Genomic DNA, 115,343 nt, shown 5'->3' on the forward strand with positions numbered 1-115,343 from the left:
AACCCGGCCAACGGCGTTAGAAGGAACGGCATCCATGCCAACAGTAACCACACGACGGCCATCTCTTCGGTTGATGCTCGTAAATGCCTCACCCTGTTCAATTTTCACCACATCAAGAAGCGGCACTTCGGTTCCATCATCGGTTTGAATAACAAAATCTTCCAGGTTGTAAATATCTCTGCGTTCTTCCAGCGGAAGCTTTACCCGAACTTCTACTTCATTGGTTCCCCGAAGCTGACGTGTAGCCAGAGCCCCATAAAAAGCATTACGAACCTGCTCGCCCACTTCCGAGGAAGTTAACCCAAGCTTTCTGCCTTCCGGAAGCAGCTTAAAATCAAACTGGGTTTTTCCCCGGTTATAGTTATCGTTTACGTCTCTGGTAGCATCAAAAGATTCTACTCTTTCCAAAAAAGCCTGGCTGGCCTCTTCCAAGACTTCAATATCAGAATGACTGAGGTCTACACTAATATCCTGCTGATATCCGCCCGGACCTGCTTCCGCTTCAAAAGTAATTTGATCCACACCCGGGATGTCACCAATATTATCCCGCCAAAGCTCTATGACTTCCTGAGTACTCATGGTGCGTTCAGCCGGAGGCTTCATCACGATTTCGACATCGATAAAGCTTTGTCCGCGAACATTCGTTTTGATTCCTTCTGCCTGTTCAAATAAATTATACTCCTGGAACATAGCGTAAGTGGCATTAGTCACATCCTCAGCAACAAGGGCCGCTTGCGCATTTGTAGTTCCAACCGGCAGGCTGATTCCTCCCTCGATTTCATCTGCAGGCTGCTCCGGCATAAGTACCATACCCATATGGTCGCTGTACCCATATCCGCCTACAATCACCAATAATGCGATGGCTGTACTTAAGGTTACATATCGGTTACGGAGACACAGCTCCAAAAAACGACGATAATATGTGTCAATAAAATGGTTGAATTTTGCAGCGAAAGCCTGTTGCCAGCCTTCGATTTTCTCTCCAATTCTAAAAGGGTTTTTCTTTGCACTATGGCCAAGATGAGCCGGAAGTATGAATAATGCCTCAAACAACGAAACGGCCAGAACCACAATTACCACAGCGGGAAGAGGCCACCAGTACTTACCGGTCACGCCTGGGATAAACAGAAGAGGAACAAAGGCGATTATATTGGTCAGTATACTGAAAGTCACCGGCTTGCTGATATCTTTTGCTCCGGCTATAGCCGCCTCAATGTTGCTCATACCTTGTTGGCGATATTCATAGACGTTTTCTCCTACTACAATGGCATCATCCACAACAATTCCCAACACAACCAGAAACCCAAACATGGAGATCATGTTGATGCTCAAACCAATGAGTGGAAGAAAGAGAATTGCCCCAACAAATGAGATAGTCATCCCCATCATCACCCAAAAGGCGAGGCGGTATTCCAGAAATAACGCCAGGATCACCAATACAATTATGATAGCGAGTAAACCATTTTCTGTAAGCAGGGCGAGTCTTTCCCTGTAATCCTGAGCTGTGTTACCATCAATACGGTACTGAACGCCCGGAGGAAAGCCGGCTTTAGCTTCTTCAAAAACCCGGAGAACTTTTTCCTCAATTTCCAGTGGTGATTGGTTTCCGATTCGGTAAACCTGTACTTCTACCGATGTCTGCCTGTTGAACTGAGAGGGCAGCCCAACCTCCTCAAAACCATCTCTTATTTCTGCAATATCTCCAAGAAGGACTGTTCCGCCATTTTGGGATGAGATTATTTCAATTTGGCTGAATTCATCCGCCCACTGCTTGCGCTCCTGCATGCGGAGTAATATTTCACCACCGGTTGTTTCAATGGCTCCGGCTGGAACATCCCGGCTTGATTGGGCTACAATATCCGCAACCTGAACAAGCGTGAGATCATACTCAAGCAGTTTTTGCCGGGGAATTTCAATGTGAGTTACGTAATCAGGCACTCCCCCGATTTCAACTTGTGTAATTCCTTCGGTACTCAACAATTGGTCGCGCAACTGTTCTGCGAGCTTTCTCAGCACCCAGATATCCGTTTCCCCGAATAAACCTATTTCAATTACTTCCCGCTGATTTGACTGAAGTCGCACCTCGGGTTCCTCGATATCATCCGGGAATGTATTGATCCGGTTCACTGCCTGATCAATATCCTGAAAAACCTGCATCCGGTCAGCCCCGCTAACTAACTCAATTGAGACGCTTCCGGAGCCTTCTTCAGCTGTTGAAGTAATTTCTTTAATTCCCTGTACTCCACGGATTGCCTCTTCTACAGGCCGCAATATTCCCTGCTCAACTTCAGCAGGTGCAGCTCCGGGATAAACCACACTTACATCAACAAAGTCGAGCGCATATTGTGGGAAAACCTCTTTCTGGATGTTGAACATCGTCCAGATTCCACCGCCCAGCAAAATGATCATCAATAAGTTTGCTGCAATAGGTTTCCTCGCCATATAGGCTATGATACCTGAAAATAAACCTTCTTTATTTGACTCTGAGCGGCTCATTTATTCGGGATTACGAGTTGATGAATCCTCAAGCCGCAGCAGAGCCCCGGCTGTTACGCTGGCCAGATTTGTAGTAACAACTTGCTCTCCGCCCGCTAACCCTTCCGTGATATAAGCATAGTTTGCATCCTGAAGAAGAATGCTCACATTCCTGATGCTTAATGAATCTCCTTCTTTTACCCATACCGTCTCATTCGCCCTCAAATAATCCCGGTTTAATCGAACGACATCTTCTAGAGGTTTTGCTTTTATCCGTGTTTCGACAAATGAGCCTATAATCAATCCGGGCTTCCCATCATTTTCTCTCTCAAGAGCCATCGGGTCGGGAACTTCGACGAGTATCCGGGCCAAACGTGTTTGATTTTCCAGCGATCCCAGCATTCTAAACAGATAGCCTGTACGTGTTTCTCCTTCATCCCATGCTGTCCGGTTTCTTATTACCACCTCTGAACCCGGAGAATTCTCTTCTCCAGAAAAATCCAGCCATCTCAGTTTCGACAGGGGAATGGTTGTCTCTACCCAATAATAATCAACTCCAACAAGCCGCCCCAAATCCTGTCCGGGAGCAACCAGCGATCCTAAGTTCGCATTCCTGTTCAGGATATATGCATCAAAAGGTGCTTTAATTGTCGTTCTTTGGAGATTCAGCTTTGCCTGCTCTACAGAAGCCTCAGCTGAAGCCACCTGAGATTTAGCTGACTCGAGTTGAGGTTCTCTCAGTACCAATGCCTTATTGGTTGGAGCCAGAGAGTCTTCCAGCAGTTTATATTCTTTCTTTGCTGCCTCTTGAAGTCCCATTTCCAATTGAAGCTCAGACTTCGCCTGCCTCAATTCACTTTCGGCCTGACGGACGGCATTCCTATAATCTGAGGGGTCTATCTGCAACAAGACCTCTCCCTTTTTTACATAACTTCCCGGAGTGAATTTGTCAGAACGGTTTACTACTTCGCCGCTTACTCTGGAACTCAGTACTATATCTTGTGAGGGTTGAACCGTTCCTGTTGCTTGTATGATTGGGGTGAAATTTCCTTGTTCAGCTTTATTGACCTCCACCAGCATCGCGGTTTCTTTAGTTGCCCCGGAACGGGATGCCTCAGGTTCGGTTGAAAAAATAAGCACAATAATGGCCGCAGCACCAACCAAAATTGATAGTGAAATAATAAGTGTCTTTTTCCATCCCATAAAGAAACTGCTTAAATGTAATTGTGAAGTTAACTTTCGGTTACCTGATAACTTCAACTTGTATGGGATGGCCAGCGTTCAAAAGTGGCTATAAAAGCTCTGCTGATTCGTTTTTCCAGAAAATAAAAAAGCCCCGGAAACCCGGGGCCTATACCCTAACTCTATGTGGCTTAGCAACTAATCAACGTCCAAAGCGCTGTGGTCTCCAATATCCACCTTTCCCTTTACATTCTTGAGAGAAGTATACGCGCCAATGGTTGAGCCTTTTGTCTCCACACCTTCCAGCGTGGCGTGGTCCCTGATTATGGTGTTTTCAACTTTTGAGTTTTTAATAACCGTATTCGCTTCCACGCTTACTTTAGGCCCAATCGTACTGTTTTCTATTTTCACTCCTTCACCCAGAAATACGGGAGGAATAATTTTGGAACCCGGATATTTACTTTCATCAACCCCATTAAATTCTTTTTCAGTGATGATGCCTGTGGTTTCCAGCCAGGCGGGCAGCGTTCCGCAATCCAGCCATTCATCAACCGTGGCTGTTTTGAATACTTTGCCTTCCTTAATCATCATGTCCAGGGCAGCTGTGAGGAAATATTCTCCACCCGGGCCGCGCATGTCATCGCCGATTACTTTATCGATTTTCTCTTTCAGTGCTTTTCCGCTCTTGAAATAATACACTCCAATAATGGCGAGGTCTGAGATAAACTCTTTGGGCTTCTCCACGAAACCAGTAATGGTATCCCCTTCATAAACGGCCACCCCAAAACGGGAAGGATCTTCTACTTTTTTTAGCCAGATCACACTATCTGCATCGCCCAGTTCAAAAGGTTCTTCACTGTCAAAAATAGTATCTGCAAAAGCAATGATAACCTCGCCATCCAAATGGTCGCTGGCGCAAGAAACGGCATGGGCAGTCCCAAGCGCTTCAGCCTGAACTTCAAATATCGGCTTTGCCTTATGGCGGGCACTCATTTCGCGCAGCGGCTGTTTGATGTCTTCCCCAAAATCCGGACCCAGGATGTACACAATCTCCGTAATATCACGATCCAATGTTCGGTTAAAGGTCTCGACAATGCGTTCTATGATCATCGTTCCTGCTACAGGAAGAAGCGGCTTTGGAACGGTGTGAGAATGAGGGCGAACACGGGTCCCGCGACCGGCCATTGGGATAATTAATTTCATATATTTGGCTGCGTTACTTGAAACAATTTAATTTAGTGGCGGTGAATATAGGGGGGTTATCAACCAATTTCGACTTTCTGTTACGTTGTTAACCTCTTATTAACTTCTGAATATCTTATCATCTGCACAATTAACTAAAATCAAACATATTGAACTGGTACTATACACTTCTTGATGCCGGCGCCATTCTGTTCTGCCTCATTTTCCTGCGATATACCTGGTATCGCATGCGCTTTTTCTTACATACTTATCAGCAGATGGGATATAAAAACAATGAGTATTGGCAGTGGCTGAAAGGTCACTGGGATGAGAAAGTAATTCCTGTCAACATCGCTCTGCTGAACGTCTTCATCTTCATTTTTATCTGGTTTGACGGATGGTTGTTAGACACCTTTACCTATTCTTCGCTCTCTGTATTCTTTTTTGTGATAAGCTATTTTTGGTTTGGCACTGTTTCAAAATACAAGCCAGAGAAAGTTAAAAAGCCGTTAGTATTTACACCCCGTGTAATCCGGCTGATGATTCCTTATACCCTTTTCTGTAGTTTTTTTCCTGTTCTCTTTACCTGGCTGGGATTTACCGGAATGATTCCTTTTCTGGAAGCTCAGCTTCCTAATTACTTTTCGGGGCTCCAGCGGTTTGATTTGACTATCCTTGTTTTCGGCTGGGCTTTTGGTGCCATGATAGTTCCATTTTTCATTTTTATTGCCGGGTTAATTACAAGGCCTGTAGAGTTATACATCCAACACGGGTTTAAGAAACAAGCACGCCGGAAGCTGGCTTCCATGCCAGACCTTAAAGTAATTGCCATCACTGGAAGCTATGGTAAAACCAGCACCAAGTTCATGATCCGGGATTTGCTGAAAGAACGATTCAATGTGTGCTCCACTCCCGGGAGTTATAATACCCCAATGGGTATCTGTAAGGTCATCAACAACGATCTTCAGTCTCATCACCAAATATTAATTCTTGAAATGGGTGCCCGTTATGAAGGCAACATTCAGGAGCTGTGCAATATAGCCAAACCCGATATATCCGTAGTTACCAATGTTGGGGTTGCTCACCTTGAAACTTTTGGATCTCAGGAGGTAATTGCCCGGGAAAAAGCAAGATTGGTCGATAACCTTGTGGCCGGTGATGTTGCCATTCTAAATGCGGACGATCCCCGCGTTTCCCAAATGGGGGCTGACCGCACCGAAATAAACCGGATATTGACTGGGCTGGATAATGGCGCAATTCGAGGCTCCAATATTTCTTATGACACTTCTGGAATGGAGTTCGATGTTAAAATAGATAGTGAATACGAACGCTTTCAAACCCAACTGCTTGGGGCTCACAATGTCCAGAACCTATTGCTGGCAGTAGGAGTGGGGCATCACTTCGGGTTGCGCTTAAAAACAATGGCTTTGGCTGCTGCCAAGATCGAACCTGTTGAACACCGCCTTGAGCTTAAGAAACAAGGAGAGCTTTTTGTAATTGATGACGCTTTTAACTCAAACCCGGTTGGTGCCAAAAATGCCGTGGAGATTTTGAGCCAGTTTAATTCAGGACAACGAATTATCATAACTCCGGGAATGGTAGAACTGGGTGAAATTGAACGAGACGAAAACAAAAAGTTCGGCGAATCCATCGGCAAAGCAAATCTTGACCTGGTTGTTTTGGTGGGAGAAGAAAGAGCTAAGCCAATTTTGGAGGGAATAAAAAAACATGACAGTGCCGCCATAAATGTTCGGGTTGTTAGTAGCTTATTCGACGCTAATGAACTCGTTCAAAAGCATGCCCGGGCCGGCGATATCATCCTCTACGAAAATGACCTGCCGGATGTGTATAATGAGGGGTGATCAGTGATTAAGTGATGGGTGACCTTTTTACCGTTTTTCAGCAACTTTTACCTATACATACTTTTATTTAAGAGAAAACATAGCCTTCTCCAGCCTGATAATTTAAACACCCAATCACTCATACCGAACCGCATCAGCGGGCTGAACCTGAGACGCCCGGTGCGCCGGATACCAACTTGCCAGCACACAAAGCAATAAGCTCGCCGCAAGAATTATAACCACATCAAAAGGACTAATCTGTACCGGGTAAGCATCAATGATAAAAGCCGAAGACAGCTTTACCAATCCAAATTTCATTTGAAGCCAGCTTAGTAATAATCCCAGCGAGCCGCCTATTCCACAACCAATCAACCCAATATATAATCCCTGCTTTCTGAATATCGATTTAATACCGGCCTTGCTGTAACCCATCGACATTAGGATACCTATGTCTCGCTGCTTCTGAATCACAATCATAGTAAGTGAGCCGATGATATTGAGCACGGCTACAATCACAATAAGAATCAAAATCACAAAAGAGCCCCATTTTTCAAGATACATTACATCGTACAGCGGCTTCTGGAGGTCATACCAGGTAGAAATCTCGAAGTCAGTGCCCAGCATAGCCTGAAGCTCCTTTTTAACTTTTTCAGCATCTTCATTTTTTTGAAGCTTAATATCCATTCCGGATATTTCATTTCGTGCCCTGAAAAGTCTTTTCGCTGCTTCAATGTCCACAAACACCTTTGGCCCGCCCGCTACTTGTTGCAAAAAATAGGCTCCGCGAAGATCAAACCGGTATGTTTGTGGCACGGTTATTTGGGTTAGGGCATTCTTCATTCCAGCCGCACTTAACAGAGCAATATCATCTCCATTATTTAGCCTCAGCCTGTTCTTCAGCTCTTCGTGAACTATAATTCCCGGGGTACGGTCCCGCACTGAAATATCAAAAACACCCGTTGTAATACTTTCTTCAATATCTACCAGCTGAAAAAAAAGATCCCGCTCTACACCTTTTACATCCACCACTTCATTTTGAACTCCTTCAAGAGCCAGAAGCGCCTTACCCTCAACATAGGGGGAAATCACTCTCACCTCGGGCAGGCTCCTGATTTGCTCCATCATTTCTTCGTTTTGTGCGAAGGTAGCCGCCCCCGATGCCTCAATTCTCACATCCGGATCGTAGGAGAGCAGGAAGTTTTTTATTACATCAAAAAAACCATTGAAAACAGACAAAACCACAATTAACAGAGCTGTACCAATGGTTATGCCGGTAATGCTTATAAAGGTAAGTGTGGAAATCAGCGAGATGTGTTTTCGGGAAAACAGGTACCGCCGAGCAATAAAACCAGAGTTCTTCATACACACAAAATATAGAATCAAGCAATTGAAAGCACTTTAAATGAAGACAGACATTTGTTAAAGTTTTAGTATCTTTAGCGCCCTTTTCGAATTCAAATACAGCAATGAGTTCAACGCTTTCAAAAGAAATTATTGGATCAATATCTGATGGATCTCATGGCGATCCTTTCTCGGTTCTTGGACTTCATGATGCTGAAGTTGATGGAAAGACTAAGTTAGTACTCCGCGCCTTTCGCCCGGAAGCAAAATCTGTAATCATCCTTATTGGCAAAAAGAAATATGAAATGGATCGTATTTCTGATAAAGGATTATTCGAGCGTATCTTTGCCCGCAGAAAAAACAGGTTTAGCTACGAGTTAGAAATCACTCCTCATAAAGGCAATTCATTCACTATAACAGATGCCTATCAGTTTAATTCTCTAATCAGTGATTTTGACCTGCAGCTCTGGGGTGAAGGAAACCACCATCAGGCATATGAATTTATGGGCGCCCATCAGCGAACAATTGATGGTATTGATGGAACTCATTTTGTGGTTACAGCTCCAAGCGCCTCGCGTGTAAGCGTAATCGGTGAATTTAACAACTGGGATGGGCGGGTTCACCGGATGAGGAAGTTTCATGACCAGGGAATCTGGGAACTTTTTATCCCACACGTCAAAGAAGGTGATTATTACAAATACGAAATTAAATCGCCCGTTCAAGACCCGCCTCTTAAAAAATCGGACCCTTTTGCTTTCTATTCTGAGCTGCGGCCCGGCACTGCCTCCATTGTTGCGGATATTGAGAACTATAGCTGGGGAGACCAAAAATGGTTAAAAAACCGTCAGCAAAAACAAGCGCAAGATCAACCTATTTCCATTTATGAGATGCATCTTGGGTCATGGCGCCGAAAGGTAGGCGAAGACCCTGGATTCTTGAATTACCGGGAAACGGCCGATCAGCTTGTCCCTTATCTGAAAGACTTAGGATACACTCATGTTGAGTTGCTTCCCGTTGCTGAACACCCTTACGATCCCTCCTGGGGCTATCAGATTACGGGTTATTACGCTCCAACCAGTCGCTTCGGCACCCCCGAAGATTTTATGTACTTCGTGGATCAATGTCACCAGAATGATATTGGTGTACTTGTTGATTGGGTTCCAGCCCACTTTGCTAAAGATGATCATGGCCTTCGCCGCTTTGACGGCACCGGGCTATTCGAGCATGACGATCCCCGAAAAGGCGAACATAAAGACTGGGGTACCTGCATCTTTAATTACGGCCGCACAGAGGTTCAGAATTTCCTCATCTCTAATGCCATTTATTGGTGCGACAAATTTCACATTGATGGCTTAAGGGTTGATGCCGTTGCTTCAATGCTGTATCTGGATTATTCGCGGGATGAAGGGGAGTGGGTACCCAATCAATATGGCGGAAGAGAAAACATTGAAGCCATCGATTTTTTGAGAAAGTTTAATGATTCCGTTCACCACCATTTCCCCGGAGTGATTACTTTTGCCGAGGAATCTACTTCCTGGGGTGGCGTATCGCGCCCAACCGAAACCGGCGGTCTGGGCTTCGACTTTAAGTGGAATATGGGATGGATGAACGACACCCTCGCCTATATTGAGAAGGATCCTATTTTCCGAAAATACCATCAGGACCAACTTACTTTTTCTTTGATTTATGCTTTTTCAGAGCATTTTACGCTTCCTTTTTCTCACGATGAAGTAGTGCACATGAAACAGGCAATGCTGTCAAAAATGCCCGGTGACGACTGGCAGAAGTTTGCAAATCTCCGACTCATTTATTTGTATATGTATACCCACCCTGGAAAAAACCTGCTATTTATGGGGTGTGAATTTGGACAATGGTCGGAATGGAGTGAGTCGAGATCCCTTGACTGGCATTTGCTGGAATGGGAAAAACACCAGGGCGTACAGCTTCTGATTAAAGATTTAAATGGTATCAACAAAAAAGAAAAAGCACTGCACGAAGTCGATTCTGACTGGCGGGGTTTTGAGTGGATCGATATCAGTGATGCCGATAACAGTATTATTTCTTTTGTACGCAGGGCAAAAGATCCTGAAGATTTTGTCATTGTGATCCTTAACTTTACCCCTACCGTTCATTATGGTTATAAGGTGGGAGTTCCACACGCGGGAGAATATGAAGTGTTAATCAATAGTGACTCAGAATTTTATGGTGGCAGTAATGCCGGAGATAACAAGATACACGCCGAATGGGGAGACTGGCATAACCAAAAAGCAAACATTTCAATCACAATACCACCTTTGGCTGGTGTAATTTTAAAACCTAAGAGTTAGCATATAGATGAGGTTTCCACGCTCTTGCGGTTGTTTAGTTCATCCAACATCCTTTCCTGGTAAATATGGGATGGGAGATTTTGGTTTTGAAGCCCGCACATTCATTGATTTTTTAGAACGCACACATCAGACCATCTGGCAGGTACTACCGCTCACTCCTACGGGGTACGGAAACTCGCCTTATGCAAGCTATTCTGCTTTTGCCGGAAATGTATATCTGATTAGTCCTGATATTCTGCACAAAAAAGGGTTATTAACTCAAAAAGAGATTGAAGATATTCAGTTGCCCTCCGGCTTAAGTGCAGATTATGAAGCTTCCTTTGAGAATAAAGATAAGGTATACAAACTCGCTTCCGATCGATTTTATAAAAACCTGAAGAAAGAAGAAGAACAGGCCTTCAATGCTTTTAAAAAGCAAAATAAACATTGGCTTGATGACTATGTTCTGTTTATGGCTTGTTCGCTTCATTATGATAAACAGCCCTGGAATACCTGGGATAAAGATATTGCTCAGCGTAAACCAAAAGCACTAAAAGCATACCGGGAGAAATTTTCCGAAGAAATAAAGCTCCAGTATTGGTTGCAGTTTGAATTCAATAATCAGTGGAACGATCTAAAGAAATATGCCAACGATCGCAGAATCCGGGTAGTTGGTGATATTCCTATTTTTGTAGATCACAATAGTGCTGATGTTTGGGCTAACCCGAAATATTTTGAAGTTGATAAACAAGGAAACCGACAACTTGTTGCAGGGGTGCCCCCTGACTATTTCAGCAAAACCGGGCAACTCTGGGGAAATCCCCTATATAAATGGGATGAGCTTGAAAAAGACGGGTTTTCCTGGTGGGTAGATCGCTTTAAGCACATGTTTAATGCCTGTGATGCCATTCGGGTTGATCACTTCCGTGGCTTTGACGCATATTGGGAAGTAGAAGCTTCGGCAAAAACAGCTGAAAAAGGAAAGTGGGTTCCCGGTCCCGGAGAAAAACTGTTTGATACTATTTTAGAAAAATGTGGCGAGCTACCCATTATCGCTGAAGACCTTGGCTTTGTGACCGAGGGGGTCGAAAAGCTTCGCGACAAGTATAACTTCCCGGGGATGAAAATTATTCAATTCGCCTTCGATTCAGACTCAACAAACAGCTTCTTGCCTCACAATTATTCTCAAAACAGCGTAGCTTATTCAGGAACTCACGATAATGACACTGCTCTGGGCTGGTACAATACAACCAACCAGGAAGAGCAGCACCGGGCCCGGACATACACACGCTCGTCAGGAGAAAACATGCATTGGGAATTTATCCGTTTAGGAATGCTTTCGGTTTCAGATCAGGCTATATTCCCGCTGCAAGATTATATGGGATTAGATAGTACTCACCGAATGAATATACCGGGAACTTCTTCTGGCAATTGGCTATGGAGATATACTCAAGAGATGTTAGATAAAGTTGATGAAGGACAGATACAACATCTCACAGAGTTAAGTAACAGACGAATTAACAGCAATACTTAATCTAAAATGCTTGATTTCATATACAGAAGGTGTTTTTGTATATTTCAGGCTTAGATATTTTAAAATACATATATGGCGTTTTCACTAAATCACTTACCCAAGCGAACTGAAAAACCACGAACCAAAGGCCTTACTATGGGGCTGGATAAAGGATACAGTGTTCGTCAGGCCGAAGACTTTGTAGAAGCTTGCTCCAACTATATTGATGTTGTAAAGCTCGGGTGGGGTACTTCGTATGTCACCCAAAACCTGGAAGAAAAAATCGCTGTTTACCATAATGCCGGTATTCCTGTTTATTTTGGAGGAACACTTTTTGAGGCTTATGTGCTTCGCGACCAGCTGGATGGATATGTAGAGCTAATGAAGAACTATGGCATAAAGTATGTAGAGGTCTCTAATGGTACGATCTGGCTTTCTGATGAAAGAAAACAAGCCATCATTAAAGAACTAAGTAAAGAGTTTACCGTTTATTCTGAGGTAGGCAGTAAAAACCCAAACGACATAATTCCTCCATACAAATGGGTTCGCATTATTGAAAAAGAGTTAAGTGCCGGCGCCGAAAAAGTTATTTGTGAAGCCCGTGAAAGCGGAACCGTTGGTGTGTTTCGCCCCAATGGCGAAGTCCGCTCTGGCTTAATAGAAGAAATTACCGATCAAATACCGGAAGAAAAATTGATTTTCGAAGCCCCGCAAAAAGAACAGCAGGTTTGGTTCATTCGAAAGTTTGGAAGTAATGTAAACTTAGGAAATATCCAGCCCTCCGACGTCATCTCTGTGGAAACACTGAGACTTGGCCTGCGGGGCGATACCCTATTAGACTTTTACTCATTAGATGATGATGAGGATCTCAATAAAGTCATGAAAGACAATAACGCAATCTCTAACGAAGAGTAATCACTGAGAGCATATATTTATGAAAATTCTTTACGTTGCAGCAGAAATCTCCCCATTTGCACGCATGACTTATACCGCCGATTTACTTCGGTTCTTGCCTGCATCACTTCAAGACAAAGGATTCGAAATTCGAATTCTGCTACCTAAATACGGGTCTATCAATGACCGCCGCAACAGGCTCCATGAGGTTATTCGCCTTTCTGGTATTGAAGTAGAAGTGGGTGAAAACACTGAAAGCATGAAAATAAAAGTGGCCAGCATTCCCAATGCTAAGCTGCAGGTTTATTTCTTAGATAACGACACTTATTTCAAGAGAAAAGGCCTCTTCAAAAAGCCCGATACTGATGAGTTTTATGAAGATAATGATGAGCGCCTGGCCTTCTACAATAAAGGTGTACTGGAAACAGTTATTAAGCTCGGCTGGGAACCGGACATCATTCACTGCCACGACTGGCCTGCTGGTCTGATTCCGCTTTTAGTGCGAACTAAATATAAGGACGAGAAAATCTTTAAAAACACTCAAATTGTATACAATCTGCATCATCCTATAAATGAAGGTGACTCAGATTCTGCAAGAGTGCTAGAGCTTCTTGGGCTTCCAGCCGACACCGATATTGACAATCTGACTGAAGAAGGCAGAGTTGATCTTCTTAAACTCGGGCTAAAATACAGCGACCATGTTGTTACGGGTAATTACCTGAAAGATGAGTTTGATGACATGTTCAAGGAGCTGGGAATTAAACCCACAAAAATTCAGGGTTCCCCGGAAGATGTGTCTGACAAGTTTGCCGAATACTATCGGTCTATTTCTGATGCCGAATAATAGATAGAGAACAATTTAAATACTTATTTAATGAGCAGAACAAATAAGGGCTTTTTTTCCTTATGTATTTCACTGTTAACCCTAGCTATAATTTTTAATGGATGTGAGGATCCCGGAAGCGTTGGTGGCGAATTTGTAGAACGGCCTACCCTAACTTTCGATACTCTCACAGTATCAAATACAGAGGCGCTTAGCTATAACGGATATTCCGGGAGACCTGATCAAATCCCATTTGGCAGCTATTCGGATCCTGTTTTTGGTGACGTTAATGTTTTAACACTTTTACAGCCCGCCAGAAGCCATAACCTTCCCGACTCCATTAGTATTGGCGAGGACTTCCTACTTAAACTACAGCTGCAGCTCGACAGCCTCGAAACATATGGTGATACCCTTTCACAATCCGACTTCACTATGTATGAAATCAACACACAGTGGAGGGGGCGTTCTTTACGGGTTGACGATGAAATCCAATACGGAACCCAGGTTGGATCTTTCACCGTAGATCAGGAAAAAAATATTATTGTTGACTTAAGTCAGCAGTGGGTTGATAAATATAAAAGCTATTACTTCAACGATAATGCCAATGCTGATTCGCTTTATGTTTCTGAGTTAAAGGGTATAGCTTTGGTTTCTAATCAAAACAACGCTAAAATTTCTTTTACACGGCCAGGCAGTGCCCGGTTTATGTTAATAAATGGCGTGAGTTCTGATACTACTGATACCGTTGGGATTCCATTGCGCGACTTTGGTTTTACGGTAGAACGATCCGGAGCCATTAACTCTCCAAATACTTTTCCTTTACATTCTACCCTCGAAAGCCTGATGAAAATCAGCATGCCAGACTCTTTGCTTAAAGCAGAAAGTAACACAAAGAACATAATTCGTGCAGACCTTATTCTTTATGAAGCCGAACAGCTGTTAGATGAAAGTCTGCCGGCAAATCATCACAGACCATCCATAAGCCGACTAAATCTGTTCTACGAACGACCTGTTGAACCTGTGTATGAGTATCAGTTTGGTTCAGCCAATTTTTCCGGAACACCCTCTGAGGAAGACCGCGCAGTCAAAGTCAATGTGACCAATTACGTAAATAATGTGCTTTTTGGGAATGAAAGCCGAAATGAATTAATCCTTGGAATAGGCTCTCCCGCCGGGCACCTGCGCTCTACATTATTCTACGACCACACTGCCTCCGATGACCTGAAACCTAAACTAATTATCACCTCATTATCAGATCAACAGTAATGATGAAGATGAATCGACTTATAATATTAGTCCTGTTATTGCTTCCTGCAAAAGAATTATTGGCTCAAATTGAAGGGGCCAGCCAAAGCAGAAGTGGTTCCTTTTATTCCCTTTTTGGAGTGGGTTTCCCAACGGATAACAATAACACCAGAGAACTGGGGCTGGGGATTTTAGGAGTCTCTCTGGATAATATGGATTCCAATTCTCTACAGAACCCTGCTTTATGGGGTAAGAATTTTTTAACGACGGCCTCAACTGGTTTTAACTTGTCACAATTTCGTGCAACCGGAAGTTCATCCAAAAGTGTAAATCAATTGCTGGAAGCCGGTTATCTTCAGGTTACATTTCCTGTAATTAGGGAAAAGCTGGGTATTTCCGGATCGGTGTACTCCGTAACCCGCTCAAATTATCGTTTTGTAAATATAGATTCTACCGTCTCCTCTCCCGACAATGTAATTAATTATGCTTCAGATGTACGAGGAGCCGGGGGAATCAATAAGATTGAAGCCGGCATTGGCTGGACTATAAATAAGAATATTTCTGTGGGGTATGCGCCTTCACTAACTTTTATTTCACAAAATAATTCAGAGGATGTGTTTTTTAGTCAATCAGGCTATACAACCAGCAACTCTGACAGTAAAGTAACAGGCACAACCATAGGACATCGCTTTGGCGCGCTGTTCTCTTTCAATAATTTATTTCGTTCTAATGATCGCATAAGCCTTGGGGCTTCTGCTACTCTGCCAATTACTATTGATGCCCAGGAAAAGACTACTGTTACAAAATTTGTGAATGGGCAGGAGCAAGAAGTTCCTTTAAGAGGGGCTCAGGAAGGAGAAATCACATTGCCTCTAGAAATAAATGCCGGATTGACTTATTATCCAACCAGCTTAGTTAATTTTTCACTTGAAGGTCTTTATGAACAGTGGAGTGATTATGAATCCGCCTTTGACCCAAATAGTGAATTATCATACATGAGCGACAGGATTAAAGCTGGTTTAGGAGCTGAATATCACCCTTACAGAACGAATTCATCCAGTTTTTGGTCAAACTTTAGGTACGGCGGTGGGATTTCTTATGACTCAGGCCACCTTAATATTGAGGGGCAAGACATAAGCACTCTTTGGTTTTCTGCTGGTTTAGGAATAATTTCTCCTGATCCAAGGTCACGCTCTTCTGTGGATATAAGTATCCGCTACGGGTTGAGAGGAACCACTAATAATAACTTAATAAGAGAAAAAATTTGGGCGCTGAACTTGTCCATTAATTTATCAGAGCTTATGTTTTTCCGACAAAAACTTAATTAAGCTGAAACTCACTTATATAATAATTAAACTATCTGATTAGTTTATTAGTTAAAATGGTATAAACAACACAAGATCGATGAAGCAATTAATAACACTTATAGGGATTCTTTTTGTTAGCTCTTCCCTCACACATGCGCAAGCAAATTGTAAACAAACCCCTCCTGATGGGCTTTCTCCATTAGCAGCTTATTCTCTTTTTTACTCTAATTATAAGAATGGAGATTATGAGTTTGCCCTCAAATATGGAAAATGGATGGCATGTGCACAGCCAGAAAAACTCGAAGGCAACCCTCAGTTTAAACTGGAGACACAGTATAACCGTCTGGTTACTATTTATGAAGAAATTGCAAGAGGCAAACAAGACCCGGGCGCAAGATCCGCACACCTTGACACTGCTTTAACACTGTTAAATGAAAGCCTCGAACTTTTTGGCAATAATCAGGAAAGCCGTTTTGATATTATCTTTAAACGTGGCCGTTTCTACCAGCAGAACTATGATTATATCGATAATGGCCTTCAAAAAGCTTATGCTGATTACGCCCAGCTGTTCGATATTAATGCCCAGAGAGCTATTGAAATGGGTGATGGGTATTACCTGCGACAGGCCCTCGGCAACCTCGTAGATAAAGGCAACAAGGAAAAAGCACAGGCTTTAATAGATACTGTAAAACCTCTTGTAGAGGGAGAGAAGCTTGAGTATATAGAGGAGCAGCAGCAGAAACTTCTTGGTTCTCCGGAAGAGCAGGTTGCTTATTTTACACCAATAGTAAAAGAAAATCCTAAAGACCTGGCTGCATGGAAAGCCTTAGAAAGTGCTTATGAAGAGCTGGAAAATCGTCAAAAGCGTAAAGAAGCGCTTATAAAGATCAATGAGCTTGAACCTACGTATGATTCAGCACTACAGCTTGCCGAGCTTGCAAAAGGTAATGCAAACTATGCTGAAGCCGCAAAGTACTTTAAAGAAGCCTTAGATCGCGCTTCTGCAGAAAAAGACAAAGTTCAGCTTTATCTTGACCTGGCAGATGTTAATATTAGTCTTGAAAAACTTAGCGCTGCTAAAAGCAATGTACAAAGTGCCTTAAAAATTGAGCCAAAAAATGGTAATGCATACATCAAGATGGCAACCATTTACGGGGCTGCTGTTACTCAATGTACCAGCGACCGTAAGCTTGAAGCACAAGATCGTGTTGTTTATTGGTTAGTTGTTGATTACCTCAACCGGGCTAAAAAAGAAGACCCTTCAGTGGCAAGTACGGTTAACAGGCAACTTCCAAACTTTGAAGCTGTTACACCTTCAACAGAGGATAAGTTCTTCACTCTTAATCTTGAGAATGGACAACAAATTAAAGTAGATGGTTCTCTGATGCCTTGCTACAGCTGGATAAATGAATCCACTACCGTTAGGTAATTGGATTGGGTATCAACAAAAACATTTGTATCTTTTTCTTATCTACTTAAACAAATGGTGCGGATTTATAAACTCCGCACCTCTTTTTTCCCTTCCCTCCTTTTCAATTCATAAACATATTTGAATCTCACTTTTCGATTTCGGGAGAAGGATTAATAACATACAGAAGCTAATGGCACGTAGAAAAAATCGTAATAAGAACAAACGAAACCGCAATAACAATAATAGTAAGGGCGGTAACGTATTCATCCCTAAATTTTACTGGAAAAACAACCAGGGGATTGCAGGCAGATATGCTGGCGTTCTGGAAATCAACTCCAAGGGTTGGGGCTTTATCAGAAAACTGGATTACGAATTTTCATATCAACCACAAGACCCATTTTTAAAACCTGATGAAGTAAAAGAGCTTGATTTGCGTCCAGGGCTGGTTTTAGAGGGAGAGTTTGAAGAAGACAATAAAGGCCATAAACATGTAGCCTCAGTTGAAATAGTGAATGGCCGCCCTGTTGAGGCCTGGACTAAGTCGAGCCGGTTTGAGCGACAGACACCTATTATGCCTGTTGACTGGATTAAAATGGGTCATAACGCCGATGATGTTGAAATGCGGGTATTAGACTTGGTAGCCCCCATAGGAAAGGGCCAGCGCTCTTTGATTGTAGCTCCTCCACGTACCGGTAAAACCGTTCTTCTTAAAAAAATTGCCAAATCTCTTAACGATAACTATCCCGATGATCTTCATGTAAGTGTACTCTTGGTTGATGAACGCCCCGAGGAGGTCACCGACTTCATCCGCTCTACCCAGGCCGAGGTATTCGCTTCATCCAATGATAAAAACACTCAAAGCCATATCCGTATTACCGAAATGGCTCTCGGATATGCAAAACGAAAGGCAGAGATGGGAGAAGACTCCGTTCTTTTGATTGATTCATTGACCCGTCTTGGACGAGCTTATAATGCTGTTCAATCAAACAGCGGAAGAACACTCTCTGGCGGTTTAGACATTCGCGCTCTGGAAATTCCCAAGAAGATTTTTGGGTCGGCCCGTAAAATTGAAGGGGGCGGCTCGCTTACTATTATCGCGACCTGCCTGATTGAAACCAACTCGCGAATGGATGACCTTATTTTTGAGGAATTCAAAGGAACCGGCAATATGGAGTTAGTTCTGGATCGTGAGCTAGCCAACGACCGTATTTACCCCGCTATCAACATTGCGGCTTCCGGTACAAGAAATGAGCACAAGTTCATCACCGATTCTCTGGAAGAGCGCAATATGGTGAGAAGATACCTGCTCAAGAAATCCCCAAAAGAATCAATGTTAGGCCTTCTGAAAGTGCTTAAAAACACCGACAGCAATCAAGAGTTGCTCAACCAGATTGCCGCTTTAGCTTAAGATTCCTGCTTTCCAAGGAATAACTTCTAACTCGTTCCTGACGCTCTGCGCCGGAACAATGAATCACGCTACGGGCACAGATGGGTCTATTTCTGAAGCCCAGGCTTTCATTCCGCCCTTGAGGTTAGCCACATTTTCGAAACCCTGACTTTCAAGATATGAAGCTGCCCTTGAACTCCGGTTTCCACTGCGGCACATCACGATCACTTCTGCATCTTTTTTATCTTCGAGTTCTTTCTTCCTGTTTTCGAGCTGACCCAATGGTATATGCTCACCATCAAGGTTTGAAACAAGGTATTCAACATCTTCACGGACATCCAGCAGGAAGAAATCTTTGTCCGCTTCTCTTTTCTCTTTAAGCTCTTGTACTGTTACTTCTTTCATGTTTTTATTCTGATTCTGAGGTGTAACGGTCTAGTTTAAATTGTTTTCCAAGATACAGCTGTTTTGCTTTCTCATCTTCTGCCAACTTATCTGCTGACCCCTCCATTAAGATCTTTCCTTCAAACATCAGGTAGGCTCTGTCAGTTATAGCAAGGGTCTCGTGTACATTATGATCGGTAATCAAAATCCCGATATTCTGATGGCGCAACCCTGACACAATTTGCTGAATATCTTCTACAGCAATTGGGTCTACCCCGGCAAACGGTTCATCCAATAAAATAAACTTAGGATCGGTTACAAGTGCCCGGGCTATTTCCGTTCGCCTTCTCTCACCACCAGATAAGCTGTATCCTTTACTGTTTACTACTTTATGAAGGCCAAACTCTTCAATGAGTTTGTCTACCTTAATATCAATTTCCTTTTTGGGTATGGAAAGAAACTGAAGAACCGACTCAAGATTTTCACGAACGGTCAGGTTTCGAAAAACACTGGCTTCCTGAGCTAAATACCCAATTCCCATGCGAGCTCTTTTATACATCGGCTCACCGGTCAAATTCTTTTCATTCAGAAATATTTTTCCTGCATTTGGACGAACCAACCCGACCATCATATAAAAAGTAGTGGTTTTACCCGCACCATTAGGGCCTAGAAGCCCTACAACTTCCCCTTGTTTCACATTAATCGACACATTATCCACAACCGTGCGTTTGCGATAGCGTTTGACAAGGCCTTCGCTGTGAAGCGTCAATTCCGGTTGTGTTTCTGTGCTCATATCAGTGTGATTAAGCTACCGAAAGGGAGTTTAGAATAGACTCAAAAATGGGTTTCCCGTCTTCGGATCCCAGGATTTTTTCCATCGCCCTTTCGGGGTGGGGCATCATCCCAAGAACGTTTCTTCCTTTGTTGCAGATACCTGCAATATGGTCAATAGAGCCGTTGAAGTTAGCCTCTTCTGTCAGGTCACCATTGACATCACAGTATCTAAATAAAACCTGATCATTATCCTGAAGAGATTTCAACCCCGCCTGATCGATAAAGTAATTTCCCTCACCATGTGAAACCGGAATATCAAATACGCTTCCTTCTTCGAGTGAGTTTGTGAAAAGAGAATCTGTGCTTTCGCAGCGGATGAACACATTCTTACAAACGAATTTAAGTTTATGGTTGTGCATCATTGCGCCGGGGATAAGTCCTGCTTCCAGTAAAATCTGAAATCCATTGCAAATACCCATTACTGGTCCGCCTTTATCTGCAAATTTAACTACTTCCTGCATAATGGGAGAGAAGCGGGCAATTGCTCCGGACCGAAGATAATCTCCATATGAGAATCCTCCCGGAATAATCAAAAAGTCGATACCTGAAAGGTCGGTGTCTTTGTGCCAGAGGAACTTAACATCGCAATTCATTACATGCTTCATGGCATGATATGCGTCATGATCGCAATTAGAGCCGGGAAATACTACTACGCCAAATGTGGCCATTTTCTTTATCCTTTTATTTCGGTAACAAGTTGAATTTCTTTTAAAACACCATCGATACGAAGGCACTCTTCAAACTCGCCTTCATGCACCAGGGCTTTTCCTTCGTTGTGAACTTTCCAGGTTTTTTCTTCGGCTTCAGATAAACTGCAACCAGTGGCTTTCATCAGCTGGGAAATCACCTCTTCAAAGGTATGAATGTCATCATCATAAAGAATCAGTCGCCATGGTGTATTAACCGCATCTTTGACCTCTTCTTTCTCTTTGGTTTCTGTGGTTTCTTCTACTTCCGTCCCAGACAACACGAGTTCATCGATATGTTGAGCAACCGGAAACATGAATCAGGATTCGATGGTAATTTCGAAATCTTCCATCACTTCATTGGCCAGCAATTGTGCACAGGCTGACTCTACAATTTCTTTTGCTGCTGCTTCATCTTTTGCATCTACATCCAGTTCAATGAATTTACCAATTCGAACCTGCTGAACTTCATTTAAACCAAGATTCTGAAGAGCATGATGAGCAGCTTTACCTTTGGGGTCCAAAATAGATGGACGGAGCGTTACATTTACTTTCGCTTTGTACATAGTCGGGCTTCGTTTAAGTGAGTGCCAAAGTTAACCTTTCTGCAACTTAGCTGCTAACTTGGATTAAGGATTGACTCCCATTTGTTCACAGCCATGGATGGCTTGCTTGTGTACTTGAAGAGATGCCTTGCCTTGGTTGAATATCTTTCAGTTTACAAGCATGGGCTTTAGCCTTGTGCAACCTTCAACACAATTCTTTCTTTCATCTCTTTGACAGACAGCTCTTCCGCTTCCAGCCAGTGAATAAACTCCCATCGTCTGAACCAGGTAATTTGTCGTTTCGCATATCGCCGGGTACTTGTTTTGATTTTTTCGATGGCTTTTTCCAGCGACCAATCTCCGTCCAGGTATTTGATAATCTCTTTATACCCCACGGTGTTTAGCGATTGTAGTTCTTTGGAATGACCCGCCTCCAGTATGGACTTAACCTCCTCTGCCAAACCTTGCTCCATCATATTATCCACCCGTCGGTTGATGCGGCTGTAAAGCTTTTCCCGTGGCCACCTCAACCCAAATACGATGGTATTTTCATCGGGCTGAATTTTATCATTACTGTGAAAACTGCTGAAAGGCTTTCCGGTTTGCATCCACACATCCAGTGCCCGGATAATCCGCTGACGATTCATTCCGTCCATTTTGTCTGCGTATTCAGGATCCACTTCTTTTAGCATGCCAAAAATTGATTTAAGTCCTTCGCTTTCGATTCGACTTTCCAGCTTTTCGATGTTTTCCTCATCCGATTCCGGCATCTCGTTAAAGGGTTGAATCAGGCTTTGGAGATGAAGAGTACTTCCCCCTACAAAAAACACATGCTCTGAGCTCTCTAGAATTTCTTTTTCCCATTGCTCAGCTCGCTTTTGAAAATCCATAGCTGAGTCATCTTCATCCAGCTCGAGCAGGGAAATATTATAATGTTGAACCCGATCTAATTCTTCAGATGAAGGTTTAGCAGTTCCAATATCAATATGCTTATAGCATTGCCGGGAATCAGCTGAAATGATCGATGTACCTAGTTCCTCTGCAAGCTGAAGGGAAAGCTCGGTTTTGCCAGCTGCGGTAGGACCTAAAAGTATAATTCGCAAAATGTGAAGTTTTGGAATGATCGGATTTCTAAAAGATAAACAATATGAAGCTGATCACCGATTTAAATCAAACCTAAGTGAGATTCGGTGGGTAAAACCTAAATCGCTGGAAGCGCCGGCAAAGCTGGTAAATCCATAATCCAGCACAAATGAAGAAAGCTTGAGACCAAGTCCAAGGGTAGGTGAAACCGAAAAACCAGACACCGGGTCGGTGATGAAATTGGTGACTCCGGCCCTAAATGCTATAATATCCTTATAAGAAATTTCACTCCCCACATGAGGCTCAATGCTCATGCTTCCCACATTGAGGTAATAAGCTTGTCGGTTTTCAAAAAGCAGATCAACATCTGCTGCGGCTGAAACCAGAAAGTCCGTTCCGATTGGGAATAACTTAGCCGCTCCCAATTTTACAGACGGGAGCACGAACTCATTTTGCCCTGTTGGGAGAGTGGCGCCAAGGCTATCAAACTGTGCTTCATAATCACCAAAGGCTCCTTCATTTACATCCCACATTTTTTGCATTGTGGTGATGTCGTGAACGGTAATTCCAAAAATGGCAAAATCGGTCTTATACTTCGCTCCGATATCCAGGCTGTACCCCCAGGCTTCTGCAAAAGGACCTAATTTTTGACGGATGATTTTTGCCGAAGCCCCATAAGACAACTGCTCTGTTTTTTGAAGAGCATAGGAAAAGAAAAGCGCCATGTCGGCCGCACTGAATCGGGTAATGTAATCTTCCACATTACCTTTGGGTTGATCCCGTTCACGATCCCAGGCATTCAGTGTGTTCGCAATATTATCCACTCCCTGACGGAAGAAACTGATGGAAACCACTCCCTTGCTTGACTTCAGAGGAAGGGCCGCCGCACCATAATCATACCCAACTATCCCACTGAATCGTTCGGAGTGCATGTACATGATTTGCGGGGTTTCTACCTCTGCCAAACCCGCCACATTCCAATAAGCCGATGTAACATCGCTGGTTAGCGCGGTATGAGCACTCCCCATTCCAAGGGCACGTGCACCGCTCCCCGTAGTCAGAAAGTCATTTCCATACTTTGCCTGTGTAGTTTGGGCGATTGTGAGAATAGGTATCATCACAAAAAATAAAAGCGCGGGCAAGAATCGGTTCATCAAAAAACAGCGATAAAAATTAAAAGTTACTGTAGCGCTTTAAACGATATATTCTGTGACTTATTTGAGATGAAAATTGCACTTTCTACGGTTGCAGAGAGAGCCAGTATTTCTTAGTATAAGCACACTCCACTGAAAGGGCAACTGTTGGTTGAAAATTGCCTTTTAACCCATTTAAATAATGCATTTATGAAATTTTCTGTATCGAGCAACGAACTCAATAAAGGGCTTTCGGCCGTGATTGGAGCCGTGCCCTCAAAAGCCACGCTTCCTATTTTGGAAACTATCCTTTTTGAAAGCGAAGATGGAAAACTGAAACTCACGGCTACCGACCTTGAGATTTCGATCATAGAGTATATTGATGCAGATATTGAAGAAGATGGCGCTGTTGCCATTCCTGCACGTCGGTTATTGGAGACCTTGCGTCAGCTCCCGAATATCCCTGTTTTCTTTGATGTTGATGATCGTAAAAACATCAACTTTCGTACCGATAAAGGTACTTATAAGCTGGTTGGTGACGATGCCGATGAGTTTCCGGAAGTTCCTAATCTGGATGATGGAACCAGCATCAACACAACTACTGAATTGATGAACAATGCCATCCATAAAACATTGTTTGCTGTTTCGAGTGATGACCTGCGTCCGGCTATGATGGGGGTGTATTTCCAGATTGGAACCGATGAGAGTAAATTTGTGGCAACCGACGGTCACCGCCTGGTGAAATATACCAACAAAGAAATTACGGCTGATAACGACGTAAATTTCATTGTTCCTGATAAAGCCTTGAACCTCATACAGAAAACTATTGATGGAGAAGAGTGTGAGCTGACGGTAACAGAAGATCATGCCCGCTTCAAGAGTGGGGGCACCATTGTTATTACGCGCCTAATCAACGAGCAATATCCAAATTACGACTCCGTAATTCCCCGCGATAATGACAAGTTCCTGACCATCAGCAAGGAGCAGATGCTTTCTACGGTAAAGCGTGTGGCTATTTTCTCGAGTACAACCACCCGCCAAATCAGATTACAACTGGGCTCTGACAAGCTTACCATTCGGGCTGAGGATCTCGACATGAGCAGTGAAGCTAAAGAAACCATCAGTTGTGAGTATTCCGACGAAGAAATGGAAATTGGCTTTAATGCTAAATATCTGGGTGACGTACTCAGCAATATCGATGACGAAGAAGTCACTTTTGAGTTTTCATCTCCAAATCGCGCTGGTATTGTGAAACCATCTGAAGAGAACGAAAACGAAGATATTTTAATGCTGGTAATGCCAGTGATGCTCAACAGCTATGCCTGATGAGTCAAATAATAACCCTCACATCTGATTTTGGTCTGCAAGACCATTATGTGAGCGCTATGAAGGCGGTCATCCTTGGAATTGCTCCCGATGCCCGCCTCATCGATATCTCTCATGATATACCTCCGCAGGACATTATGGCCGGAGCATGGGTGGTTCGTAATGCTGCTTTTCTCTTTCCTCCCGGAACCGTACATCTTGTAGTTGTGGATCCTGGTGTGGGAACGCCTCGTCATCCTATCGCCCTGAAAATCAAAGACCAGTATTTTGTTGGCCCTGATAATGGCATTTTCTCCCTTTTCTTTGATGAGTTTGAACACGAGGCCATTAAGCTCAACAATAAAGATTTCTGGAGACAAGAAGGGTTGTCCAAGACGTTCCACGGTCGCGATATTTTTGCTCCCGTTACAGCCCATCTAAGCAATGGTGTTTCTTTTGAAGAAATAGGTGAGCCGATTGAAGAGTTGATTACTTATCACTGGGCGGTTCCCATCGCTGATAAAGACGGTCTCCAGGGCTGGGTAGTTCATATTGACCGGTTTGGCAACCTGATTACCAATATCTCTCAGCAGCTAATAGAGGAACACATCAAAAAGAAGGATGTGAAAATTTATGTGGGCAATACGATGCTTAAAAAAATTGTCTCCACGTTTGGAGATGTGGAGGAGGGCGAGCCCGCCGCTTTTATAGGAAGTTCAGGTATGTTGGAAATCGGCATCAACAAAGGAAATGCAGGCCGGATGTTAAGTGTTGATAAAGGTGCCCAAATCTCGATCGTGCTGCAAAAATAGCTGTAACACCTCGGGCTATTTGGCGTATTCATCACAAAACAAAATGATTAGTTTTTATGACTCTTGAATTACGCTCCCCCATAGATGAACGAGCCGGAATTTCCATTCCTGATGAAGTTGCCAAACTTTCCACCCCATTCAACGGAACCGTGGGCTCTAAAGAAGGGGACGAGTACCAGGTAAAAAACAACATCATTGATCTTTTGGGGAAAGAGCCGGAATTCACGTCTATTGCCCAAAGCACCAATCACTGGAAAATCACGGCTGCTATTTACGAAGACATCTGGCGAAAACGGTCGCTCTCCTTGCTTTCCGGAGAGGAATTTCCGATCGAAAAAGAACATGAACTGCTTATTGACTGGACTGCTCCTGAAGAAGGTGGATTATATCTGGATTTAGGATGCTCTACAGCTCTGTATGGGCGGGCACTAAAAGCCGCACAGAAAAAAGCCAACATTGTTGCCCTCGATTTTTCGTATCAGATGCTGGAAGAAGCACGCCTCAAAGCCGAAGCGGACGAAACCGATATGTATTTCCTGAGGGCGGACGGGCGCGAACTGCCTTTCTTCTCTAAAACATTTGACGGCATCGTGATGGGTGGAACACTTAATGAACTTACCGAAGTGCTGAAAGTTCTTTACGAAGCCAAGCGCGTTATTAAAGATGATGGGGTTTTCTTTATGATGCACCTTATTAAATCTGATGCCTGGTATGGTCGTCTTTTGCAGGAATCTGCTGCAATTGGGGGGATTCATTTCTGGACAGTGGAGGAGAGCAACAAGCTTTTCAGTCAAGCTGGATTTAATGTGGAAGAGCAGTTGGTGAAGGGGATTGTTTGTTTTACAAAGCTAACCCCAGCCTAATTCTCTAATCTAAAGTTGATAGATAGCTGATACTGAACACAAACCGGCTTGCCGTTTTGTTTGCCCGGTTCAAACTTTGCCTGCTTAACTACCCGAACAGCTTCTTGATCTGCTCCGCCTCCAATTCCTCTTACCATTTGTACTTCGGTGGGGTCTCCTAATTTATTCACTATAAACTGAACCGTGACCCGTCCTTCTATACCCCGTTCTCTGGCAAGCTCAGGGTACACTACTTTTTGTTGCAGCTCGGCCATGCCTCCAATTAGTACAGGCATTTCTTCTACTACTACATAAAAGTCATCGCAGAACCGAAGATCTGGTGAGAAATCGAAATAGGAGCAGCTTGGTAATATGATGACTAGCAGAGCTAAAATCCCAATATGCTGTTTAGTCATTTTTCTCATACGCTTACATTTGGTCTGGTGCAGAAATTCCTAGTATACCCAATCCATTCCTGAGCACTTGTGCTACAGCTTTGGCCAACTCCATTCTTGCCTGTGCAAGCTCTTCATCTTCTCCCAAAATCCGGCAATCATGATAGAAACTGGTGAAGTCGGAAGCCAGTTCATTCAGAAAGGTAATTACATGATGGGGTTCTCGAAGTCGCGCTGCATTGGCAATCGTTTCAGGAAATTTCAACATGGTCTTTATCAGCGTGATTTCAGTAGGGTGATTTAACAAACTTAAATCAACCTCTTCTGAAAAATCGTACTCATCTTCTACTTTGCGAAGAATACTCGCGATTCGGGCGTGTGCATATTGCAGGTAGAATACCGGGTTTTTCTCGCCGGCCTCTTTTGCCTGGGCAATATCAAACTCGAGGTGCGTATTGGGAGAGCGCATCAGGAAGAAGAAGCGGGTTACATCAGCTCCCACTTCATCCATGAGTTCGTCAAGTGTCACAAAGTTTGCCTTTCGGGTACTCATTTTGAATGGTTTGCCATCTTTCACAATCGTCACAAACTGGTAAACCACCACGTCCACTTTTTCAGGATCATAACCCAGAGATTTAATTCCTGAAAGCACATCCGGATAGGTCGCAATATGATCGGCTCCAAACACATCCACACACAAATCAAAGCCTCGATCCAATTTGTTAGCGTGATAAGCGATATCGGGCAAACGATAGGTGGGCTCGCCGGTACTTTTCACTAACACAGTATCTTTGTCTTTGCCGAACTCGGTGGTTTTAAACCAAACGGCCCCGTCTTTATCATATGCTAAATTCAGGTCTCGCAACTTTTCTATGGTTTCTTCAATCTTACCGTCCTCATAAAGACTGTGCTCATTGAAATAGGAATCCATCTTTATTCCCATCCGGTCCAGCGTTCTGCTGATATCCGCAAATATTTCCTCTTCGGCTTTTTCTTTGAACGGCTTCTCGTCTTTGGCTTCAACCAGGTCTTCTCCCTTTTCATCTACCAATGCCTGCGCAATATCCCGAATATATTCTCCTTCATACCCTCCTTCTGGAAACTCATCGCTCTTGCCTAGCAACTCTAAATAGCGCGCCTGAACACTTTCACCCAAAACACGCATTTGCCGGCCGGCATCATTAAAGTAGTACTCACGCTCTACCTCAGCGCCGGTCCATTCCAGTAGGCGGGAAACGGTGTCACCTAAGACTGCATTTCTGCCGTGACCAACCGTAAGCGGACCAGTTGGATTAGCACTCACAAACTCAACCAAAACTCGTTTGCCTGCATAAGCATCGGTCTTTCCATAGTCGGCACCTGAATTAAGAATTTCGCCCAGCTCATCAAATAAAAAATCCTGTGCAAACCGAAAGTTTATAAACCCCGGCCCAGCTATTTCTACAGCTGATATCTTCTTTTCGTCGTACTCCAGTCCACCTACTATTTGCTGGGCAATGGCGCGTGGATTGTTCTTTAAAGGCTTTGCCAGCATCATCGCTACATTAGTAGCGGCATCACCATGTTCAGGCTGATTAGGCTCCTCTATACGGATTTCTGGTTGTTCTTCCAGCTCAAACTGATCCAGCGATTTGCTGATGATCTCAACTAAATATTCTTTCATGAAAAAATGGGTTTCAAAATTCACTTCAAAGATAAGGGAAATGCGCCTTAGGATACATCTCTTTTAGTCTGCAATTGTAACGGCGAATATGAGAAGTGCAATTATCAGAATAAGAACATAACCGAACAACATCAGTATCACTTTTGCTATTACCCTGATAGTGCTTTGGCCAAAAAACTCCTTCAGGTAACTGTACATGTAATAGAATAAAAGGATGGATGCCAGACCACCTATACCAATGTTCAGGATTCTTGGAAACCCCATCTCGGTGTATACTTTCAAATAATGATCCGTTATGGCCCGAACGATAAACAGAAAGAACAATACGGAATGAAGATGCAATGCAAGTACTAATGACTCAAGATAGTATTTGGCTTGTTTTTGATGAATAAGGTGAATAACACCCGCAAAGGCCGGCGCAAATAAAATGATAAATGATTTCATGAAGTTGGTGAACTGATCTTCATTACCATCCAGATCAAAAGAGTTCATGAAAAGAATACTATTTACATCCGTGATGGAAAGCACAAAAAAGTAGAGCGCACTAAACGTGAAGTAGATCCTGAAAGGAGAAATAAAGCGTTGCCTTTTTCCGGATAAATATTCTTTTGTGATATGCCCCGGTTTTAGGAAAAGTTCCTTTAGCGTTTTCAAAACCCGGTTATCAATATTGAACATCGTATCGATGGAATCCTGGGTAACAACCGAAAGCGAAAGATTTCCTTCATAAAACTTTTGCCCGCAGTTGGCGCAAAAGTTTCCGGTTCTTTTGGTTCCGCAATTCAGGCAATGTGTTTTTGATGGTTCTTTCCGGGCTTCCATTTCCGAAAATAGCAAAGATTTGATCTTTTTCACCTACAAATAAAAAAAGGAGCCCTTGCAAGGCTCCTTTAATGAAACTGATTCAGCGTGACATTCTATCTATTTAGTCATTGCTTCAATAAGCTGTTTGAACTGCTCAAACGTCCGTGGATTGTTCTCCACTTTGGTTCCGTTAATGAAAAAGGTAGGGGTTGAATTTACATTCAGATTCAGGCCTTCTCGTTTATCGGCCATCACTTTTCGTTGCATATCGGCCGAATTCATATCATTTCTGAACTGCTCCATATCCAGACTCAGGCTTTTTGCATATCCTATAAAAATGGCTTCTGCATTACCTCGGGCCCACTGCTCTTGCCCTGTAAAAATCATGTCATGCATTTCCTGATATTTGCCCTGCTCCCTGGCCGCCTCAGCAACTCTTGATGCCAATTGAGCATGCTCGTGCATATTGAGCGGAAAATGCTTGGTGGTAATAGAAATCTCATCTCCATACTCCTGCTTCAACTGCTCTTCGATGGATACAAAATACTTACAGGCCGGACACTGGTAGTCGCTGAATTTCACGATATTTATTTGTGCATCTGATTCTCCCGAATCCTGAGCAAGTGCCGTGCCGCTGAATAAAATCGCAAACAGAGTGAGTAAAAATAATCCTCTTTTCATGTCGTCATCCCTTCTTTATTCTTTTGATGATTTACTTTGTCAAAATGTCGTTTTAAGATACCACTCATTTTTTCAATTATCTGTGGAATCTGTTCGGTTTGATTCTCTTTTCCGAATGATAAACGCACAAACTCCCGTGCTTCTTGTTCATCTTTTCCAATGGCTGTCATTGTTTTGTTGGGCTTCTCAGAACCAACCTGACATGCACTTCCTGTAGAGATCGCTAAGCCAGACTGACTGCATTCCAGCATAAAAAACTGTCCTTCCATTCCCGGAAATCTCAACCCTAAAATATTTGGAACTTTTTGCGATGGATGTTCTTCCACAACAACCTCAAACTCAAGTTTTTTTAATTCTGAAAGTATTTCTTCCCTAAACTGCTGAATGCGCTGCTGCTCTTTATCCATCTGCTGGGTGATCAGTTTTGCTGCTGTAGCAAACGATGCAATAGCAGGCACATCACTGGTTCCGGGCTTAAATTTCTTTTGATTATCGGAATCGGGAAAGACCGGTTTCCAGTCCACTTTGGGATTCATCCAAACCGCTCCACACCCTTTGGGCCCATATATTTTATGGCTTGAAAGGGAAATCGCATCCACATTCAATTTTTGTATATCGATAGGTATGCGGCCATAGCTTTGAACGCAATCGCTATGAAGCATTATACTTTTTTTGTGAAGAAAAGCACCGATTTTTTCCAGGTTCTGAATAGTTCCTATTTCTGAATTCACGTGCTGAATAGAAGCAAGAACGGTACCTTCACGGACCAGGTCCTTCAATTCCTCAAAATCCACTTCACCAAATGTATTTACCGGAACTTCCGATACCTCATAGCCTTCTTCTTTCAGTTTTATAAAGAGGTTTCTTATCGAAGAATGCTCAATAGGGGTGGTAATGATATGTCCTGACCTATCCCCTAAAGAATTTAATAGCGAATAAATGGCTAAAAAACTTGCTTCGGTAGCTCCGGAAGTAAAAAACACGTCTTTTGGGCGGGCATTAATGGTGCTTGCCAGCGTTTTGGCGGAGGCCTCCAAAATCTGCTTTGCCGAGGAGCCCCCATCATGCATGCTGCTGGCATTCCCAAAATAATGCTTAGAGACATTCACATACACTTCCAGTGCTTTGTCACTAATGGGAGTTGTAGCGGCATGGTCCAGGTAAATCATCGATGATCGCTCTTATGATTAAAAAAAGGTATCTTTGTTGCCCTTGAAAATAGACAAATAAAACGGCTGATTCACTTTTATGAACCAACTTGAGCTAAAAGAAATTCTTGAGAACGCTTTTCGTGAAGACATTGGAATGGGAGACCTCACTTCAGATTCCATTTTCCCTCACAACCAGTTTGGCAAAGGCGTCTACACCGCCAAGGCTGATGGCGTATTGGCCGGACTGCAAATCATTGAAACAGGTTATCAACTCCTCAACGAATCGGCCAAGGTTTCTCTTCATAAGAATGACGGTATGCCCATAAGAAAAGGAGAAGTAATCGCCGAAGTTGAAGCGCCGGTGCAGGCTTTACTTAGTGGAGAGCGTGTGATTCTAAACCTTATTCAGCACCTGAGCGGAATTGCGTCATCTACACGGCAGGTTATTGAATTGCTCGGCGACCCAAATATCACCATTAGCGATACACGAAAAACGTTACCGGGACTCCGTTCCCTTCAAAAATATGCGGTTCGTTGTGGCGGCGGCAAAAACCATCGTTTCAGATTGGATGATGGGGTGATGATTAAAGACAATCACATTAAAGCAGCGGGTAACATTAAAAGCGCGGTAGAGCTTATTCGCGCGCGCGTTGGTCATATGGTCAAAATTGAAGTAGAAACGGAAAACAAAAAGCAGGTGTTGGAAGCTGTCAGGGCTAAGGCAGATGTCATTATGCTCGACAATCGCTCTCCGGAAGAGGTGAAAGAACTGGTGCAATTAATCCCTGATGAAGTTGTTGTTGAAGTATCTGGGGGCATCACTCCGGATAACATTTCTGGTTACAAAAATTGTGGGGCTGACGTGATTTCGCTGGGATGGCTTACCCATTCGGTTAAGGCATTAGACATTAGTTTTAATCTGGAATAAGGTGTTTCGAAAACACACGAATTCATTGATTTTTTTCTTAACTTTATTGTTGCCCGATAACTTGAATTAATCAGCTTCGAAATGAGCAAGCCTGCGGGCTTTGTGAAATCGCAGCTAATGTGAGTTTTATGGAAGTTTTAGACGTTTTAGAGATTGAATCTGAAGTATCCCTTCCCAAGCGATACAGCGAGCTTTCTGCAGAAGAGATGGAAGCCCGCATTCAGGAAATTAAAGCCAAATTCGGCGACCGGCTTTTCATTCCGGGGCACCATTATCAAAAAGATGAAGTAATCAAGTTTGCTGACGCCCGTGGAGATTCTCTCAAGCTCGCTCAGATTTGCTCTGAGATGCCAAATGCTGAGTTCATCGCTTTTTGCGGTGTTCATTTTATGGCCGAAACGGCTGATATGCTTACCGGGCCTAACCAAAAAGTCATTCTTCCCGACATGCGTGCTGGCTGCTCGATGGCAGACATGGCCGATATTGACCAAACTGAATTGGGCTGGCAAAAAATGCAGGAAATCTGGGGTGATACTATCCTGCCGCTTACCTATGTGAATTCCACTGCAGCTATTAAAGGATTTGTAGGAAAGCACGGTGGAGCTACAGTAACTTCTTCCAACGCAAAAAACATGCTGGAATGGGCTTTTACCCAAAAAGAGCGCATTCTGTTTTTACCCGATCAGCACCTGGGTCGAAATACCGCTTTTGATTTGGGCATTTCCCTGGATGAAATGGCAATTTGGGATCCCATTGAAGGTGAGTTTATCTATGATGGCGAGTTTAAAGATGTGAAAGTAATTCTATGGAAAGGCCACTGCTCGGTGCATGAGAAGTTCAACATCAAGCATATTGAAAATCTCCGCAAACAAGAGCCGGATGTAAAAATCCTGGTTCACCCTGAATGTACTTATGATGTCGTTCAGGCGTCTGACCTTAACGGCTCAACCAGTTTCATTATTGATACGATTGAAAACGCAGAACCCGGGTCAAAATGGGCTATCGGTACTGAAATGAATTTGGTTAACCGGCTGGCACAGGAAAATCCCGATAAAGAAATCGTTTCTTTAAATCCGTTTATGTGTCCTTGCCTTACGATGAATCGCATTGACCTTCCGCATTTACTCTGGGCGCTGGAAAAACTGGAACAAGGTGAAGTTGTTAACCAAATCACCGTACCTAAAGAAGTAGCAGAAAATGCGGTGCTTGCACTTAACCGGATGCTGGAACGGTCATAATCGAATAAGTCAAGTCATTCCGCGGCGTATGCCCGGAATCTTTTTGCTTGCCAGTATAAGCTACTTGTCTTTAGCACTATTTAGATGCCTGCCTTCGCAGGCATGACGCTTTAATAATTCATAACGTCTTTCAGGAACACAAACTGATACTTCCCGGTACATCTTTTCGTTAGTAAACTCTTAATCCTTCCTTCAAAAATTAGTACATTCAGGAAACGCAGTTCCATGATGAGATCAAGACCGCTATTTTTTACCCTATTTATTCTTTTTTGCCCGCTTTACGCCTTTGCTCAAGGCGGCCAGCAGGGTGCAGATAATTCACTTCTACCTGAAATCAATCCGCAGGATATTGAAATTCGAAGTGAATTTAAGGCTCGCTTTCCCGGCCTGAGACGACAGCCTATTTTAGGCTTTAACCCAAATCCTCGGGTTTTCCAGATCGACCCCAACCGAATGCCGTTTATGGAAACACGGGATGAAGCTGTTGCAGACATTTCCGTAACTCAGCTTGGCCGCCCGGTTCCGCCAGAAAGAACCGTTTTAAAGAATCCCGACCGTATTAATGCATACATTCGGGCTGGCTTTGGAAGTTTTATCACCCCGGAACTGAATGGCTATGGGTTCTATAAGCTTAATGAAAAAAGCCTGGTTTCTGCTGATTTAAATCTTCGTGCATCTGATGGCCATTTGGATAATCAGGAAAGCTCTTTCCGATATTTTGATGCAAATGTAAGCTATATCACTAAAGTACAAGATGACCTGAAGCTTACCGTAGATGTTGGTGCGCTGAGTGATTACAACGACCTCTTTAATCTTGCTGATAACATTCAGCAAAACTTTATCGGGGAGACTTCCAACAAGAGTTATACCGGTGGTTCAGGACAAATTTCACTTCAGAAAACAGAAAATACACTCACCGGATGGCAAGCAACTTTGGGAGGAAATTTTTTTAGCACCACTTTAGATGCGGGTAATTCCGGTCTTTCAGGTGATTTAAATGAGCGTGTTGGACATGCTTCCTTTTCTTACTACTGGCCGGGAAACCGCCTTTATGAAACCTTTGATATAACCGGGAGCGTCGAGGCCGGAAATTATTCTGTCCCTGCGTTAAATGAACAAAGCTGGGTTGACGCCAAGGCCTCGATTGAATACGAACGCTTGTTAAATTTCAGCACAAGAATAAGTGGGCGGGGCGGTATTGAATATATTTCTGACCCTCTTTCCAATAAGCTTTACTTTGTCCCTGAGATTCAAGTCAAACATAATTTCAATAATGCATTGTCTGTTTCCGGAACGGCTTTTGCCAGACCTGAAATGCAGTCTCAGCAATCACATCATCAATATAACCGGTTCCTGAATGTTCAAAACCAGCTCCGTCATGCATATCACCTCGGGGCTACCGGAGAAGTTAACTTCCAGCTGTTTGATGGAAATCGTGTTTTCGGCGGTGTTAATTATCGCCATGTAAAAGACTACGCGTATTATCAGCGACAATTAATTGCTCCATCCAATACCGCCGGTTTTTATGGCATAAATTATAGTGATGCCAATATCTTTGAACTCTATGCCGGAGCCAGCCAGCAATTAGTTCCTGAAAAGTTCTGGTTTGATGGGAAAATTTATGTTCGCAGTCCAAATTTAAGCAATGGAAACACAATCCCTTATGAAGAAAAATTAGGGGTGGAAGGAGCCATTTCATATAAAGTGATAAAAGAACTTACAATTAATGGTTGGGCAGAATATATTGGCTCCAGAGAAGCACCGGCAACAAACTCAGATCTAAATGCTTACGTATTGCTTAATGCCGGAGCAGAATATCAAATTAATGATACCTTTGGTGTTTATGCCAAACTATTAAATCTTTTGGGACAAGAATATGAAATTTGGGATGGCTACCAAGAACGCCCATTCCAGGTTTTCGGAGGTTTAACCATAAAATTCTAACAACATGACAAACGAGTTTTTAGAAACGTTGGGAATTGTTATTCGTGATCAAATCATCATGAAGAATTCCGTTGAAATTAAAGGGTTGGGTACATTTAAGGCCGTTCATCACAATCAAAAACAAGAAAAAAATGCTGATGGCACCAACGTGATGGTCCCCCCTAAAGACACCGTCGAATTTACAGCTGAAAATAAGGGATAGGCCATGCATATAGATCATGACAAACTGGTTGAATTGCTTGTTGAGACTTCAGGCATTGAGAAAGAAAAGGTAGAAGGTCAGCTTGAAGAGCTCGTAGAAGAGATAAAAGAGGCTATTTCAGAAGGCGATGCGTATGAAGTAACCGGGTTGGGTGTTTTTAGCGGTATCGGAAATAACATCCTTTTTATCCCCTCTGATGATTTCGCCACTGAAATAAATTATAAATACGTGGGGATGGAACCCATTGAAATGGATGATGCGGCTTCCGAAGATGAGGATACATCACAACCCGAAGATTCTGATGAACCGGATTTAGCAGCTGATGCCGGTGAGGATGATGATCCGTTTGGCGGCCTGCTCGATGATGAAGACGAGCCTGCCAAAGAAAGCCCCTCATTTGAACTGGATGAAAGTTCTGATGAGCCGATTGATGAAGACCCCTCGGAAGATGTTGAAGAGTTTGCAGACGAAGAGGAAGAAGCTCCTTTCGATTTTGCCGATGAAGAACTTGAAGATGATACAGAAGAAGAAATTGCAGAGGCAGAAGAGCCAAAACCCGGCCCCGACAAGTGGGGAATAGATACGTATAAAGATGATTCTGCTGAACGAACTTTTTCCGGTCTTTTGGGAAATAAAGATGAAGAGGATGCTGATGATGAGGAAGAATCAAGTGATGAAGAACTGGCTGCAGAACTAAGTAAACAGCTGGGAGAAGAGAAGGAAGGCGAAGATTCTTTGAATGCTCTCTTTGGAGAGGCCGACGTTGAAGAAGAGCTGGAAGAAGAAGACTCTCTGAATGAAGATGATCCTTTTGCGGCCCTGGCAGAAGATGAAGAGGAGGACGAAGGTTCTGATGTGATAGAGGATGACCAGGAAGAAATAATACCGGTTATTAAAAACCTTGCCTCTGAAGAAGCCAAACAGAAAAGGGCTCAGAAAGAAGAAGAGCCTGAAGAAAAGGAGCAAGAGAAAGAAAGTAAACCATCCCGAAAACCAAAACGGCCCACAACTTCCAGAGACTCGCAGGGAGCGCCGGTTTTGCTTTGGGTTTTGCTAATTATCGTTCTGTTGGCAGGAGGAACCTACGGGTTAGGCTATTTTGGTATAGTCAATGTGCCGGGAATAACCCCGGAGACACCACAACAGGCTTCTGTCACTCCGCCGGATCCAGTTCCTGTTCCACCGGCTGATGAAACGCCTGCTCAGCAAAATCAGGGTAATCAACAACAAGCTAACACCCAGCCTGAAGAGAATACCCCTTCTCAGGAAGCCCCTGAAAATACTCCACAGGAACAAGCTCCTCAAAATCAGGTATCACAAAATAAAACAATCCCTGCCGGACAATCATTATATGGTCTGAAAGGTGTTGTGAACCCCAACGCAAATGACGGTTACACCATTGTGGTTTATTCACTGAGTAGTGAACGCAATGCAAAATCGGCTGAACGAGAGTTAATCAACAACGGCTATCGGGTTCTTATTGCAACCATACCCTCACAACAATATGGACAGCTTTGGCGCGTAAGCTTAGGGCAGTTCGAATCAATGCGTACAGCTGCAATTGCCGCAGAGACTCTTGGTTCAACACTTTCAAAAAATTATTTCATAACCAAAATTAACTAAACGAATATCATCTACATGCACTTATTGCTGATTTTTTTGCAAGACACGGCCTCCGTTGATTCACTGATGGCCATGCAGGAAGAGACTGTCACTTTTTTCGACCTTTTGATCGAGGGCGGAATCCTGATGATTCCCATATTCCTGCTTTTTGCTATTTCTGTTTATGTAATCGCTGAGCGCTGGAGCGCCGTAAACCGATCTCACGTAGCTCCGGAAAAATTTCTTTCTACCATTGAAAGTATGCTAAAATCCGGAAAAGGCGGTGCTTCTAATGCCATGGACTATTGCGATGAATTTGACAAGCCAATTGCACGTATCATTAAAGCGGGTATTAAAAGACTGGGAAGGCCTTTACGTGATATTGAAGACGCTATCGATAACGCAGGGAAAAAAGAGATTTTCTTTCTTGAAAAAAGAATGAACTGGCTCGCAACTGTAGCCGGTGTTGCACCACTGCTTGGATTTACCGGAACGGTAACCGGTATGATCGAAGCCTTTATGGATATTCAGTCGCTACAGGGAAATGTAAACCCGAGCGTGCTTGCTGGCGGTATCTGGGAAGCGCTGATTACCACTGCGGCCGGACTGATTGTCGGTTTGATTGCTTATGGTTTTTATAACTTCCTGCTAGGTAAAATCAACCGCTCTATCTTTGAGTTGGAAAATGCCTCGGCCGATTTCCTTGACCTCCTTCAATCACCTGCAAAAAAAGAGAATAATTAATTATGTCGCGCGATTTCAGACGTGGAGATAAAAAGCTGCCGCCGCTGTCGCTGTTTTCGCAGTCGTCGCTGACGGATATTGTACTTTTACTCCTCATATTCTTTTTGCTAACCTCTTCCTTCGTTACCAACTTTGGTATTCGGGTTGAAGTTCCCAAAGCGGAAAGCAGTGCCGCAACAGAACCACAGTTTATTTCTGTTGCCGTCACTAAAGATGGTGAATTCTATGTTGACGGGGACTTGACGGCCCGCGGCTCCCTTGCAACGGCTATTCGTAATGCCCGAAATAATAAACCACAGGGAACCGTTGTATTAAGAGCTGACAAAGATGCTAAAGTTGATGATGCCGTTCGCGTCATGAATGTAAGCAAGGCTCTGAATCTTAAAATTGTAATGGCTACTGAACAAGGCTCATAATTCATTCCTATGAAATTCACCGAAGACGATCGCCGGGCACTGTATGTAACCTTTGGGATAAATACTGCTTTATTGCTTTTTTCGCTTTGGTTCACCCTGGATATGAACCAAAATGCACGGCCTTCTTATATCGAGGTGGAGTTCGGGGAATTTAAAACCGGACAGCTCGCTGAGTACTCAGAAGTTAAGAATGAACAGGTTGCTCAGCGACCCAATCCCTCTGAAATTGAGCCGCAAGAACCGGTAGAAGAGGCGCCCGAACCCGACGAAACTCCGCAAACACCTACCGAGGAAAACACCAAGCCGGTTGACCTTCCCGATCAGGTGGAAGACGTAACCGAGGAAGCTGTTCAAACCCCTGAAACCGAAAAGATTGACCCTAACCAAGAACAAACGGAAGTTCAGGAAGAAGAAGTTGAAATACCTCCGGTAGCACAGGAAGATGAAACGGCTCAGGAAGGAGCCAAAGAAAGTGGTGATGTTGACGGAGCCCGTGGTGACATGAATTCTGACCAGGGGATCGGGAACGACGAAGAAAAAACCTCTCCCTATGAACTTAAATGGGAAGGAGAAATTGACCGTTCTCCGATGGTACAGCCATTGCCTGAAAATTCGGCTAATGAAGAAGCTGTTATCACGGTGCGATTTGAAGTTCGCCCGGATGGAACCGTGAACCGGATCATTCTTCTCAAAAAAATGAATCCGGAGTTGGAAAGAGAAGTTATGAGCACGCTTCGAACCTGGCGCTTTTCACGATTACCCGGTGGTGTTCCCCAGCAAACCCAATGGGGTACCATTACTTTCCGTTTTGTGTTTGATTAACATCTAATCACAAGGCCATGAAATCCTTCCTTTTTTTCCTTACTTGCTGCCTGTTTACAAATTGAAGAAAGCATTTCAATCTCTATTTACCAATCCGGTTAATATAATTTTCAGTTCTTATATGCCGGTAAGATTGAAAAAGAATTCACATATCAGTTTTAACGTAAATCTAAGTTCTGTTGTAAAAACTAAAAAATGGACTTTTATGGTTTCGAATAGTTGTCACCCTGAACTTGATTCAGGGTCTGAGGAGGATATCTGCCTGATATATTGAGAATCTTTCGCTAACTGCTCGCCCTTTTCAGATGCTGAATCAAGTTCAGCATGACAACAAAACAAATGACTCCTTAAGAAGTGTTGACATCAACCTAATCTTCCCCTGATTCTTTCTTAGAAGTTTCTGAATCTTCAGAACCGTGCTTAATCTCCTCATCCTTATCAAAATTGAGCCCTGAACGGACATGTAAATCTCTTTGAGGGAATGGTATTTCGATGTCGTATTCTGCGAACTTCCGAACAATCGCCTGATTTAATTTATTGTGAACCTGATATCGTCTTTTCACATCAGGAATCCATGCTAATAGTTTCATATCCCAGGAAGAATCCCCAAAACTACGCAACTGCACTTCATGCTTAGGGGTTTTGAGTACATCATCACATTCATCAGCCACTTCATTTAGTGCTTTTAAGACTTTATCCAGATCTGAAGAGTATGAAACGCCAACATCGACTCCAAGACGATAGGTTGGGTCGCCATGAGAGAAGTTGATCACATCTTTAGACACAAACTCTGAGTTTGGCACTATTATAGAGATGTTATCCAGGGTTTTTACTTTTGTAGACCTGATATTAATCTCTTCTATATCACCCTCGATATTATTGACCATTACACGGTCGCCCACGCTAATCGGGCGCTCAAAAAGTACAATCAAACCTGAAATGAAATTCGAGGTGATGTTCTGAAGACCAAAACCAATACCAACCGACAGGAAACCAAAAATAACCGCCAGCCCGGTCATATTTATCCCAAGAAACTGGAATGAAATAAAGACCCCGATTACAACCACCACATATTGCGACATCCTGGAAAGGGTGTATCGGAGTCCGCCATCTTTTACAAAGCGCGGAAGAATTTTACGATTAAGCATTCTTTTTGTGAAAGAAGCCAGGAATGAAAATCCAACCAGCAACAGGATGAAGATAATCAGCTTCAGAAAGGTGACCGGAGTATTCTGAATACTAAACAGCTGTACCTGCAGTAAATCCCAGATATAAATAAAAAACTCGGAAAGAGAATAATTGGTTGGGTCTGGAATCTTAACTGTATCAGTCCGGATAATGCCACTATCCGGAACCAAAGAGTCTACTTGCGAAGGAGCTGTTGTTGGTAGTTGAATCATAGAGCCAAATGTAATGGATTGAGACAAAAAACCCACAAGAATTTTAGGTGCCAAAAAAACAAAGCAGAGTCATGGGTAACACGACTCTGCCTTCTGCGTTTTTATTTGTCCAAACTTACCTTTGGCGCTTTCCAAATCTCATCGTTGTAATCGTTGATGGTTCGGTCGCTGGAAAACTTTCCAATATTCGCTGTATTCAGGATTGCCTTTCGGTTCCATTCGTCCTGATCTTTGAATAAATCCGAAACCTCTTTCTGCTTATTCACATAAGCTTCGTAATCAGCCAGCACCATAAAGTAATCGCCCTCGTGCAACAACGCATTAATAATCGGCTGGAAGAGTTCCTTATCGCCATTACTGAAGAACCCATCGCGAATTTGATCCAGCGCCTGCTTTAATTTTTCATTAGCGTTGTAATAATCCCATGGGTTATACCCTTCACGGCGCAACTGATCAATCTCTTCTTCTTCGAGCCCAAAAATAAAGATGTTATCATCGCCTACCTCTTCCTTGATTTCCACATTGGCGCCATCAAGCGTACCAATAGTCAGCGCTCCATTTAGTGCAAACTTCATGTTACCCGTTCCGGATGCTTCCATGCCTGCTGTTGATATCTGCTCAGACAAGTTGGCTGCAGGAATCAGTTTCTCAGCCAGTGTTACACTATAATTTTGAAGAAATACACATTTCAGCTTTTGGTTTACTTCAGGATCATTATTCACTACTTCAGCAATACTGTTAATCAGTTTGATGTGAAGCTTGGCCATGGTATATCCCGGAGCCGCTTTACCTGCAAAAATCACCGTTCTTGGGGATATATCCAGATCAGGATTTTCTTTCAGGCGATTATAGAGGGTAATCACATGAAGAGCCGCCATTAATTGACGCTTATATTCATGAATTCGTTTAATCTGAATATCAAACATTGATTCAGGATCTACATCAAGGTCATTGTGCTCTTTGATGTATTCTGCCAGCCGCTTTTTATTCTCGAGTTTAATTTCAGCAAACTCCTTTCTGAACTTCTTGTCGTCGGCTTGCTTGTTGATTTTCTTCAACTCGTCCAGATCTGTAATCCAGTCATCGCCAATCTTATCAGATATCAGATCGGATAGTGCCGGATTACATTGTTTCAGCCAGCGGCGTGGCGTAATCCCATTGGTTTTATTGGTGAATTTATCCGGGTACATTTCATCAAAATCGCGGAACATGGATTGTTTCAGCAAGCGGGAGTGCATAGCCGCAACGCCGTTCACTTTATGTGATCCGACAATGCCAAGATGCGCCATATGAACCACGGGGTGTTCTCCCTCACCTACAATGCTCATTCGGCTTTGGCGGCTTTTGTCATCTCCCAGCTTAATTTTAACATCATCCAGAAACCGACGGTTAATTTCATAGATAATATTAAGGTGTCTCGGCAGAAGATTTCGAACCAACGATACCGGCCATTTTTCAAGGGCCTCCGGAAGCAGTGTGTGGTTAGTGTAAGCCATAGTATCTACCGTGATATCCCAGGCTTTTTCCCACTCCATATGCTCCTCATCCAGCAAGTAGCGCATTAATTCCGGAATAGCCAGGTTTGGATGCGTGTCGTTGCACTGAATGGATACTTTCTCAGGAAACTTGGTGAAATCAGAAGACTGTTTCTTAAAGCGACGAATTATATCCTGCATGGAAGCTGAGACGAGGAAATATTCCTGTTTTAACCGGAGCTCCTGACCTACAAACACTTTATCGTTTGGATAAAGTACGCGCGAAATGTTTTGCTCCAACTGATTATCACGAACCGCATCTATGTACTGCCCCTGATTAAAGCTTTTTAGATCAATGCCTGCTGATGATTCTGCTTTCCATAATCTGAGATAGTTTACAATACCATTGTCATATCCCGGGATGGGGGTATCATAGGCCACCGCTTTCACCCGGTGGGTATTTTCCCAATTATAATGAGTATTTCCATTACTGGACTGAACCGTTCCCTGGTTTCCATAAAACTCAACAGGATACTGAACTTTTGGACGAACGGTATCCCAGGGGTTTCCATACTTCAGCCATAGATCCGGGCGTTCAATTTGGTAGCCGTCTTGTATTTTTTGATAAAAGATCCCGTAGTCATACCGGATACCATGCCCGATAGCAGGAATCCCAAGTGTAGCCATTGAATCCAGGAAACAAGCCGCAAGCCTTCCCAGGCCTCCGTTTCCAAGCCCGGCATCCCATTCCTGGTCGCGGATATCTTCATAGGAAAGATCGAGATCATCCAGGGCCTCAGCTACTAAATCCCGAACATTCAGGTTCACGAGCATATTATCCAAAAGGCGACCGATCAGGTATTCCATTGAAAGGTAATACACTCGTTTCGCATTGGTTTTGTAGTAATGCTGCTGAGTTTTCAACAACCGGTCATTAAGCCGGTCCATTATAGTCAGGGCCACGCTTCTGTACTTATCCCAGCTGGTTGTTGAGAACTCATCCTTAGCCAGCGTATGACGGAGGTGAAGCTTTATGTCTTCGCGAAGTGAATCTTTGTCCATTCCGGACCTGATGTTCACTCCATTTGTTTTTTTAGTACTCATAAAATCTGGTTCTTAATAAATAATCTTTAAATCGTTTTGAAGGTGATGAGTAATGAAGTGGTGCGTTTTTTTTAGTTAATAATGTATCTCCTTCATGGTATGGGAGACTTCATTACTCATCACTTTTCACAAATCATTCTTCTTTTACATAAATGCCCAAATCGGGCTCAAATTTTGGCCGGGTCAGGTTTGCCGGAAATCCGAGTTTATGAAACGACTCATAGGCGTTAATTGCAACAAAATCCTGCTGAAAAACGCCAAAAACACTGGAACCGCTTCCGCTCATGCTGGCGTAATCTGCTCCGAATTCATAAAGCTGATCCTTGATGTTTCCAACCAAATGATGGCGCGGAAAAACGGCCGGCTCCAGCTGGTTCATTAACAAATACCTCCATTCTTCCGGCTCTTCCTCAAGCAATACGTTTTTAAGGGAAAATTCCGGTTCGGGATTGGGCTCACAAAACTGATAGGCTTCTGCTGTGCTGCTTTCAATATCTGGAAAGGCGGTTACAATCCAGCCGTCTGGCTGAATATCCAATTCTTCTATTTCCTCACCAATACCCGTAGCAAAACCCGGCTTTCCTTTGATGAAAAAGGGGACATCGGCACCGATTCTTTTTCCCAGTTGCATGAGGTCATTCTCGTTCAGGCCCAGGTTTGCAATCTTATTCATCATGCGGAGGGTGGTGGCTGCGTTGCTGCTTCCTCCGCCAAGGCCCGCGCCGGCGGGTATATTTTTTTCCACTTCTATATAGAACTCGTCTTTCAGTCCCGCTTCTTTCTGAAGGAGCTTGATGGCTTTTACAATCAGGTTGGAATCGTCAACCGGGATTTTTTCATCACTCATGACCAGCTCCATGCGGGGAGCGTGCTTAACTCCAAAACGGTCGTTCCACTCTATAAAGCAGAAGCCCGTTTCAATGGTGTGATATCCATTATCGAGCCGTTCCAGCACATTCAGCCCGAGGTTAATTTTAGCGTATGAATTTGAAATCCAGAGATCTGCCATCAGTTCAAAAATTCTTCTTTGTGTTTCATCATATACTCAAAAGCCGCGTCATGGTCGTTTGGGATATCGCCATTTAAAATTGCTTCTTTCACCGCATCTTTGACATCGCCCACCGTTCGGCTTGGTTCGATGTTCAGGGCTTCCATAATTTCTTCTCCTGAAAGCGGATTTTTCCAGTTTCGAATCCGATCCTTTTCTTCCACTTCTTTAATGCGCTGCTCTACATAATCAAAGTTCTTTTGATATCGCTCATGCTTATACTCGTTCTTAGTGGTGATATCGGCGCGGCACAGCTTCATCAGGTCATCAATGTCATCACCCGCCTCATAAATTAACCTGCGTATCGCACTATCGGAAACTTCATCCGAAACCAAAGCAATAGGGCGCAAGTGAAGCCTAACCATCTTCTTAACGTATCGCATTCGTTCATCCAGCGGCAGGCCTAAGCGGCGAAATATTTTCTTTGTCCACTTGGCTCCCAGGGCATCATGACCGTGGAATGTCCACCCAACCCCTTCCTGAAAACGTTGTGTGGGCGGTTTGGCGATATCGTGCATAATAGCCGACCACCTTAGCCAGAGGTCAGCACCTATCTCAATTACATTGTCCAGCACTTTCAGCGTGTGCCAGAAATTATCTTTATGACGAACACCCTTCACTTCCTTCACGCCGTGCAAGTTGTGCATTTCGGGGAAGAACTCTTTTAACAGTCCTGTCTTGAAAAGCATGGTGAATCCCAGCGACGGATTATCACTCATAATAATTTTATTGAGCTCTTCAATGATGCGCTCTTTAGATATAATGTTGATACGCTCCGACATTTCCGTAATCGCATCAAAGGTGTTTTCCTCGATGCGAAAATCCAGCTGGGAAGCAAACCGAATAGCCCTCATCATTCTCAGCGGATCATCATCAAACGTTTTTTTCGGGTCGATGGGAGTGCGAATGAGCGCGCGCTCCAGGTCATCCATTCCTCCAAAGGGGTCATTAAGTTCCCCATAACTTTCTTTATTCAGCGACCACGACAGGGCGTTAATAGTTAAATCCCTGCGAAGCTGGTCATCTTCCAGCGTTCCGTCTTCTACAATCGGCTTACGGGAGTTCTTTCGGTAACTTTCTTTTCGCGCGCCCACAAACTCCAGTTCCAGCTCTCCGGTTTTAACCTGTGCAGTTCCAAATTGTTTATATACAGCCAGTGAGGAGCCCTTAATCTTGCCCGAAACTTTTCGCGCGAGCTTAATTCCGGATCCAACTGTAACAAAGTCGATATCTATCTCTCCTTGTTTAGAGCGGTTGAGATAGTAATCACGGACGTAGCCACCAACAACATAAACAGGGCAGTCCAATTCCTGTGCAGCATCGCTGATGATGGTAAATACTTTTTGATGTTCGGCTGGTATGTTTTCCATGTGTTTCAAAGCATGCCAAAGATAGGAATGTTAGCGATTGCTTTCAGAGGAGAACTAAGATATTTTCAACAAGATTAATTCATACATTAAAGACCGTTTAACAAATAAATAGTCTATGGGAAATGCAAAAAAGTGGGTGATAGCTACCAACGGTACAAAATACGCCAGTGCGGCGGTTAAATATGCGGCAGAGCTTTTTCGGGATTTACGGACTGAGCCGGAAGTTTATATTCTGGTGGTTGCGATTGACGATGATGCCCTTACCGAGGCCAAAGCTATTGTGGAGATGGCCAAATATACCTTTGAAGATATCGCCGGCAAAGAAGGTCCGCTTACACCTTATGTAGAAACGGGAGAGCCGGGCAAAGTAATTGTCGAGCAAATGAAAAAGCTGAAGGCGGATCATTTGTTTATCGGGGGAGCCGATTTTAAATGGGATATCAACGACGAAGGCCCGGGCGGAATCAGTAATTATATTATTGAGAATCTCTCCGGTGGGGTTACGCTTATTAAGTAAGTTTTTTTACGCTTAAAAAAGTACGGTGTCTGTTACTCTGTATAGAAAAGAGCTGATTTAGGGCTGCCATACTCTTCCTCACCATAATTACCCGTATCGTAAGTGATTAGATAAGCACCCGGCTCTATTTCTATCAAATTATATATGTATTCCACATAATCTGGCAATCTAAATACTTTGGACCAGCTTTCTTTTTCAAAATCATATATTTCAAGAGAATACTCGAAAGAACGGTAACGCACCTCATTCATTTCAGTTAGAACCATCAACTGATTTTCCCCAGGCTGTTGAATGGGATGAACAAACCTATTGTAGTGTATGTCGTGGGTTGGATATTTTGTACGAGGAAGCTCCTCCCATGAGTCTGAGTCTGGGAAATACAACTGAACTCTTGCGTCTTCATTGTCAAACCCATCTAAAAAAGCCACACTACCATTCGACAATGTTAACGAATTAAACGCGTGTTCTTCTCTGAGAAACGGAGAAGGAGCGACATAACTCCAGTTTTGCTGTTCCGCATCATATACTTGACATTGAGTTGTTTTCAGACAGCCTATTACATTTCCATTTTTTAATGTGTTTAAGGTGAAAGGAACCATGTCATCAAGGGGGGGATTAATTCCTGTAATAGCTCTTGTTTTTGGGTCAAGAATATATGCAGCATTCCTTAACGGGCTAAACTTTGTGCGTACTGTGAATAATAATTTTCCGTTTTGAAGCTGTGCAAACCTAGCCATCTCTAAATTTTTTGTGGCATCAACCAATTCCTGCCCTATTTCTGTGCAAATACCTTTATGTATTTCACAAAGAATACCTATAAAGTTCTGCTCTTGGTTGAACCGGTTCACTGAAAAAAATGCATTATTTCCAACCGGAGAAATATCCGATTGATGACTAATATTTCGTATAGCAGTAAGGTTTTCAAATTCTTTTAGTTCCCATGTGCCCGATTCCAAATCTAAGAGGCTAAAAACTGGTTTTCTACTAAAGTTTTGAGGATGATATAGGAGAAATTCTTTTTCAGAAATGCTCATCCCAAATGCTGAAGATCTTACAGCGAACCCGCCTGATTTATCGAATTTTAGATCCAGATTATTTACGAAACCGCTTAAAACCAACTCACTTTCTAATTTAAGGGACGAATCACTTCGGGCAATAGCATCAACTCTATACTGGTAGACGTCGGCCTCAAGAACCTGATCAGTCCAGGCTGTGTCTTTAAAGCTTTCAGTTTCATGAATAAGATTGTACTGCGAACTTGTACTTTTTTTACGACGAATTTCGTAGCGGGTCACACCAAAAATTTGAGGCCAGGTTAGCTGAACTATATTCCGGTCAATAACAACATGTTCCACCCTTTGCAGACCTTCATTAGAAGGTAAATAATTTATACTGCCAGCATCATTCGGGTTTTTACGGTCAAAGTCTGCTGGAAGCTCGCACCCTGTCCAAAAGACCATACTTAGTAAAAGTGCATATGAAAATAACCCTGTTGGTATGGCTTTTTCTTTCATATTAAAACTTCTTAGTGATTTTAAAATTCATAAAAACGGCCTGCTTATTAAAATCGAGGTAGGGATCAAACTCAATTTCATTGGTTCTATATCCTATACGGGGCTTTAAAAAACTGTCCACAATATTCGCAAGGTAAACAGCGGCAAAGCCTGTCATAAAATAGTTTCTGGTTCTGAATGCAGAATTCGACTGATCTTGTTTTCTTTCCACCTCGTTTGCCAATTCATAGGCTTCAACCGGATCATTCTCACGCTGATAAGCTCTCTCTAATTGCATAAAATCGTTATGTGTTTTGGTGTATTTATTCTGAAAGTATAAAGAGGATGCAGCAGTAGCTATAGCGGCCGCAATAAATATACCTGCTTTTGCATATTCTCTTTTATAGATTTGTGCCGCTCCTGGAATAACTGACTTTCGCCGAAGGGTATTCTTGTCAGGCCGGTAATAAATCTCCATTACATTAAACGTTTTACCAGTATCAAAACGTTTTGAAAATTTAGTTCCATCATTGGCAATTCCTTTTAATTGTATGCTCTGTGTTATAGAATCAAAAACAGCAATTCTGTACCCTAAACTTTTGCCATAATAAAAAACCTCAGTACTGTCATCTGTTAGCACAAATGCAGCTAACTGCCAATAATACCTGGGATAGCTGCTTTCCGTCTTTTGTTTATCTGGATTTTCAAAACGATTTATGTAAACAATCCTTTCATAAAGTTCTTCCTCTTTTATAGTTTGAATGAATGTCACATCCCGATAATATTTTTGGAAAATGGTGAGGCTATGTTCTCCAACAGGAAGCTCAAGAGTGTCAAGATTGGAGACCTTTACCGGATTTTCAAAATCCGAATTTATTGCAATAAAAAAAGAATCTTGTTTTGCGTATTCTACACCTAACGTATTAATACGTAGCGCAAACGTTCCTTTTTTTAATTGGCTTTGAGCCTTTGCTTTCAGGCTGACAAATGACAAGATAAGAATTAATGCTAACTTGAGATAAATATGCATTTGATGATTTAAAGTTGCTTTCTTTATGATATAAAACTTAGTTACATATAATCCTGCCAAATAAGCTACTTTATTGTTTTTTATTAAACAATTGTTTATCAGGGAGTAATAACCAGGTTAAGTGATTTGTCCCAAATGATTATTATCAAGATCAGACGAATACCCTGCTAGAATATCGCATAAATTATTACTCCGGTTTATTACAAAAAATCTCATTCCACTTTTAGTCGCTATTCTTCTATTTTAGCTTTCGTTGTTAGCAATCAAATTATTTCCTTTAGTGACTTTAGACCTGTTTGAACCTACCGCCATCACCCAGAAAGAGCGGGTGAATAATGCCCTGGGAGAGGAGCTTCCTCCTCACGAGCCGGGCGTGTATACCATGTATGATAAGCACGACCAGGTTTTATACGTGGGAAAAGGGAAAGACCTCCAGCAGCGTATCACCTCGTACCGGTATTCCAAATCAAAGAAGGTACAGCGGATGATTGCCCACCTCACCCGTATCAGCTACGAAGTATGCAATACCGAAACGGATGCCATTCTCCTCGAAAACCTGCTGATCCGTTCTTTGCGCCCGCCGTTCAATCACGCCAATAAAAAACCGGAAACCTACTACTACATTTCCACCGCGCGCCGGGGTAATAAAAAAGAGTTCCGGTTATCGATGCGGGTGCTGGATGATTATCCGGAAGTGTACGGCTGTTTTAAAGGTCACCTGAAAACACGTAAGGGACTTGGTGCCCTGCTAAAACTGCTTTTTGTACAGGAAACGAGTATCACCAGCGCCCACTATTTGCCCAGCCAGCTTTTGAACCGGATCACTCCGCAAAAATTTCAGCTTCGACTGGATGAAGAATCCGGATTTCTAGTGGATCAGTTTCTGAAAGGGTCTTCCAGCCTGCTGGCTGACCAGTTTGAAGAACATATCATGAGCCTGAACTTTAAAGACCGGTTCACCGAGAACTACTTTGACAACGAGCTGGAAACGCTTCGGATGTTTTTTACTTTAGGTCCGCAACGAAATTACCGGATGAAGAACGAACTAGGTTTGCGCTCCGAACTGATTAACCAGGATGATATTGATGACCTGCTGGCGCTGATGAAAGAAGGGTGAGGGAGGAACACTGAATATTCAACATTGAATATTGAATGTTCAATGTTCTATAGCTCCACCCATTCCATATAGTCTTTCAGCTCCCCTTTTGCTTCCACATTTTTTCCGGTTTTGGTTTGAACCGATTCAGGATACTCATCCGGAAATAAAAAGACGGCTCCCAGCAAAATTTCCTGCTTTGGGATTCCTAAAAACTCTAGGACTTTGGGTTTTCGCAAGCATCCTCCCGACGACCAATAGTTGGTAATCCCCCTGGAAGTCGCTGCCAACAACAGGCTTTGGATAGCTGCCCCGGTAGCTGCAATGTGCTCCATGTTTTTCACATTGGGGTGAAATTTTCTGGATAGAGATCTCGAACGCTCGGGAAGCCACGTAGACAAAATCAACGCATCAGCGGCAGCCAGCATCTGTTTGATCCCTTCGCTGGCTTTCATAGGTTTATCCTGATTAAAAATTTCGAGCAATTTGCGACAGGTATTTCCATCCAGCACATGAAACCGCCACGGCTCAGCGCCGGCCAGATTCTGCTTTCGGTGGGTTTCTGCACTTCGATAGTGAAATGGAGCTTTTCCGGCCAATTTTATCAGTTCCTCGATAACCCGCTTAAATTCTTCTCCTTTTGTAACCGGCAACGGATCTTCAGGATTTGCTCTTAGTTTTAATGTCCGCCGATTCTGTATTGCTTCTTCAATTTTCATTAATAGTTCGTCGATTGATTTCTATTCCAGGATATAATTTTTAGCTACCTGCTTGTATTCCTTCACTTCCTGTTCCACCCAGCCTTCATCTTTTCCAAATTCCTGAGCCAGCAGCCGGCCTACTTCAGGAGCCATTTCTACACTGGCTTTGGCATCCAGTAAAAGTGCCCGCGTGCGCCGGGAAAGGATATCTTCGATGGTTTGAGCCAGCTCATTTCTAACTGCCCAAATCACTTCTGCTTTTATGTAGGGGAGATTGGGGTGAAGACGATCCGCCAGGGATTCATCTTCTTCAATTAATTTTTGCAGGGCTACTTTATCTGAACCATACACAAATAAATGATCACCACGATCCACATTCTTCAGCCAGCCGTGAATCCGAAGATCTTTGGTCGCGCATTCTTTTACCTCCAATCCAGCTACCAGTGCCGCCCGATCGATGGTATCCTCGGCCATTTTTCTGTAAGTCGTCCATTTGCCTCCGGTTATGGTAACCAGTCCCGACTCAGACACCTGCAGATGGTGGCTTCTGGATATTTCGGAGGTTTTTTTAACATCCGGGGGTTTTACCAGTGGGCGCAATCCTGCAAACACACTTTTTACATCTTTTCGGGATGGGTTTTGAGTAAGATACTGAGCTGCATGTCTCAGAATAAATTCTATTTCCTCTTCGAGAGCTACCGGTTCCAGTGTCGGTTTTTTAATGGGCGTATCCGTTGTGCCGACAATCACCTTATTGTGCCAGGGAACGGCAAATAAAACCCGGCCGTCATCGGTGTGGGGAACCATAATGGCCGATTCACCCGGCAAGAATTCTTTATCCAAAATCAGGTGAATACCCTGTGCGCACTGAATAATATTCTGGTGATCTTCCTCATCCATTTTCATAATGTGGTCGGTGAAAATACCCGTTGCATTAATCACTACGCGGGCATTGATTTCATGGTCTTCACCGTTCAGCATGTCACGGACTTCCAACCCTTCAATAAATCCGTTGGCATTTTTCTTGAGGCCGGTCACTTTCATATAGTTCAGCGGATAGCCCCCTTCATCGGCAATGGTTTGGGCGAGATTTATGGAAAGGCGGGAGTCATCAAACTGACCATCATAGTACATCACTCCACCGCGCAGATCTTTGGGCTCCAGCGTGGGAATTTTTTCCAGTGTTTTTTCTTTCGACAGGTTTTCTGATTTCTTGATACCCAGCTTCCCGGCCAGTGCATCATATACTTTCAGTCCAACCCCATAAAAAGGACCGTTCCACCATTCATAACTTGGTACTATAAAAGACTGATGACTTACAAGGTGTGGGGCATTCTGAATAAGAAGTCCGCGCTCGTGAAGGGCTTCAATCACCAGCGAAACATCTCCCTGTTGTAAATAGCGGACTCCGCCGTGAACGAGCTTTGTGCTTCGGCTGGATGTTCCTTTCGCAAAATCGTGCATCTCCAGAAGCAACGTTTTGTACCCTCTGGAAGCCGCGTCTACTGCACAACCCAGTCCGGTTGCACCGCCGCCAATCACGACGACATCCCAAAAATCATTGAATTCTTTAATGTGATCCAGAAAGTCTGCTCTGTTCATCGGCCTCTTCTCAATTCTGTTTGCTGCATGAAATACTACTGCTTTTCCAATATCTGCTAAATGATTTAAAATTGGAAATATCCTGAATCATCACATATCTGATTCCCTGTGATTTTCTTAGAGAATCTCTCTATTCAATATTAAAAGCGGGAGGATAAACGACCTTACCAGCTGAATTTGCCAACGCATCTTCTTTTAACTCTATAGCCATAAACGCCTCGTCAGGAACTTCAAATGAGCAAGTAATCTTCCATTTTGATGCTTTTTCAAATCCGAAATTCGGATAGTAGTCGGCGTGTCCCAAAACAATAATAGAATCAAAACCCAGCTCAACAGCCTTTTGAATTCCAGCCTTTATCATCTGTCCTCCTATTCCCTGTTTTTGAAAATCCGGCAGCACAGCCATGGGAGCCAGGCTTAAGCTTTCTTTATCTCCCTGCTTGGTTTCGATGGTAATTTTGGAGAACAGAATATGCCCGACAACTGCTCCATCTATTTCAGCAACAAGAGATAATTCTGGCACGAATCCGCCACTCTTTCTGATCCTTTCTACAATTTGACCTTCCTCTTCCTGTCCAAATGCCTTTTGGTGGACTTTATATACCTGTTGGTAATCGGTATGTTGTTCCGCTCTGATATTAATCCTGTTCACTTGTCTAATCTTCGATTACAATTCCGTTAGTAACAAAAGAAATACCCTGCTGGTTACTTTCTCCTATCATCACAGCCTGAATAACCGGGTTCTTTGTCCGGCTTGTTGCCCCCCAGTCGACAATAAAATTAGCTCCAGCTCCTCCTACATTTTCATCGGAGCGCACAACAAACTCTACCGAGGCAAGCGGACTCAGGTAAATAGGTTCATCCAAATATTCTTTAGTCATATTTCCTACTGAGTCATAATAATCAACTGCCCCAACATACATCGTATCTGTTAAGCTGGTATTGCGAATACTAAGTGTGGCTGTCAAAGGAAACCTTTTACTTCCCGAAAAAACATAAATATCAGAATAAATAGGTATATAGACTTTCTGTCGCTTTTCCAGATTAGAAAAATTTACTTCGGTATAATTGTAGTTTTCACTTGGTAAATATTCCGACTCGGGTATTTCTTTTTCGCAACCAATAAAAAATATGGTTAACACCATCCACAGACTTATCGAAGAACATTTCATTTTATCACCCCATTATTCATTCATGACTTTATTATACGATTCTCTGCCTACTTCCAAAATCTGTTTGGCGCGGTCAAAATCAAATATCCCACTGGCGTTGCGGGGAATTTCAATCAGCTTATCGGGTTTGTAAACATCGATCATCAGCTCCGTGAGCCGATCTTGTGTAAAACTAAAGGTGCTATCCATTAACTCAATTAATGAGAATGAATCTTCTTCAGGATCAACTTCCGGCTTTTGCTTTCTCTTATCTTTTATGGAATCGGGGAGCAGGTTTTCGAACCACTTTTTCATTTCGTCGATGCGATCGGGTTCCGGCTTTTTATCGTATTTCGCATTATATCTTCCATTCAGGTTTACGGCTACAATAATGGCGTCTTCCTGTTTTTGTACCAGATTGACAGGAAGTGGATTGAGCACGCCGCCATCAACCAAAACCCGGCCATTATCTACAACCGGCACAAAAAAACCCGGAATGGAAACAGATGCACGCAACGCTTTATAAAGATCACCCGACTTAAAATGCACTTCCTGATTATGCTTCATGTCCGTTGCCACTGCTGTAAAAGGAATGTCGAATTCTTCTATGTTGAATTTCCCGGTTACCTCCAGGTGCTTCGCAAACAACTTTTCTCCTTTCACAAAACCTTGCTTGGTGAAAGTAAAATCGAGGAGTTCAAAAACATCCCTCCGGGAAAGACTGGTGAGCCATTTTTTATACTCCGGCAGCTGCCCCGCTGCATAGATTCCCCCAACTACAGCTCCCATCGAGCAGCCGATCACTTCAATAATCTCGAATCCTTGTTTTTCCAGCTCTTCTATAATGGCAATGTGAGCTATTCCCCGGGCTCCGCCACTACCTAATACTAAATGGACTTTTACTTTATCCACTTTTAATTGATGCTATAATTTTTTCTTTTTCTTGTTCAGAAAACTCATTTTGATAGTACCTTAAAAACATCTCTGCATTTATTTCTCTTTTCGAAAGGCCGGGCTTTTCTTCTATGATTCTGTCTCTTATCATTTGATAAACAGAATCTATCATTTCTGCTCCCATTAAGGATCGTTCTTCATTCGTTTTGGAAAGGATTATTTTTTTCTGAATATCCGATATATGCCTGGGGGTGTCTTTCATATCAGATCGTATGTTATCAAGTCTAATTTTTGGCACCATTTCTTAATGTAATCTTTATCTATGCCAGGCACAGATAGTAAGTTTTCTATATCAGATATTTGTGTATCACTTTTCAGATCCTGAATCCACTTTAATTTTGATATAATTAAATCCTCCACCGTAACTACCCACGGTTTAAAACCAAAAGCAGATTTTCTTTCTCTTCTCTTAAATTCATTCAGGTGAAATTCTGTATTCTTCCTGACAATGAAGTCTATTTTAAACCCCGAATCATTATCAATTACATTGAACATTCTTCTATTCTTTATTTCTTCTTCCAGTCCTTCTTCATAAATATAAAATCCATTTTTAAATATGGTAACGAACTTCTCAATATCCGATACTCTGATGTTGATCACTATGTCAATATCCCTGGTCATTCTTGGTACTGTATAGATATTCATAGCTAAACTTCCAGAAAGCATATAATCTATATCTTTATTTTCCAGCTCTTTACAAACTTTTTTAAGAAGCTCAGTTATCATCCTTCAGAGATTGAATTATTTTTCCTTTTACATCTGTAAGACTTTTAACCTTATCAAAGTCTGCGCTATTTTCGCCTAATATAAACAACGGCACTTTATTTCGGGTATGGGTTTTGGTGGACAGGTCCTCCAAATTTCCATGATCACTGGTAATGACAAGGGTATCTGAACTGCTCTTATGCTTTATAATGTATTGCAGAAATTCATCCAGCGGCTTCAGCACCCGATCCGCATCTTCCAGGCTTTGATTATGTCCCGCCTTGTCAGTCAGGTAATATTCATAGAGTACGAGATCGTAATCAGAAATGACATTCAGTAATCGCCGGGCGGCATCGGTCGGGGTAATTTTTGGGATATCGATATTCAGCTTTTCCCGCCAGGCATTTTGTACAATTTCAGCAGTCAATGCACTTTCATTAAGCACATCTTCCGTAGAATTTAATTTCATCTCTGCACTTTTGGTCATCAGTGTGGTACAGCTCCATCGATTTCTTTTTTTAGCATGTTCAAAAAAGATGGGAGGGTAGGCATTCATGAAATAGGGCTTTTTTTCCAATTCCTTCACCCCGTGAAAAATACTTTCCCTTTTTAAAAATGGTTTTATGCCAGAGTGGGGAAAGGGCCCAAAGTGCTTCCCAATTTCTTTTGCCGCATTTCTGCCGGTGAAAAGTGCCGTTTGTCCCGTTCCGCTTTGAGGCAATCCTTCCACTCCTAAATTGGCATCAATGGGTTTGAAAAGATGATCTTTACTAATAACAGATTCAGCTTTTTTGTTAAAGAACCCGTCTGTCAGCACCTCAAAAGAATTGTATCTGTTACTATAAAAAGGGTTTGACTTATCGGCTTCACCAAGTCCAACTCCATCAATAAAAATGAAAATAACCGACATTTACTTCTCCAGGATAATCGTTACCGGCCCGTCGTTTTCGAGCTTTACATTCATCATAGCTCCAAACTCCCCGGTTTGAATGTTTAGCTTTGTATGAGTTTTAAACCATTTAATCATGTCTTCATACATCGGTTCTGCTTTTTCCGGCCGAGCTGCTTCTATAAAACTCGGGCGGGTTCCCTTTTCTGAATTGGCATACAAGGTAAATTGAGAAACCACTAAAATGCCGCCTCCCACATCCTGAACAGAGAGGTTCATTTTACCATCTTCATCCTCAAAAATTCGTAGCTTGGAAATCTTATTGCAGATCCATTCCAGCTGTTCGTTTGTGTCGTCTTCGTGGATTCCAAGTAATACTAAAAGTCCCTGATCGATAGCTCCTGTAATTTCATTATCGACCATTACAGAAGAAGATTTCACGCGCTGAATAACTGCTTTCATAAACTGTTGATATGTGGATTACTATGTGGATTACTCATTAACAAAAGTTGGATAACTAAAATGCCCCAAAGTTGTGAACAAGTTTCCACAATCAAACCGGATAATCAACATTCAAAAAGAATAACTTTTCGTGTTGATGAGTTTGGACATAGTTTTATGTAAAAAACATATGTAATTGTGAACAACAATTTCCGGACTCAGCTAACCTACTGATTTTTATTAGCAGGTTACCCACAAAAATATCCACATGTTTTTAAGGGATCCGGCAAAATTCAGGATAAAAAAGTTATCCACTTATCCACAGCCTCTACTACTACTACAAATTATATAAATCTCATACTTATTGTATTCTGCTGTGGAAAAGAAAGGGAAAAAGTTCAAAAAACACTCTGCTAAACATTCTATATTTAGGTGATCTTATTGAAGAGTGATGAAGTGAGAAATATTTATAGTCTCAATTTATTCACGACAAGAACTTCCATTCAAACCTTTTAGTGTTTTAGAGATTTCGTGGCAGACAAGAAACAATATCCCATAGGCAAACCTTCTTTTTCTGAAGATTATTCTCAGGAAGATCTGGATCAATGGATTGATGATATTGCCTTACTTCCAGAGCATATCCGAAATGAAATTAAAGGATGTTCTGATGATGTTTTACTTACTCCGTATAGAGAAAATGGATGGACGGTCAGACAAGTTATCAGCCACTTACTTGATAGCCATCTAAACACTATTGTAAGAATTAAAACAGCTTTGACGGAAGATAATCCAACCATTCGGCCTTATAACCAGGATGGCTGGGTGCAGGTAGATTTCCAGTTTGAAATTCCATTAGAGCTTACTCTTGATATGCTGGAAAATACCCATGAAATGATGGTTCGTATTTATCAAAGTTTAAATGAGAACCAATGGGAACGAACCTTTACCAATCCTGAATCAGGAATTACATTTACACTGGCCAGATCAGCTGCTCATTATGCCTGGCATTCTAATCATCATTTGGCACATATACGACTCGTAACACAACAAGAAAAATCGTAGCAATTAATGTCTGATAAGAAACAAATTACCTACAAAGATTCCGGAGTAGATATCAAAGCCGGAGAAGAAATGGTTGAATCAATCAAAGGTGTGGTCAAAGACACTCACGGACCAGAGGTTCTTTCAAATATTGGTGGTTTTGGAGGCTTTTTCAGACCGGATTTAGGGGCTTATAAAAAGCCTGTTTTTGTAAGTTCGGTAGATGGGGTTGGAACTAAATTGATTGTGGCTTTTAAAGCAGGAAAATATGACACCGTTGGTCAGGATCTGGTTAATCATTGTGTGAATGATATAGCCGTATGCGGAGCAAAGCCGCTATTCTTTCTGGATTATTTTTCAACAGGAAAGCTGGAACAGCATGTAGGCGTAGACGTGGTGAAAGGATTTGCCAAAGCCTGTAAAGAAAATGGCGTAGCTCTGATTGGGGGAGAAACGGCCGAAATGCCAGACATCTATGATGCTGGTGAATTTGACCTGGCGGGAACCATTGTAGGAATTGTGGATGAAGATAAAGTAATCAACGGATCTGATATCCAGAAAGGAGATGTATTGTTGGGTTTTAAAAGTACAGGCTTGCACACCAACGGATATTCACTAGCCCGAAAAGTGCTCTTTAGTAAATATAAAGTAGAAAACTATGTGGAAGATCTGGGAAGCACAGTTGGAGATGAACTTCTGAAAGTGCACAAATCCTATCTGTCTCTGATTACAGAACTCAAAGAACTGAATGGAGTCAATGGATTTTCCCACATTACAGGGGGGGGAATTGTAGGGAATACCAAGCGCATTCTTCCTGAAGGATTGAAATTAGACATCAACTGGGATAGCTGGGAACGTCCTCCGGTTTATGACCTTATCCAGGAAATAGGAAATGTGCCCGAAGATGACATGCAGGCAACCTTCAACTTAGGCATTGGGTTGATTGCCGTGGTTTCTGAAAGTGAAGTAGATGCGGTTACCAAAAAAGCGGAAGAGTTAGGTGAAGAGGTTTTTGACGTTGGAAAAGTGATTTAAACCTATCATGGAAAAAGAAAGGAAATAGAACAAATTATCTCCCATGCTCTCTGAAGTTTTCAGCAAAGCGGTGACTTCAGAGTTTTGAACCATGATTTCTGCGATTAAAGGATAGCCATGATTATGGGCACTTATAATCAAGCAAATCCAATAATCCTGTAAATCAAGGTTTACTACACAAGTCAGCAAGCACCCGCTCAATCCTTGTCATCTGTGTTCCATTCAAATTTCTTAAAAAGCCTCATCTGTTCTATCTTCTGCAGGAAATCAAATCAACATAAATATATTTAATGATCAATCGATTCCGGGCTTTTGTACGGGCTAACCAGCGGTATTTACCGGTGGTCTTTTTTATGGTTGGTTTTGTTTGGGATTCCCTCACGCTGGGTCGTATTGATAGGCTGTACGATCGTATTATTCTTTGCACCTATCTTGGTTCTCTTACTATTTGTTTATATCTGTTTAATCTGGCAGATGATGGAAAATGGAAAGACACATTTTTTGAGAAATATCAGGATTACCTCCCTCTGGCTATTCAGTTTTTCCTGGGAGGATTATGCAGTGCATATGTAATCTATTTTTCCCGCAGTGTCTCTTTTTCAAAAACGGTGATCTTCTTCATTCTACTTGTGATCTTATTGTTTGCCAATGAGTTACTTAAGAAAAGGATCTCCAATAAATATCTGCAGTTTAGCGCCTACTTTTTTGTCAATTTTACCTTTTTCACCTTTTTTGTTCCGCTGGTTGTGGGCACAATGAATCTCTTTCTGTTTATGGTTTCCGGTGCTATAAGTTTAGGGACAACGCTGGGACTTATTATTTACATCTACAACCAAAGTCCTTCAACCAGGAAAGAACTTCACTTAGGAAAAATGATGGGGTTTATTTTTGGGATTCATCTGCTGATAAACACCTTCTACTTTTTCAATTTTATACCTCCTGTTCCTTTGGCACTGGACGAAGGATTGGTGGCACATCAGGTAGAACGTTTGGAAGATAAGTACATCGTGACGTATGAACGGGAACCCTGGTATAAAATATGGAAAGACAACCGCCATGAATATGAATACCAAGAAGGTTCAGATGTGTTTGTTTTTACCTCCATTTTTGCTCCTTCTGATTTCAAAAAAGATGTAATGCACCGCTGGAAATGGTTTAGCCCGCATACCAATAAGTGGGAAGTTATTGATGAAATTGGTTTTGAAATAACCGGAGGAAGGGATGAGGGATTTCGTGGTTATACTTACAAAAATAAAATGATGGAAGGCGAGTGGAAAGTGGATGTGATCACAAAAGAAGGGCTCGTGCTTGGAATTATAAGCTTTGAGATAGATATAGATTCAACAGCTCAACCTTATCGATTAAGCAGCCGGGTTTTTTAACAAAAAAAAGGAATCATTCATTATAGAATGATTCCTAAAAGTATAATCGGAATAAATTCGATTATTTAATATCCAGAACTTTCACTCCAGCTGCATCTGCTGAATCTGAGATGTATCCAACAGCTCCGGGATAAGATTGAACGAAAGCAATAACATCTGCATCACTTGATCTTTCCAAAGGGGCTGTTCCTGCACCGGAAAAGGCAGCTTGTTGCCAGTAACTGCGGATAGCTCCAATACTTTGTCCGTGTACATCTATAGAAAAAGCTGCACGGGTCGTGGAACGAGTTCCTAAATCAATAGGTGTAATGGCCGTACCATCATCCCATTTAGATGTTTTCTTTAGAAAAATATCTGATAAATCTTTCTTTGTAATACTTTCAATGGTATTGGCCTCATTAACAATAACTTTGTATGACTGAGCGGCGAGTTCGCTTGCTCCGATAAAAAGAAGAATGACGGCTGTAATAAATAATTTTTTCATGTTGTTCACCTTTATTCCTTTTTAGAATGAATAGATTAATGAAGCAACTACACCGTTGATATTTCCACTTTCATGGTCATATCTCATGTACTCCAGTTTGACGGTACGGGTGAAGCTAGGCTTGTAGTTTATCCCTGCTGAATATCTTTTATACTTGGCATCAGAAGTATGCTGAAACTCATACCGGGCATAGGGAATGAATTTATCTATGCGATGACTTAGCTGGATAAAACGTCCTTCCAGTTCAACTTCACTTTCTGCCTGAAGAACCGTTGGGCTTCCTGCTCCTCCGCTAAAATCATAAGCAATGGCATCCAGTTGTATATCACCGGTCCAATACTCGGCATTAACTTCGGTATTTCCGTATTTCAGTTTTGCATTGTATCCCCAGGTTGGTCGTTTAATACCGGTAGGTGAGGTGATATTCATAGCCGGTGAGCCTGCTCCTAAAGCATTCGGAGGTAAGGTTATCGCAATAGGCATGGTTTCTTTTTTAGGATTAAAGAATCCGGCACCTACTTCAACATAGCTTTCATAAGCTACACTGACTTTACCGCCAACACCAACATTGTAAGAACCATTGTATGACTCACCAATAGTAAAGCGTGAATCTATCTGATCTTTATAGTAAGGCACTTCCTGTCCAAAGAAACTAATGGCACCAGAAGGCTTCCAGGTTGAGTTGGTATATCCGCCTGCAAAAACATCATACTTTATTTTGAATGATTCACCAATTGAACCATTTATAGAAATACCATCGATGTTTAAGGGGAAATTTTCATTATTTGTAATAATGATAGGTAGTGTGGCACTGGTATTTACAGGAGCATAGTAATAGGTGTTCATAGGACTTAGTGGGGTAAGAAAACGGCCTACTTTAAATTTTAAAGCATCCGAAGTTTCTAGCTCACCAAATGCTTCATTAAGCATAAGGTCAAAGTCATATCCCGGACGGTATACAAATACACTCTTGATTTTAAAGTTCGAAGCAGGCTGATAAGTAACCAATATACCGGCTTCAGAAACAGAAGCACCATAATTAACATCGTAACCTTCAAGGTCATCGAAATAGTTGAACTCTGTTGAAATATATCCTGTGATATTAGTAACCGGCTCCCAAAAGCTTTGTGTATAAGCGTTCTCCAAACCAACTACCAACACAAGAAGAGTTGCTAAAGCTGAAATTTTCATTTTTAACATGATGAATAAATTTTATGTTTTTGTTCTGAACTCTTCTTTCGACTTATCCACATCAAAAGCCGGGTTCAATAGTTGTGGGGCGTTTTTTCCCCGATTCGAATAGTTTATCGACAGGAATGAATTATTCTTTATACAACGGATGGGAGATTTCTTATCAGAGAAAGGCTTTTTGGTAAGATATTGTTTATTGGGGTATTGCTGTATTTATGAGAAGGCAAAACTCCGGAATACCAGAGAAGGATCGGCATTATTATTTAGAGAAAAGTTATCCACAACAAATAGTATTGAGCGAGGAAAGTTGCGAATAAACAGCCCTTATAAAGAAGAAGTTAGTTAGAACCTACTTTTTATATTTGAATACGTCTTCCAAAGGTTTATCAAATACGTTCGCAATTTTGAAAGCCAGCTCTAAAGAGGGTGAATACTTGGCAGCTTCAATGGCATTGATGGTCTGGCGCGTTACCCCCACTTTTTCAGCCAGTTCAGCCTGGGTCATTTCTCCATTCATGAAACGAAGCTTTCGAATCTGATTTACAATTTGACCTTCTTCCATATCAATAGCTCTTTCTATAGTAATAAAGCATGGAGCTTCTTTTTACAATACTGGCTGTAAATAAGATTAGAAATAGGGCATGAAAGATCATGTTGGGTTGTCCTAATAGCAGGTAACGGTTTTCGCTTACACCTATAAGATTGGAAAGCAGTATCTGGAATAGAATAACAACAATTGCAAAAACAAGGAAAGAATAGGCTCGTTTATGGCCAATGGCTTCAATCTTTTCATCCCGCTCGTCTTTATTCACTTTATTTTTACTCTCGGTTAATTCAATAATGAATTCTACTATGATAGCAACCCAAAATACATTGAAGAATATTTTAGTGAAACGATCTGAATAATCAGGTAAAGCATCAGGCCACCCAAAAACAAACATCACATAAAAAAATACAACGGAAAGAGAGAAACCAATGGAGGTCCACGATAAAATTTCTTGTTTTGACATAATTGATTGAATTAGTTAGATGTCAAAAGTTCTTTACGAAGTGTAAAAAATATGTTACATAAAAAATTAAATTTTTTATCGGTGCTGACGAATAATGGGTTTTAGTACATCATCGAGCCCATTTGTTTTTATCTCAAACATGGTAGCAAGGTATTGGCCAAGTTGTCCATTTGGAAAACCTTGTCGGGCAAACCATTCCAGATAGTGAACCGGCAGCTGTGTGATATACCGATCTTTATATTGGCCAAAAGGCATTCGGGCCTGAACAAGTTTTATAAGAAAATCTCTTTGGTACATAAGTTTTTAGAATGGTTATTCAATTGCTTGCATCCCAAAATGAAAAATAGTAATTAAAGCGCAGTTTATTGGAATTATAAACCTAAACTGGGAACAAATATGCAAGCAAGTTGGGTGGCGGCCGCTTCGTTAGTACTTTTCTTTATTGGCTATCGGTATTACTCCAAATTCCTGGCAGAGAAGATCTATAAGCTCAACCCGGACTTCATGACTCCGGCTCATGAGTATAATGATGAAGTAGATTACGTTCCCACTAATAAATGGGTGCTTTTGGGTCATCATTTCACCTCTATTGCCGGTGCAGCGCCTATTGTTGGGCCAGCTATTGCAGTGTATTGGGGGTGGCTTCCGGCTATGCTTTGGGTGGTTTTAGGAACCATATTTGCAGCAGGGGTTCACGATTTTGGAACGATGGTTTTATCGGTTCGTCATAAAGGGCAATCGGTTGGTACGCTGGCCGACAAGTTGATCGGATCCCGGGCCAAGATATTATTTCTTTTCATTATTTTGATTCTGGTTTTAATGGTTAATGCTGTTTTTGCCTGGGTCATTTCCAATCTTTTCATCAGTTTTCCGGCAACGGTTCTCTCTATCTTTATTCAGATTCCGTTAGCCATTTGGATAGGCTATCGGTCATTTAAGAAAACAGGTGGAATGATTATTCCAACATTGCTTGTGCTTTTTGTGATGTACTTCACGGCAATTATTGCGAGTTATATCCCCATTCTTCAGATCGATTTGGTTCAATATTTTGGCGGTGCCGAAAACGTAGTACTGTTTGGGCTCAGCGGAATTGAAATGGCATTTTTTGTGTGGATCATCATTTTGATGATATATGTCTATTTTGCTTCCACATTACCGGTTTGGTTGTTATTACAGCCACGGGACTTAATTAACGCATATCAGCTATTATTGGGTTTGGCAATCTTGTATTTGGGATTATTTGTAAGCAGCCCGGAAATCACCGCACCAGCTACAAACCCTGAAACTTCAGATGTTAGCTGGTTCCCGTTACTATTTATAACTATAGCTTGCGGGGCCATTTCAGGTTTTCACGGGCTGGTATCTTCTGGAACTACAGCCAAACAGTTAGATAAAGAAACGGATGCCCGGTTTGTTGGATATCTTGGGGCTATAGGTGAAGGATCACTAGCGTTAATTACAATTGTGGCAATCGTTACCTATTTCAATAGTACGGGGGAGTTTATGGATGTATATCATTCATTCTCGGAAGCAGGTGCGGTAGGATTGAATATTTTTGTGGAAGGAGCCGCTCAGCTTGCAACGGCATTACTCATTCCTCTTGAAGCAGCTAAAACAATCATAGCTATCATTGTTATTAGTTTTGCTGCGACCACACTAGACACCTCCGTCCGGCTTATGCGGTATATCATCAACGAGCTGGGAGAAGAATATGAAGTAAAACCGCTCACCAAACTTCATACTTCAACGATGATTGCGGTTGGAGCAAGTGCGGCTTTGGTATTATTGCCTGAAGGTCCCCGAGGATTGGGTTCCGGAGGATATCTGCTATGGCCTTTATTCGGAACCTCAAATCAATTACTGGCCGGAATAAGTCTTTTGCTGATAACCATTTGGCTGAAACAAAAAGGACGAAGTATTATCTATACTTTGATTCCCATGATTTTCTTACTGATCATGACACTTTGGGCTATGACAAAGCAAGTTGTTTTCGATTGGTCGGGTTACGGGGAAGCAGAAGGGAATATGCTGCTCTTTATTTTTGGAGCTATTATCCTTGGCTTCACGGTATGGATTGTCCTGGAAGCAATAGCACTGGCTCGAAAAATGGCTAACGAAGAGAAGATCGGTTAATCGTCATTTTTTTTGTAATGATTGATGAACCGTTGCTCATCATCAGCCTGGCCGATTAAAATTATTTCACTTCCGACAGGAATGGGCTCGTTTGGATCAGGATTAATAACTTGCTTGCCATCTTTTTGATAGGCGATAACATTGCAACCGGTTTTATTTCGGATGTCGCAATCAATAAGTGATTTACCCTGAATTTTTTCGGGCGTCTTAAGGCTGAATACATTCAGGCCTTCTGCAATCATGACGATATCGTTTTCTTCAAAAATGTTGAAAATAGCATTGGCTCCCATTGAAGCGTAGCTCATTACGAAATCTGCTCCGGCGCGATGAAGTGTATTCACATTTCTCTCAAGAGTAGAACGAGAAATAATATGAATATTTGGCCTGAGGCTGCGACAGTAAATGGTTAGATAGATATTGACATCATCCAGATGAGAAGTGATGATAACACTTGGTGCAGAATCGATACCGGCTTTTTTCAGGGTATCGAGGTCGGCAGCATCTCCCAGAATATAATTCTCGGAATTTCGGATGCGCTCCGGATTCTTATCAACAATTTTAAACCGGATATTTCTTCTTTTAAGGTGATAGGCAGCTGCCCGGCCAACCCTTCCTGCGCCTATAATTACTACAGGTTCGTCACTGATACTATAAATCCCAAATAGCTCATCATACTTTCTTAACTGCTGAACAGAACCCGCCAAAACCAGAACGCTGTGGCTTTTAATTTCAACTTCAGGGTGGGCACCAATAAAATTTCCCCGTTCCCAAATACCAACAACATTAATCCCTAAATCTTCGCGCACCCGGCTTTCACGTAATGTTTTGCCAACCAACGGTGTGTTAAAAGTTGTGGCCTCGGCAATCACTAAACGCCCAAAACGGCCAACCGGATGAACCCTTGCATCCTGCCCAAGAGTCCGCCGCGAAAGAGCACGCCCCAGTATATTTCCCATATGGAGCACATGATTGCTCCCCGCTAATTTCAGAATATCAATTGAGTCATATGAATTAGCTGTAGAAATGATTTTCACATCGTCGCTTAACTCCCGAATAGTGTGAGCTACATTGGTATTAAACATATCTGTGCCCCCTGATACCACAAGTGAGGCCTCCTGTACATTCATTTTACGATAGGTTTCGGGGTCATCGGCATCACCAAGCATCACCCGGTAACCCTGGTCGTATAAATCCAGAGCTTCCTGCAGTTCACCCACCAGTAAAACATATTCATGGCCATATTGATCCAGCTTTTCAATAAGCGCTTTTGTAACAGCATCAAAGCTGGTAATAATGATATGATCTTTGGTGCCTTTGGGTAATTCTCTTGGAGCTCTGGCACGGTGTTGAGCTTCCATCCAGGGAGCATAGAAGAACTCAATAAAGGTAAAGGGAAGCATGATAAGCAAAGAAATCACACCGGATATCAACACAAGTATCGAAAAAGCGCGACCTAAATCGGAGGTAAAAGTTATGTCTCCAAAGCCAAGAGTGGTCATGGTGGTGAGCGTCCAGTAAAAGCCGGTCATCCAGGAATGCTTTTGGCCTTCCATTTCCATGATTTCATGAAACAAAACGCCATAAATAACAATCATCAACAAGAGGATGATCATAAAGCGAATAAGGCGCCGGATGTTGGTTCGCGTATTTCGATTGGAGACGAAGTAGCTGATTTGAGATGTAAAAAATTTCATGCAGGAATATTGGGGATAGAGCGATTAAAAGAAAGGATGTTGTTATTTATATCATTTAATTAAAGAGCACTATTTTTTTATAAGAAATTCCGGGCTATTCTTTTATTCTGAAATTCCACGTAATTTTGCTATCAAAAAGAGAGAACAAGCCCACCTAATTTAAAAGACTATGAATTTTATAGATGAAACCTGGATTGGCTGGCTCGATCAGCTTGCCGAACAAGATTATGTAGTGGTTGATGATTTCATCTCCAATGAATTCTTTAACAGAATTATGGCTTTTTTCTCAGAAGCAGAGGAAAATGATAAACTGAAAAAAGCAGGTATTGGGGCTCAGCAAGATTTTCAGCTAAAGGCTGAGGTTCGCGGAGATTTTATTTATTGGCTTGATGAAGAACGAGATCAAGAGCTTTCTTTTTTCTTTGATTTGAAAGACGAGCTGGTTCAAAACCTTAAACGGTTTTGTTATTTGAGTTTATCGGGATCAGAGTTTCATATTGCCAAATATCCGGTTGGAACCCATTATCACCGGCACCTTGATCAATTCAATGAGCAGTCTAACCGGCAAATTACCGTGCTGATTTATCTTAACAAAGATTGGAAACCTGGAGACGGAGGGGAGTTGGTAATCTATAAGGAGGGCAGGGAAATAATGGTAGAACCTATTGCAGGCCGTCTGCTTCTGTTTAAGAGCGATACCATCGAGCACGAGGTGTTAACTACCCATATCCCCAGATATAGTTTAACCGGTTGGCTGTTACATCAACCGGCTGGTGTGGGATTTTTGCTGAGTTGAAGAGAAAAAACTCAAAAATGCTGTATTTTCGAAGAAATTGGGTAACAATTTCTTAATCCCCATTCATTTTCTATTAACATGGTACATTAGTACCATTGTTTATCTGAAAACCTTCACAAAAACCAGAAGCCGTGGCTAAACAAACCATACTTGTAGTAGACGATGAAAAAGATCTGCTCGACCTGATCGAATACAATCTTAAAAAAGAAGGCTTTGCCGTATTGAAGGCAGAAAACGGTGAGGAGGGAATTAAAATAGCCAAAGAGCATAAGCCGGACCTGGTGCTTATGGATATCATGATGCCTAAAATGGATGGCATGGAGGCTGTTGAAAAAATGAGGGGGGATGATGACCTGAAATCTATTCCGATTATCTTTTTGACAGCCAGAAGTGATGAAAAGACAGAAGTTGAAGGACTTGATAAGGGCGGCGATGATTATATTACCAAGCCCATTAGCACCACGAAGTTGATTTCACGTATCAAAGCAGTAATGCGCCGGTTCGACGAAACAACGGAAGACGTAAATCGGTTGGATGTGCATGACCTATCCATTGATAAAGACCGGTACATTGTAACGCGTGGAGAAGAAGAATTCCAATTGCCCCGCAAGGAATTTGAACTCCTTTATTATCTGGCAAGCCGACGGGGTAAAGTCAGAGACCGTCAGACTTTATTGAATAAGGTTTGGGGAGATAATATTTACGTTGTTGATCGTACGGTTGACGTACACGTAAGAAAAATCAGGGAGAAATTGGGAGATCACTATATCGAAACGGTTAAAGGAGTAGGCTACAGATTTAAAGAATGAGTAAATCCAACAAGAAGAAGCGAGGCATATTTCGCTTCGGTCTTCGGGCAGCTTTTTATGTTTCACTGATTTCAGCTGGTCTCATATTCCTGCTGATGTGGTTAGGGTATAATTTTACACCAAAAGATGCGGCTTCTCTTTCAGCTCTTGTGGCTGGGTTTATTTTTCTAACCACCTATGCTGTTACCTATTATATCACCCACAAAAGAATTGAAACGATTGAGCGCCTGTTTAAAAACATGGCTCGCAAGAGGTTTATGGAATATGAAGATGTAACCTCTACGCTCAATGATGAAGTAGATTACCTGGTAAAACAAGGGATCAAATCCAGCAGAACCATTGAGCGAGAAATCCAGCGGTTGAACAGAATAGAGAACTACCGGAAAGAGTTTATCGGTGATATTTCTCATGAGCTGAAAACCCCCATCTTTGCTATTCAGGGTTTTATAGAAACATTATTGAATGGTGCGCTGGAGGATGAAGAGGTAAACCGGGATTTTCTTAAAAAAGCCATGCGCAATGTAAACCGGCTCATTTATCTCACCAAAGATTTGATGGAAATTTCCAAACTGGAGACAGGAGAGTTGAAATCCGAGATAGAGGAAATTTACCTTTACGAAGTTCTTCATGATATAATTGAAAGTCTGAATTATAAAGCTGAGAAAGAAAACATCGAGCTTATTATTCATGATTTTGATAAAAATATTATGGTGAAAGCTGACAAAAATCAGGTTAAACAGGTTTTGATAAACCTGGTTGAAAATGGGATCAAGTATAATGTGCCCAACGGAAAAGTTGAGGTAAATGTGTTTACCAAGCCAAAACAGCCAGAACGGGTTTTTGTTTCCGTTAAAGATACCGGCATAGGTATAGATGAAAAAGATATCCCAAGGGTAACAGAGCGCTTTTTCCGTGTTGATAAATCCAGATCAAGAGAGCGGGGAGGTACAGGACTTGGGCTGGCTATTGTTAAGCATATCATGGAAGCTCATGGAGAAAAGTTCAGCATTGAAAGTGAACCCAATAAAGGGTCAACGTTTACCATTAGTCTTCGCCGGCTAGATTCTGTTCAGGTTTGACCATATAAATCGTACTTTCCTCCTCAAGTTTAATCATGATCTAAGAAGACAACTATGGTATATGCCGTCATAATGGCCGGAGGGTCTGGTACCCGGTTTTGGCCAAAAAGCACAATGAAGCGTCCTAAACAATTTCTTTCTCTTTTTGGAGAAGGAACGATGATTCAAAACACTGCAAAGCGCATAGAAAGCCTCATTCCTCAAGAGCGTGTAATGGTTGTTACGAATGATGGTTATGTTGATATTGTAAGAGAACAGCTGCCTAAAGTGCCTTCTGAGAATATTGTTGGTGAGCCCGTTGCTAAAAATACGGCTCCATGTGTAGCCGTCGCAGCTGAGATGCTGTATAAAAAAGATCCCGAAGCAGTAATGGTTGTTCTTCCTGCAGACCATCACATTACAGAACCAGAAGCTTTTAACGAATATTTGAAGGCGGCGATTGAAAAGGCTAAGGCTGGTCAAAACCTGATCACAATTGGTATAAACCCCGATCGGCCTGAGACAGGGTATGGATATATTCATGGAAATAATAATTCAGAAGAAGTTCTGAATGGAAAAAAGGTTCATCCTGTAACGGCATTCAAAGAAAAGCCAAATGTAGAAACAGCAACAGAGTTTTTGAATTCAGGAGACTATTACTGGAATAGCGGAATGTTCGTGTGGACGGCCAAAACTATTTTGGATGAGATCCATAAATATCTCCCTGAGATGTATGATTTGGTTAAAGTCGCCGGAGAGAAAATTTTTACGAACAATCACCAGGAAGCTATCAATGGGTTTTACCATTCTTGTGAATCTGTGTCTATTGATTATGGGATTATGGAACATGCAAAAAGTGTGTACGTGGTTCCGGGAGAGTTTGGTTGGAACGATGTTGGAAGCTGGACAGCGGCATATGAACTTGAGGAGAAAGACAGCAACGGCAATGTAGTTAAAGCGGAAAGGGCAGCCTTTAGTGAGGCAACTAAAAATTATGTTTCTGTTGAAAGTGGAAAAATGATATCCATCGTAGGACTAGAGGGAGTGGCAGTTGTTGAAACAGAGGATGCCATTCTGGTTTGTAAACTGGATAAGGATCAAAATGTTAAAGAGATTGTGCAGCAGCTTAAGGAAAAAGATGAATTTAAAAAGTTTCTCTAATCGGGTATTTCCAGAACTAGCTGATCGTAAGCTAAGTTGATGTTTTCGGGAAGTTTTTTGTTTGTGGGCTCATGATCTACATAACTATTCATATGAATAAGATAGGCCTCAGGAATATTCAGGCCTTCTAAGATCTCTACCGCTTCCGGAATAGTTAAATGTGTGGGGTGATGTGGTTCCCACCGAAGCGCACTTAAAGCAATTACTTTTGAGCCTTTGATTAGCTCAAGCGTCTCTTTTGAGATCTTTTTAACGTCCGTGAGGTATGAAAAATCATTCACTCTAAAGCCAAGAATATCCAGGTTTCCATGCTTTACAGGCAGTGGAGTTATTTTAATGCCCTCTGCCAATGTAAAAGATGATGTTACTTCCCTAAGGTCGAGAGAGGTAGAGCCCGGATATTTATCTTCTCCAAACATATAGTCAAAGCGCTTATGAATAGATTCGATGCATTGTCTGGATGTATAAGCTGGAATTGGAGCCTTATTTATATAAGAGTAGACTCGCAGATCATCAATCCCGGAAATATGATCCATGTGTTCGTGGGTGATAAGGAGGTGATCAATTTGTTTGACCCGGGCCCGGATACTTTGGATACGAAACTCAGGACCGGCATCGATTAGAATCGATTTTCCTTTGACTTGAATCCATACAGAGCATCGGGTGCGTTCGTTTCTGGGGTCATGCGCGAGCTCTTCACGCCTAAAGCCTCCCGCAACAGGAACCCCCATAGACGTGCCAGTACCCAGAAACGTTATTTTCATTCTAATTCAAAGTCCTCAGAAGTTTCTTCAGGAGTTACAGCTAATTGATCCCAAAGTTCTTCCAGTTTTTTTCTTACAGCCGGTTTGATATAGACGCCCGTTAAATCAATTTGACCCAAGACCCGCCCCATGGTCCCAAGCTGTGAGGCAACGGGCTTGTTTTTATTTACCATTACAAGTTTCTCGCCTTCAATAATACATTCGTCACCACGGAAAGAGCCGCGTTCTTTCCGTAGGGTATAGCCCGCTTGTTCTAGTATTTGTTCGAGTTCGAGAAGAAACTTTTCTGGCTTCAAAGTGATATTCCGAGTGTTAGTAAATGTCCTGTAAAATCGTAATCGTATTCATCTCCATCAATATCATAGGAGTCGAAGATGTAATCATAGCCCAAACTTAGGTTTCTTCCAAAAATCAGATTATAGAAATTCACCCGTGCTTTACCCCTCATTGAGAATACATTTCCACCAATTAATCCACCACTTGCTGTACTAAAGCCAAAGCTGGGAATAAACTGCGCCGTTATACCAAATTTATCCGGGAAAAAAAGCTGAGCTATGCCCCCGGCACCAGCGTGCAAATTAGTTTGGGAGAATTCATCACTAATTTCATCACTCCTTACAGAAGTTACTTTTGTTCCCAATTGTATAGGAACGCCCAGGCCAAAGTTAGGTTTGCGCACAAAATAAAATGGATTTACAAATTTAATACTAAGGTCAAAATAATTGCGGTCACTCAGGCTGGTCATGTCGTTTCCAAGACTTACTCCCAAATTTAGCCCGCCAGACTCGAAGGATATATGTGCTGCAGTTCCAGTAAATCCTAGTGATGGATCTCCTTGTAATGAATTTGGGTCACCGGTGAAAGAGAAGTTTATAGGTTCAAGGCCAATTCTAAGATATGGTGCAAAGGGGTTTGATCTTCTTTCATCGTCGTCATTTACTGAAAACATTTGACCATATGAAACTGTTGGAGATACAAAAAGAGCCAACAAAAAAAGTCGCTTTAAAAGAGATTGTATCATGGGGAATGATTTTATTAAGTGAACCAGTTTAAACACTAACGATCGAAGAAAAAAATATTTCAATGAAAATTTTAATTACATCTTTATTCTTTTTAATGGCCTCAATATCCGCAACCCCTGAAGATAATTCATTATACGATTTTACTGTTCAAGATATAGATGGCAAAGAGGTGTCTCTTAGTGATTATAAGGGGAAGGTTATCTTGGTTGTAAATGTTGCCTCGAAGTGTGGGTACACCCCTCAATATGAAGGCCTTCAAAATATCTATGACAAATATAAGGACGATGGATTTGTTATCCTTGGTTTTCCGGCTAATAACTTTAACGGTCAGGAACCCGGCTCGGATCAGCAAATAAAACAATTTTGCACTCTTGAATATGGTGTTGAGTTTCCGATGTTCTCAAAGATTTCTGTTAAAGGAGAGGATCAGTCAAAATTATTCTCGTATCTGACCTCTCTGCCAAATGACGACTTCGAAGGAGAGATAAAATGGAACTTTGAGAAATTTTTGATCGATAAAAATGGTTTTCTTAAAAGAAGGTTCAGAAGTACTGTAGAGCCCGAAAGCGAGATGTTGACTTCAGCCATCCAGACAGAATTGAATAAGTAAGACTTTTTTATCCCATCACCATCCCGATAAGAGGATCACGATTGAGTTCGTGATCCTCATTTTTTTAAATAATATTTTTCCGAAAAGAGCTTGACTTCCAATCGTTATGGTCTGTATATTTGATGCTCTCAAAAAGGTCCGGTAGTTCAGTTGGTTAGAACGCCTGCCTGTCACGCAGGAGGTCGAGGGTTCGAGTCCCTTCCGGATCGCAAAAAGCTTCCACATAGTTGGAAGCTTTTTTTGTTTGTAGCTACTGTATAAATTGACTTGGCAATCTGATGTTCTGATTTGGAAAGTCATAAGTGGTTGGTGTAGTTCAGAGGTTACAATTTCTTATCTTTATATAGTAATTGAGATGTATTACCAGAGGTCGATTGACTTGTAAATCAATAAAAAACAGAGAGTAATGTCCGTTTTAGATTCTAAATACGATGTAATTGTTGTTGGCGGAGGCCATGCCGGTAGTGAGGCCGCGGGTGCAGCTGCTCAGGCAGGCGCAAGAACGCTTCTTATTACAATGAACCTGGAGGCAATCGCGAAGATGTCTTGTAATCCTGCAATGGGAGGAGTTGCTAAAGGTCAGCTTGTTAGAGAAATAGACGCACTCGGAGGTTTGTCAGGAATTGTTAGTGACGAATCTGGAGTACAATTTAGAATGCTAAACAAGAGCAAGGGACCTGCAATGTGGAGCCCACGTTGCCAGAGCGATCGCATGCTCTACGCTCAGAAAATGAGAGAGAAGCTTGAGGAAAAAGAGAACCTCTTTTTCCGTCAGGACAATGTGGTAGACTTGATTTCTGAAAATGGCGACACTATTAAAGGTGTTGTCACTCAAACGGGGCAAAAGTTTTTTGCGAAAGCGGTTGTTCTTACAACCGGCACTTTTGGTAATGGGCTGATTCATATAGGAGAAAGTAACTATGGTGGGGGGCGGTCTGGCGAAAGAGCATCCATTGGAATATCAGCTGCGCTTGAAAAGTTAGGATTTGAGGTGGGGCGCTTAAAGACAGGAACTCCTCCCAGGGTAGATGGACGTACGGTAGATTACTCAAAGTTAGAGGAGCAATTCGGGGATGAAAACCCTACAGCATTTTCATTCCTGACAGAGAAGCTTCCTTCTTTGGAAGAGCAAATGTCTTGTTGGATTGGCTATACAAATGATGAAGTACATGAGGTTCTTAAAACAGGGTTTGACCGAAGCCCAATGTTCAATGGGAGAATTAAGTCTATAGGACCAAGGTATTGTCCTAGTATAGAGGATAAAATCAATCGCTTTGCAGATAAGGACCAGCACCAGCTGTTTCTTGAACCAGAGGGGTGGAATACGTATGAGATGTATCTAAATGGCTTTTCTACTTCTCTGCCAGAAGATGTGCAGTACAAAGCCCTTAGAACAATTCCGGGTTTTGAAGAAGTCATTATGATCCGGCCCGGATACGCTATCGAGTATGATTATTTTCCTCCACACCAAATCCGGCGTTCTTTGGAAACCAAAGCGGTTAAAGGTCTTTTCTTCGCGGGTCAAATTAACGGAACAACTGGTTATGAAGAGGCTGCTTGTCAGGGCTTGATGGCTGGGATTAATGCCGCTCTTTATGTACAAGAAAAAGAGCCGTTGGTGCTTCAAAGATCAGAGGCTTACATAGGTGTGCTAATAGATGACCTTATTAATAAAGGGACCGAAGAGCCTTATCGCATGTTTACTTCCCGGGCTGAACATAGAATTTTACTTCGCCAAGACAATGCGGATCTGCGCCTCACCGAAATAGGTCATCGTATCGGTCTTGCTTCAGACGAAAGAATGCGAAGGGTAGAAAAGAAGAGAAAGGCTATCGGTAAGCTCGACGAACTGATTAAAGACTATACCGTTCGTCCCGAAGACATGGACCCAATGCTTGAAAGTAAAAATAGTTCTACCATGAGTCAGCCAATGAAAGCGGTTAAGATACTGTTGCGCCCAGAGGTTTCTCTAAAAGATATGATGGACCATGATGGCGAACTGTCCGCTTTAATTCACGACATTAGTACCGATGAAAAAGTGCTTGAGCAAATTGAGATACAGGTGAAGTACGCCGGATATATAGAAAAGGAATTTGAGATGGTTAGAGAGATGGAGAAACAAGAAAATATGTCTATTCCAGAACAGATCGAATATTCGAAAATCAAAAGCCTTTCTACTGAGGGGACGCAGAAACTCTCAAAAATTCGCCCCGAAACCATTGGTCAGGCCAGTAGAATTAGCGGTGTTTCGGCTAGTGATCTTTCTGTTTTGATGGTTTATCTAAAGAACTAATGGGTGTTTCACGTGGAACATCAAATTAAAAAAACTCCTCTAAAGATAAAAAAAGCGAATTTAACGAGGGTGCTTTATGAGGAAAACAAGGAAAAGATCGGGGAATATATAAACCGCCTTGTATGGTGGAATAAAAAGATAAACCTTGTCAGCAGAGATGTTTCACGTGAAACAATGGCCAAGCATGTAGAGCATTCATTGGTTGTCTCTCAATCAGCGCTTTTTATTAAAGCAAGAAAGGTGTTGGACTCCGGCACGGGTGGTGGGTTGCCGGGAATCCCCTTGGCAATTATCAGCCCAGAAAAAGAGGTGTTGTTAAATGATGTGGTCACAAAAAAAATAATGGCTTGCAAAAGCATGATTAGAGATCTTGGTCTGACCAATGTTGCAGTAAAGTCCGGCTCCATAGAGGGTGTTGGCTTTAATGGAGATGAATTATTGGTTTCTAAGCATGCCTTTAAAATCGATGGCCTGATAAGTTTGTTGGAGGGAAAACCCTGGAAGAAAATCGTTCTTTTAAAAGGCGGTGAAGAGGTGGGGGCAGAGATAGAAAAAATAGAAGAGCCTCTTAATATTGAAATCATAGATCTATATCCAGGCTTTGACGATTCGTTTTATAGAGGAAAGGCAATGGTAGAAATTTCTAAAAGAAGTAATTATGAATAGCTCAGAAAGAAGATTAAAACTCATGCTTTTGCTTCAGCAGCCGGGGAAACGATTAACGGTTGATGAGCTGGCCGACCGTTTTGATGTTAGTAGAAGAACTATTTTTCGAGACTTTAATGCCCTACAGGAAATAAATGTACCGGTGACCTGGGACCGGTATTCTGGGTATGGATTAATTGAGGGATATAAGGTACCCCCGTTGATGTTTACATCCAAAGAGCTTGCAACCATAATGGTTGGCTTGAATTTTGTCAAGTCACAAGTTGATCAGGGATTGGTTGAAGATGCAAAAGGAGTAGAGGTTAAAATAAAAAATGTTCTACCTGAAGAGCTAAAAGATTTTATGACATCTCTTGAGGGAAGGACAATAGTAGATCCTTACTTAAGGTTTGGCGGAAAGAAAAAGAAGGGGGGAAGCTGGTATCTGATTAGCAGTGCTATTGCCCAGCAGAAAAGATTGCAGTTTGAATACACTACCAAATCTGGTGATACCGGAATCAGGAAAATTGACCCTTACATTTTGGTTTTTTACGAGGACCACTGGAATGTAATTGGTAAATCTCATCTTCGGGGAGAAATTCGAAATTTTATACTTGAACAGGTGAATGAGGTTCAAATATTAGATGAGAATTACCAGCTTAAAAAAGAATTGGACATAGAGGCCCTTATTTTCCGCCCTGAGGAGAGTTCTCAATCAATAATACTACAGGTTCAAAAAGGCGAGATGACGCGCCTGGAGGCAAATTTGCCGGCTAAAATTTTTAAGAAAGAAGCCTCCAATTCTAAAATAATTAAGGTTGGGTTTGAGTTTGATAATCTAGACTATATCAATGAATGGTTGCTTCAGTTTGGGAATAAAATAAAAATTGAATCTCCGGAAGAGTTGATTAAAAAAAGAAAAGAGTTGCTTCGGGAAATGTTAGAAGGTTGAACTCATTTTATTTAAAGAATTAAAAAGGGCTTCATGATTATGAAGCCCTTTTTTGTTAATTCTATTTAGAGAGAGAGAGTTTAGTCTTCTTCTTCCTCGTCTCCTTCTTCTTCATTCACCACGCGGGTTACCGCTGCAATGGCGCCATCAGAGTCGAGGCGCATTATGCGGACTCCTTGGGTATTTCTTCCCATTGTGCGAATTCCTCCACAATTCATGCGAATGACTTTTCCTTTCTCGGTGATAATCATCAAATCATCCTGATCGGTTACTTCCTTAAGCGCAATTAACGAACCAGTTTTCGGGGTTATCTTAAGTGTAATCACTCCCTTACCGCCTCTTGATTGCTCTCGGTAGTCATCAACTAATGATCGTTTACCGTAACCATTTTCAGACATCGCGAGTACGGTAGCTTCATGAGTATTCTTGATGATGACCATATCAACGATCTCGTCTTTCTTATTAAGGGTCATTCCTTTCACGCCAGAAGTATTTCGGCCCATTTCACGAACGTCGGACTCGTGGAACCTTATGGCTCGGCCGTTTTTATTGGCCAGGATTACGTTGCTGTCGCCATCGGTAAGTTCGGCAGCGAGTAAACTATCACCCTCTTTAATGTTGATGGCAATAATTCCATCTCGACGGGGACGACTGTAAGCTTCAAGAGTTGTCTTTTTAACCAAGCCACCTTGAGTAGCCATAATTATTGAGTGGCTGTTAATGTACTCTTCATCTTCCAGTGTTTTAACCGGCACAAATGCTTTGATTGAGTCATCTTTATCGAGCTCAATCAGGTTAACGATAGCCCGCCCTCTTGCGAGTCGCCCACCTTCCGGAATTTCATAAACCTTAAGCCAGTAGCACATCCCTTTCTCTGTAAAGAATAGAATGTAATTGTGGGTAGTGGCCACAAATAAATGTTCCACATATTCCTCATCGCGCGTGGTTGTACCTTTCATACCTTTTCCGCCACGACGTTGTCGGCGATAGCCACTTACTGGCATTCGTTTGATAAAGCCTTTATTAGAAATGGTTACAACCACATCCTCATCGGCAATCATGTCTTCAATACTAAAGTCATCAGCAGAATGAACTACCTGCGTTCTTCGCTCATCACCATATCTCTTCTTAAGGTCGGCAAGCTCTTCCTTAATAATAGATGTTTGCTTATCACGGTCAGTTAGAATTTCACGGTAATCCGCGATCTTATCTATAATCTCTCGATATTCCCCGTCAATTTTTTCTCGTTCCAGACCAGTCAATTTCTGAAGACGCATATCCAGAATAGCTTTCGCCTGAATGTCTGTAAGAGCGAATTTCTTACGCAATTCAATGTTCGCTTCCTGTGGACTGCTTGAAGCGCGAATGGTTTTGATAACCTCATCCAGATTATCCAGGGCAATTTTAAGACCCTCAAGAATGTGAGCCCGGGCTTCAGCCTGATCCAGGTCGTACATTGTGCGGCGTATAATGATATCCACACGGTGTTCAACAAAATGATAGATCAACTCTTTGAGATCCATCACTTTAGGACGACCTCTAACCAAAGCCAGATTTATAATACCGAATGTAGTCTGCATCTGGGTGTACTTATACAACTGATTAAGTACAACCCCTGCATTTGCAGATCGCTTTAAAATAATTACGACCCGGATACCCTCACGATCTGATTCGTCTCTAACCTCAGAGATCTCCGTAATTTTTTCATCATTAACGAGCCCGGCAATTTTTTCAATTAGCGTACTCTTGTTAACCTGATAAGGGATTTCAGTGATAACAATTTGTTCTCTGTTACCGCGAAGCTCTTCCGTGTTTGCTCGGGCACGAAGCGTAACTTTACCCCGGCCAGTTTCATAAGCTTCTTTAACACCCTCATATCCATAAATAATACCTGCAGTAGGAAAGTCGGGAGCTGTAATGTGCTGCATCAACTGTTTGATCTCAATATCCGGGTTATCGATATAGGCGGTAATGCCATCAATAACCTCTGTCATATTATGAGGAGCCATGTTTGTGGCCATTCCTACCGCAATCCCTGAGGCTCCATTTAAAAGCAAGTTGGGTAACATGCTTGGGAGAACGGTTGGTTCTTCAAGGGTGTCATCAAAGTTAGACTGGTAGTCAACAGTTTCCTTGTTGATGTCAGATAAAAGTTCTTCTGAAAGGCGGTCCATGCGAACTTCTGTATAACGCATGGCGGCAGCACTATCACCATCAATGGAGCCAAAGTTGCCCTGCCCATCTACCAGCGGGTATCGGAGGGAAAAATCCTGCACCATACGAACGATGGAGTCATAAACGGCAGTATCACCATGAGGGTGATACTTACCAAGGACTTCACCAACAATACGGGCACTTTTCTTATAATTTCTGTTATGCAACATCCCCAGATCATTCATTCCGTATAAAACACGGCGGTGAACGGGCTTTAATCCATCCCGAACATCAGGAAGCGCTCTGGAAACAATCACTGACATCGAATAATCGATGTAAGACGATTGCATTTCGTCTTCAATGGTAATAGGTATAATTTTTTCTCTGGCCATAAATCAAGTAATAAAAATGGTTAGTCTGTATTCAGATTAATTAGATTAAATGTCGATGGTGGCGTATTTGGCATTTCGCTCAATAAATTCCCTGCGGGGCTCAACATCGCCTCCCATTAGAGTTGAGAATAATCGGTCTGCGCCAGCAGCACTATCAATGGTAACTTGTTGAAGCGTGCGTGTTTCAGGATCCATGGTTGTTTCCCAAAGTTGCTCGGGATTCATTTCACCAAGACCTTTATACCGGGAAACATCGAACTTCTTGCGGGTCTTTTTAAGCTCTTTGACCATTTTATCCCGCGTTTCATCATCCCATGCATACTCCAGTTCTTTACTGGTAGTAATTCTATATAAAGGAGGAGTTGCAATATAAACAAAGCCTTTTTCGATAAGCGGCCGCATATATCGATAGAAGAAGGTTAAAAGAAGTGTACGAATGTGAGAACCATCCACGTCGGCATCTGTCATAAGGATGATTTTGTGGTAACGAAGCTTCTCTAATTCAAAATCTTCGTCTCCATGCCCAACGCCGGTTCCAAAAGCGGTAATCATGGCCTGGATTTCTTTATTCTCCAGAATGCGGTTAATCTTAGCTTTTTCCACATTCAGAATTTTACCGCGAAGCGGAAGAATAGCCTGGAAACTTCTGTTTCGGCCCATTTTTGCAGATCCACCCGCAGAATCACCCTCCACCAGGTAAATTTCGCTATGCTCGGGATCTTTAATGGAGCAGTCGGCTAATTTTCCGGGAAGTCCACCCCCACTCATAACACTTTTGCGTTGAACAAGCTGGCGAGCTTTTCGGGCAGCCTCACGGGCTTCAGCAGCAAGAACTACTTTCTCAATAACTTTTTTAGCTGCTTTTGGGTTTTGCTCCAGATACTCATTCAGTTGATCGTAAACAACAACTTCAACCGCACTTTGAACCTCAGAGTTACCCAATTTTGTTTTAGTCTGTCCTTCAAACTGCGGCTCCTGAACTTTTACACTTAAAACAGCTGTCATTCCTTCCCGAAAATCTTCTCCAGAGACGGAAATTTTACTATTTGATTTGATCAGGTTGTTTTTCTCAGCGTAGGATTTGAGGGAACGAGTTAGTGCACGGCGAAATCCGGAAACATGGGTTCCCCCTTCCCGGGTATTAATGTTGTTAACATAAGAGTGCACATTTTCACTAAACGACTGGTTGTACTGAATAGCAATCTCAACGGGAACGTTATCAATTTCTCCTGTAATATGAATGGGTATATCCAGCATTGACTCGCGGTGCTCGTCAAGAAAATCAACAAAGTCTTTTACACCACCCTCATAATGATAGGTTTCTTTTTTAAGCTCTTCGTCCTCTTCCCTCTCATCGATTAATTCGATGGTTACTTCAGGATTTAGGAAAGCTAGCTCCCTCATTCGCTCAGCAATGATATCAAACTTAAACTCAACGGTTTGAGTAAAAATAGTAGGGTCGGGAGTAAAGGATATTTTTGTACCCGTTTCTTTTGTCTTTCCCTTAACAGAAAGAGGGACCGTTGTGCCTCCGTGCTCAAATTCCATTACGTGGATTTCACCATCTCGATGGATTTCAGCTTTGAAATGACTGGCTAAGGCGTTCACACAACTAACACCAACCCCGTGGAGTCCACCCGATACTTTGTAAGTATCCTTATCGAATTTACCCCCGGCGTGCAGTTTGGTAAGTACAACCTCAACTGCCGGGATGCCCAGTTTTTCGTGAGTATCTACCGGAATACCACGACCGTTATCCTGAATGGTCATGGAGCCGTCCTCATTAATAGTTACAATGATATGATCGCAATAGCCTGCAAGTGCTTCATCAATGGAGTTGTCAACCACCTCGTTAATCAAGTGGTGAAGGCCGCGCTGACCAGTATCCCCAATATACATTGCAGGGCGTTTTCGTACCGCTTCAAGACCCTCCAAAACTTGTATGTTTGATGCCTTGTAGTCGGAACCTTGTTTTTTTGCCATAATTATGGAGTGATAGCTTTGTAAGATGAGTTTATTAACGCCTGAAAATAGAGCTTACACAAGCAAAATCAAAAAAAGGTAGGGTTTTTATTGAAAATATTGGAGCTGTCGTTTCTAGGGTGAAATTCAATCGGAAAAACAACGGATGAAATGTGGATAATTTGAGAAAATGTTAATAATTAGAATTTTCATGTCTGAAAGCGTTGAACTTTGATGATTATACTTCTATCTTTGGAGTCTATTTTCATTACGAATAAACGGATTACAACGATGTCGCGAAAAGACGATATTACAGGAAAAGGAGCTTTGAACGGTTACCGTTCTTCCAAGTCAAATAATAAAACAAAGCATCGCTTTCAGCTGAATCTGCAAAAGCGTCGTTTTTATGTACCGGAAGAAGACAGGTGGGTAACACTTAAAGTCTCTGCAAAGACTGTTAGGACAATTAACAAGAAAGGAATTTCTGCGGTACTGAAAGAAGCGCGGAAAAAAGGAACTCTTATAAAAGAAGTGTAGAAAATGGCAAAAGGAAACAGAGTTCAGGTGATTTTAGAGTGTACCGAAAAACCCGGTTCATCTCGTTACGTTACAACTAAGAATCGAAGAACGACGACTGATCGACTTGAACTAAAAAAATACAACCCTGTTCTTCGTAAACATACAGTTCACAAAGAAATTAAATAACCAGAGTTATGGCTAAGAAGCAATCATTTGGACAAGAAGCATTACAAGCGAAAGCGGCTCACCGCAAAATGGCGAAGGTTATCATTTCTACCAAGAACGACAAGGGCAAGTATGCCTATAAAGAAGTGATGATCGATCAGGATAATGTGAAAGAATTTATTCAGCAGAATAAAGCCTGATAATACATTCATAATGAATATATAAGGTTACGCAATTATGATTGTGTAACCTTTTTTTTTGGTTATTTTCATCCATGGAGGAAAACATGACAATACAAGAACAGATTATTTCGGACATCAAAGAAGCAATGAAAGCCAGAGAGCAGGATAAGCTTCGGGTTCTTAGATCTTTGAAGGCTAAGTTGATGGAGAAAGAAATCAGCGAACGCAAAGATGGCGAAGCTAAATTAACGGATGAGCAAGCGGTAGAGGTCCTCATGAAAGCAGCCAAGCAGAGAAAAGAGTCCATCGAGCAGTTTGAAGAAGGCGGTAGAGAGGATCTGGCTGAAAACGAGAAAGAAGAACTCGATATAATTGAAACCTACCTTCCTGAGATGATGGATGAAGATGAAGTACGAAAAGTAGTAAAAGAAAAAATTGAAGCTATTGGTGCTTCCGGCATGCAGGATATGGGAAAGGTAATGGGTCCCCTGATGGGGCAACTAAAAGGAAAAGCAGATGGCTCCATGGTTAGTCAGATTGTAAAAGAGGAGCTTGGGGGATAACTCATGCTGATCCTTGACCTTATTATTGCTACACCGATCCTGTATTTTGGCTATAAAGGGGCTGTAAACGGATTGGTAAAAGAGGTGCTCAACATCGTAGCCATTATCCTCGCTGTTTTTCTCACATTTAACTACCTGGATGCCTTTACAGGAATCATAGCCCCACTATTTGAGGAAGGCGCTTCTTATGTTCCATTTGTGTCTGGGGCGATTCTTTTTATCGGTACAATCGGCATAGTTGCATTAATTGCTTATGGCACAAAAGAGCTGTTGAAAGCCGTTAAGTTAAGCATGGTAAACCGTATTCTTGGAGCTACTTTTGGTGCTTTGAAAAGCGGCTTGGTGGTTAGCGCAGTTTTATTACTTCTGGCAGGATTTAATGTGCCGGGCGAACAGGCCAGAAATGATTCTTACTTGTATCCGTATGTAATTTACTTAGCTCCTTTAACTTATAATGGGGTTGCCTTGGTGTATCCCGGAGCTGAAAATTATACCGAAACGTTGAAGTCGAACATCAGCGATCACAACCCATTAGAAAACATTCCATTCTTAAACGATAACTCAGATAATTAGATGTCATTTTTACCTGTTGAGGAACAACTGGAGATTATCCGACGAGGAACGGTAGAAATTGTTCCCGAAGAAGAACTCATTGAAAAACTAAAAAAATCTAAAAAGAATAATAAACCGCTTAAAATTAAGCTTGGGGTAGATCCGACTCGCCCTGATCTTCATTTGGGTCATTCTGTGATCCTGCGGAAGATGAGGCAGTTTCAAGATCTTGGTCATGAAGTTATCCTGATTATAGGTGGTTTTACTGCCATGATTGGCGACCCAACCGGGCAAAACAAAACCCGGCCGCCACTTACATTAGAAGAGGTACAAGAGAATGCCAAAACCTATATCGAGCAGGCTAACAGTATTCTGGATGAAAGCAAGCTTACGCTAACCAATAATAACGACTGGCTGGGAAAGATGGACTTTATGGATGTTATAAAGTTGTCGTCAAAATTAACCGTCGCCAGAATGATTGAGCGGGATGACTTCTCAAAGAGATTTGAAAAAAATGAGCCCATTTCCTTGCACGAGTTTTTATATCCGCTAGCACAAGGTCAAGACTCCGTATATTTAAAATCTGATGTTGAGTTGGGTGGAACCGATCAGAAGTTTAACCTTCTTGTCGGCCGGCAGCTTCAGAAAGAAGATGGACAAGAACCCCAGGTTTGTCTCATGATGCCTTTATTAGTTGGTACAGATGGCTCAGCAAAAATGTCCAAATCCTATGACAACTATATCGGGATAAATGAAGAACCCAATGAGATGTATGGAAAAGCACTTTCTATACCGGACGACCTGATTTACACCTACTATGAGTTGGTTACCGATGTGGAAACATCACAGCTTCCTGCTATCAAAGAAAAAATTGAGAAGGACCCGCGAAATGCAAAGCATGATTTAGCCTTTACTATCGTACGCATGTACCACGGAGAAGAAGCGGCTAAAGGCGCAAAAACGCATTTCGAGCAAACGGTTATTAATAAGGAAGTACCTGATGATGCTCCGGAATTTTTCTTTGAAACGGGTAAGGAAACCCGGCTCTTGGATATAGTGGCAGAAACCGGATTTTCACCAAGCAATGGAGAAACCAAGCGAATGATCAAACAAGGTGGTATCAGCATCGATGACAAAAAAATTACCGACAAAAATCACTCCATCACTTTTACAGAAGGGGATGAATTTGCCCTGAAAGTCGGGAAGAGAAACTTTGGAATTTTAAAAGCAAAGTAAGTCGGTTTGATTAAAATCAGTTCGTACAATGTAAACGGAATTCGCGCAGCACACCGAAAGGGTTTTATTGATTGGGTTGAAGAGAGTAATCCCGATATTATTTGCATACAAGAGCTTCGGGCGCTGGAAAAACAAGTCCCAAAAGAAGTTAAAGAGCTTGGGTTTCATGAGTATTATCATGTAGCTGAGAAAAAAGGATACTCCGGAGTCGCTATTTATTCCAAAAAAGAACCCATCACTGTTAAAGAAGGCCTTGGAGTAGATTGGGTAGATAGTGAAGGACGTGTGATTATGGCCGAATTTGAAGATTTTCGCGTGTTTAGTATTTATGCTCCCAGCGGAACAACCGGCGATATCCGACAGGATATGAAGATGGATTTTCTGGACAATTTTATCCGGTTTGGGAAGAAGATTTTAGAAGATGATAAACCGGCTGTTTTTTGTGGGGATTTTAACATCTGTCATACCGAAATTGATATCCACAATCCCAGCAAACAGCACAATACTTCCGGCTTTCTTCCTGAAGAAAGAGCCTGGGTTACTGATTTTTTAGAAGTCGGATATGAGGATGTATTTCGTCAGCTTCATCCGGGTAAAAAAGACTTGTACAGTTGGTGGAGTTACCGGGCAGCGTCGAAAGAAAGAAACAAAGGCTGGAGAATTGATTATCATCTGGCAACCAACGAATTAGCCGAAAAAGCAAAAGTGGCTGAAATAGAAAAAAAGTGGGATATTTCCGATCACGCTCCGGTAAGCATCACATATGATTTGTGATCGAACGATGTACAAGGGGATAAAGTTTGGCTTTATTGAATAGGTGATAGAAATATGGGAACACATTACGACGGCACAGAAGAAGAAAAAACAACGCTGAACGCATTCATAAAAATAATGCGGGCAACGGAAAGCATGAACGGCCGTCTTGCCCGGCACCTGTCGGAAGCAAATTTAACCGTTAGCCAATTCGGCACGTTAGAAGCGCTACTGCATTTGGGTCCCCTCAACCAAAGAGAGCTTGGTCAAAAGCTACTGAAAAGCGGTGGTAACATTACGCTCGTTATTGATAATCTTCAAAAAAATGGATTGGTCGAAAAGAAGACCGACCCCAATGATCGCCGGGCTGTAATTATTAGTCTTACTAAGAAAGGAAGGTCTTTTATTGAAGAGTTTTTTCCTCAACACTTGGAAAAAATAAAAGAAGAATTCAGCTGTCTGAATATCAAAGAAAAAGAACAGCTTGCCGGCCTTTGCAAAAAACTGGGTAAGAAACCGGAGTAGTTTTTTTGCTATTTAATTAAGGTAAATGATTTTGTTTCCATAAAATCATCTGCTTTCAACCGGTAAAAATATACGCCGCTTGCCAAATCAGAGCCATCTAAAGTGACCTTATAAGTGCCGGGATTATGAAGCTCATTCTTTAAAGTGGAAACCAGCTCACCTAACACGTTATAAACCTTTAGAGAAATAACTTCTCGATTAGGAACAGTGTACTGAATCTGTGTAGTAGGGTTGAAAGGATTTGGATAGTTTTGAGAAAGAGAAAAGGTGTTAGGAATTTGAGATTGATCCTCAATGGAAACAGCTTTAGGAACGCCGTACTGAATTTTTATAGCATCAGCACGAAGCACCCGGCTCGAGCTGTTGGATTCCACATTTTTAACGACAATAGCCAAGGTATCTCCTTCAATAAATGACCAGCTTCCAATATCCCTCCAGGTACTGCTTTTTTCATTCTGATTTAAAACCGCAGAACCACGAAAATTACCATTTTGATAAACAGAATATAGGGCTTCGTTTGATGCATTTTCAGTTTCAGGTACAATCATAGACAAATGATGCGTGCTTGTCTGAGAAACAGGATATTTAAAAGTTGCTGATGCATCCGGATTATAGCCAATGTAACGACTGCTATTTCCGTAGGCCTCCGTAACACTGGTTGACCACTCTCCGGTTTCACTATACAGATCAGACTCATTGTCGATAACTACTTCCTCAAGCTCTTCACCGATATAAGCTATCTGAAAAGCATCTGCTCTTAACACCTTACTGGGTTGGTCTTTATCCGGAACGGAAATGAGAACGGTGACTTCATCTCCACCTTCAAGAAATTTCATATCCAAAGTAACCCAGTTGCCGCTTCCTAAGTTTTGATTAATGCGATAGGTTTCGATGGTTTCTCCATTAACTATCAGTTCATAGTCAGACCGGACAGCACTGTTTGTTGCTTTGGGAACAATAAAAGAGATGTTGTAATAACCAGCCTGTTCTGCAGTTGTAGTGAAAGTTGCGGATGGGTCTCCGGTTCCCTGAACAAATGCATATCGACTTGTTTGGCCATAGGCTTCAGCAGAACTGTAATTCCAATCACCGGTCTCAGTGTAAAATTCACGATCTTCATTGTCCACAATTCGGAAATAATCACGGAATTCCACTTCGTAGTGTTTGGATAAAATCGGGTTAACAGGGTCATCACTTTCTATATGCAAAGTATCATTTACCAGTGTCGGAATAGAAGAATTTAGTGTAAGGGATAAAAATTTTGTAGTGTGAGCAGAGATGGCAAAGGGGAAATCAGAATCAAAATTCACAAATTCTGAATTCCATGAAATATCATTGACAGTCAGTGTTTCGTTGCCACGATTGGTGATAGGAATTTGTACTTCAGCAGGTTCATTTATAACCACTTCCCGAAAATTGAGTTTACCGGCTGGGAGCTGTAATTGTCGTTCTTTAACTAATGCGCTGTATTTTACGACATCAGCTCCAAAGTTAAGTGGGGTTTCTGAATCATTATAAGCAACAATTTTGGTCGTAATTTCTTCACCTTCCGAAACAGAAATCATATCTACAAACAACCACTGATTAGGGATGAGGTTATCAAGTTGCTTTTCTGAGACGTTCATTCCTTCAATTGAAAGAATTGCTTTTATATTTGTTACCGGGTTTTCAACATCAGGAATGCGAATATAAACTTGTTGCTGATTATTTGTTTGGGCGGCATCAAACTCGGGAACGGTAGCAGACCATGAAGCTGAAACAGAATCTCCGGGTTGAATTGAAAACTGCTCAAAGTCCTGCCCCCAGATATGGTTCACTGATGAAAATAGCACGGTTTGGGATGATCCTGAAGAAGAGTAACCATTGTCTGAATTATCTATGTATATATCATCAGGAAGAATATTTGTAATTTCGGTCTTCAAATTTCCTACAGTATCGGTCACAGCTACAGCAAATTTGGCATCCTTGATAAGACTTATTTCTTCTTTAGATACCCATCTATTATTTCCAATCTGATCCATAGACAGAATTCTGTACTGATCATATACATCTTTAACAGCGACGAAGGGAGTAGTCTGAAAAATGGGCTCTTCAGTTATTACTTCCAATTTATATGTATCACCAATAAAGTCGGAGTATGGCTTTACGGTAATATTTGGCGCAGTAGTATCTGCAGTCCCAATAAAATCCTGCATAGCATCAACGGCGGTTGAGAAATGAAAGGGAACATCCGGATAATCTTCGGCTACTTCATAAATCAGTGCCAGGCTCTGTTCCATGTTGCTGAGAAAAGCAGGTTCAGCTAAGTGTCCCCATATGGCTGCAACCTGTGTAGTACCCGCTTTGGCCTGCTCAAAAATCTGCCTGACTTCACCTTCAGTAAGTCTTAGAAAATAGCGGGAACGTGTATTCCAGCCCCTGTTTCCTCCTCCAACCTGGTAATCTTCTTCGCTGGGTTGAAATGGAACAAAATCGAGCGTTGCATGTCCCCAATCGATAAGATTGTCGATAGGCTCAACAGTAGGATTTGTTTCAACGGGGGAATTATTGTGCAGGCTGAAGGGAATCCATTTGTTTAAGGTAGACTGCCAGGCGTTATCCATATAATGCCAGCCACTACGGAAAGAAACAGGAAACATATCCTCTTCAATCAGGTGCTCAGCCAATGTAAGCATGAAGTCCTCTTTAACCTTGTTGAAATCATCAGTCTGATTCCAATAATATATTCCGTCTCCATTCACGTCCGACCACTCCCAGGTGTGGTAGTGAAAAGTCATTTCATCACCGAGCTCTTTTACCTTTTCAGCATGGTATTTTTGCATGAGATGGATTGACATAGTACTTCCAAGAGGCACATTGGTGTTTGTAGCATATCGGTAAAGAGAGCCCCCCTGCATCCACCAAGTTAACGGCAGGGAATTCCCATATGAGTCTTTGAACTGATCCCTGTATGCTTGCTGCATCACCAGTGAGGCATTTCCTGTTGGGGAGGCAAACAACTCAAAGCCGGAATTATTATAAAGGCTCGTTTTATCATTTACGTTTATACCCGGCGTGGACGTATCTGATCCATAAACAAAGTGAATGGGGGCGGGGTCAGTTTGTGCTAAACAAAAAACTGAAATGGAAACAAATGAGAAGAAGAGGAAAGCTTTTTTAAACATAATAAATCCAAGAAGGTTTGCTCTTTCCGCTAACTTACATGGATACCTTAGAAAGGTAAAACCGAATTACAAGATTTTAAGGCTTGATAAAGCGGGTGTTTACTTCTTTACCGACTCGTATATAAAGTAAGGGGGGATATTCTTCCAGCAAAAATCGGTAGTGTAATTATCAAACACTTCCGTTAAAGGCTTTTTTAGATGACCGGAAGTCTGGTAAGCCAGAAAAGAACCCTTGGGGCGTAATACCTGCCGTGTTTTATCAAGAATATTAATCTTCATTTCCCAATCGAAAAAGGAGAAAGGGATACCTGAAACCACGTGATCAACAGCCCCGACTACCTCTTCGGGTAAAAGATTCATAATCTCTTCTACACTTTCATGAAAAACGGTAATCCGGTCGTCGTCAATTTCACTTAGCTTAGCAAAAAAGTTATCATTGGTTTCAAAAACGAAAAGTTTCGAATCAGGTCTCATCTTCTTTAGAAAATGCTTGGTGAAAACACCCGTTCCACCGCCATATTCCACAAGAGTATTTGTAGTACTGAAATCAATGTGTTCGCAAAGCTTCCGCACACAATATTTAGAAGAGGGAGTTATAGAAGCAACATCTTTATCGGTTGCAAATGATTTCAAAAACGTAATGGTGTTTTTCATTGGTAGCTATAATTCTTGTTCTAATTGTGCAATTTGATCCCGAATACGAGCGGCCTCCTCGAATTCCATATTCTTAGCAGCATGAACCATGGTTTCCCGCAAATGTTCTAGGAGCTTGTCCTTATTTTCGAAGGTTACTTCTTTCATTGCAGGACTGGCTTTATACTGAATGCCATCCTCAGCAACTTTAATAACTTCCAGGGCCTGTTCGTCGGCTTCCTCATCTTTCTGAGCAAAGTCAAAACTATTATTGGAAATCAATGCTGGATCAACCAATGGCTTCAATTCCTTCTTGATGGTTTCCGGTGTAATACCATGCTTCTCATTATATTCTTCCTGTAGCTTGCGTCGCCTTTTGGTTTCATCAACCACTTTCTGAATGCTGTTGGTCATCTTATCTGCATATAAAATAGCTTTTCCGCCAACATTACGTGCAGCTCGCCCAACAATCTGAAACAAAGAGGTTTCTGAACGAAGAAAACCTTCTTTATCTGCGTCCATGATGGCCACTAAACTAAGTTCGGGAATATCAATTCCCTCCCGAAGCAGGTTAATACCAACAAGTACATCAAAGTCTCCGCGGCGGAATTTATATAAAACTTCGATTCTTTCAAGAGCATTTAACTCACTGTGCATATAAGCTGCATTTATCCCAAGGTTCTTGAGATATTCACTTAACTCTTCACTTAACCTCTTGGTTAGAGTAATAACCAGAACACGCTCTTTCTTCTTAACTTTCTCCTGAATTTCAGCGAGCAAGTCATCAACCTGATTCCCCAATGGCCGAATTTCAATTTCAGGTTCCATAAGGCCGGTTGGACGGATAATTTGTTCCGTGTAAACACCGCCGGATTTTTCAAGTTCATAATCACTTGGAGTGGCGCTTACGAAAATAGCCTGGTTGATTAAACCTTCCCATTCATCAAAGGTAAGAGGACGGTTGTCTAAAGCGGATGGGAGACGGAACCCATGTTCCACCAGCTCTACTTTTCGGGAGCGGTCTCCACCGTACATTGCTGAAATCTGTGGAACAGTTTGGTGACTTTCATCAACCACCACCAGGAAATCATCCGGGAAATAATCGAGCAAACAATAGGGACGTTCACCGGGTTTTCTTGCACTTAAATAACGGGAATAGTTTTCAATTCCGGAACAGTATCCAATCTCCTGAATCATCTCTATATCAAATAAAGTGCGCTGTTCAATACGCTTGGCCTCAAGAAACTTTTCTTCATCAATCAAGACCTGGCGCCTCCATTCCAGTTCCTCCCGAATTTGTTCTATAGACTGTTCTAACCGAGACTTTGATGTGACATAGTGTGAAGCAGGGTACACGCGAAACTCTTCAACAGAATCGTGGACGGTGCCGTCATTGACATCAAAAAGCTGAAGGGATTCAATTTCATCTCCCCACTGTGTGATACGCAGACCCTCATCGGAATAAGCCGGATATACATCAATTACATCACCCCGAACGCGGAATGTGCCTCTTTTGAAATCCAAATCGTTCCGATTGTAGTGCAGATCCACTAAATCATAAAGAATAGTATTCCGGGGTATTTCCTGCCCTTTCTTTAGAGTAAGGATTAGCTTTTCATATTCTGAAGGAGAGCCGATTCCAAAAATACAGCTCACAGAGGAAACAATAATTACATCGCGCCGCCCTGATAGTAATGAACTCGTAGCGCGGAGTCTCAACCGCTGGATTTCCTCATTAATAGATAAATCTTTCTCAATGTATTTATCCTGAGTTGAGATATAGGCTTCCGGCTGGTAGTAATCGTAATAAGAGATAAAAAACTCTACGCGGTTTTCCGGAAAGAAGTCACTAAGCTCGCGATAAAGCTGTGCTGCCAAAGTTTTGTTGTGGCTCATCACCAATGTTGGCTTCTCCACATTCTCAATCACGTTAGCAACTGTGCGGGTTTTCCCAGAACCGGTAATTCCAAGTAACGTCTGGAATTTGTCGCCCGCATTAATGCCTTCCGTGAGTTCGGCAATGGCATTGGGCTGATCGCCCGCGGGTTCATAAGGAGAGTGAAGTTTAAATTGAGCCATAATTAGCTTTTAAAGGTACAAACTGTGATGTAACTTAGGAAACAATAACTGTGAAAAATTAATGCCACTAAATAACTAAGCCACTAACCAAGAAATCTTTTTGTGTTTTTGAGCTTTTGTGGCCAACAAAACGACGCCGAATGTCACATAGACATAAAGATTTAGAATCGCCCCGAAAGCGAATTGACGAAATTGACGAACAGATCCTGGACCTATTATCCGAGCGAGGTGAAATAGTACGTGACGTCATCAAACGAAAAGTAAAAAACCAGCTTCCGGTTTTTGTACCTGCCAGAGAAGAAGAAAAGTCCAGGGCATTCAAAGAACTGGCCAGAAAAAAGGGTATAGACCAGGAGTGGGCAGAAGATTTTCTGAGGATGATTATGACGGCTTCCAGAGCTACACAGTCCCAGGAAACATTTCCTATCGCTACAGAAGAACCCAAACATATTCTTTTTATAGGCGGTGAAGGGGGGATGGGAAAACTGTACAAACGTATTGCTGATCAAACAGGTCACCGAACCTATTCCATAGACAAGAAAAACTGGCATGAACTTGAGGAAATGTCACAAAAGCTGGATATGGTCATCGTTACTGTACCTATTAATGTAACCGAAAGTGTAATTGAACGATTAAGTGGCCGGCTTAAAAAGGAAACGATACTGGCCGATTTCACCAGTAATAAATCAAACCCTATACAGGCAATGCTGGAAGCCCATGAGGGGCCGGTGGTAGGACTTCACCCAATGCATGGGCCCGATGTTCAAAACCTGTCGAAGCAGCTGATGGTTTTTTGTGATGCCCGGGATGGAGAAAAGGCAAAATGGTTTAAAGATCAGTGCGAACTTTGGGGAATGCGGGTTATACAGGCAGACCCTGAAAAACATGATCACGTGATGCATCTGGTTCAGGGGCTTCGTCACTTTGTAGCGTTACTTCATGGTTCGTTTATGGAAGAATACGACCTGAAACCAGCCGATATGCTCGATTATTCATCCCCAATTTACAGGGCAGAGTTAATGATGACGGGTCGAATTTTTGCACAGGATGCAGAGCTGTATGCTGACATCGTGTTTGCCAACAAAGAGCGCCGGGATTTGCTGCTTAAGTTTTTTGACCATCACAAGAAACTCGTGAAGATGGTAGAGAACAATGATCGGGCAGGATTTATTAAAGAGTTTGAAGGGGTTACGGACTTTTTTGGAAAGTTTGCGACTCAGGCACTTACAGAAAGCGGATACCTGATTAATCGACTTGCAGACCGGTTTGCCTGAAAAAATGTTTTATTCGGTTAGATTTCTGATATTAATTCAGTGATCATAACAAATAAAACAGTCTATGAAGGTTAAAACCATATTATTGTTGTTTGCGGCTTTTTATTTAACAGCTGCGGGCGCAAAAGCTCAAGAGAGTTTTGTCTTAAATGAACCGACTTCCTTACATCAAAAAGTAACGGCTGATCAAGAAAAGTTTTTCTTTTCATTAAATGAAGATGTGCTGGAAAACCCTGATTTCACAAAAGGAGCACGTTTTATATTCGAGACAAGTAATGGGGCACGGGAGTTTATTATAAACAGGAAAACAGAATACTTTCCCGGTTATACTTCTGTAATTGCATCGAGAGAGGGGCAGAAAGAGAATTTATTTTCCTTTACTTATTATAATGGGAGGTTGAGCGGTATTTATCATGAATCTCATAACCAAACGATGTTGTTGGGTTATGATGAGAAGACCAAGCTCAACTATCTGTCAGCTTCAAAAGACGCTGAAACGGTGGGGCTGGTTTGTGGCGTTCACAATGGAGATCGATCTTTGTTAACCCCACCCAGAAAGTTTGCTGCTTCAAAATTAAGCCGCCAAAAAGCCACCAAAAAAGCCGGAAAATCTCTTTTATATGGCTCTGAAGACGATAGTGTTACCATAGATATAATGTTGGTGTATACAGATGCTGCTGAAACCTGGGCTTTAACTTCTCCCCAAGGTGATATAAACGGTGTGATGGCACAAGCTCTCAATCTTTCACAAACAGCCCTGAACAATAGCAACGCAAAAATCAACCTGAGGTTGGTACATACTTATAAAACCAGTTATGACGAAGAAAATGATGGTGTAGATTCTAATGATCGATTAAGGCGGTTTACTCAAAACCCTGATAACCCCCAGTTTGAAGCTGAATATGATGGTTATATGGAAGAGATTCATGACCTAAGAGATCAACACGGTGCGGATATTGTTTCTCTGATAGTTAGAATAAGCGATACGGGAGGCTTGGGCTGGAGGCTGGGGAGCTCCGGCGGTGAAGAAGCGTATGCATTTAATTTGAACCGTGTACAGCAGGTGGCCGGCGGATATACATTAATTCATGAAATAGGGCATAATATGGGAAATGCTCACTCGCGCACGCAAGATGAATCAGCAGCAAAGGATGCAGGAGGGTTATATCATTACTCTGTTGGTTATCAGGATTCTACAAATGACTTCTATACCATTATGGCCTACAACAATACTAAAGGAGGACAGGTCCTGAATAGTGCACCTGTTTTTTCAAGCCCGGGTTTAACCTTTCAGGGTCATTCGGCGGGAACAAATAATTTTCAAACACCAGAAGACAATGCGCGGAGTATGAAGGAAATAAAATGGAGCATCGCATCGTATCGCCCGTCAGTAGTTGATGCCCCTGTTGCCTCTGTATCTGCGAATGAAATAGAAGTAGAAATGAACCGTGAAGATGAATTTACGGCGAGTTTTGATATTTCTAATTCCGGGAATAGTGGATTGATGTGGAGTGCAGACTTTGACTTTATTTCTAAAACAGTAGAAAAACCGGTTCAAGAGCAAAAGGAAGGAGTAAAGCCCATTTTACTCAAGAATCCAATACAAAGCCCGGCAAACTTTTCGGGGACCATGAACCGCCAGAAAGCACATTTGGCTGAGTCTGTTTTATATAACACATCTTTTGAGAGTAATGAAGGCTTTTCAAACGGCTCATATTCAGGACGGTCTGAATGGCGGGCGCTTTCAGATACGGAGTTCATGATTTCTGGTGTAGCACCAAACACTGGAAGCCAGCACCTTAGATTGGCGTACGATGGAAGCGGAAGCACTCAATTTATAGCCTCGCCATTTTTTGGGTATCAGCTTTTTGGTGAATACGAAGTAACTATCAATTTTTTGATATCGGACATCAACGAGACATACGATTTTTATATTTTTGACGGGAAAACGGGGGGGTATTCCGCGGGTGTAATAATAGACTCAGGTTCAATTTTTACGTTCGACATTGGCGAACAGGGAAATCTTATTTTTCCTTATTCCGGTCAAGACATAACTGCCAACTCTTATCAGGAATTAAGGATTGTGTATAATACAGCCAATGAAACCATAGATTACTATTACAATGGCGGACTTATTGCACAAAATGATTATCTGAATGGTTTTACTCCCGGGGTAATTCAGGTTTTACATAGAAACCAGGTCTCTGGAGCGTACATGGATGTGGACGATATTGAAGTTAAACAGCTGGATGCGCCTTATGAATGGCTTTCAGTTCCGTCTATGAGCGGGGTTGTATTTGAAGGAACATCCGGGCAGGTTGAATTGACATTTAATACCGAGGGAATTTCAACCGGCACGTATGAAACTCTTCTAAAGATAACTACAAACGACCCAAACAACCCTGAATATCAAATACCGATAACGTTAACGGTAAACGATGTTGTTTCTAATGAAACTGAGCAGATCCCACATAAAATTACGCTGAATCAGAATTATCCCAATCCATTTAATCCCTCAACCACTATCAGGTTTAATCTGTCAGAAGCTCAGGAGGTGAGGCTGGAAGTATTTAACATGCAGGGCCAGAAAGTCGCTACACTTTTAAATCAGAAAAAAAATCAGGGCGAACATAAAGTTTTATTCGATGCGAGCAGTTTATCAAGTGGGATTTATGTGTACCGGCTAATAACGGCCTCACAGATGCTAACCCGCAAAATGGTTTTAATAAAATAAGATGAAGAAAATTTATCAGACCCTTATGGTTTTGATAGCAGGTGTAATGCTGCTTTCATGTGGAAAGAAAGAACGGGAAGAAGCAACGCCAGCTCCGGCAGAGTCGCAGATATCTCAAGAGGCTCATAAAGATTCTACTTCAGCCGAAAAGTATTACTTCGGCATAGACAGGGATTTTTTAGGTTCTTTGAAACAGGGAGATACTTTCGAGATTGCAACGCGAAATCAGGAAATGATCTATAAACTAAATGTCCGCAGAGTACAGGAAGCCATTCCGGGAATAACGTCCATTTCTGCAAATGTAGAAGACACAAATACGGGACTTGCCACACTTTTATTCAGGGACGGAAAGTTAACCGGGGTATTGGATATATATAAAGGTGGTATAAAATATAGGGTTCAATACGATTCTTCAGAAAGCACACATTTTCTACAGGAGATACTTCCTGAAGAAATGGATGCTCTTGAAGGAGGGACACCATTGTCTCCCCGGAAAGGGATGAAATAAATTAACTGAAGGAGCAAAAGTGTTGGTAATTCAACCCTTCATCCGGCTGAAGCGCAGGGCCGAAATCATCCAGCTTGGAAGGTTCTTTTTGGGGTCGCGTTTGGTCATATCAATATACCACCCGATCTTTTTCATGATGGGCACTTTATGAGTTTCAACAAACTCAATGAGTGTCCCGTCAGGATCTTCAACATAGGTAAAACGGCCAGCTGCTTTCCCCATATCAAAGCTATTGGCAGAGTCGACGGTGAAAGGAAAACCATTGGCCTCAAGTTCATCTTTCAAAACATCCATTCCCTGTATGTCAAAACAAAGGTGAATATATCCTAAGTCGCCCCAATAGCGGTCTTTAAAAAGCTTGCGGGGCTCTCTTTCCTGTACTTCAATAAGTTCAATCTCTGTAGGGCCAAACATTTGACTGAATCCACCTTGCCGGGGTTTGGAGTGACGAAGCAAAACGCGCCGGTAGCGGTTTTCACCACCAGGCAATCCTTTGAAATCATCAAAAGCGGCCGTTTTATCATATACCACTTCGTCATAACCCAAAACATCGGAGTAAAGCTTTCGGGCTTTTTCAATATCTGTTGATCCAATAATGGCACCAACTACTCCGCCGGTAGAAGCAGGCGTTTTCTTTTTAAAGAAATCGAGCCCTTTTACAACCTGCCAGATGTTGCCGTATAAGTCCTTCACAAAAAAGGTATAGTCGCCAGCTGGGTTTTTCTCAAGAGGAGTCAAAATGTCCAGTCCGGCCGACTCCATTTCATCATAAGTTCCGGGTACGTTTATGGATTTAATTTTACCAACGTTGATTCCCAGGTCTCCCATCATCAAATCAAAATCGGCAGGCTGAGGCTCCCGGCTGGTATATTGCCAGATCTCAAATCCGCCACCACCTTTCATGTTAAGAGCAAGAATAGCGGTCCGGTCATGTGCTTCGCCACCGGTGTAAGGAGTCATGAGTTCAGCGGTAGCAGAATCTTCGAACACCTTGATATCCATTCCAAAATGCCGGCGATACCAGTCTGTTGCCTTGTGAACATCAGGGATTCCGATTCCGATTTGCTGAATACCAGAAATTACTTTTTCCATAAAAATTATTGTGAAGTGGATATGATTGAGGGCGCCAAGGTACGTGTTTTTAGGCTTTCAGAAAAAACGATAAGTAATTCATGGATTAGAAAAGCTTCTCAAAAAAGCTTTGAATTCGGCGGTGTTGTATGTTGCCATACCTGCATGCTTCATCACAATAGTACCATCCGGTGAAATGACATAGGTGGTTGGCACCATAGAGGTATCATAAACCCGTGGTTTACTGATTGCAGAATACACCGGAAAAGTGAATTCTTTTCTTTTTATGAAGTCTTTGGCTGTTTGAGGGTTCTGGTCCAGCGAGGCCATTACAAAAACGATATCATCATCTTGAATGTCATCATATAATCGTTGAATATTGGGCATTTCGGCAATGCAGGGAGGACACCAGGTTGCCCAAAAATTCAGGAAGATGGTTTTGCCTTTGAAGTCTGAAAAGGAAGTGGGCGTGCCATCAAGGGAGATAAGCCGCATGTTGAAATCAGCGTTATTACCAGGCATGACAGATTCTTCAACATCGGGTTGAAAAAGACCGGTATATAAAACCACACTCTGAAGTTTTCCGATCACCTCGGTATGATATCCGGTACCATATAGAATAGCCCCAACTAAAAAAATTACCCCCCATTGTAGAAGTTCTTTCTTGAAAGCGGAGGATTTCTGGGGTGTGCTATTATCTTTATTCACGGGCAAAAATATCTTTTAAAGTCATTCTAGTGAAGGCAGGAATCTAATGTGGCGATAAGTCTATCGGTTGATTCCTGAACATCATCTGAATTTCGGGCATACGCCGCGAAATGACATAGTTGCTTACAGAAAAGTAGAAATTTCATCCAGCGACTTTTTGGTGATGTCAGGCACAGTTACTCCTTCCACAGGATATCCCACGATTAATAGCAGAAAGGGTTTTTCATGAGACGGGCGACCCATAATTTCATTCAAAAAACCCATGGGGCTTGGGGTGTGCGTCAGGGTGGCTAAACCGGCATTATGCAAAGCCGTAATCAAAATACCTGTGGCAATTCCAACGGACTCTTTGACATAGTAATGTTTCTCCTTTTCGCCGTCTTCATCCAGATTATAACTTTGTGCAAAGATGCCGATCAGATAAGGGGCTTCTTCCAGAAAAGGTTTGTTTTCATCCGTACCGAGCGGGCGGAGGTCATCGAGCCAGTCTTCTGGCGCGCGGCGATTATAAAACTCATGCTCCTCTTTTTCAGCTTCAACCCGAATCTTTTTCTTCACCTTCGGATCGCTGACGGCTACAAAATGCCAGGGCTGTTTATTTGCCCCATTTGGGGCCGTTCCTGCTGCCAATAAACACTTCTCGATCACTTCTTTGGGTACGGATCTCGAGCTGAACTCCCGAACTGTGCGCCGGCGCTTCACCAGCTCGTAAAACTCCGAGGCTTTTTGCTTCATTTCATCCTGTGGGAGTTCCTTGTAAGACTCGAGGGGTACGAAGATGGCTTCACGCATTATGATATGTTGTTCTTTGGATTATGCTGGAAGTTACTTTACTCCCGAGCCTTTTGCCAGCCACCAGGGGTGAACTTCCACAACCAGGCGCCCGGCTTTCACCATGGGATCGTTTTCAGCATATTCTTTTGCCTGCTCAATGGTGGCTACATTATAAACGGAGAATCCGCGAATATCACCTTCACCTCCTGATGGACCGTTCAGGTTAATGATGCCTTCCTCATATAAACCTCCCAGATAGGCAAGATGCTGCTGTTGAAGTTTCATGGCTTCTTCCTCCGACTGACTTCTTTCCGGGCCCGACTTAAGAAAAACGATGAAATACTTCTGCATGGTCATTTTCTCACCGCCCCATTCGTAATCAAAGGTTTCGGGCTGTGCGGTAGAGTCAGCCTCCTGTGCAAAAGCGGGGGCTGAAATCAAAACAAAAAGGAGGGATAGAAATAAGTTTTTCATGAGATAAAGGTTGTTTTAAGGTATCAGATATTACTAAATATGAATTCAAAAACGAATATAGGATTCAGGGTTTACGGGCTTGCCGTCTTTGATAATTTCAAAATGAAGGTGAACTCCACTGGAAGTCCCGGTATTTCCGGCCTTTCCAACAACCTGCCCTTTTTTGATCCGGTCGCCTTCCTTTACCTTGATCTTGCTCATGTGAGCATATATCGTTTCATACCCGCCGGAATGTTTGATACGGACCATTTTCCCATAGCCCCGGCCATTTCCGGCTTTTACCACTACCCCTTGCTCTACGGCATAAATATTATCCCTAAGATTAGCATCCAGGTCTACTCCTTCATGAACACTTCGCCACCGGGGACCGAATTTAGAAGTAACAAAAGTATCGTCCATGGGTTTGTCAAAGTTGACGGATGTAACCCTCATTAAGGGCGGGAGCTTTGTTTTATCTCCTTCAGCACGTTCTCTTTCATTCCATGGAATACTAATGGAGACCCCGACAGAAAAGGTAACCGGGTTGAAATCAAAAGACCGAAACGCCGGGTTTTCGGTAAAACTGCTTTCAGGCACGATGTTCTGTGGAAGGTTGTGAGTCTGGGTGATTTCGGCCTGAAGCCGTACAAAATTCAGCAGGTAATATTTTACGCCACCGGTTATGGAGGTGGTAAAACGGTCAGCATTATCGGTTGGTTTAACCCAGAACTCATCGCCATTTGCCCTGGTAGCTTTGATGTTAAAATTCCAAACACCGCCAGCCTTTACTCCTCCGTATATCCCAAATTTTGGCCATTGAAGACCGGCTGTGGCTCCAAAATTGATCTGGTTGAAATTAACAGGACCGCCAATCAAAAAGTCTTCCTGGTTTTGAACCAAAAGCTCACCCTTTCCCGCAACATAAAGCCGATATAATAAATAGCGCTCAAGTTCTACCTCAAGCATTCCTTTTACTGCCTTGTTGATTTCCCCGGAATAGGTTCGATTGGGAGTATAATTAAAGCCCACGCTTTGAACATTATAGCTGGCTGAAAGCCTCCAATCTTGTGAGGCAGCGGATTGAGGTACGGCAATAAGTAAAGACGTGCAAGCACAAATAATAGCCGCAATATTTTTCGTTTTATGGTAACCCATCAACCCAAAGTATTTCCTGTTAAGATGACCAAACATGATTATAAAACCATTAATCTGCAACCATTGATTCTGCTTTTTGAAATTGCAGCCACTCTCTTTGCTCTTTTAACCGTTCCTGATATCTAAGCCGGAGACTGACTGGGTTGTATAATTCAAGCCAGTTTTTAGCTAATGCAAACTGCCCTAAAAAGCTGAGTTTGTCGGCGGTCATTTCATGAATATCAAACCAGTTTTCGTTTGGATCGTGAGCTTTTAATAGGTTTGCATAAAGCAGAACAAAGTCATCTTTCTCATCTAACAGAGCTTTGTTCAGGCTTAGCATCTGGTTAGGCAGATTTAGTTTGGTGAATGTTGAACTGTCTGGAAAAAACTGCTGATATCGGCGCTGAACATGAAAACTCCACTGCACAGAATCAGCCCGAAGCTGAAGGGTGTAGCGAAAATTGCGTGCCTCAGATCGTTCAACTTCAGGGGTGATGTAATTAAGGACAGAATCAGCTTTTTGTGTTTGCCCGGCGAGAAATAAGGCATCCGCCTTGAGCACCAGTAAAGTAAGAAGTGAATCTTCCGGGGTGATGGCTTCAGAAGCCTGCAGATATTTGTGTTGTAATATTTGAGCCCTAACCCAGCTGTCTTTGACCAAGTTATTCTGAGGATAAAGTTCATAGAGCTTATCAAGGGTTTGATGGGCAGAAATGGTATCCCGACCGGCCAATAAATGTTGATATTCATCCCAGAGCTTCATCTCCTCTGTAACAGAATGAGGACAATGCTTTTCAAATAAGGATCGCTGGGCAAAAATAAACTCTGATACCTGTTGGTCTACCGAATCAAGCGGGGTTGCTTCTAAAGCTTGATGCCAGCCGTTTACCAAATGGGAGATAGAGGTTTCATAAGCAGACTCAATATCGCCGGAAGCATAGGCGCGTTTAAATATACCCGGTTTGTAATTCGAAAGCAGATACTCCACAAAAGAACCCGAAGTAGTATAGCTGATGGCACCGGCACTTCCATAAAAGCCGGTGAGGGATAAGGCAGACTCCATTTTTTCCGGGGATGGATACGGTTTTTCCCCTGCAACAATTTGATGAAGCGTAGACCGGGAAGAAGCGTCTTTTGCAATTCCCTCAGCAAGCCCTTCAATTAACCCGATACTCCAGCTACCGTTAAATAGTTCATTTCCAAACTGTTTTGAAATTACATGAACCATTTCATGTTTCAATACACTTTCCAGCTGCTGTTTGGCGATGTGAAGCTGATCTTGTTCCAGCCAGATAGGTACATAACTGGTGAACTTGGCTCCGGTGATTTTTTTCTTTTGCCAGGCATGAGCATAAAGATTGCTTTCAATCTTCCGGCCTTCCGGCCAGTCAATTTCTAAAAGCTCATTGATTTGATGAAAATAGAACTCATGTTTGGAGGCCCAATACCGAACTTCTTCAGTAGAATAGAAATCCTTATCAAAATACAGATCAAAATGTTCGGTTTGATGAACCCCACCAAGCTGAGTTTTTATCGATTCTCTTGGGCTGATTATTCCGGTTTCGTCCAGGTTAAGGTAACTGAACAGTAAGAGGATCAGGGCAAAGCCGGTTATAAGTTTGGTTTGCAAATTTCTGGTCCAGTTGGGAAGAACCCAGAGCAGGGTAATCCAAAGAAAAGTAATCCAGCGAAAGTAAAGGAATGAGCCGGAAAGTTGAACGGCTTCATCATAAATAGGTCCGGGCCAAACACCCCAAATATGGTTATAAAAATACACCTGCGGAAAGGCATAAAACTCAATGACCCATATACCTGCTCCACAAAAAAGAAGAATTAACACAGTTATCAACTTTGGAAACGGCAGGTTGAAGGAGCAGATCAATCTGCCAATAGATGCTCCAAGAAAAACACTTGGAAGAGGGGTGAAGAGCCAAAACCCAAAACCATCGAAGCTCAGGCATCCTGATAAAACAGAATAAATGAAAAGAGGTAATCCCCCCAGGTACAGAAAGCCAAGAATCTTCAGCGAGTAGAAAAAATCTTGCTTTGAAGTGCCAGAAGAAGCACGAAGGCCGGCCCAAAAGCAACCTATTATGGCAGCAAGTGCTGCAGATTCAAAATGAAAATCTCTTAAAAGGGGAACAGCAAGTAGAGCTAATCCTGTTAGGATAGAAACGATATAGGGGGCGTACTTCTTAAGCAATCTTGTTTGAATGGAGTGATTGATGTTTATGAATAAGGTATCAAAAACTTCATCACTTAATCACTGATTACTTTAATCCCGCCCAATACACCCAATACAAAATTAAGAATTGTAGTGGCAGCCGCCCAATCAACAACCAGGTGTAAAGAGTGAGGCCATGATTCTTAAATCCTTTCCAGGCCATATCGATATTTGCGGGAAATACCGCAATTAGCAGCAATATCAGCCCCCAGGCAGCATAGGTGCGGAGTTCGGGAATCATAAATCCTATTCCTCCTATTACTTCGGCAACACCACTGATATAGACCATCGCTTTGTGATAGGGAATATAATCGGGCATTATGCTTATGTATATGCCGGGTTTCAGAAAGTGTAGCAAGCCCGCCAGAATAAATATTGCGCCAATAAAGTATCGGTGGAAAGTCGGCTCAAGCAGAAAAGACATTTAGTGACCGGTTGATAGTGTGATGAAGATAAGGTGAATCAGAAAATACTCATCACTCATAACTTTATCACCCCATCAATTTACTTCTTAAACATCGTGCTTAGCACAAACCAAACATTCTCCTTTCTCTCCATCAGCCGTCGCTTGAAATATGGAAACCAGTCGGTGCCAAATGGAACATAAACACGAGCAGAATACCCTTCTTCACCAAGCTGAACCATGGTTTCTTCTCTAAGGCCATATAACATCTGGAACTCAAAGCGGTCTTTGGGAATATCGTTTTCTGAAGCATAGCTTTTGACCCATTCAATCAGTTCATCATCATGAGTTCCAAAACGAGGGAACGGAGTTTTCTCTAAAAGCACCCTTGCCTGTTCTTTGAATGCTTCACGGATGGCAGGCATATTTTGCAACGCAATCTTGGAAGGTTCACTGTAAGCCCCTTTTACCAATCGAATATCGGCACCCATTTCAGCTAACTCGTTAATGTCATTTTGGCTTCGGTGCAGCATTGCTTGTACAACCGTGCCTACATGCTTGCCATATTTTTCGAAGGCTTCTTTGAAGATGTCTAATGTAATTTGGGTATGGTCTGAACCTTCCATATCGATGCGTACAAATTGATTCTGCTCTTTGGCTACATCCAGTAATCGAAAAAGGTTTTCCCGGGTGAAATCATGATCAATATCCAGGCCCATCATAGTTAGTTTGATGGAAATGCTGCTGATCAATCCCTGCTCTTTTATGCCTTCGAGCAGGCGAATGTAAGAATCAACCGTATCTGAGGCGGTTTGCCGATCGTCAACATTTTCTCCCAGAAGGTCTAAGGTAAGCTTGAGATCTTTTCTGTTTAATTCTTTTGCTTTGGAAATAGATTCTGTAAAAGACTCACCGGCTACAAAGCGTTTTGCCAGAATGAAAGGTAACTTCATAAAACTCCAATTTTAAGGGCGGGCAAATTTAATCAATAGTTGTCATCAGTGCCCACATAAAATGTAACTACTTTAAAATTCATTCGTGTAACGAGAGTGAGTGAAAACCAATGGAGAAAATATGAGTTCAACAGGAAAATATTTGAAGAAAATTATAATGTTCGGAGCAGTTTTAGCCGGATTTACTTTATCTGTATTGCAGGTGGGAATGGCACAGTCGGGTGACGATGCCTACCGTGTTGAAGAGTTTAGAGTATCAGGAGAGGTGAGCCTTGAGGTGCAAACTTCGGGAGGAAGTATTTCGGTAGTTGGATCGAACGAAGATGAAGTAGTAGTCGAAATGTTCGTGAGAAGAAAAGGAGATTATGTAGAAGCAGGAGAGGCCGATCTAAGCGATTACGACATAGAAATTTTTCAAGATGGAAATACCGTTAAGGCCTTGGTTGATAGAAAGTCTAAAGGGTGGAATTGGAATAATGGATATTCCATCTCTTTTGTAGTGTATGCGCCGGAAGAAACACGCTCTCGCTTGAAAACCTCGGGCGGAAGTCTGACGGTTAGAAATCTAAACGGCTCACAAGAGCTTAAGACGTCTGGAGGAAGCATAACAGCAGAAGGCATCCGCGGAGAGATGGTTCTGAAAACCTCGGGCGGAAGCATCAACATCTCGGAAGTACAAGGAAATGTTGAAGCAAATACCAGTGGCGGAACTATTCGTGCAGAAACACTGGTGGGTAATTTAGACGCCAAAACCAGTGGCGGGAGTATCCGCTTGTCTGGAATAGAAGGAAATGTTGATGCCAGAACAAGTGGGGGGTCTATAAATGCCGAAATCTTGGCGCCGGCTGATTATATCGAGCTCAAAACCAGCGGTGGAAGTATCACTATCAAAGTTCCCGAAGAGAATGGATATAACTTAGATTTAGATGGAAACAGGGTTTACGTGAACTTGAATAATTTCAGCGGGCAGGCCGAGAAAGATGAGGTCAGCGGAACCATGAATGGCGGGGGCACACTGATAGAAGCAAAGACAAGTGGCGGTTCAGTCCGCTTAGAGTATTTATAAAGGGCAATAATATATACACTAATAAATTCAGAAAGCGAGGGATAGAATCTCTCGCTTTTTTTGTTTGCTGATGTTGTCGGTTCACTCCCAACAAATGTTTATATTCAGGGTTCGACTAAATCAGGATTCAATAAATCTATGTCCACAATTCAAACGGCAAGCAAAGAAGCAAAAGAGAAAGAAGAAGAACGCCCGATAATTATCAGGGGAGCAAGGACACACAACCTTAAAGACATTGACGTAGAAATTCCCCGAAATAAACTCACCGTTGTCACCGGGGTTTCAGGTTCAGGCAAATCCAGCCTCGCCTTCGATACCATTTATGCAGAGGGGCAGCGCCGGTATGTGGAAAGCCTCTCCAGCTATGCCCGTCAGTTTCTGGAGCGAATGGATAAGCCAGATGTGGATTTTATGCAGGGAATTTCTCCTGCCATGGCTATTCAGCAGAAAACCACGACCTCCAATCCGCGCTCTACCGTTGGTACTACAACAGAGATTTATGATTATGTTCGGCTTTTGTTTGCCCGGATTGGAAGAACCATTTCCCCTGTTTCTGGCGAAGTAGTAAAAAAAGACAGCCCCCGCACGGCGATAGAAAAACTCTTTGAAAGTCAGGAAGAAGGAGAGCGGTTTTATGTGTTGCATCCCATTCCACACCATGAGAAAAAGAAACTGGATGAAGAGCTTAAAGTGCTAAAAGAAAAGGGTTTGACTCGTCTGTTGAATATAGAAGACGAGAGCATGGTGGATTTAACAACGGATGAAATCAACCTGAAAAAGTTTAAGGCTGACAAGCATCGTGTGCTTATTGACCGGCTGGTTTTGAAAGATGATAAAGAAACCCGCACCCGGATCGCTGATTCTCTGGAAACGGCTTTTCAGGAGGGAAGCGGAAGATGCTCTATTAAAATGAAGGACGGAGAAGAGCTTCATTTTAGCGAGCGGTTTGAAAAGGATGGCATCGAATTTACCGAGCCAACGCCCCAGATGTTTTCGTTCAATAATCCATTTGGTGCCTGCGATAATTGCGAAGGGTTTGGAAAAGTAGCCGGTATCGACGAAGACCTGGTTATTCCCGATCACCAAAAAACGATCAGAAACGGAGCCATTGCCCCTTTCGATTCCCAAAAATTCAGCATGCACTTACGTGATTTAATCAAAGTAGCCGCCCGGGAAAAATATCCTATCGATACTCCATATGCAGAGCTTTCCAAAGAGTTCAAGGATGTAATCTGGAAAGGGAAAGATGAGTATGTCGGAATCTGGAAATTCTTTGATGAGATTAAGAACCAATCCTATAAAGTACACATGCGTGTTTTGTATTCTCGCTATCGTGGATACAGTCGCTGCCAGGAGTGTGAGGGCTACCGGGTTCGCAAAGATGCCCTCTATGTCAAAGTTGGTGACCTGCATGTGGGAGAAGTCTCAGAACTGACGATTGGCCACGCCCGAAAATATTTTGAAGATCTTGAGCTTACGGAATTTGAAGAAGGTGTAGCAGGGCAGATTCTGTATGAGATCAGAAAACGGCTAAAGTACCTCGATGAAGTTGGCTTAGACTATCTGACACTTGATCGTTTAGCAAACACTCTTTCCGGAGGAGAATCTCAGCGAATCAGCCTGGCTAATGCACTTGGTAGCTCTTTGATAGGAAGTTTATATGTACTGGATGAACCAACGATTGGACTTCACCCCAGAGATAATGATCGGCTGATTAAAATTTTGGAATCGCTGAGGGATATTGGAAATACCGTATTGGTGGTTGAGCATGATCCCGAAATGATAAAAGCGGCTGATAACGTAATTGATATTGGTCCTTTTGCGGGCACCCATGGAGGAGAGGTTGTTTTCCAGGGCTCTGTAGATAAGCTTCTAAAAGCGGAGACACTTACCGGAAAGTTTTTAAGTGGCCGAAAGGAAATCCCGGTTCCCAAAAAACGAAGAAAAGGAAACGGCAAAACTATTCAGCTGAAAGGAGCTTCAGAACATAACCTGAAGAATGTAGATGTTGATTTTCCGTTGGGGATGATGACGGTGGTAACGGGTGTATCCGGGTCAGGAAAGTCCACACTTGTTCATGATACACTGTATGCAGGAATTCAGAAACACATTGGCTCATATAATGATAAGGTGGGGCGTTTCTCAGATCTGTCTGGAATGGCCGCTGTTCATGGCGTTGAAATGGTAGATCAAAGCCCGATCGGAAGGTCTTCCCGTTCAAACCCCGCTACCTATACCAAAGCATTTGATGGAATCCGGGATCTGTTTGCGAACACAAAGCAGTCTAAAATCATGGGCTATGAACCAGGTCATTTTTCTTTTAATGTTCCGGGTGGCCGGTGCGAAAACTGCCAGGGAGAGGGTGTTCAGCGCATTGAAATGCAGTTTATGGCTGATATCGAATTAACCTGTGAGGTTTGTAATGGAACCCGCTTTCGAAAAGATGTGCTGAGAGTGAAGTATCGAGGAAAGAACATTCATGATGTGCTGGAAATGCCAGTTTCTGAAGCCATTGAGTTTTTTGTGGATGAAACGACGATCATAAATAAACTGCAGCCACTGGAAGATGTGGGTTTGGGATATTTGAAATTAGGGCAAAGCGCGACTACGCTTTCCGGAGGGGAAGCCCAACGGGTGAAGCTGGCTAAATTTCTGGCAAAAACCTCGACCGATCATACGCTTTACTTTTTTGACGAACCAACAACCGGCCTCCATTTTGAAGATGTAGCTAAGTTACTTGACTCATTTAATGAGCTGGTTGAGCAGGGCCACTCAGTGATTATTATCGAGCATAACCTGGATATCATAAAGTGTGCTGACTGGATTATTGATATCGGACCGGAAGGCGGATTTGGCGGAGGACAAATAGTTGCTGAAGGAACGCCGGAAGACATTATGGAACATAAAGAGAGTTATACAGGTACGTTTCTTAAGTCATACCTGTCAGAATGATTTGACGAGGTGTAAAATCAAATTTTAATTAATTTTAAGAGAGCTAAGAAATGAACGTAAAGAGAGTTTTAATCTGTGGACTATTTATAACTTTAATGACGTGTGGAATTACTACTCAGGCTCAGGTTTTACCTAAGTTTGGGGTGAAGGCAGGCGCGAACTACTCAACTTTTAACAACACAGACAATGTAGAGTACAAAGCCGGATTTGTAGGGGGAATTTACTCGAGTATCAAAGTTCCTGCATCACCGCTTACCATTCAGCCGGAAGTATTATATGTTCAATATGGAGCAGGTATCGAAAACAGTGATGCTTGGTTCAGAGTGAATTATCTGCAAATTCCCGTACTGCTGAAGTTTGGGTTTAATACTCCGGGAGTACAGCCTAACGTATTTTTCGGTCCATACATGGGGATTAACCTTAACTCGGAAGTGAAGAATGAAAGTGGCTCCATCAATCTTGATGACCAAGCCGAGGGAACCGATTTTGGAATTGCTGTAGGTGCCGGGTTAGATATAAGCAAGTTCAACATCGGTTTGCGCTACACTGCCGGATTGAAAGATGTGGCCAACGACAACTTCAACGATGAAGCAAAAAATGGAGCCTTTGCCCTGACCGTGGGCGTCGAATTTTAAAGAACAACATCTATATGTAGATAAGAGACTTTTCTTGCCTTAGTCTCTGCCAAAAATATAAAGTGCCTTTGAGTTGTTGCAATGGTTGGCAATTTGAAGCCACTTTTTTTATGACTGAAAAGGCTGAGGTATGTATTTGAGCGGATTCTTTTTTGTGCTTCGTATGAGTTAATGAAGTACAATTAAAACCCGCATAATGAGAGAGATAATAAATTTTCGGTCATCATTGGTAATATTAACCCTTCTTTTTACCTTACAAATTACGATTGTCGCGCAGACGGCAGAGACTACAGCAGTCAAGGACACGACTAAACATCTAAATATACAGCTCGTTGATGATGAGCCTGTGGAAACGGGGTTTAGCAATTACGAAGATTTTAAACCCATGAACCTTCCCGTGTATGAAGAGCGGGCCAATAAATCTTCCGGGGAGCAGCTTATCTATCGGTATAACATAGAAACGAAGAAAGTAGACCGTTTCCGGGAGGATGAGATTTCGATTCAGAGCAAAAATAATTTCAGTGAAGGAAATTACCACAGCCCGATTGCTGATTCGAAGATAGAGGAAAATCAAAACCGAGAGAGGAGGGCTAAATTCAGTCCTTTGCAGCAAGTAACAGACCCGGAAGAGTTTCCCTACAAAATGAATGTGAAGGTCTTCATGACTTTTTCGAATGGAGATAATTTGGTTTGTTCGGGTTCTTTAATTGATTTTGAATGGGTGCTTACCGCCGGGCATTGTGTGTACAGTGAGGATGATAACCGGGGAGGTTGGGCTACGTCGGTAGAGGTGGTTCCGGCCTATGAAGACGGGGACAAGCCCTTTGGTGGAGCGATGGCAAAGAATTTATTCTCAATTTCGGGATGGATCGATAACGATGATTTATCTTATGATATAGGTTGGATAGAACTGGAACGGCCTGTGGGTTTTTTAACAGGCTGGTTTGGCTACGGGTTTGACAACGACAATGACTTTTTCAAAAACAATACCTTTTATAACCAGGGGTATCCAGCAGAAAGTCCCTATGACGGTAACTTCATGTTTGAGTGGGACGGCAAGTTTGACTTCAGAACGTTTGCCTCAGAAAAAAACACCGTATGCCAGGATCGCGTTGGTTATGGCGGACAAAGCGGAAGCGGTGCCTATGCATTCAAAAGCGGAGATCGCATTATGTATGCAACCACGTCACATACAAAAGAGGATAAAGATGAGAACCGCAAGCCCCCAACCTGTTATACCAGAGTAACACAGCCCCGGTACAATACCTGGAACGGTTTTAAGAATAACAGCACACCCCAAAATCTGGATCTGGTCGCCATGGAAACAGACCTTTTGGCAACGGATAAGGCTGAAGGACAGGAAATAAGTGGGCTTTCGTTCAAGGTGTTCAATCGCTCTACCCAGCAGATGAACGGCAACTGGGATGTAGACATCTATTTATCGGATAACAATAACATCTCAACGTCTGATGAACTGCTGAGTTCGCAGACGTTCTCGTTTAATTTTCAACCTTCAGCAGGCTTAACGGTAAATACCCAGCCTTTCAAACTTCCCGATGGGGTAACGGGTAAAAACTATCTTGGAGTAGTAATAGATTATGAAGACAGCAATACGGACAACAACGACACGGACGGTGAAGATGCTCTTGAAATAAATATCACAGAGACAGCTGTACTTACTTTCGAGGCCGTTGATAAGAATAACGATCCAATAGGGGTTGATTTGAGCATATTTCCGGATGACGTGCTGGATGAAGGATTTGGCACCACAACGGTTGAAAGAAGGTTTGCTCCGGGCACGGACGTAAGCGTTTATGCCCCCGAGTATTTTGGAACCGATAGTTTTGAACGGTGGATTTTACCGAACGCATCATCTTACAGTTCCAGATATCTTGACCTTAATCCCGACCAAAACGACAAGGCTTACAAGGCAGTATATGAAACACCTGATATACCCGTGATGCCCCGGCAAATAAGCAAGCGGGTAATGGAAGGAACCGAAGCAGAATACAAGGTTCAGATCATCAATAAGAATAACAGCACGTTGAACTGGAATGTAAGTTCGGCTGAAAGCTGGATTGATTTTAATTTCACTTCAGGGTCATTAGCTCCAGGAGCTACCGGAGAAGTGACGGTTTATTTAGGATCAGAAAATACCACACCGGGTCAGCTGACCGGGAAGCTGGAATTTACATCCCCTGATGCCGGCGTATCCGCGCTCGATGTACCTGTATCTATAAGGGTGTTTGATTCCAACATACCCCCGACACCTGAAGAGGCGTTTCGTGCTATATATGGTGTTCCCTTCGACAAGTTCGGCTCAGTAATAGGAGGCGACCCGGATGAGAAATTTATCTCCGCAGGTATTCCCGACAGAAATGAGCAGTTAGGGGTAGGCTATATTTATGAGTTTACGGAAGCCGGCTGGGGACAAGGAACCGAAATCTCACCTACCGAACCAATTTCCGGACAACGATTTGGGTATTCAATGGATGTGCTGAGATTAAATGAAAATGATTTTGCCGCAGCAGGTTCACCGGGCACCGATCCCGATAAACTGAAGACCCAAAATACTGTTCCCGGATCGGTATATTATTTTGAGAAAGTTTCGGGAGAGTGGCAGCAGCAAGCGAAAATACAAGCCGATGTGGAAACCGGAGCAGGATATGGGGAGTCTGTTTTGCTGGAGCAGAATCCACTTAGCGGCTCGAAAAAACCACTGATAATTGCCGGCGCCCCGGAATGGGATGCGAGCGGGCAGACTAATGCAGGTGGGGTTTTTGTAAGTGAGCACGACGGAACAAGATGGAAGACGGCACCCATCACCCCAAACGAATCTGTAGCCAGAGATTATTTCGGAGCAGCTATTGATATAGCCTTTTCAGATTCCCGCGGATTCATGGCGATTGGTGCTCCGGGTACAGACTCGGAAGTTTCCTCCGGGAAAGTGTTTGTGTATGAATATAAGTCAGGTCAGTGGGTATTCCACAGCATGATAAATGAAGACCTGCTCATTTTTGCTGACTTTGGAACATCGATAGACATTAGTGCCGATGCTGAAGTTGGCTTCGAAATAGTTGTTGGAGCGCCCGGAACTACTTTGGCTAAGTCGGAGCCAAGTGGAGCAGTATTCAGCTACTCACTTAAAGAGGACGAATGGGTGGGCAAAGAAGTACCGCTCAGTTCTCAAACAGTGCCTGTAGGAGGTCGCTTTGGCGAACAAATTTCATTGATTAAAGTAGCAGAGGAAACGTTTATGAGTGTTTCAGCACCTAAGGCTGGCTCAGGTAAAGTGTTCTCCTACAAAAAAACACCGAAAGATGATGAGTGGCAGGGGCTGGGTGTTATAGGCGCAGATAACAAAGAAACAACGGAGCTATTTGGTTCTTCATTAATTTCCTACATCAACGATGGTAAGCCTGAAATACTGGTGGGTGTGCCCGGATTGGACACGGAAGAAGGACAGGATGTAGGAGCTGTAAAAAGCTTTTCCATAAAGCGGGATTCTGAGCTGCCACAACTACAACTTTCATCAGCTAAACTGGAATTGGATGCGTATAAAGGCGAATCCAAAGACAAAAAAGTAATGCTGACCAATAGCGGCGGTGAAACACTTCTGTGGGAATTGGAAGAGTTAGAGGAAGCGCCCTGGATTACCTTTGATAAGTCTTCGGGCTCAATTCAAGGAGGAGCGTCAGAAGAACTGGCACTTACTTTTCAAACAGAACAGTTGTCCCCAGGAGAATACAACACATCCATGCGAATTAACTCCAACGATGTAAACGACGAGTCATTCACAATCGAAACCATTCTGTCGGTTACTGAAAGAGACAGTACAGAGTTGATGGCCGGAGAAGTTGTCAGCTCAAACGGCGATACACTTGAGGCCGGCGCTCTCGTCAATAACAGCTTTCAGGCTGAAGTTTCCAATAATGGTAAACAAGCAGTAGTCAATGGTTTTCTGGTGGGTTTCTACTTGTCGGATGACGAGCAAATCACAACAGAAGACTCCCTGTTTGCTAAAGTAAGAGTGAACGAGTTGAGTGAAGACAGCTCGATGGTTATACAATCACCAATGGGAAGCCGGTTACCTCAGGGAATGAGTGCAGGCACCTATTATGCGGGAGTGTATGTAGATTATAGCAAGGAAGTTTTTGAGCTTGATGAGGCTAATAACATTGGAACAATGCAGATAGAGCTCATCCCGCAAAGAAAGAGAAGTCTCAGCATACAAAAAACCAAGTATCAGGTTACCATCAGTGAAGAGACAACCGTGACTGAACAAGTGGTGTTGGTGAATGACGGAGAAGTGGAAATAGATTTTACCGTTCCTGAATTTACCGAAGATGCGGCGCTGAAAAGCAACACTGTAGCCGACTCTGCAGATAGCTCCAGGGTGATTATAAAAACCGTGAATCCGGCTTCAGGAACCATCGGCGCTGGAGATACGGTAGCGATAAATGTAGAACTGGATGCAAGCCATCTCTCTGCAAGCGGAATGGATTCGCTTTCCATTATCAGTAACGATCCGGAACAGCCAAAGGCCGAATTGGTATTTGAAGTCATGATATCCACCGCTGGGGAGAAAGACCGTGAACTACCCGAAACCTTTTCCTTAAAGCAAAACTATCCTAATCCATTCAACCCAAGCACGAACATTACATACTCGTTGCCTACACAATCTTATGTTGATTTAACGGTGTACAATATACTGGGGAGAAAAGTCCATACACTGGTTAATGAACAGAAACGGCCGGGCACCTTCACGGTGAATTTTGATGCATCCGGACTTTCAAGCGGAGTGTATATCTACAAGCTGCAGGCGGGCAGCTACACCAAAGTGAAGAAAATGTTACTGATCAAATGATTTGAACATGAAATGAAATCATAAGCAAGGGCAACAGCTGAAAATTTGAACTTTCAAATAGTAAAATCACGATGATACTGTTATAATAGCACCCTGTTATTCATCAACTAATTAACTGCCCTTGTTCTACAGGCTGCTTACATTGAATTGGAGAATTTTTATCTCCAACCTGAATCGGTTTCAGTTATTACTGACCATCGGGTACATTATGTTTTTGGGCATCATGCTGGTAAATCTGGCAGGTACAGCCATTGTTGTAGTAATGATGGATAGCGATCCCTGGATGCAAATGCAGCTTCCTTGGCTCACCCCGGATATTTATACCTTTATTCTGCTGGTTTTTGCCAATGCCTACTGGGTAATGCATTTCTCTTTCACCAACATGCGCCTGATGAATATCGAAGAAAACCGAAAGCTGCTTGGTTTCGGTTTTCCCTTAAAAAGGCTCGCAAAATATCTGACAATTATCGGGTTTTGCCATCCTGTAAACATCATCTACAATTTAACCTGGCTGGTTTTTTTGTTGATACAGGTACATGCCGCTTATCAGGTGCCGGTGGCGATAGCAGCTGTAGCTTTAAATTATGTGTTAATTTATTCAGTAAAACACCGGTTTATCCGTGTTGTTGAAAAGCGCTTTATTGCCGTTGTGATTGGTTTCTTTGTGCTGGTATTCGGTCTGTTTCAATTAGTGTCACTTTTTGCATCCAATTCGACAAAGATCTTTGCGGAATTACTGCCTCAGGTTGAGACGGTAAATGCGTTTTTGTCGTGGCTACCGGGCGGCATGCTAATCCAAACCGTAACCGAAGATTATGGGTGGATGAATGCGCTTACCATTCTCTTTTTTGCCATTGTGCTGATTGGGCTTACCGTTGTTGATCACTTCAACAAAACGAAGGAAGGGCTGTTGAACCCCGGACTTAAAAAAGCAGAAGAGGAAAGCAGCAAGCTCTGGACAATACTTCGTAAAGTTCTTGGGCGGAATGCAGGAAAATATTACTTCTATGTGATGAAGCATCCCTACAACCGGCTGCAGGTATTAACCCTTACTATTATTCCGATTGTATACGTTCCGCTATTGTTGAATGTAGATTATGAAGTCGCTAAAACTATTTTAATTCCAACCATTCTAGCGGGAATTCCAGTGGCTCTGCTGGCTATGGGAATGGCCAATATGTATGGTTATGAAAACCGGGAATTCCTGCTGCACCTTCAGTTTCCCATCAACTTAGAAAAACAGTTAAAAGAGCGCTTTTTAGGGGTGATTGTTTTGCCGCTACTGGTTTTTTACCTGATTACGCTGTTTGAATTACTTGTGATTCCTGAAATCGGTTCACCCTTGCAAATTTTTGTGGCAAATACGTTTTTCTTCCTGATGTTTATGCTGCTGTTTGTCTGGAGTTCCTATTTCCAATACCAAAAAGCCACCTATTCTTCATTCAGTTATAAGCACCCAATTATCCCCCAAAAAGTAACATTCGCTATCTCATTCCTGATTTTTTCTATGGGATACTTGGTCTTTGTGCCACTAAATGGATTGGAATGGTACCGGCTGACGATTATGGGAACGGTTATTGTAATTATGGGAATTTATTTATGGCGACACATGGATGTTTTGGTTAACCTGTTTAAAAATCGAGTATTGATGAGATTATGGAGCGAGCTGTAGAAATAAAAAATCTGGACAAGAGCTACGAGGAAACCCCTGTACTCAAGAACCTGAATTTGGAAATTCCCAAAGGAACCGTTTTTGGGTTGATAGGACCTAATGGTGCAGGCAAAAGCACCCTGATTGGAGTATTGACGGGCTTGCTGAGTTTTGAAAGCGGAGATGTAATTATTCATGGGATGAAGCTGAACCCGGTGAACGAACTCGAAATCAAGAAATTGACGGCTTCTGTACTGCAGCCACCGTTGTTATTTGAGCAATTCAGCAGCCTGGAGTTTATTGAATATGTGTGCGAGATCTACGAAGTAGAAAAAGAGGGATTGATTGAAAAGGCCTATTCCCTGATGGATTATTTCGATATCAAAGACTTTGCCAAAATTAAAGTGAATAAGCTTTCTTCCGGGAGCCGCAAAAAGCTGGCGTTTGTAACTTCCGTTTTAGTTGAGCCGAAGCTGTTACTTTTGGATGAACCTTTTGAGGCCGTTGATGTCATCTCTATTGAAAGAATGAAAAATATTATCCGACGCCTGAAACAAAAAGGAGTTACGATTATCGTGACCAGCCACATTCTTGAAGTAGTAGAAAACCTGTGTGACGACATCGCCATTCTGCACCATGGCCACATTAAGGCTTATCTGGATTCCGTGAGCCGCAAAGAGCTTCAAAAAGACGCAAGCCTCCACGAGATATTTGAAAAATATGTGGAAGTAGAACGCAAAGAAGAAATCGTTGAGTGGTTGTAAAAGTAGTTCTGTTTATACGATTCCAACTTTTTTCAGGGTTGAAATCTTAAAGCCGGTTTTTATTTCATAACCGCGGATTACAAGCTCTGCCATCTCAGTAATCGAATAGGTGT

105 protein-coding genes and 1 tRNA gene (2 of these 106 only partly in view) are annotated in these 115,343 nt (G+C 42.3%); 52 read left to right on the top strand and 54 right to left on the bottom strand.

The annotated features are described in order from the left end of the window. The 3 genes from RIB15_RS05800 to RIB15_RS05810 all read right to left on the bottom strand — a co-directional run. Positions 1–2,496, bottom strand: partial view of an efflux RND transporter permease subunit gene (locus RIB15_RS05800; protein ID WP_350201207.1) — the 5' portion only. The gene continues 642 nt to the left of window position 1, outside the view; the window shows 2,496 of its 3,138 coding nt (coding positions 1–2,496); its start codon is at positions 2,494–2,496; its stop codon lies off the left edge, out of view. After that, positions 2,497–3,678 carry an efflux RND transporter periplasmic adaptor subunit gene (locus RIB15_RS05805; protein ID WP_350201208.1) on the bottom strand — a complete coding sequence of 394 codons (1,182 nt, stop codon included), beginning with the start codon at positions 3,676–3,678 and terminating at the stop codon, positions 2,497–2,499. 177 nt (positions 3,679–3,855) lie between these two features. Continuing rightward, on the bottom strand, positions 3,856–4,860 hold the full coding sequence (locus RIB15_RS05810) for a sugar phosphate nucleotidyltransferase (RefSeq protein WP_350201209.1): 1,005 nt from the start codon (positions 4,858–4,860) through the stop codon (positions 3,856–3,858). A gap of 149 nt (positions 4,861–5,009) precedes the next feature. Between RIB15_RS05810 and RIB15_RS05815 the strand changes: the two genes are divergently transcribed. Continuing rightward, positions 5,010–6,701: a UDP-N-acetylmuramoyl-tripeptide--D-alanyl-D-alanine ligase gene (locus tag RIB15_RS05815; RefSeq protein ID WP_350201210.1), complete on the top strand. Its 1,692-nt coding sequence runs from the start codon at positions 5,010–5,012 to the stop codon at positions 6,699–6,701. Between the two features lie 114 nt (positions 6,702–6,815). On the opposite strand, the gene RIB15_RS05820 is transcribed toward RIB15_RS05815, so the two are convergent. Then, positions 6,816–8,042 carry an FtsX-like permease family protein gene (locus RIB15_RS05820; protein WP_350201211.1) on the bottom strand — a complete coding sequence of 409 codons (1,227 nt, stop codon included), beginning with the start codon at positions 8,040–8,042 and terminating at the stop codon, positions 6,816–6,818. A gap of 104 nt (positions 8,043–8,146) precedes the next feature. Here RIB15_RS05820 and glgB point away from each other — a divergent pair, with 104 nt between their 5' ends. From glgB to rho, 8 genes are all read left to right on the top strand, one after another. Next, entirely contained in the window at positions 8,147–10,348 is a 2,202-nt protein-coding gene (gene glgB, locus RIB15_RS05825) for a 1,4-alpha-glucan branching protein GlgB (RefSeq protein WP_350201212.1), read from the top strand. A gap of 7 nt (positions 10,349–10,355) precedes the next feature. Then, entirely contained in the window at positions 10,356–11,861 is a 1,506-nt protein-coding gene (gene malQ, locus RIB15_RS05830) for a 4-alpha-glucanotransferase (protein ID WP_350201213.1), read from the top strand. A gap of 72 nt (positions 11,862–11,933) precedes the next feature. Beyond that, a complete protein-coding gene (locus RIB15_RS05835; protein ID WP_350201214.1) occupies positions 11,934–12,755 on the top strand; it encodes a phosphosulfolactate synthase in 822 nt (273 codons plus the stop codon). A 19-nt stretch (positions 12,756–12,774) separates the two neighbouring features. Continuing rightward, positions 12,775–13,578, top strand: a complete 804-nt coding sequence (locus RIB15_RS05840) for a glycogen/starch synthase (protein ID WP_350201215.1) — start codon at positions 12,775–12,777, stop codon at positions 13,576–13,578. A gap of 30 nt (positions 13,579–13,608) precedes the next feature. Continuing rightward, a complete protein-coding gene (locus RIB15_RS05845; protein ID WP_350201216.1) occupies positions 13,609–14,823 on the top strand; it encodes a hypothetical protein in 1,215 nt (404 codons plus the stop codon). A gap of 8 nt (positions 14,824–14,831) precedes the next feature. After that, positions 14,832–16,130 (top strand): BamG-related protein, encoded by a 1,299-nt coding sequence (locus RIB15_RS05850; RefSeq protein ID WP_350201217.1) that lies wholly within the window; start codon positions 14,832–14,834, stop codon positions 16,128–16,130. 76 nt (positions 16,131–16,206) lie between these two features. Continuing rightward, the gene (locus tag RIB15_RS05855; protein ID WP_350201218.1) at positions 16,207–17,538 is read left to right on the top strand and encodes a tetratricopeptide repeat protein; all 1,332 of its coding nucleotides are present in this window, start codon (positions 16,207–16,209) and stop codon (positions 17,536–17,538) included. Between the two features lie 172 nt (positions 17,539–17,710). Next, complete coding sequence (gene rho / locus RIB15_RS05860) at positions 17,711–18,928, top strand: transcription termination factor Rho (RefSeq protein ID WP_350201219.1); 1,218 nt, start codon at positions 17,711–17,713, stop codon at positions 18,926–18,928. Between the two features lie 63 nt (positions 18,929–18,991). On the opposite strand, the gene RIB15_RS05865 is transcribed toward rho, so the two are convergent. The 7 genes from RIB15_RS05865 to RIB15_RS05895 form a co-directional block, all read right to left on the bottom strand. After that, complete coding sequence (locus RIB15_RS05865; RefSeq protein ID WP_350201220.1) at positions 18,992–19,312, bottom strand: rhodanese-like domain-containing protein; 321 nt, start codon at positions 19,310–19,312, stop codon at positions 18,992–18,994. A 4-nt stretch (positions 19,313–19,316) separates the two neighbouring features. Continuing rightward, on the bottom strand, positions 19,317–20,084 hold the full coding sequence (gene lptB / locus RIB15_RS05870) for an LPS export ABC transporter ATP-binding protein (protein ID WP_350201221.1): 768 nt from the start codon (positions 20,082–20,084) through the stop codon (positions 19,317–19,319). Positions 20,085–20,094: 10 nt separating this feature from the next. Beyond that, entirely contained in the window at positions 20,095–20,793 is a 699-nt protein-coding gene (purQ, locus tag RIB15_RS05875) for a phosphoribosylformylglycinamidine synthase subunit PurQ (protein WP_350201222.1), read from the bottom strand. Positions 20,794–20,798: 5 nt separating this feature from the next. Next, entirely contained in the window at positions 20,799–21,128 is a 330-nt protein-coding gene (locus RIB15_RS05880) for an ATP-dependent Clp protease adaptor ClpS (protein ID WP_350201223.1), read from the bottom strand. 3 nt (positions 21,129–21,131) lie between these two features. Continuing rightward, positions 21,132–21,377, bottom strand: coding sequence for a phosphoribosylformylglycinamidine synthase subunit PurS (gene purS / locus RIB15_RS05885; protein ID WP_350201224.1), 246 nt, complete (start codon positions 21,375–21,377; stop codon positions 21,132–21,134). 167 nt (positions 21,378–21,544) lie between these two features. Then, positions 21,545–22,459 (bottom strand): tRNA (adenosine(37)-N6)-dimethylallyltransferase MiaA, encoded by a 915-nt coding sequence (gene miaA, locus RIB15_RS05890; protein WP_350201225.1) that lies wholly within the window; start codon positions 22,457–22,459, stop codon positions 21,545–21,547. Between the two features lie 54 nt (positions 22,460–22,513). Next, positions 22,514–23,593: a PorV/PorQ family protein gene (locus RIB15_RS05895; RefSeq protein WP_350201451.1), complete on the bottom strand. Its 1,080-nt coding sequence runs from the start codon at positions 23,591–23,593 to the stop codon at positions 22,514–22,516. 189 nt (positions 23,594–23,782) lie between these two features. Between RIB15_RS05895 and dnaN the strand changes: the two genes are divergently transcribed. From dnaN to RIB15_RS05910, 3 genes are read left to right on the top strand one after another with little or no spacing between them, the layout of a single operon-like run. Further along, on the top strand, positions 23,783–24,898 hold the full coding sequence (gene dnaN, locus RIB15_RS05900) for a DNA polymerase III subunit beta (protein ID WP_350201226.1): 1,116 nt from the start codon (positions 23,783–23,785) through the stop codon (positions 24,896–24,898). After that, a complete protein-coding gene (locus tag RIB15_RS05905) occupies positions 24,898–25,689 on the top strand; it encodes an SAM hydrolase/SAM-dependent halogenase family protein (protein ID WP_350201227.1) in 792 nt (263 codons plus the stop codon). Before dnaN ends, RIB15_RS05905 begins: the two co-directional genes overlap by 1 nt. A 56-nt stretch (positions 25,690–25,745) precedes the next feature. Continuing rightward, positions 25,746–26,552 (top strand): class I SAM-dependent methyltransferase, encoded by an 807-nt coding sequence (locus RIB15_RS05910; RefSeq protein WP_350201228.1) that lies wholly within the window; start codon positions 25,746–25,748, stop codon positions 26,550–26,552. Here RIB15_RS05910 and RIB15_RS05915 read toward each other — a convergent pair. The 5 genes from RIB15_RS05915 to RIB15_RS05935 all read right to left on the bottom strand — a co-directional run bounded on the left by RIB15_RS05915 (position 26,549) and on the right by RIB15_RS05935 (position 31,243). Beyond that, the gene (locus tag RIB15_RS05915; RefSeq protein WP_350201229.1) at positions 26,549–26,956 is read right to left on the bottom strand and encodes an energy transducer TonB; all 408 of its coding nucleotides are present in this window, start codon (positions 26,954–26,956) and stop codon (positions 26,549–26,551) included. The two genes, RIB15_RS05910 and RIB15_RS05915, sit on opposite strands and share 4 nt — an antisense overlap. 4 nt (positions 26,957–26,960) lie before the next feature. Beyond that, the gene (gene argS, locus RIB15_RS05920; RefSeq protein WP_350201230.1) at positions 26,961–28,589 is read right to left on the bottom strand and encodes an arginine--tRNA ligase; all 1,629 of its coding nucleotides are present in this window, start codon (positions 28,587–28,589) and stop codon (positions 26,961–26,963) included. A gap of 63 nt (positions 28,590–28,652) precedes the next feature. Continuing rightward, positions 28,653–29,426 carry a DUF3667 domain-containing protein gene (locus tag RIB15_RS05925; RefSeq protein ID WP_350201231.1) on the bottom strand — a complete coding sequence of 258 codons (774 nt, stop codon included), beginning with the start codon at positions 29,424–29,426 and terminating at the stop codon, positions 28,653–28,655. Between the two features lie 84 nt (positions 29,427–29,510). Continuing rightward, a complete protein-coding gene (locus tag RIB15_RS05930) occupies positions 29,511–30,074 on the bottom strand; it encodes a DsbA family protein (RefSeq protein ID WP_350201232.1) in 564 nt (187 codons plus the stop codon). Next, the gene (locus RIB15_RS05935) at positions 30,071–31,243 is read right to left on the bottom strand and encodes an IscS subfamily cysteine desulfurase (protein WP_350201233.1); all 1,173 of its coding nucleotides are present in this window, start codon (positions 31,241–31,243) and stop codon (positions 30,071–30,073) included. The genes RIB15_RS05930 and RIB15_RS05935 overlap by 4 nt, the downstream gene beginning before the upstream one ends. Before the next feature lie 79 nt (positions 31,244–31,322). Here RIB15_RS05935 and nadC point away from each other — a divergent pair, with 79 nt between their 5' ends. The 8 genes from nadC (at position 31,323) to RIB15_RS05975 (ending at position 39,121) form a co-directional block, all read left to right on the top strand. Further along, entirely contained in the window at positions 31,323–32,153 is an 831-nt protein-coding gene (nadC, locus tag RIB15_RS05940; protein WP_350201234.1) for a carboxylating nicotinate-nucleotide diphosphorylase, read from the top strand. Positions 32,154–32,281: 128 nt separating this feature from the next. Further along, positions 32,282–33,391 (top strand): quinolinate synthase NadA, encoded by a 1,110-nt coding sequence (gene nadA / locus RIB15_RS05945; RefSeq protein WP_350201235.1) that lies wholly within the window; start codon positions 32,282–32,284, stop codon positions 33,389–33,391. 225 nt (positions 33,392–33,616) lie between these two features. Beyond that, positions 33,617–35,335: a TonB-dependent receptor gene (locus RIB15_RS05950; protein WP_350201236.1), complete on the top strand. Its 1,719-nt coding sequence runs from the start codon at positions 33,617–33,619 to the stop codon at positions 35,333–35,335. 4 nt (positions 35,336–35,339) lie between these two features. Beyond that, a complete protein-coding gene (locus RIB15_RS05955) occupies positions 35,340–35,537 on the top strand; it encodes an HU family DNA-binding protein (RefSeq protein WP_350201237.1) in 198 nt (65 codons plus the stop codon). Positions 35,538–35,540: 3 nt separating this feature from the next. Further along, positions 35,541–37,160, top strand: a complete 1,620-nt coding sequence (locus tag RIB15_RS05960) for an SPOR domain-containing protein (protein WP_350201238.1) — start codon at positions 35,541–35,543, stop codon at positions 37,158–37,160. A 15-nt stretch (positions 37,161–37,175) separates the two neighbouring features. Beyond that, positions 37,176–37,883 carry a MotA/TolQ/ExbB proton channel family protein gene (locus RIB15_RS05965; protein WP_350201239.1) on the top strand — a complete coding sequence of 236 codons (708 nt, stop codon included), beginning with the start codon at positions 37,176–37,178 and terminating at the stop codon, positions 37,881–37,883. A 2-nt stretch (positions 37,884–37,885) separates the two neighbouring features. Further along, positions 37,886–38,299: an ExbD/TolR family protein gene (locus RIB15_RS05970; RefSeq protein WP_349354815.1), complete on the top strand. Its 414-nt coding sequence runs from the start codon at positions 37,886–37,888 to the stop codon at positions 38,297–38,299. A 9-nt stretch (positions 38,300–38,308) separates the two neighbouring features. Next, a complete protein-coding gene (locus RIB15_RS05975) occupies positions 38,309–39,121 on the top strand; it encodes a TonB family protein (RefSeq protein ID WP_350201240.1) in 813 nt (270 codons plus the stop codon). 368 nt (positions 39,122–39,489) lie between these two features. On the opposite strand, the gene RIB15_RS05980 is transcribed toward RIB15_RS05975, so the two are convergent. The 4 genes from RIB15_RS05980 to RIB15_RS05995 all read right to left on the bottom strand — a co-directional run bounded on the left by RIB15_RS05980 (position 39,490) and on the right by RIB15_RS05995 (position 45,518). Next, positions 39,490–40,521 (bottom strand): mechanosensitive ion channel family protein, encoded by a 1,032-nt coding sequence (locus RIB15_RS05980; protein WP_350201241.1) that lies wholly within the window; start codon positions 40,519–40,521, stop codon positions 39,490–39,492. A 101-nt stretch (positions 40,522–40,622) separates the two neighbouring features. Beyond that, complete coding sequence (locus RIB15_RS05985) at positions 40,623–43,100, bottom strand: glycogen/starch/alpha-glucan phosphorylase (RefSeq protein WP_350201242.1); 2,478 nt, start codon at positions 43,098–43,100, stop codon at positions 40,623–40,625. A gap of 133 nt (positions 43,101–43,233) precedes the next feature. After that, positions 43,234–44,109 (bottom strand): 4-(cytidine 5'-diphospho)-2-C-methyl-D-erythritol kinase, encoded by an 876-nt coding sequence (ispE, locus tag RIB15_RS05990; protein WP_350201243.1) that lies wholly within the window; start codon positions 44,107–44,109, stop codon positions 43,234–43,236. Beyond that, positions 44,109–45,518 (bottom strand): CCA tRNA nucleotidyltransferase, encoded by a 1,410-nt coding sequence (locus RIB15_RS05995; protein ID WP_350201244.1) that lies wholly within the window; start codon positions 45,516–45,518, stop codon positions 44,109–44,111. The genes ispE and RIB15_RS05995 overlap by 1 nt, the downstream gene beginning before the upstream one ends. 115 nt (positions 45,519–45,633) lie before the next feature. Here RIB15_RS05995 and RIB15_RS06000 point away from each other — a divergent pair, with 115 nt between their 5' ends. Further along, complete coding sequence (locus tag RIB15_RS06000) at positions 45,634–46,035, top strand: universal stress protein (RefSeq protein WP_350201245.1); 402 nt, start codon at positions 45,634–45,636, stop codon at positions 46,033–46,035. A 32-nt stretch (positions 46,036–46,067) separates the two neighbouring features. Here RIB15_RS06000 and RIB15_RS06005 read toward each other — a convergent pair whose 3' ends face one another. Both RIB15_RS06005 and RIB15_RS06010 read right to left on the bottom strand, forming a co-directional pair. Further along, positions 46,068–47,549, bottom strand: a complete 1,482-nt coding sequence (locus RIB15_RS06005) for a Kelch repeat-containing protein (protein ID WP_350201246.1) — start codon at positions 47,547–47,549, stop codon at positions 46,068–46,070. 1 nt (position 47,550) lies between these two features. Beyond that, the gene (locus RIB15_RS06010; protein WP_350201247.1) at positions 47,551–48,522 is read right to left on the bottom strand and encodes a DUF5683 domain-containing protein; all 972 of its coding nucleotides are present in this window, start codon (positions 48,520–48,522) and stop codon (positions 47,551–47,553) included. A gap of 289 nt (positions 48,523–48,811) precedes the next feature. Here RIB15_RS06010 and RIB15_RS06015 point away from each other — a divergent pair, with 289 nt between their 5' ends. Further along, entirely contained in the window at positions 48,812–49,675 is an 864-nt protein-coding gene (locus RIB15_RS06015; RefSeq protein WP_350201248.1) for a nucleotide excision repair endonuclease, read from the top strand. Positions 49,676–49,722: 47 nt separating this feature from the next. Here RIB15_RS06015 and RIB15_RS06020 read toward each other — a convergent pair whose 3' ends face one another. The 9 genes from RIB15_RS06020 to dtd form a co-directional block, all read right to left on the bottom strand. Beyond that, a complete protein-coding gene (locus tag RIB15_RS06020; protein WP_350201249.1) occupies positions 49,723–50,373 on the bottom strand; it encodes a nitroreductase family protein in 651 nt (216 codons plus the stop codon). A 21-nt stretch (positions 50,374–50,394) separates the two neighbouring features. Then, complete coding sequence (locus RIB15_RS06025; RefSeq protein ID WP_350201250.1) at positions 50,395–51,957, bottom strand: glycerol-3-phosphate dehydrogenase/oxidase; 1,563 nt, start codon at positions 51,955–51,957, stop codon at positions 50,395–50,397. Between the two features lie 130 nt (positions 51,958–52,087). Beyond that, complete coding sequence (locus tag RIB15_RS06030) at positions 52,088–52,609, bottom strand: GNAT family N-acetyltransferase (RefSeq protein ID WP_350201251.1); 522 nt, start codon at positions 52,607–52,609, stop codon at positions 52,088–52,090. Positions 52,610–52,613: 4 nt separating this feature from the next. Continuing rightward, complete coding sequence (locus tag RIB15_RS06035) at positions 52,614–53,129, bottom strand: DUF3124 domain-containing protein (protein WP_350201252.1); 516 nt, start codon at positions 53,127–53,129, stop codon at positions 52,614–52,616. Between the two features lie 12 nt (positions 53,130–53,141). Beyond that, entirely contained in the window at positions 53,142–54,020 is an 879-nt protein-coding gene (locus RIB15_RS06040) for a patatin-like phospholipase family protein (RefSeq protein WP_350201253.1), read from the bottom strand. Then, complete coding sequence (locus tag RIB15_RS06045; RefSeq protein WP_350201254.1) at positions 54,013–54,264, bottom strand: hypothetical protein; 252 nt, start codon at positions 54,262–54,264, stop codon at positions 54,013–54,015. Before RIB15_RS06045 ends, RIB15_RS06040 begins: the two co-directional genes overlap by 8 nt. Then, a complete protein-coding gene (locus RIB15_RS06050; RefSeq protein ID WP_350201255.1) occupies positions 54,261–54,788 on the bottom strand; it encodes a hypothetical protein in 528 nt (175 codons plus the stop codon). The genes RIB15_RS06045 and RIB15_RS06050 overlap by 4 nt, the downstream gene beginning before the upstream one ends. Continuing rightward, complete coding sequence (locus tag RIB15_RS06055) at positions 54,778–55,677, bottom strand: alkaline phosphatase family protein (protein ID WP_350201256.1); 900 nt, start codon at positions 55,675–55,677, stop codon at positions 54,778–54,780. The genes RIB15_RS06050 and RIB15_RS06055 overlap by 11 nt, the downstream gene beginning before the upstream one ends. Continuing rightward, positions 55,678–56,118: a D-aminoacyl-tRNA deacylase gene (gene dtd / locus RIB15_RS06060; RefSeq protein WP_350201257.1), complete on the bottom strand. Its 441-nt coding sequence runs from the start codon at positions 56,116–56,118 to the stop codon at positions 55,678–55,680. It abuts the gene before it with no gap. A gap of 510 nt (positions 56,119–56,628) precedes the next feature. Between dtd and RIB15_RS06065 the strand changes: the two genes are divergently transcribed. The 3 genes from RIB15_RS06065 to RIB15_RS06075 all read left to right on the top strand — a co-directional run bounded on the left by RIB15_RS06065 (position 56,629) and on the right by RIB15_RS06075 (position 59,555). Continuing rightward, on the top strand, positions 56,629–57,159 hold the full coding sequence (locus tag RIB15_RS06065; RefSeq protein WP_350201258.1) for a YfiT family bacillithiol transferase: 531 nt from the start codon (positions 56,629–56,631) through the stop codon (positions 57,157–57,159). 6 nt (positions 57,160–57,165) lie between these two features. Beyond that, positions 57,166–58,173, top strand: a complete 1,008-nt coding sequence (gene purM / locus RIB15_RS06070) for a phosphoribosylformylglycinamidine cyclo-ligase (RefSeq protein WP_350201259.1) — start codon at positions 57,166–57,168, stop codon at positions 58,171–58,173. A 290-nt stretch (positions 58,174–58,463) separates the two neighbouring features. Continuing rightward, positions 58,464–59,555 (top strand): DUF2914 domain-containing protein, encoded by a 1,092-nt coding sequence (locus tag RIB15_RS06075; RefSeq protein WP_350201260.1) that lies wholly within the window; start codon positions 58,464–58,466, stop codon positions 59,553–59,555. A gap of 61 nt (positions 59,556–59,616) precedes the next feature. Here RIB15_RS06075 and RIB15_RS06080 read toward each other — a convergent pair whose 3' ends face one another. The 5 genes from RIB15_RS06080 to RIB15_RS06100 all read right to left on the bottom strand — a co-directional run bounded on the left by RIB15_RS06080 (position 59,617) and on the right by RIB15_RS06100 (position 62,537). Beyond that, positions 59,617–60,039 (bottom strand): substrate-binding domain-containing protein, encoded by a 423-nt coding sequence (locus tag RIB15_RS06080; RefSeq protein WP_350201261.1) that lies wholly within the window; start codon positions 60,037–60,039, stop codon positions 59,617–59,619. A gap of 21 nt (positions 60,040–60,060) precedes the next feature. After that, positions 60,061–61,239 (bottom strand): hypothetical protein, encoded by a 1,179-nt coding sequence (locus RIB15_RS06085; protein WP_350201262.1) that lies wholly within the window; start codon positions 61,237–61,239, stop codon positions 60,061–60,063. Positions 61,240–61,579: 340 nt separating this feature from the next. Beyond that, complete coding sequence (locus RIB15_RS06090) at positions 61,580–61,792, bottom strand: helix-turn-helix transcriptional regulator (RefSeq protein ID WP_350201263.1); 213 nt, start codon at positions 61,790–61,792, stop codon at positions 61,580–61,582. A gap of 1 nt (position 61,793) precedes the next feature. Continuing rightward, on the bottom strand, positions 61,794–62,240 hold the full coding sequence (locus RIB15_RS06095; RefSeq protein ID WP_350201264.1) for a hypothetical protein: 447 nt from the start codon (positions 62,238–62,240) through the stop codon (positions 61,794–61,796). A gap of 75 nt (positions 62,241–62,315) precedes the next feature. Beyond that, a complete protein-coding gene (locus RIB15_RS06100; RefSeq protein WP_350201265.1) occupies positions 62,316–62,537 on the bottom strand; it encodes a DUF3820 family protein in 222 nt (73 codons plus the stop codon). Between the two features lie 99 nt (positions 62,538–62,636). Here RIB15_RS06100 and RIB15_RS06105 point away from each other — a divergent pair, with 99 nt between their 5' ends. Further along, complete coding sequence (locus RIB15_RS06105) at positions 62,637–64,373, top strand: carbon starvation CstA family protein (RefSeq protein ID WP_350201266.1); 1,737 nt, start codon at positions 62,637–62,639, stop codon at positions 64,371–64,373. Here RIB15_RS06105 and RIB15_RS06110 read toward each other — a convergent pair. Next, positions 64,370–66,067: a potassium channel family protein gene (locus tag RIB15_RS06110; protein ID WP_350201267.1), complete on the bottom strand. Its 1,698-nt coding sequence runs from the start codon at positions 66,065–66,067 to the stop codon at positions 64,370–64,372. The genes RIB15_RS06105 and RIB15_RS06110 overlap by 4 nt on opposite strands. 169 nt (positions 66,068–66,236) lie before the next feature. Here RIB15_RS06110 and RIB15_RS06115 point away from each other — a divergent pair, with 169 nt between their 5' ends. The 4 genes from RIB15_RS06115 (at position 66,237) to RIB15_RS06130 (ending at position 69,891) form a co-directional block, all read left to right on the top strand. Further along, complete coding sequence (locus RIB15_RS06115) at positions 66,237–66,863, top strand: 2OG-Fe(II) oxygenase (RefSeq protein WP_350201268.1); 627 nt, start codon at positions 66,237–66,239, stop codon at positions 66,861–66,863. Positions 66,864–66,994: 131 nt separating this feature from the next. Further along, the gene (locus RIB15_RS06120; RefSeq protein WP_350201269.1) at positions 66,995–67,672 is read left to right on the top strand and encodes a response regulator transcription factor; all 678 of its coding nucleotides are present in this window, start codon (positions 66,995–66,997) and stop codon (positions 67,670–67,672) included. Then, positions 67,669–68,751: a sensor histidine kinase gene (locus RIB15_RS06125; RefSeq protein WP_350201270.1), complete on the top strand. Its 1,083-nt coding sequence runs from the start codon at positions 67,669–67,671 to the stop codon at positions 68,749–68,751. The genes RIB15_RS06120 and RIB15_RS06125 overlap by 4 nt, the downstream gene beginning before the upstream one ends. Positions 68,752–68,805: 54 nt before the next feature. Further along, positions 68,806–69,891 carry a mannose-1-phosphate guanylyltransferase gene (locus RIB15_RS06130; RefSeq protein WP_350201271.1) on the top strand — a complete coding sequence of 362 codons (1,086 nt, stop codon included), beginning with the start codon at positions 68,806–68,808 and terminating at the stop codon, positions 69,889–69,891. Here the strand turns inward: RIB15_RS06130 and RIB15_RS06135 are convergent. The 3 genes from RIB15_RS06135 to RIB15_RS06145 are packed head-to-tail and all read right to left on the bottom strand — an operon-like array spanning position 69,888 to position 71,676. Next, positions 69,888–70,655, bottom strand: coding sequence for an MBL fold metallo-hydrolase (locus RIB15_RS06135; RefSeq protein ID WP_350201272.1), 768 nt, complete (start codon positions 70,653–70,655; stop codon positions 69,888–69,890). The genes RIB15_RS06130 and RIB15_RS06135 overlap by 4 nt on opposite strands. Beyond that, positions 70,652–70,951, bottom strand: coding sequence for a hypothetical protein (locus RIB15_RS06140; RefSeq protein ID WP_350201273.1), 300 nt, complete (start codon positions 70,949–70,951; stop codon positions 70,652–70,654). The genes RIB15_RS06135 and RIB15_RS06140 overlap by 4 nt, the downstream gene beginning before the upstream one ends. Next, positions 70,948–71,676 (bottom strand): hypothetical protein, encoded by a 729-nt coding sequence (locus tag RIB15_RS06145; protein ID WP_350201274.1) that lies wholly within the window; start codon positions 71,674–71,676, stop codon positions 70,948–70,950. Before RIB15_RS06145 ends, RIB15_RS06140 begins: the two co-directional genes overlap by 4 nt. A 62-nt stretch (positions 71,677–71,738) precedes the next feature. Between RIB15_RS06145 and RIB15_RS06150 the strand changes: the two genes are divergently transcribed. From RIB15_RS06150 to RIB15_RS06170, 5 genes are all read left to right on the top strand, one after another. Next, positions 71,739–72,287 (top strand): glutathione peroxidase, encoded by a 549-nt coding sequence (locus RIB15_RS06150; RefSeq protein ID WP_502881337.1) that lies wholly within the window; start codon positions 71,739–71,741, stop codon positions 72,285–72,287. Positions 72,288–72,422: 135 nt separating this feature from the next. Next, positions 72,423–72,496: transfer RNA gene (locus RIB15_RS06155), tRNA-Asp, on the top strand. Positions 72,497–72,693: 197 nt separating this feature from the next. Then, complete coding sequence (gene mnmG, locus RIB15_RS06160) at positions 72,694–74,580, top strand: tRNA uridine-5-carboxymethylaminomethyl(34) synthesis enzyme MnmG (protein WP_350201275.1); 1,887 nt, start codon at positions 72,694–72,696, stop codon at positions 74,578–74,580. Between the two features lie 12 nt (positions 74,581–74,592). Further along, positions 74,593–75,246 (top strand): 16S rRNA (guanine(527)-N(7))-methyltransferase RsmG, encoded by a 654-nt coding sequence (locus tag RIB15_RS06165; protein ID WP_350201276.1) that lies wholly within the window; start codon positions 74,593–74,595, stop codon positions 75,244–75,246. Then, the gene (locus tag RIB15_RS06170) at positions 75,239–76,177 is read left to right on the top strand and encodes a helix-turn-helix transcriptional regulator (protein ID WP_350201277.1); all 939 of its coding nucleotides are present in this window, start codon (positions 75,239–75,241) and stop codon (positions 76,175–76,177) included. Before RIB15_RS06165 ends, RIB15_RS06170 begins: the two co-directional genes overlap by 8 nt. An 80-nt stretch (positions 76,178–76,257) precedes the next feature. Here RIB15_RS06170 and gyrA read toward each other — a convergent pair whose 3' ends face one another. After that, complete coding sequence (gene gyrA, locus RIB15_RS06175) at positions 76,258–78,723, bottom strand: DNA gyrase subunit A (protein ID WP_350201278.1); 2,466 nt, start codon at positions 78,721–78,723, stop codon at positions 76,258–76,260. Positions 78,724–78,768: 45 nt separating this feature from the next. Then, positions 78,769–80,706: a DNA topoisomerase (ATP-hydrolyzing) subunit B gene (gene gyrB, locus RIB15_RS06180; protein WP_350201279.1), complete on the bottom strand. Its 1,938-nt coding sequence runs from the start codon at positions 80,704–80,706 to the stop codon at positions 78,769–78,771. A gap of 270 nt (positions 80,707–80,976) precedes the next feature. On the opposite strand from gyrB, the gene rpmB reads away from it, so the two are divergent. The 8 genes from rpmB (at position 80,977) to RIB15_RS06220 (ending at position 85,180) form a co-directional block, all read left to right on the top strand. After that, a complete protein-coding gene (gene rpmB, locus RIB15_RS06185; protein WP_350201280.1) occupies positions 80,977–81,222 on the top strand; it encodes a 50S ribosomal protein L28 in 246 nt (81 codons plus the stop codon). A gap of 3 nt (positions 81,223–81,225) precedes the next feature. Beyond that, positions 81,226–81,390, top strand: coding sequence for a 50S ribosomal protein L33 (gene rpmG / locus RIB15_RS06190; protein WP_103664281.1), 165 nt, complete (start codon positions 81,226–81,228; stop codon positions 81,388–81,390). 8 nt (positions 81,391–81,398) lie between these two features. Next, positions 81,399–81,569, top strand: coding sequence for a DUF4295 family protein (locus RIB15_RS06195; protein ID WP_350201281.1), 171 nt, complete (start codon positions 81,399–81,401; stop codon positions 81,567–81,569). 86 nt (positions 81,570–81,655) lie between these two features. After that, positions 81,656–82,114, top strand: a complete 459-nt coding sequence (locus RIB15_RS06200) for a GatB/YqeY domain-containing protein (RefSeq protein ID WP_350201282.1) — start codon at positions 81,656–81,658, stop codon at positions 82,112–82,114. A gap of 3 nt (positions 82,115–82,117) precedes the next feature. Beyond that, positions 82,118–82,687 carry a CvpA family protein gene (locus tag RIB15_RS06205; RefSeq protein WP_350201283.1) on the top strand — a complete coding sequence of 190 codons (570 nt, stop codon included), beginning with the start codon at positions 82,118–82,120 and terminating at the stop codon, positions 82,685–82,687. Further along, positions 82,688–83,902, top strand: coding sequence for a tyrosine--tRNA ligase (gene tyrS, locus RIB15_RS06210; RefSeq protein ID WP_350201284.1), 1,215 nt, complete (start codon positions 82,688–82,690; stop codon positions 83,900–83,902). It abuts the gene before it with no gap. 9 nt (positions 83,903–83,911) lie between these two features. After that, positions 83,912–84,676, top strand: coding sequence for an exodeoxyribonuclease III (locus RIB15_RS06215; protein WP_502881339.1), 765 nt, complete (start codon positions 83,912–83,914; stop codon positions 84,674–84,676). A gap of 54 nt (positions 84,677–84,730) precedes the next feature. Further along, positions 84,731–85,180, top strand: coding sequence for a MarR family winged helix-turn-helix transcriptional regulator (locus tag RIB15_RS06220; RefSeq protein WP_350201286.1), 450 nt, complete (start codon positions 84,731–84,733; stop codon positions 85,178–85,180). A gap of 8 nt (positions 85,181–85,188) precedes the next feature. On the opposite strand, the gene RIB15_RS06225 is transcribed toward RIB15_RS06220, so the two are convergent. The 3 genes from RIB15_RS06225 to uvrB all read right to left on the bottom strand — a co-directional run bounded on the left by RIB15_RS06225 (position 85,189) and on the right by uvrB (position 91,056). Further along, positions 85,189–88,344: a T9SS type A sorting domain-containing protein gene (locus tag RIB15_RS06225; protein WP_350201287.1), complete on the bottom strand. Its 3,156-nt coding sequence runs from the start codon at positions 88,342–88,344 to the stop codon at positions 85,189–85,191. 99 nt (positions 88,345–88,443) lie between these two features. Next, a complete protein-coding gene (locus tag RIB15_RS06230; RefSeq protein WP_350201288.1) occupies positions 88,444–88,998 on the bottom strand; it encodes a class I SAM-dependent methyltransferase in 555 nt (184 codons plus the stop codon). Positions 88,999–89,004: 6 nt separating this feature from the next. Further along, positions 89,005–91,056 (bottom strand): excinuclease ABC subunit UvrB, encoded by a 2,052-nt coding sequence (gene uvrB, locus RIB15_RS06235; protein ID WP_350201289.1) that lies wholly within the window; start codon positions 91,054–91,056, stop codon positions 89,005–89,007. Between the two features lie 140 nt (positions 91,057–91,196). Here uvrB and tyrA point away from each other — a divergent pair, with 140 nt between their 5' ends. From tyrA to RIB15_RS06250, 3 genes are all read left to right on the top strand, one after another. Then, complete coding sequence (gene tyrA / locus RIB15_RS06240) at positions 91,197–92,330, top strand: bifunctional chorismate mutase/prephenate dehydrogenase (RefSeq protein ID WP_350201290.1); 1,134 nt, start codon at positions 91,197–91,199, stop codon at positions 92,328–92,330. 64 nt (positions 92,331–92,394) lie between these two features. After that, on the top strand, positions 92,395–95,064 hold the full coding sequence (locus tag RIB15_RS06245) for a zinc-dependent metalloprotease (RefSeq protein WP_350201291.1): 2,670 nt from the start codon (positions 92,395–92,397) through the stop codon (positions 95,062–95,064). 1 nt (position 95,065) lies between these two features. Continuing rightward, entirely contained in the window at positions 95,066–95,572 is a 507-nt protein-coding gene (locus RIB15_RS06250) for a protease inhibitor BamI-like protein (protein WP_350201292.1), read from the top strand. Positions 95,573–95,602: 30 nt separating this feature from the next. On the opposite strand, the gene RIB15_RS06255 is transcribed toward RIB15_RS06250, so the two are convergent. The 8 genes from RIB15_RS06255 to RIB15_RS06290 form a co-directional block, all read right to left on the bottom strand. Continuing rightward, positions 95,603–96,664 carry a VOC family protein gene (locus tag RIB15_RS06255; protein ID WP_350201293.1) on the bottom strand — a complete coding sequence of 354 codons (1,062 nt, stop codon included), beginning with the start codon at positions 96,662–96,664 and terminating at the stop codon, positions 95,603–95,605. A 78-nt stretch (positions 96,665–96,742) separates the two neighbouring features. Then, positions 96,743–97,351, bottom strand: a complete 609-nt coding sequence (locus tag RIB15_RS06260) for a TlpA family protein disulfide reductase (RefSeq protein ID WP_350201294.1) — start codon at positions 97,349–97,351, stop codon at positions 96,743–96,745. Positions 97,352–97,474: 123 nt separating this feature from the next. Further along, entirely contained in the window at positions 97,475–98,143 is a 669-nt protein-coding gene (locus RIB15_RS06265) for a nitroreductase family protein (RefSeq protein ID WP_350201295.1), read from the bottom strand. 33 nt (positions 98,144–98,176) lie between these two features. Continuing rightward, positions 98,177–98,599, bottom strand: coding sequence for a YciI family protein (locus tag RIB15_RS06270; RefSeq protein ID WP_350201296.1), 423 nt, complete (start codon positions 98,597–98,599; stop codon positions 98,177–98,179). Positions 98,600–98,644: 45 nt separating this feature from the next. After that, on the bottom strand, positions 98,645–99,769 hold the full coding sequence (locus RIB15_RS06275) for a M23 family metallopeptidase (RefSeq protein WP_350201297.1): 1,125 nt from the start codon (positions 99,767–99,769) through the stop codon (positions 98,645–98,647). A 13-nt stretch (positions 99,770–99,782) separates the two neighbouring features. After that, the gene (locus tag RIB15_RS06280; protein WP_350201298.1) at positions 99,783–101,918 is read right to left on the bottom strand and encodes a hypothetical protein; all 2,136 of its coding nucleotides are present in this window, start codon (positions 101,916–101,918) and stop codon (positions 99,783–99,785) included. Positions 101,919–101,985: 67 nt separating this feature from the next. After that, positions 101,986–102,363, bottom strand: coding sequence for a DoxX family protein (locus RIB15_RS06285; RefSeq protein ID WP_350201299.1), 378 nt, complete (start codon positions 102,361–102,363; stop codon positions 101,986–101,988). An 80-nt stretch (positions 102,364–102,443) separates the two neighbouring features. Beyond that, on the bottom strand, positions 102,444–103,295 hold the full coding sequence (locus RIB15_RS06290) for a proline dehydrogenase family protein (RefSeq protein ID WP_350201300.1): 852 nt from the start codon (positions 103,293–103,295) through the stop codon (positions 102,444–102,446). 142 nt (positions 103,296–103,437) lie between these two features. Here RIB15_RS06290 and RIB15_RS06295 point away from each other — a divergent pair, with 142 nt between their 5' ends. The 6 genes from RIB15_RS06295 (at position 103,438) to RIB15_RS06320 (ending at position 115,230) form a co-directional block, all read left to right on the top strand. After that, the gene (locus RIB15_RS06295) at positions 103,438–104,361 is read left to right on the top strand and encodes a DUF4097 family beta strand repeat-containing protein (protein WP_350201301.1); all 924 of its coding nucleotides are present in this window, start codon (positions 103,438–103,440) and stop codon (positions 104,359–104,361) included. A gap of 138 nt (positions 104,362–104,499) precedes the next feature. After that, positions 104,500–107,313, top strand: coding sequence for an excinuclease ABC subunit UvrA (gene uvrA, locus RIB15_RS06300; RefSeq protein WP_350201302.1), 2,814 nt, complete (start codon positions 104,500–104,502; stop codon positions 107,311–107,313). Positions 107,314–107,363: 50 nt separating this feature from the next. After that, positions 107,364–107,948 carry a porin family protein gene (locus RIB15_RS06305; protein ID WP_350201303.1) on the top strand — a complete coding sequence of 195 codons (585 nt, stop codon included), beginning with the start codon at positions 107,364–107,366 and terminating at the stop codon, positions 107,946–107,948. 196 nt (positions 107,949–108,144) lie between these two features. After that, positions 108,145–112,815, top strand: coding sequence for a BACON domain-containing protein (locus RIB15_RS06310; RefSeq protein ID WP_350201304.1), 4,671 nt, complete (start codon positions 108,145–108,147; stop codon positions 112,813–112,815). A gap of 142 nt (positions 112,816–112,957) precedes the next feature. Further along, a complete protein-coding gene (locus tag RIB15_RS06315) occupies positions 112,958–114,487 on the top strand; it encodes a hypothetical protein (RefSeq protein WP_350201305.1) in 1,530 nt (509 codons plus the stop codon). Next, positions 114,472–115,230 carry an ABC transporter ATP-binding protein gene (locus tag RIB15_RS06320; protein WP_350201306.1) on the top strand — a complete coding sequence of 253 codons (759 nt, stop codon included), beginning with the start codon at positions 114,472–114,474 and terminating at the stop codon, positions 115,228–115,230. The genes RIB15_RS06315 and RIB15_RS06320 overlap by 16 nt, the downstream gene beginning before the upstream one ends. A gap of 12 nt (positions 115,231–115,242) precedes the next feature. Here the strand turns inward: RIB15_RS06320 and RIB15_RS06325 are convergent, their stop codons facing one another. Next, positions 115,243–115,343, bottom strand: partial view of a cytidylate kinase-like family protein gene (locus RIB15_RS06325; protein WP_350201307.1) — the final stretch only. 613 nt of this gene lie beyond the right edge of the window; the window shows 101 of its 714 coding nt (coding positions 614–714); its start codon lies beyond the right edge, outside the window; the stop codon is at positions 115,243–115,245.

The organism is Gracilimonas sp. (genome assembly GCF_040218225.1).
Lineage (GTDB): Bacteria > Bacteroidota > Rhodothermia > Balneolales > Balneolaceae > Gracilimonas.

Excerpts from the sequence above, each read along its gene's own strand:
- RIB15_RS05930 (WP_350201232.1), bottom strand. The coding sequence starts at position 30,074 with ATGAAAAGAGGATTATTTTTACTCACTCTGTTTGCGATTTTATTCAGC.
- RIB15_RS06265 (WP_350201295.1), bottom strand. The coding sequence starts at position 98,143 with ATGCGTGAAGCCATCTTCGTACCCCTCGAGTCTTACAAGGAACTCCCA.
- RIB15_RS05980 (WP_350201241.1), bottom strand. The coding sequence starts at position 40,521 with ATGATTCAACTACCAACAACAGCTCCTTCGCAAGTAGACTCTTTGGTT.
- RIB15_RS06220 (WP_350201286.1), top strand. The coding sequence starts at position 84,731 with ATGGGAACACATTACGACGGCACAGAAGAAGAAAAAACAACGCTGAAC.
- RIB15_RS05960 (WP_350201238.1), top strand. The coding sequence starts at position 35,541 with ATGCATATAGATCATGACAAACTGGTTGAATTGCTTGTTGAGACTTCA.
- RIB15_RS05845 (WP_350201216.1), top strand. The coding sequence starts at position 13,609 with ATGAGCAGAACAAATAAGGGCTTTTTTTCCTTATGTATTTCACTGTTA.
- RIB15_RS06290 (WP_350201300.1), bottom strand. The coding sequence starts at position 103,295 with ATGAAGTTACCTTTCATTCTGGCAAAACGCTTTGTAGCCGGTGAGTCT.
- RIB15_RS06075 (WP_350201260.1), top strand. The coding sequence starts at position 58,464 with ATGATCAATCGATTCCGGGCTTTTGTACGGGCTAACCAGCGGTATTTA.
- tyrS (WP_350201284.1), top strand. The coding sequence starts at position 82,688 with ATGTCATTTTTACCTGTTGAGGAACAACTGGAGATTATCCGACGAGGA.
- gyrB (WP_350201279.1), bottom strand. The coding sequence starts at position 80,706 with ATGGCAAAAAAACAAGGTTCCGACTACAAGGCATCAAACATACAAGTT.
- dnaN (WP_350201226.1), top strand. The coding sequence starts at position 23,783 with ATGAAATTTTCTGTATCGAGCAACGAACTCAATAAAGGGCTTTCGGCC.
- RIB15_RS06050 (WP_350201255.1), bottom strand. The coding sequence starts at position 54,788 with ATGATAACTGAGCTTCTTAAAAAAGTTTGTAAAGAGCTGGAAAATAAA.
- malQ (WP_350201213.1), top strand. The coding sequence starts at position 10,356 with ATGAGGTTTCCACGCTCTTGCGGTTGTTTAGTTCATCCAACATCCTTT.
- RIB15_RS05950 (WP_350201236.1), top strand. The coding sequence starts at position 33,617 with ATGATGAGATCAAGACCGCTATTTTTTACCCTATTTATTCTTTTTTGC.
- RIB15_RS06125 (WP_350201270.1), top strand. The coding sequence starts at position 67,669 with ATGAGTAAATCCAACAAGAAGAAGCGAGGCATATTTCGCTTCGGTCTT.
- RIB15_RS06145 (WP_350201274.1), bottom strand. The coding sequence starts at position 71,676 with ATGATACAATCTCTTTTAAAGCGACTTTTTTTGTTGGCTCTTTTTGTA.
- RIB15_RS05910 (WP_350201228.1), top strand. The coding sequence starts at position 25,746 with ATGACTCTTGAATTACGCTCCCCCATAGATGAACGAGCCGGAATTTCC.
- RIB15_RS06100 (WP_350201265.1), bottom strand. The coding sequence starts at position 62,537 with ATGTACCAAAGAGATTTTCTTATAAAACTTGTTCAGGCCCGAATGCCT.
- RIB15_RS06305 (WP_350201303.1), top strand. The coding sequence starts at position 107,364 with ATGAACGTAAAGAGAGTTTTAATCTGTGGACTATTTATAACTTTAATG.
- RIB15_RS05865 (WP_350201220.1), bottom strand. The coding sequence starts at position 19,312 with ATGAAAGAAGTAACAGTACAAGAGCTTAAAGAGAAAAGAGAAGCGGAC.
- RIB15_RS05965 (WP_350201239.1), top strand. The coding sequence starts at position 37,176 with ATGCACTTATTGCTGATTTTTTTGCAAGACACGGCCTCCGTTGATTCA.
- RIB15_RS06285 (WP_350201299.1), bottom strand. The coding sequence starts at position 102,363 with ATGTCTTTTCTGCTTGAGCCGACTTTCCACCGATACTTTATTGGCGCA.
- RIB15_RS06310 (WP_350201304.1), top strand. The coding sequence starts at position 108,145 with ATGAGAGAGATAATAAATTTTCGGTCATCATTGGTAATATTAACCCTT.
- RIB15_RS05820 (WP_350201211.1), bottom strand. The coding sequence starts at position 8,042 with ATGAAGAACTCTGGTTTTATTGCTCGGCGGTACCTGTTTTCCCGAAAA.
- RIB15_RS05935 (WP_350201233.1), bottom strand. The coding sequence starts at position 31,243 with ATGATTTACCTGGACCATGCCGCTACAACTCCCATTAGTGACAAAGCA.
- RIB15_RS05915 (WP_350201229.1), bottom strand. The coding sequence starts at position 26,956 with ATGAGAAAAATGACTAAACAGCATATTGGGATTTTAGCTCTGCTAGTC.
- RIB15_RS05895 (WP_350201451.1), bottom strand. The coding sequence starts at position 23,593 with ATGAACCGATTCTTGCCCGCGCTTTTATTTTTTGTGATGATACCTATT.
- purM (WP_350201259.1), top strand. The coding sequence starts at position 57,166 with ATGTCTGATAAGAAACAAATTACCTACAAAGATTCCGGAGTAGATATC.
- RIB15_RS05850 (WP_350201217.1), top strand. The coding sequence starts at position 14,832 with ATGAATCGACTTATAATATTAGTCCTGTTATTGCTTCCTGCAAAAGAA.
- RIB15_RS06090 (WP_350201263.1), bottom strand. The coding sequence starts at position 61,792 with ATGGAAGAAGGTCAAATTGTAAATCAGATTCGAAAGCTTCGTTTCATG.
- rho (WP_350201219.1), top strand. The coding sequence starts at position 17,711 with ATGGCACGTAGAAAAAATCGTAATAAGAACAAACGAAACCGCAATAAC.
- RIB15_RS05995 (WP_350201244.1), bottom strand. The coding sequence starts at position 45,518 with ATGGAAAACATACCAGCCGAACATCAAAAAGTATTTACCATCATCAGC.
- purS (WP_350201224.1), bottom strand. The coding sequence starts at position 21,377 with ATGTACAAAGCGAAAGTAAATGTAACGCTCCGTCCATCTATTTTGGAC.
- RIB15_RS05810 (WP_350201209.1), bottom strand. The coding sequence starts at position 4,860 with ATGAAATTAATTATCCCAATGGCCGGTCGCGGGACCCGTGTTCGCCCT.
- argS (WP_350201230.1), bottom strand. The coding sequence starts at position 28,589 with ATGAAAGAATATTTAGTTGAGATCATCAGCAAATCGCTGGATCAGTTT.
- RIB15_RS06035 (WP_350201252.1), bottom strand. The coding sequence starts at position 53,129 with ATGAAATGTTCTTCGATAAGTCTGTGGATGGTGTTAACCATATTTTTT.
- RIB15_RS06195 (WP_350201281.1), top strand. The coding sequence starts at position 81,399 with ATGGCTAAGAAGCAATCATTTGGACAAGAAGCATTACAAGCGAAAGCG.
- RIB15_RS06025 (WP_350201250.1), bottom strand. The coding sequence starts at position 51,957 with ATGAACAGAGCAGACTTTCTGGATCACATTAAAGAATTCAATGATTTT.
- RIB15_RS06225 (WP_350201287.1), bottom strand. The coding sequence starts at position 88,344 with ATGTTTAAAAAAGCTTTCCTCTTCTTCTCATTTGTTTCCATTTCAGTT.
- tyrA (WP_350201290.1), top strand. The coding sequence starts at position 91,197 with ATGTCACATAGACATAAAGATTTAGAATCGCCCCGAAAGCGAATTGAC.
- RIB15_RS06115 (WP_350201268.1), top strand. The coding sequence starts at position 66,237 with ATGAATTTTATAGATGAAACCTGGATTGGCTGGCTCGATCAGCTTGCC.
- RIB15_RS06245 (WP_350201291.1), top strand. The coding sequence starts at position 92,395 with ATGAAGGTTAAAACCATATTATTGTTGTTTGCGGCTTTTTATTTAACA.
- nadC (WP_350201234.1), top strand. The coding sequence starts at position 31,323 with ATGAACCAACTTGAGCTAAAAGAAATTCTTGAGAACGCTTTTCGTGAA.
- uvrA (WP_350201302.1), top strand. The coding sequence starts at position 104,500 with ATGTCCACAATTCAAACGGCAAGCAAAGAAGCAAAAGAGAAAGAAGAA.
- purQ (WP_350201222.1), bottom strand. The coding sequence starts at position 20,793 with ATGGCCACATTTGGCGTAGTAGTATTTCCCGGCTCTAATTGCGATCAT.
- RIB15_RS06255 (WP_350201293.1), bottom strand. The coding sequence starts at position 96,664 with ATGGAAAAAGTAATTTCTGGTATTCAGCAAATCGGAATCGGAATCCCT.
- dtd (WP_350201257.1), bottom strand. The coding sequence starts at position 56,118 with ATGAAAGCAGTTATTCAGCGCGTGAAATCTTCTTCTGTAATGGTCGAT.
- RIB15_RS06135 (WP_350201272.1), bottom strand. The coding sequence starts at position 70,655 with ATGAAAATAACGTTTCTGGGTACTGGCACGTCTATGGGGGTTCCTGTT.
- nadA (WP_350201235.1), top strand. The coding sequence starts at position 32,282 with ATGGAAGTTTTAGACGTTTTAGAGATTGAATCTGAAGTATCCCTTCCC.
- RIB15_RS06270 (WP_350201296.1), bottom strand. The coding sequence starts at position 98,599 with ATGAAAAACTTATTTCTATCCCTCCTTTTTGTTTTGATTTCAGCCCCC.
- RIB15_RS06005 (WP_350201246.1), bottom strand. The coding sequence starts at position 47,549 with ATGAAAGAAAAAGCCATACCAACAGGGTTATTTTCATATGCACTTTTA.
- RIB15_RS06000 (WP_350201245.1), top strand. The coding sequence starts at position 45,634 with ATGGGAAATGCAAAAAAGTGGGTGATAGCTACCAACGGTACAAAATAC.
- RIB15_RS06320 (WP_350201306.1), top strand. The coding sequence starts at position 114,472 with ATGGAGCGAGCTGTAGAAATAAAAAATCTGGACAAGAGCTACGAGGAA.
- RIB15_RS05855 (WP_350201218.1), top strand. The coding sequence starts at position 16,207 with ATGAAGCAATTAATAACACTTATAGGGATTCTTTTTGTTAGCTCTTCC.
- RIB15_RS06110 (WP_350201267.1), bottom strand. The coding sequence starts at position 66,067 with ATGAAATTTTTTACATCTCAAATCAGCTACTTCGTCTCCAATCGAAAT.
- gyrA (WP_350201278.1), bottom strand. The coding sequence starts at position 78,723 with ATGGCCAGAGAAAAAATTATACCTATTACCATTGAAGACGAAATGCAA.
- RIB15_RS06095 (WP_350201264.1), bottom strand. The coding sequence starts at position 62,240 with ATGTCAAAACAAGAAATTTTATCGTGGACCTCCATTGGTTTCTCTCTT.
- RIB15_RS05840 (WP_350201215.1), top strand. The coding sequence starts at position 12,775 with ATGAAAATTCTTTACGTTGCAGCAGAAATCTCCCCATTTGCACGCATG.
- RIB15_RS05835 (WP_350201214.1), top strand. The coding sequence starts at position 11,934 with ATGGCGTTTTCACTAAATCACTTACCCAAGCGAACTGAAAAACCACGA.
- RIB15_RS05880 (WP_350201223.1), bottom strand. The coding sequence starts at position 21,128 with ATGTTTCCGGTTGCTCAACATATCGATGAACTCGTGTTGTCTGGGACG.
- RIB15_RS06275 (WP_350201297.1), bottom strand. The coding sequence starts at position 99,769 with ATGTTTGGTCATCTTAACAGGAAATACTTTGGGTTGATGGGTTACCAT.
- RIB15_RS06080 (WP_350201261.1), bottom strand. The coding sequence starts at position 60,039 with ATGAAAAAATTATTTATTACAGCCGTCATTCTTCTTTTTATCGGAGCA.
- glgB (WP_350201212.1), top strand. The coding sequence starts at position 8,147 with ATGAGTTCAACGCTTTCAAAAGAAATTATTGGATCAATATCTGATGGA.
- RIB15_RS06085 (WP_350201262.1), bottom strand. The coding sequence starts at position 61,239 with ATGTTAAAAATGAAAATTTCAGCTTTAGCAACTCTTCTTGTGTTGGTA.
- RIB15_RS06045 (WP_350201254.1), bottom strand. The coding sequence starts at position 54,264 with ATGAAAGACACCCCCAGGCATATATCGGATATTCAGAAAAAAATAATC.
- RIB15_RS06130 (WP_350201271.1), top strand. The coding sequence starts at position 68,806 with ATGGTATATGCCGTCATAATGGCCGGAGGGTCTGGTACCCGGTTTTGG.
- ispE (WP_350201243.1), bottom strand. The coding sequence starts at position 44,109 with ATGGCAGATCTCTGGATTTCAAATTCATACGCTAAAATTAACCTCGGG.
- RIB15_RS05805 (WP_350201208.1), bottom strand. The coding sequence starts at position 3,678 with ATGGGATGGAAAAAGACACTTATTATTTCACTATCAATTTTGGTTGGT.
- RIB15_RS06105 (WP_350201266.1), top strand. The coding sequence starts at position 62,637 with ATGCAAGCAAGTTGGGTGGCGGCCGCTTCGTTAGTACTTTTCTTTATT.
- RIB15_RS06150 (WP_502881337.1), top strand. The coding sequence starts at position 71,739 with ATGAAAATTTTAATTACATCTTTATTCTTTTTAATGGCCTCAATATCC.
- RIB15_RS05955 (WP_350201237.1), top strand. The coding sequence starts at position 35,340 with ATGACAAACGAGTTTTTAGAAACGTTGGGAATTGTTATTCGTGATCAA.
- RIB15_RS06170 (WP_350201277.1), top strand. The coding sequence starts at position 75,239 with ATGAATAGCTCAGAAAGAAGATTAAAACTCATGCTTTTGCTTCAGCAG.
- RIB15_RS06230 (WP_350201288.1), bottom strand. The coding sequence starts at position 88,998 with ATGAAAAACACCATTACGTTTTTGAAATCATTTGCAACCGATAAAGAT.
- RIB15_RS05970 (WP_349354815.1), top strand. The coding sequence starts at position 37,886 with ATGTCGCGCGATTTCAGACGTGGAGATAAAAAGCTGCCGCCGCTGTCG.
- RIB15_RS06200 (WP_350201282.1), top strand. The coding sequence starts at position 81,656 with ATGACAATACAAGAACAGATTATTTCGGACATCAAAGAAGCAATGAAA.
- RIB15_RS06205 (WP_350201283.1), top strand. The coding sequence starts at position 82,118 with ATGCTGATCCTTGACCTTATTATTGCTACACCGATCCTGTATTTTGGC.
- lptB (WP_350201221.1), bottom strand. The coding sequence starts at position 20,084 with ATGAGCACAGAAACACAACCGGAATTGACGCTTCACAGCGAAGGCCTT.
- rpmB (WP_350201280.1), top strand. The coding sequence starts at position 80,977 with ATGTCGCGAAAAGACGATATTACAGGAAAAGGAGCTTTGAACGGTTAC.
- rpmG (WP_103664281.1), top strand. The coding sequence starts at position 81,226 with ATGGCAAAAGGAAACAGAGTTCAGGTGATTTTAGAGTGTACCGAAAAA.
- RIB15_RS05985 (WP_350201242.1), bottom strand. The coding sequence starts at position 43,100 with ATGAGTACTAAAAAAACAAATGGAGTGAACATCAGGTCCGGAATGGAC.
- RIB15_RS06055 (WP_350201256.1), bottom strand. The coding sequence starts at position 55,677 with ATGTCGGTTATTTTCATTTTTATTGATGGAGTTGGACTTGGTGAAGCC.
- RIB15_RS06020 (WP_350201249.1), bottom strand. The coding sequence starts at position 50,373 with ATGAAAATTGAAGAAGCAATACAGAATCGGCGGACATTAAAACTAAGA.
- RIB15_RS05975 (WP_350201240.1), top strand. The coding sequence starts at position 38,309 with ATGAAATTCACCGAAGACGATCGCCGGGCACTGTATGTAACCTTTGGG.
- RIB15_RS05905 (WP_350201227.1), top strand. The coding sequence starts at position 24,898 with ATGAGTCAAATAATAACCCTCACATCTGATTTTGGTCTGCAAGACCAT.
- uvrB (WP_350201289.1), bottom strand. The coding sequence starts at position 91,056 with ATGGCTCAATTTAAACTTCACTCTCCTTATGAACCCGCGGGCGATCAG.
- RIB15_RS06250 (WP_350201292.1), top strand. The coding sequence starts at position 95,066 with ATGAAGAAAATTTATCAGACCCTTATGGTTTTGATAGCAGGTGTAATG.
- mnmG (WP_350201275.1), top strand. The coding sequence starts at position 72,694 with ATGTCCGTTTTAGATTCTAAATACGATGTAATTGTTGTTGGCGGAGGC.